Consider the following 96891-nt stretch of genomic DNA (forward strand, 5'->3'; position numbering starts at 1 on the left):
GGCGCCGCACCCGGCGCTGCAGCACCCGTTGCCGCCGCGCCCGCCGCCGCGGAAACGGCAGGCGTGCCCCTGATCGACCATCCCGACGCCTTGCGCGGCGGCTCGTTCACGGGCGACGCCATGCCGCCCGAAGTGGCCGGCATTCCTTTCCTGCCCTTCGATTACCTGCGCACCGTCGGCGGCATCTCGCCGCCGGCCGGCACGGGCGGCAGCGGCGGCGCTGGCGGCTTGCCGCCCGGTTCGGCGGGCAGCAGCATCATCGTGCCGCCCACCGTGACCCTGCCCACCTTGCCGCCCACCGGCCCGAATGTCTTGCCGGCCGTGCCGGAACCGGACACCTGGGCCATGCTGCTGGCGGGACTGGCGCTGACGGCCTTCGGCGCCAGCAAACACCGTGCCGGCAAGCATGCCGCCTGAGGCCTGGCCACCTCGATACCGTCAATGCCCTGGCCGCCAGCCAGCCTTTGTGTCCTGCGCCGGGCACGGCGCCGCGCCTGGCGGCGGAGTTGATGAATCTGGTGAAAAACGTGCGGATCGCCGCTGCCGTGCAGCGCGGGCAAGGGCAGGCCGCCGAGGCCGAGGCCCGGTGCGCCGCCGTGCTGGCCGGCCTGGCGCATGACGCCATGCGCGCCGGCGCGGCGCAGGCTCGATGCGCCCGGCAGCATCACCGCTGCAATCGTCAAGCGCCAGATGGACGAGGAAGCACAGGCCTAGCCGGCCGCGACGGCGAACATGACGTGCCTATTCGCCGTCCGCCTCGGCGGACAGCCCCGCATCGGCCGCGCCCAGCAGCAAGGCGGCCGCCTCGCCGGGCAAGGCTTCCACGGATTTGAGCTTGCGCGCCATCTGCCGGCTGCGCACTTCCGCGCTTTCGATATTCTTCGCCGCCCGCTCCAGGGTCAGCTTGGTTTGCGCCAGCACGTCGCCGAACTTGCCGAATTCCGTCTTGACGGCGCCCAGCACCTGCCACACTTCGGACGAGCGCTTTTCCAGCGCCAGGGTGCGAAAACCCATCTGCAGGCTGTTGAGCAAGGCTGTCAGGGTGGACGGTCCGGCGATGCTGACCCGGTGCACGCGCTGCAATTCGTCGGCCAGGCCCGGCCGGCGCAGCACTTCCGCATATAAACCTTCCGTGGGCAGGAAGAGGATGGCAAAGTCGGTGGTCTGCGGCGGCGCCAGGTATTTCTCGGCGATGGTCTTCGCCTCGCCCCGCACGGCCCGTTCCAGCTCGCGTCCGGCCTGGGCCACGCCGTCGGCGTCGGCCCGCTCGGCCGCCTCGACCAGGCGCTCGTACTGTTCTTTCGGGAATTTCGCGTCGATCGGCATCCACACGGGCGCGCCGCCTTCGACCATGCCCGGCAGCTTCAGGGCGAACTCCACGCGCGCGCCGGTCCCAGGCACCGTTTCCACGTTCTTCGCATACTGGTCGACAGTGAGTACCTGCTCCAGCAGCATTTCCAGCTGCACTTCGCCCCACGTGCCCCGCGTCTTGACGTTGGTGAGCACCCGCTTCAAATCGCCCACGCCCAGCGCCAGCTGCTGCATCTCGCCGAGGCCCTGGTGGACTTTTTCGAGCCGCTCCGACACTTGCTGGAACGAGGCGGAAAGGCGCGTTTCCAGCGTCGCGTGCAGCTTTTCATCGACCGTCTTGCGCATTTCTTCCAGGCGCGCGCCATTGTCGGCCTGCAAGTCGCGGATCTTGTTTTCCAGCGTGGCGCGCACTTCCAGCATGCGCTGGGCATTCGATTCCGTCAGCTGGGACAAGGTTTGATTCGTGCTGTCGGCAAAGCGCGCCAGGCTTTGCGCCTGTTCCTCGCGCCCCACTTTCCCCTGCGCCTGCATCTGCGTGCGCAGGCTGTCGAGCTGCTGCAGGGTTGCCGCCTGGAATTGCGCCAGGCCGGCCGCCAGGTCTTGCCGCGTGGCCTGCGCCGACGCCTGCAATTGCAGCCGCACTTCGCGCTCGACCCGGTCGATGCGTTCCAGGCTTTGCTGCTGGTGCTGCTGCACCAGCGCCAGCGTGGTGGCGCCATCGCCGGCCGCGCCACGGGGGCGCAGCAGCAGCAAGAGCAACAGGACGATGGCGGCGATGGCGGCGCCCAGCAGGCTGTAGAACTCGATAGGGCTCATGGGTATCAGTCCGGTTTGTTGCGCATCCAGTCGGCCGTCTGGTAGAACGATTCCATCAGGCGCACGCGCAGGGATTCTTCGATGCCCGTGTCTTCCATGGCCCAGGCCATGGCCCGCAGCCACTGGTCGCGCTCGCTGGTGCCGATGGCGTAGGGCAAATGACGGGCGCGCAGGCGCGGGTGGCCGAATTTCTCAATATACAAATCCGGCCCGCCCATCCAGCCCGTGAGGAAGAAATACAGCTTGTCGCGCGAACCGTCCGTCGAGGGCGGATGCATGACGCGGATGCCGGCGAACTCGGCTTCGAGCTCCATCAGATCATAAAAACGGTCGACCATCTCGCGCAGCACGGGGGCGCCGCCGATGGTCTCGTACAGGGTGGGGGCAGTGGTATCGGTCATGGCCGCCATGATAGCGCAAGCGCCGGCGCGCCATGCGGCACTGGCACTCCCTGCCACAATAAATGGCAATATACTTGACCACTCAAGCTTTTATCAACTACCATGCAATTTTTAAACACGGAAAAGACCAATATGCCAAGCGCCACAGACACCGATTTGCTGAGCAATACCAACTTCCGCTGGCTGCTGGGCGGCGGCCTCGTTTCCATGCTGGGCGACCAGTTCAGCCTGCTGGCCCTGCCCTGGCTCGTGCTCAGCCTGACGGGCGATAGCCTCAGCCTGGGCATCGCCGTCGCCCTGATGGGCGCGCCGCGCGCCGTACTCATCTTGCTCGGCGGCACCATCGCCGACCGTTACTCGCCCGGCCGCGTGATGCTGCTGAGCAAATATGCGAACGCCGCCATCCTGCTGCTGCTGGCGGGACTGCTGATGCTGGACCACGCCAGCCTGGCGCTCGCGTATGCGGCCGCGCTGGCACTGGGCATCGCATCCGCCTTCGGCATCCCGGCCGGCACAGCCATCCTGCCGCAAGCCGTGCCAGCATCATCGTTGCAGAAAGCCAATGGCTTGCAGATGGGTGTGCGCCAGTTGTCCCTGCTGGCCGGGCCGCTGCTGGCGGCGCTCGTGCTGGGCGCCCGCGATGGCGGGCAGCAAACCAGCATGACGGCGCTGGCCGCCGCCTTCGCCATCGATGCGCTGACGTTTGTGTTTTCCGCCTGGACCTTGCGCCAAGTCAAGCTGCGGCCCCGGGCAGCGGCCGCAGCGCAGGGCATGTGGCGCGACCTGGCGGCGGGCCTGGCCATGGTGTGGCGCGACCGTCCCTTGCGCAGCTGCTATGCGTACTGGGCGGTGGTGGCCTTCTTCGTCATGGGTCCGCTGCAAGTGGCCTTGCCCGTGCTGGCCAGCGAGCGCCTGCATGGCGCCCCGGCGCTCGGTTTGCTGATGGGCGCGCATGGCGCGGGCACCCTGGCCGGCATGCTGGCCTCCAGCCTGGGCGGCGCCTGGCTGCGCCGCCATTTCGGCGCCGTCCTGCTGGCCGCCGACGCTGTCGTGGCTTGCCTGCTGATGGCGCTGGGACAAATCAGCACGGCCTGGCACGGCGCGGCCCTGCTGGCCGTCACGGGCCTGCTGTCCGGTTACTTGCAGGTCGTCATCTTTACGTGGATACAGCGGCGCGTAGCGCCCGCCATGCTGGGCCGCGCGATGGCCTTGTTCATGGGTATCTTCCTGGGCCTGGCGCCCCTGTCGGCCGCGGCCACGGGCGCGCTGCTGCGCCACCTGAGCGTGGGCGAACTGTTTTGCGGCGGCGGCGCCCTGCTGCTGGCCGCCGCCGTGGCCGCCGCCCTGCTGACCGACATTCCCCGCATCGCGGGCAGCCCTTCCGTATCGTCACATTGAGAAAGTTCTACCATGGATAAAACACGACAAGCGGCCCTGAAAGCGGCTTACCGGCAACAGGCGCCCGCGCTGGGCATCATCGCGCTGTGCCACCTGCCCAGCGGGCGCACCCTGCTCGAACGCAGCCGCAACGCCCCTGGCGCGCTGAACCGCCACCGCTTCGAACTCACGCTGGGCACGCACCGCAACGCCCGCCTGCAGGCGGACTGGCGGCGCGACGGCGAAGCGGCCTTCCGCTGCGAGCTGCTCGACGCCGTCACGGTGCCCGACGATCCCGCCTTCGATGCGGATGCCGAGCTGGCCGCCCTGCTGGCGTTGCACCTGGAACAACTGCAGGAGCGGGGGCTGGCCCTGTATTGAGCCGCCATGCTTTACACTTGCGCACTCACGCACTGCGCAGCCAACATAAAGAAAACCATGACCGATAATACTTCCCCGCCGCCGGACGGCGCCAGCGCGCTGGATTTCTGCCTGCGCCTGGCGCGCGCCCAGGCGCTCATCGTGCGCCGCTTCGACAGCATCCTGGGCAATCTGCATGGCCTGAGCTTTGCCGACTATCAATTGCTGTACCACTTGCAGCGGGCGCCCGGCGGCCGCCTGCGCCGCATCGACCTGGCCGAACGCCTGGCGCTGACGGCGTCCGGCATCACGCGCTCGCTGATGCCGCTGGAAAAAATCGGCCTGGTGGCGCGCCAGGCCGATGCGCGCGATGCCCGCGTCGGCTACGCCGTCATCACCGGGGCAGGACAGGCGCTGCTGATCAATGCCGATGCGACGGCGCAGGCGCTGGGCCAGGAATTGCTGGGCAGCGCCAGCGCGCAACAGCTGGCGCCCCTGTCCCTGCTGCTGGCCGGCATCGCCGGCAGCCAGCCCGCCCACGGCTGACACACGCCACTTACACCAGCGCCAGCTTGCGCAGGCGCCGCGTCGATGGCCAGCGCGCCATGCCCGTCTCGTCGCGGATGGCGGCGCAGGCGGCCAGCACGCGGACGCACTCATCCTCGCGCAAGCCCGCATTCAGGGTCAGGCGCACCAGCGAACGGTTCTTCGGCGTGGCCGGCGCGCAGAAGACGGCGCCGTAGATGCCGTGCCGTTCCAGCGCCTTGCGCAGTGTCAAGGTATCGGGTTCGCTGCCCGCCTCCAGCGCGATGATCTGCTCGGTGCCGTCGCTGACGTTGTAGCCGAGATCCGTCAGCCCCTGGCGCAGCCGCACGCTGTGGCGGCGCAGGGCGGCGCGGCGGGCGTCGGCGGCGCGGATGAAGTCGAGCGCCGCGTCGAACCAGGCCAGCTCGTGTTCGAGCAGGCAGGAACTGAAGATGGCGGGCCGCGAGGCGGACAGGAAGTAGCCCTTGAAGCGGGCCGAACAGGTGATCAGCCCGGCCCGGCCCGCGAAGGCCTTGGCCAGCGAGGCCGTGCGGAAATGCACCCTGTCGGCCAGGCCCAGCTCCGCCACCAGCCCCGCGCCCTGCGGCCCGTGCGTGCCCAGCGAATGCGATTCGTCGACGATCAGCATGCTGCCGCTGCGCTCGGCGATCGCCACCATGTCCGACAGCGGCGCCACGCTGCCATTCGTGCTGTATAGCGCGTCGACGACGATGATGCCGGGGCCATGCTTGTCGAGCTGGCGCTGCAGGTGCGCGCCATCGTTATGCAGGAAGGCCACGGGCATGGCTTGCGCCGACTGCACCCCCTCCCACAGCGAAGCGTGCGCCTGCATGTCCAGGTAGACGGGCACGCCGGGCCCGGCCAGGCTTTGCAGCAAGCCCACGTTGGCGGCCCAGCCCGACTGGGCCAGCACGCACGCTTCGCTGCCGAGAAACGCCGCGAGTTTATGTTCTAGGCGGTGCTGGCGGCTGCCTTCCTGCAGGAACACGGACGACATCAGCATGGCGCCGCCGCCCTGCAGGACGCGCGCCTGGGCCGCCAGCAGCGCCGCCTCGCCAGCGATATTCAGGTAATCGTTACCCGCCAGCACGACTGCGCCGGCCGGCATGGCTTGCCATTCGTGCAAGTGCTCTCCGCCAAGCAGCTTTTCGATGCGCTCGACATAATGGTCATCCATGCGCGCGCACACGAAGGCGGGCAGCTGCCGTTCGGCGGGAATGACGGGGGATGGCAGGGGAAAAAGGGCGTTTGGCATGAGGGCTCCTGATTGGTTGCGGTGGGAACTACCGCGTCCAACATGCGCGAGCCATCCGGCAAGAGATTGATCCATCTCAACAGTTATGACGATATGCCTCTTTTATTGCGGGAACACGCCGATCATGTTGCATTGATACGCCTCAACGAATGTGTCCCCCTACCATGATGCACCTGCGGTCCGCCTCCGGAAAACGCTGGCAAGGCAAGCTGCTCCAGCCTTTCCTGCATTTCCACGACACCATCGAACACGCGCCGGTACGCCGCACCCAGGTGCGCACCCTGGCCGTCATCGGCGCCCTCGGCATGCCCCTGTATTACTGGCTGTGGCAGCATGTCTTCCCGCAGGAGTACGAGTCGCCGCTGCTGCGCGGCGTGGCGGCGCTGCTGTTCCTGCCCGCCCTGTGGCCGGGGCGCTTCAGCAATACCTGGTTCAGCGTCTATCTGTTCCTGGGGCTGACGTTCGAGCTGCCCTTCTTCTTCACGTATATGTTCCTGATGAACCACGCCTCGGTCCTGTGGGTGCATTCGCTGCTGGTGGCCCTGATCGTGCTGTTTCATTTCGACGCCCGCATCGCCATGCTGGCCTACCTGAGCGGCACCTTGCTGGCCTGCCTGGCCTTTGCCGTGCGCGGCGATCCGGCAGTCATGCTCAGCCGCGAAGTCTTGCAGCAGCTGCCCGTGCACTGGTTCACGATTGCCGTCCTGTCCGTCGTCAAGGTGGGGCGCCACGTGGGCGCGCAGGAAAAGCTGGCGGGCCTGGCGGCCGGCCTGGGCAGCGTGGCGCACGAATTGCGCACGCCGCTCGTCAGCGTCGAGGCGAATGTGCGCGGCCTGCAGCGCAGCGCCGCCGCCCTGCAAGCGGACGCGGCCAGCCAGGACGCACTGGCGCGTATCCAGTTCGAAGTGCGCCATATGCACCACATGATCGATCTGTTCCTGCTCAGCGCCAGCACCGTCAACCGCAAGCTGGAAGCGAACGAAACGGTGGCCATGCAGGACAGCGTCGCCACCATGCTGCGCCGCTATCCGTTCACCAGCGCGGCGCAGCGCGACCTGGTCAAGGTCGATGTGCGGGCCGACTTCACCTTTGACGGACAGTCCGAGCTGTGCGCGGCGATTTTGCTGAATTTGCTGCGCAATGCCCTGAAAGGCATCCAGCGGGCCGGCAAGGGCCGCGTGCGCATCATCGTCGACGGCGCGCGGCCCGTGCCGCGCCTGCTGTTCATCGACACGGGCTGCGGCATCGCAGCCAGCCGCCTGCCGCTGATCTTCGACCGCTTCTACTCCTATCCGGCGCACAACGGCAGCGGCATCGGCCTGGCCCTGTGCCTGCAGATCATGCAAGCCTGGCATGCGCGCATCCGCTGCGTGGCGCGCGAAAACGCCTATGCCATCTTCGTGCTGGAGTTTCCGCACCCCGTGTCCACGCCCAGGTCCAGCCGTTTTCCATCCATCCACCGCGCGAGGTGACGCATGCAACTGCCCGTCTACACCCATCCGACGCTGACCGTATTGATCGACGACAGTGATTCCTTCCTGAAAAGCCTGGCGTTCCAGCTCGATCCTGGCCTGGCGCGCAAGACTTTCCACGACACCAGCAGCGCCCTGCACTGGCTGCGCCACAGCACGCAGCTGGGCGAGACGCCGCTGCACGTCAATTTCGACACGCAGAACCTGCCGCCCGACCAGTGCAACGTGGCGCTCGACCTCGAACGCATCTGGCGCATCAGCGGCCAGGCGCAGCGCTTTGCCGTGCCCTCCGTGCTGGTGGTCGATTATTCGATGCCGCAGATGAACGGCCTGGAATTTTGCCAGGCCGTGCGCGACTTGCCATGCAAAAAGATCTTGTTCACGGGCGCGGCCGATGAAAAAGTGGCCGTGACGGCCTTCAACCGGGGCTTGATCGACCGCTACATCAAGAAGAGCGACGACGATGCGCTCGACATCCTGGAACAGGAAGTCCATGCCCTGCAGCGCGAATTCTTCCTGCAGCAATCGGACACCGTGCGCGACTTGCTGTTGCTGCACGACTATAGTTTCCTGCAAGACGAGGCCCTGGCCGCCGTCGTGCACGAGCTGTGCCGGCGCCACGGCTTCGTCGAATTCTATATTTTCCCGAATCCTTGCGGCATTCTGTTTTTCACGCGCGACGGCCAGGCCCGCCTGATGATCATCGAGACGGAGCGCAGCCTGCACACGCAGTACGAAATGGCGCGCGACAGCGACGCGCCCGATTCCCTGCTGCTGGCCCTGCTGGAAATGCGCGTGATCCCGTATTTTTCCGACGCCGACAGCGACGGCATGTATGCGGCCCACATCGGCGAAAACTGGTTCCGCTACTGCGCCGCGCCCACCATCTGCCTGGGCCGCGAAACGTATTTCTGGGCCCTGTTCGACGTGCCGCCCCACCAGCTGGGGCAGCCGGTCATGTCATACGCGCAATTTCTGCGGGCGCAGGCGGGCGACAGCGTGGGCGCGTAGTTGGCAAGCTAGCTTTCCCGCAGCGTTTGCAGCGGCGGATGCTTCAGGACATTGCGCAAGCCCAGCCAGCCGCCGGCAATCGCGCACAGGGCGCCGGCCAGCAGGCCGAAGGCCCACACGCCGGGCGCGAAACTCCAGGCGAACTTGAACTGGTAGGTGGCCAGCGCCCAGCCCATGGCCGCCGCGCCCGACGCGGCCAGCAGGCCGGCCAGCGCGCCGACGAGCGAAAACTCGATCAGCTGCGCCTGCGCCAGCTGGCGCCGCGTGGCGCCCAGCGCGCGCAGCAGGCCCGCTTCGCGCGTGCGCTCGTCCTGCGAGCCCATCAGTGCCGCATACAGCACCAGCAAGCCCGAGGCCAGGGTGAAGGCGAAGAGGAATTCGACGGCCGTCACCACCTGGTCCAGCACGCCCTGGATTTGCTTGAGCACCCCGCCCACGTCGACCACCGTCAGGTTCGGATACTCGCGCAGCAGGGCGTTGCCCAGGTCCGCCTGCGCGGCAGGCAGGTGGAAGGCCGTGATCCATGTTTGCGGCGTGTCCGCCATGGCGGCCGGGTTGAGGATGACAAAGAAATTGACGCGCATCGAACCCCATTCCAGCTTGCGCAAGCTGGTAATGGCCGCTTCCACGGGCTGACCGGCGATGTCGAAGCGCAACTTGTCGCCCAGTTTCAGCTTCAGGGTTTTGGCGATGCCCTCTTCCACCGACGCTTCAAACGGCGCGCCGGGCTTGTCGCTGAACCATTTGCCCGCGACGAGCTTGTTTTCTTCCTGCATGGCGGCCATCGTCGAGAGGTTGAATTCGCGGTCGGCCAGGCCCTTGGCGCGGTCGTCCTCGTAGGTGGCATCCGTGATGGCCTTGCCGTTCACGGCCACCAGGCGCCCGCGTATCATCGGATACAGGGGCGCATTGGCCACGCCCGCCCGGGCCAGACGCGCGGCGATCGGGTCTTTCTGCTCGGGCAGGATATTGATCATGAAACGGTTCGGCGCGTCGGGCGGCGTGGCGTTGCGCCAGGCCACCATCAGGTCGCCCCGCACCACCGTCAGCAGCAGCAAGGCCATCAGGCCCAGGGCCAGCGACACCACCTGGATGACGGTGGCGCCCGGACGGCGCTGCAGGGATGTGACGGCGAAGCGCCAGCCCTGGTGCCGGAACAGGCCGCGCAGGGTTTTCAGCGAGCGGATGCCCAGCCAGCCGGCCAGGGCGAACAGCGCGAAGCCGCCGAGGAAGCCGGCCGCCGTCAGCAAGGCCAGCTTGACGTCGCCCGCCTGCCACAGCAGCAGCACGACGAAGGCGGCGATGCCCAGGCCGTAGGTCGCCAGGGCCAGCGCCCGCGGCGGCTCCTGTTCGCGGCGGATCACGCGGTTATGGGGAACATTGCGCAACTGCAAAATCGGCGGCAGGGCGAAGCCCAGCAGCAGCAACATGCCGGTGGCCACGCCCTGCAGCGCGGGCAGCACGGAGACGGGCGGCAAGTCGCTCTGCACCAGCTTGCCCAGCAGCTCCAGCAGCACCAGGTGGCCGCCGAAGCCCACCATCACGCCGATCAGGCTGCCCGCCAGGCCCACGCACAGAAATTCGATCACGTACATGGCCGTGACCTGGTTCTGCGTCAGGCCCAGGCAGCGCAGCATGGCGCAGGCGTCGAGGTGGCGCAGCATGAAGCGGCGCGCAGCCATGGCCACGGCGACGGCGGCCAGCATGGCCGACAGCAGGCCGACGAGCGACAGGAAACGGTCGGCGCGGTCCAGGGTCGACTGCATCTGCGGGCTGCCCGATTCCAGCGATTCGATGCGCACGCCTTTTATTGACTGCGCCTTGATCTGGCTTTCCAGCCAGGCTTGATATTGCGCAAGCTCGGCCGCCTTGGCGGGCGGCGCCGACAGCAGCAGCCGGTACGACACGCGCGAGCCGTTCTGCACCAGCGCCGTGGCGGCAAGATCACTCAAGGGCAGCATCACGCGCGGGGCAAAATTGAGGAAGGACGCGCCGCGGTCCGGTTCGCTGGCGATCAGCTGCGTGACGGTAAATGCCTTGTCGCCCAGGGTCACGGTGTCGCCCAGCTTCGCGTTCAGGCTGGACAGGATCGCCGCATCGACCCACAGGGTGCCGGGCGCGGGCACCTGGTCGGTGGGCTGGCCCACCGCATCCTGCGCTTCGCTGAGATGAGTGGTGATTTTCAGCTTGCCGCGCTGCGGGTAGCCGGGCGAGACGGCCTTGATGGACGCCAGCTGCGACGTCGACTGCTCGCCCTCGCCCGCCTGCGCCATGCTGGGAAAGGTCACCGTGTCGGCCAGGATAAAGCCGCGCTTCTGCGCTTCGGCGCGCCAGGCCGCATTGACGGGCTGGTCGGCGTTGATGACAAGGTCGGCCCCCAGCAGCTGGTGCGCGTCGCGGTTCAGGCCAGTGCGCAGGCGGTCGACGAAGAAGCCCACGGCCGACAGGGCCGCCACGGCCACGATCAGCGCGACGAGGAGGAAACGCAGTTGCCCGGCGCGCCAGTCGCGCCCGGTCATTTTGAGGGAGAGGCGCAGCATGGGCGGCGGGTCTTTATGCAAGAGTCAGTTATTGCGCCGCGCCGTGGGCGGCGGCGTGCTGCGCGAAATACGCATCGACGGTGGCAAGAAACGCGTCTTTCTGCGCCTGCGGCAGGAAGGCGGCGATGAAACCGTTGCGCGCCAGGCGCTGCGCGTGGGCCAGGCCCAGCGGCAAGGCGTCGAAGATGGCGTCGAAGTTGTCGTTCATGTAGCCGCCGAAATAGGCGGGATCGTCGGAGTTCACCGTCACCAGCAGGCCCGCGTCGAGCAGTTGCACCAGGTTATGGTCCTGCATCTGGTCGAACACGCGCAGCTTGGTGTTCGACAGGGGGCAGACGGTGAGCGCGATCTGTTCGCGCGCCAAACGGGCCGTCAGGTCCGCGTCTTCCAGGCAACGCACGCCATGGTCGATGCGTTCGACTTTTAAATCGTCGAGCGCCGTGCGGATGTAGGCCGGCGGGCCTTCCTCGCCCGCGTGGGCCACCAGATGCAGGCCCAGCTCGCGGCAGCGGGCAAACACGCGCGAGAATTTCTCGGGCGGGTTGCCCACTTCCGACGAGTCGAGGCCGATGCCGATGAACTTGTCGCGGTGCGGCAGCGCGTCTTCCAGCGTCTCGAACGCCTCTGCCTCGCTCAGGTGGCGCAGGAAGCACAGGATCAGGGCCGCGCTGACGGGGCTGTCCTGGCAGGCGCGGTGGATGCCGTTGATCACGTCGGCGATGGCCACGCCGCGCGCCGTGTGCGTTTGCGGGTCGAAGAAGATTTCCGTGTGCAAAACATTATCGGCTTCGGCGCGCTGCAGGTAGGCTTGCGTCATGTCATAGAAATCCTGCTCTTTCAAGAGCACGCTTGCGCCAGCGTAATAAATGTCGAGAAAAGACTGTAAATCTGTAAAAGCATAGGCGCTGCGCAAGTGTTCCACAGATTCATAGCCCAGAGGCACGCCATTACGCTCTGCCAGTGCGAAAATCAGTTCTGGCTCCAGCGAGCCTTCGATATGGATATGCAGTTCGGCTTTCGGCATGCCGCGGACGATCGCGCGCAATTGGGGGGGCATCATGGGGTTTCCTTCAACGGTGACGATAAAAATGCTGGCAGGCCCGCGCCAGGCGCGGCGCAAGGGCAACGCGCCGTGGCGGCCGCCATCAGACATGCAGGCATCTTAGCGCAAGATGGACGGCGCCACCGGCGCCGGGCCGCCTGGACGGCATCGGCACGGGCCAGCGAATTGTCGTATGATGATTAGACAGGTAGTGGAAAGTTCCTTTTCAAGCCGAATAAATTTGATGTTTTTTCCAATTAAATCAACAATTTACACACAAGTATTTAAGGATGATGACATATCTTTTGACTTCCTGATCCTTTAGAGCAATAATAAATTTCATGGGGTAATGGTAGGTGCAACAAGCGCTATCAACAGTGAAAAAAAGCCGGCTGGCCACGTCAGCACACGGCATCAAGCGCCAGTTTTTTGGTCCGGGCAATCCGGACTCGCAAAGACAGCCGGGCTTGAAACAACAATAAAAATCGATACGGGTACAGGAAAAGTTCAGACGGCAAGCCCAGGCGAGTGCCAGGCGGGCGGCCATGGTGACTGGCAGTTCAGGTTTACATTAAAGGACATTGACATGACCATTTTTGATAACTATGCAGCACGCTACGAGCGCACCCGCGAAGAGGAAATGTCGCTCACCGAATACCTGGCCCTGTGCAAGAAGGACAAGCTGACCTATGCCAGCGCCCCCGAACGCATGCTGGCCGCCATCGGCGAGCCGCAACTGGTCGACACGCGCAACGATACGCGTTTGTCGCGCATCTTCGCCAACAAGGTCATCAAGATCTACCCCGCCTTCCGCGATTTCTACGGCACCGAGGAAGTCATCGAGCAAGTCGTCTCGTATTTCCGCCACGCCGCGCAAGGCCTGGAAGAACGCAAGCAGATCCTGTATCTGCTGGGGCCTGTCGGCGGCGGCAAGTCGTCGATCGCGGAAAAGCTCAAGTCGCTGATGGAACATGTGCCTTTCTATTGCCTGAAGGGCTCGCCCGTCAACGAATCGCCGCTGGGCCTGTTCAACGAGGAAGAGGACGGCACCATCCTGGAAGAGGATTACGGCATCCCGCGCCGCTACCTGCGCAACATCCCCAGCCCCTGGGCCGTCAAGCGCCTGCATGAATACAATGGCGACATCAACCAGTTCCGCGTCGTCAAGCGCTACCCGTCCGTGCTGAAACAGATCGCCATCTCGAAAACGGAGCCGGGCGACGAAAACAACCAGGATATTTCCTCGCTGGTGGGCAAGGTCGACATCCGCAAGCTGGAAGACTACGCGCAGGACGACCCGGATGCCTACAGCTATTCGGGCGGCCTGTGCCTGGCCAACCAGGGCCTGATGGAATTCGTGGAAATGTTCAAGGCGCCCATCAAGGTGCTGCATCCGCTGCTGACGGCCACGCAGGAAGGCAATTACAAGGGCACGGAAGGCTTCGGCGCCATCCCGTTCGACGGCATCATCCTGGCCCACTCGAACGAGTCGGAATGGAAGACCTTCAAGAACAACCGCAACAACGAGGCGTTTCTTGACCGTATCTATATAGTCAAGGTGCCGTACTGCCTGCGCGTGTCCGACGAAATCAAGATCTACGACAAGCTGGTGGCCAATTCCTCGCTGGTGAAGGCCCCGTGCGCGCCCGGCACCCTGCGCATGATGGCGCAGTTCGCCATCCTGTCGCGCCTGAAAGACCCGGAAAACTCCAGCATTTTCTCGAAGATGCTCGTCTACGATGGCGAAAACCTCAAGGATACGGACCCGAAAGCCAAGTCCATGCACGAATACGTCGATTACGCGGGCGTGGACGAGGGCATGAACGGGCTGTCGACGCGCTTTGCCTTCAAGATCCTGTCAAAAGTGTTCAACTTTGACAATTCCGAAGTGGCTGCCAATCCCGTGCACTTATTATATGTACTGGAACAGCAGGTCGAGCGCGAACAGTTCGCGCCGGAACTCGAGCAGCGCTACTTCTCCTATATTAAAGAGCACCTGGCGCAGCGCTACGTGGAATTCATCGGCAAGGAAATCCAGACGGCTTACCTGGAAAGCTATTCCGAATACGGCCAGAACATTTTCGACCGCTACGTGACGTTCGCCGATTTCTGGATACAGGACCAGGAATACCGCGATCCGGACACGGGCGAAAGCTTTGATCGCGAATCGCTGAACAATGAGCTGGAAAAGATCGAGAAGCCGGCGGGCATTTCCAATCCGAAGGATTTCCGCAACGAAATCGTCAACTTCGGACTGCGCGCCCGGGCGTCGAACGGCGGCAAGAATCCCGCCTGGACCAGCTACGAGAAGTTCCGTACCGTGATCGAAAAGAAAATGTTCTCGAATACGGAGGAATTGCTGCCGGTGATTTCCTTCAATGCCAAGGCCAGCGCCGACGATGCCAACAAGCACGCCGACTTCGTCGCCCGCATGGTGGAAAAAGGCTATACGGCCAAGCAGGTACGCCTGTTATGCGAATGGTACTTGCGCGTACGCAAGTCATCCTAGCGCGGACAGCGGGCGCGCCCCGCCCGGAGACGGGCGGGGCGCGCAAGACGAGAAGCAAGGAGGCACCCTTTGACATACCTCATCGACAGGCGCTTGCAAAGCAAGAATAAATCCGCCGTCAACCGCGAGCGTTTCCTGCGGCGTTACAAGGGCCAGATCAAGGATGCCGTGGGGCGCGCCATCAAGGGGCGCTCGATCACGGACGTCGAGAATGGCGAGAAAGTCAGCATCCCCGTCAAGGACGTGGGCGAACCGTCGTTCGGCCACGCCCACGGCGGCGTGTGGGAAGTGGTCAATCCCGGCAACAAGGAATACCTGAAAGGCGACCAGATCGCGCGGCCGAAAGGCGGCGGTGGCAGCGGACGGGGCAAGGCGGGCAACAGCGACGAGACGACGGAAGACGATTTCATCTTTGAATTGTCGCGCGAAGAATTCATGAATTATTTCTTCGAAGACCTGGAATTGCCGCACATGGTGAAAACCCAGCTGACGGCCACCACGGAATTCAAGAACCAGCGCGCCGGCTACAATATGTCGGGCACGCCGTCGAACATCCATGTGCTGCGCTCCCTGCGCGGCGCGCTGGGGCGGCGCATCGCCGTCGGCGGCGGCGCCCGCAAGCAGCTGGCGCAGGCCGAGCAAGACCTGGCCGCCCTGCTGCTCGACGGCGCGCCCGAGGACGACGTGCTGGTGCAGGAATTGCGCCGCCTGATCCACCACATCCACACGCGCCTGCTGGCCATCCCCTTCATCGACCCGTTCGACTTGCGCTACAGCAACCGCATCAAGGTGCCCAAGCCCATGACGCAGGCCGTGATGTTCTGCATCATGGACGTCTCCGGTTCCATGGACGAATCGCGCAAGGACACGGCCAAGCGCTTCTTCATCCTGCTGTATCTGTTCCTCAAGCGCGCCTACGACAAGATCGAGGTGGTGTTCATCCGCCACCATACGGCGGCGGCGGAAGTCAACGAGCATGATTTCTTCAATTCGCGCGAATCGGGCGGCACCGTCGTGTCGTCCGCCTTGCACTTGCTCAATACTATTATTGACGAACGCTATGGCGCCGGGCAGTGGAACAGCTATGTGGCGCAGGCGTCCGACGGCGACAACTGGGACAACGACTCCGTGCTGTGCCGCCAGCTCTTAATTAATACCATCATGCCCAAGGTGCAGTACTACACCTATGTCGAGATCACGGACGGCCCGCAGCAAAACCTGTGGGAGCAATACGCGGGCGTGCTCGACCATCACGCCCATTTCGCCATGCAAAAGATCGTCACGCCGGCCGATATCTACCCGGTCTTCCGCGAACTGTTCAAGAAACAGGTGAAATAATGAGTGCAGCCTTTGACCGCGCCAGCAATACTCCGGGCGAACCGTTCGTGCGCCTGCGCCACCCGAACGCCCTGCCCGAGCAGTCGGAATGGACGTTCGAGCTGATCGAGCAAATCCACGAAGAAATCCGCCGCGTGGCGAAACAGTTCGGCCTCGACACCTATCCGAACCAGCTGGAAATCATCACGGCCGAGCAGATGATGGATGCCTACACCTCCGTCGGCATGCCCGTCTCCTACAACCACTGGTCTTTTGGCAAGCATTTTCTGTCCACCGAGAAAAGCTACAAGCGGGGCCAGATGGGCCTGGCCTACGAGATCGTCATCAACTCGAACCCCTGCATCGCCTATTTAATGGAGGAAAACAGCCTGACCATGCAGTCGCTGGTGATCGCGCACGCGGCCTACGGCCACAATTCCTTCTTCAAGGGCAACTATCTGTTCCGCGCCTGGACGGATGCGGACGCCATTATCGACTACATGGTGTTTGCCAAGAACTACATCAGCGAATGCGAACAGCGCCACGGCGTCGACGCCGTGGAATTGCTGCTCGACTCTTGCCACGCCATCCAGAACTATGGCGTGGACCGCTACAAGCGGCCGGCGAAGTTGTCGATGGCCAAGGAATATGCGCGCCAGAAAGAGCGCGAAGAATATGTGCAGTCGCAGATCAACCAGCTGTGGCGCACCCTGCCCCGGCGCGACGACGACGAGGACGAGGGCGAGCAGCGCAAGGCCGCGCCCCGCTTTCCGCCCGAACCCGAGGAAAACCTGCTGTACTTCATCGAGAAGTACGCGCCGCTGCTGGAACCGTGGCAGCGCGAGATGGTGCGCATCGTGCGCAAGATTTCGCAGTATTTCTATCCGCAGCGGCAAACCCAGGTCATGAACGAGGGCTGGGCCACGTTCTGGCACTACACGATCCTGAACCAGCTCTACGACGAAGGCGTGGTGGGCGACGGCTTCATGATGGAGTTTCTGAAAAGCCATACCAACGTCGTCTACCAGCCGCCCATCGACAGCCCGTACTACAGCGGCATCAATCCGTATGCGCTGGGGTTTGCCATGATGAGCGACATCCGCCGCATCTGCGAACACCCGACCGACGAAGACCGCGCCTGGTTTCCCGACATGGCCGGCAGCGACTGGCGCAAGAGCCTGGACTTTGCCATGCGCAATTTCAAGGATGAAAGCTTCATCGCCCAGTACCTGTCGCCCCGGCTGATCCGCGAATTCCACTTCTTTGCCGTGCTCGACGACGACAAGAATGAAAAACTGGCCATTTCCGCCATCCACGACGACGCCGGCTACCGCTACGTGCGCCAGCAGCTGGCCGAGCAGTACAACCTGGGCAACCGCGAGCCGAACATCCAGGTATGGTCCGTCAACACGCGCGACGACCGGGCGCTGACCCTGCGCCACACGCAGTTCCAGCGCCGCCCGCTGAACCAGCAGGCGACGGAAGTGCTCAAGCACGTGGCCCGCCTGTGGGGCTTCGACGTGCACCTCGACACGGTCGATCCGCAGGGCGTCGTGCTGGGCACGCTCAATTGCCGCCGGGAAAAACGCAACCGGCGCGACGACCCCGTCGTACGCACCTAGGGCCGGTCGCGGCGAACGGCCTTGCCTGCCGGAATGGCCTCAAAAAATGAACTTCCTGGCAAGAATTTTGGCAAGAACATAAGCGCGCGCTATGCCGGCATCACAATTCAGTATGGCTGAGCGGCCTCGAAAGGGACGCCGGAGCCGTCTTTTTTGACCTGTGCAAAGTTCTTTCCGCACCTGTTTGGTGCGAACGAAAGGCTAAGTGGTCTGGTTCCGAGGCAAAACATTTCCAAAAGGAAAGATTTTCATCCAAATTTAGCAGTTTCCATATTGGATATCACGAAATATAATTCCGCCAGATCGGCACATCGGAGAACTTAGCAGTGGTAGCCCAAAACGGCTGTAAAAAACCGATAAGACCGCCTTTTTTTCTGTCCGAAAGCGTGCAAAGATGACATAAGCAAGTACGTTTTCAGGGCGCAAAAGCGCCAAAAATTTAACCGGTTTTAGGCGTTAAAAATCTGTGTAAAATAAAGAATTCGTATGTATAATTCGGCGACGTCCCGGATACGGCTGGAGCTTTGTGTCGTCATTTTGGGGTTCAGTTGCAAGACAAGAGATGGTATTTGGAGAAAGCAGGCATGAATTTTTCGAACGAGAAAAGTCCCAAGAACTACACAGGCATCACTATCGTTGTCCTGCTGCACGTTCTCGCGGCTTACGGGATCGTGACGGGCTTGGGCAAGCGGTTGGTCACCAAAATGATGGAACCGGTTGAAACCAAGATTATCGAGGAAGTCAAACCGCCTCCACCGAAGGATCTTCCACCGCCACCACCGCCGCCAGAAATGAAGGCACCACCGCCGCCATTCATTCCGCCAGTCGAGGTGAACGTGCAGCAGCCGCCACCACAACAGAACGTGATTGCAAATACGACTGCTGTGAAGCCAGCCACGAATGTATTGGCACCGCCATCGCCGCCTGCACAGCCTGCGCCAACTCCTGGACCAGCCAAATCGGTGCGTACGCCGGCCGTGGTTGACTTCAGTGTCTGCGAAAAGCCGGCTTATCCAAAGTCGTCGCAGCGCAATGAGGAAACCGGTGTGGTGACACTGTCCTTCCTGATCGGTGTGGATGGCAAGGTCGCTGATTCGAAGATCGTGAAGTCAAGCGGCTTCAGAGACCTGGACAAAGCTGCGGTGCAAGGCATCAGCCGCTGCACATTTAAGCCGGCAACAGTCGACGGCAAGCCGGAACAAGGCTGGCAGCAAATGCAATACGTTTGGTCGCTGGATTAAAACCCGAGACAGTTATCCCCTGTCTCACACCATGATTTCGTTGTCATTACGTTCAGCGATCTGTTATTTTTAATTTTGGAGGAAGCATGTTTAAGAATACCCGTTTGTCCGCATTTTTTGCCGCGGTTCTGTTGTCCGTCACCGCTACTACCGCCCTGGTAGCAGCACCAGCTTTCGCTGACGCGCCAGCATCGGCAGCCGCTTCGGCTCCAGCGGCAGACGCTGCACCGGCAGCACCAGCTGCTGATGCCGCAGCAACTCCAGCAGCAGACGCAGCCGCTCCAGCCGCTGACGCAGCCGCGCCAGCCAAAACCGAAGAAGTGCACAACCCGTTCGGCCTGCAAGCAGTGTGGGACGGCGGCTTCGTGCCACGCGCCACCCTGATCATCCTGGCCATCATGTCGATCGGCAGCTGGTACATCATCATCACCAAGCTGATGGATCAAATGAAGATCTTCAAGCAAGCCAAAGAAACGGCTGCCAAATTCTGGAAAGCGCCTTCGATCGCTGCCGGCTCGGCAACCCTGACCGAAGGCTCGCCATTCCGCTTCATCGCTGAATCGGGCACCAAGGCAACGGCTCACCATGACGGCGCCCTGCTGGAACAAATCGACCTGTCGACCTGGGTGACGATGTCGATCCAGCGCGCTTCGGACAAAGTCCAATCGCGTCTGCAAGATGGCCTGTCGTTCCTGGCAACCGTTGGTTCGACCGCACCGTTTATCGGTCTGTTCGGTACCGTTTGGGGTATTTATGGCGCGCTGACCAACATCGGCATGACCGGTAACGCTTCGATCGATAAAGTTGCAGGTCCAGTTGGTGAAGCACTGATCATGACCGCTTTCGGTCTGCTGGTCGCCGTTCCTGCCGTTCTGGGTTACAACTGGCTGGTGCGTCGCAACAAAACCGCAATGGAAGACGTACGCTCGTTCAGCGCCGACGTTCACTCGGTACTGATCTCCGGCGCCATGTCGACCAGCGAAGCTGGCCGTGCTGCCGGCGCTAAAAAGATCGGATAAGAATCATGTCGATGTCCGTCGGCTCCGACAGCGGAGATGAAGATCAAGTAATGTCAGAAATCAACACGACGCCGCTCGTCGACATCATGTTGGTTTTGCTGATCATTTTCTTGATCACCAGTCCGGTTGTCCTCAAATTGCAGAAAATCGATCTGCCGATCGAGGCCAACCAAGCCCTTCAAAGCAAGCCAGAAAACGTCAACATCGTTGTCAACAAGGATGGCGAGATCTATCTGGGCCAGAAGAAACTGAAAGATACGAACGAACTGTTCGATTATCTGAAAGTTGAAGCAGTGAAAGTACCGCAGCCGGAAGTACACGTTCGTGGCGACCAAGAAACACGCTACGAATCGATCGGCCGGGTTATTTACACGACCCAACGCGCCGGAATCCAGAAGGTCGGCTTCATCACCGAACCACCTGACAAGGGCTGATAGCGGCTGACAGCGGCGTCCCGGCAACAAGGGACGCCACTGCCGGAAGCTTGCCGGGCGGCAGTCTCGCCCGGCGCTTCGTTGGACTTCTTAAAGGAAATACTATGAGTATGAATGTCGGTTCGGGCAGTTCGCCAAACGCGGATCCGGAACCAATGATGGAACTGAACATGACGCCCCTCATCGACGTGATGCTGGTGCTGATTATCATGTTGATCATCACGATTCCTAAGCAAAACCACTCGGTGAACCTGAACATGCCGGTCGGCACCCCGCCGCCACCGACAACGGAACCAGTGGTCGTCACGATCGATGTCGATTTTGACGGCACCATCTTGTGGGACAATCAGGTCGTTCCTGACCGTGCCTCACTGGAAGCCAAGCTGAGCAACATCGCCGCGCAAGCGGACCAGCCGGAAGTGCATCTGCGCCCCAACAAGCTGGTGGAATACAAAGTCGTCGCCGGTGTGATGGCGTCGGCCCAGCGTCTGGGCGTGACCAAAATCGGTCTGGTCGGCAACGAGCAATTCCAGTAAGCTGCAGCAATCAGGTTCTCTTTACATCCGAATAGGCAGGACTTCCTGCCTATTCGCTTTTTACTGAAAGACTTTCTCATGTCCAAGTTTCGTCTCGCTCATCTCGGCCTCGTCATGGCCGCTATCGGTTTTACCGCAGCAACTCCTGTAATCGGCCTGGGCTCGCTGGCATACGCCGCCGACACCGTGCGCGCCGAAGTGGGCAAGCCACTGCAAGAAGCGCAAAAACTCGCTAGCAGCGGCAAAAACAAGGAAGCGCTGGCCAAGCTGCGCGAAGCTGACAGCGTTGGCGGCAAGACCGCCTTTGAGAGCTACCAGATCGAACGCGTGCGCGCTTCGGCCGCCGCCGCAGCCGGCGACAACCCGACCGCCATCAAGGCCTTTGAAGCCGTCATCAATTCCGGCCGCCTGGGCGCCGCCGAAGCCCCCAAATTCACGCAAGCCCTGGCCGGCATGTACTACCGCGCCAAGGACTGGCCTAACGCCATCACCTGGATCAACCGCTCGCTGAAAGACCGCGAAGATCCACAGATGCGCGAACTGCTGATCCAGACCTACTACGTCAGCGGCAACTATGCAGCGGCGGCGAAAGAGCTGCAATCGCGCGGCGGCAACTCGGAAAGCAGCCTGCAGATGCTGGCCAACATCCAGTTGAAGCAGAATGACAAGGCCGGCTACGTGGCCACGCTGGAAAAACTGGCAGGCAACTATCCAAAGACCAGCTACTGGGCCGACCTGCTGAACCGCGTTTCGGGCAAGCCAGGCTTCTCGCAACGCCTGGGCCTGGATGTCCAGCGCCTGCGCCTGGCCAACGGCCTGTTCACCAAGCCCTCCGAATACATGGAAATCAGCCAGCTGGCATTGCAAGCGGGCAATCCAGGCGAAGCGCTGAAAATCATCGACCAGGGTTACAAAAAAGGCATTCTGGGTACGGGCGCCGATGCGGCCCGCCACCAGCGCCTGAAAGACCTAGCCCTGAAGACGCAAGCTGACCTGAAGGCCAACGCCGCCAAGTCGGAAGCCGAGTACATCAAGAACAAGGACGCCGACAGCTTGAGCAAGCTGGGCTTCGCCCTGGTTTCCGATGGCCAGGCCGACAAGGGCCTGGACCTGATGAACCAGGCCGTGAAGATGGGCAGCGCCAAGTACCAGGAAGAAGCACAATTGCACTTGGGCATCGCTTACGGCGTGGCTGGCAAGAAATCCAATGCCCAAAACGCCCTGAAAGCCGTCAAAGGCACGGATGGCGCAGCTGACCTGGCCCGCTACTGGTCGCTGATGCTGAAATAAGCCGGCATCAACCGAGGCTGCTGCGCGGCGCGCCTTGCCGCCTGCGCACCTCACCGGCTCGGCCCCCCGTATGCAAGTACGAGGGCGCTTCCGGGCCACAAATCACCGCCGCTCGCTACGCTGTTGTGCGATGTTGGTAGTGTTGCAATATGTCAAAAAGCGTTGCCCGCCCTGTGCCGGCAACGCTTTTTGTCCATTTCAGGGGGAAATTACCGCTCTGGCCGCCCTTGCGGCTGTGCATCCCTGAAACAGTCCGTATAATCTCCCATTTGGCACAGTTTTTCATCAGATTCCTATGAAGGTATTCCGCGGACTTCCCAATGCCCAGGCTCGAGCGCCCTGCGCTCTGACCATCGGCAATTTTGACGGTGTCCACATCGGCCATCAGGCCCTGCTGGCGCGCGTGCGCGAAGCTGCCACCGAACTCGGCATTGAAGCGGCCGTGATGACGTTCGAACCGCACCCGCGCGAATTCTTCGCCCAGCGCGCGGGCGACCTGTCGAAGGCGCCGCAGCGCATCGCCAACCTGCGCGACAAGCTGCAATCGCTGGACGACGCCGGTATCGACCGGGTCGTCGTCGAGCACTTCAGCGCCCAGTTCGCCGCCCTGACGCCGCAGGAATTCACGGAAAAAGTCCTCGTTGACGGCTTGCACGTGAAATGGCTGATGGTCGGCGACGACTTCTGCTATGGCGCCCGGCGCGCCGGCGACGTGGCCATGCTGCAGGAGGCGGGCCGCCAATATGGTTTCCACGTAGAAACTTTGGCGACGGTCATGAATGGCAGCACGCGCATTTCCTCGTCCGCCGTGCGCCTGGCCCTGGCCGCCGGCGACTTCCCGCTGGCGCAGCAGCTGCTGGGCCATCCCTACGCCATTTCCGGCCATGTGATCCACGGCCAGAAGCTGGGCCGCACCCTGGGTTTTCCCACCCTGAACCTGCGCGTGGCGCACCGCCCCGCCCTGTCCGGCGTCTTCATCGTGCAAGTGCACGGCCTGGGACCGCTGCCGCTGCCCGCCGTGGCCAGCCTCGGCGTGCGCCCCACCGTCGACGACAGCGGCCGCGTCTTGCTGGAAGTGCATCTGTTTGATTTCGCGCAATCGTGCTACGGCAAGCTGGTGCGCGTGGAATTCCTGCAAAAGCTGCGCGACGAAGAGAAATACGACGATTTGCCCACCCTGACGGCCGCCATCGAGCGCGACTCAAACCAGGCCCGCGCCTGGTTCGAGCAGCGCAGCGGCGCCATCACGGCCACCGACCGAATTTGATCCCGGCCAACTCCGCCGCCTGGCGGCGCCTGCCGCCGCAAACCATTCAATATCATTAAAGAAGACTATGTCCGATCAAAACAAGCCAGCCACGCCCAAGCAGAACAAGAAGCCTGAAAGCAAATACCCGGTCAACATGACGGAAACCCCATTCCCGATGCGCGGCGACATGGCCAAGCGCGAGCCGCAATGGGTACAGCAATGGCAAGACAAGAAGATTTACGAGCGCGTGCGCAAGGCTGCCGCCGGCCGGCCGAAATTCATCCTGCACGACGGCCCGCCGTACGCGAACGGCGACATTCACCTGGGCCACGCCGTCAACAAGATCCTGAAAGACATGGTCGTCAAGTCGCGCTCGCTGGCCGGCTTCGACGCGCCGTATGTGCCAGGCTGGGATTGCCACGGCATGCCGATCGAGATCCAGATCGAAAAACTGCACGGCAAGAACCTGCCGACGGCCGAAGTGCTGGAAAAGGCCCGCGCCTACGCCAACGTGCAGGTCGAGCGCCAGAAGAAGGATTTCATCCGCCTGGGCGTGCTGGGCGAGTGGGACAACCCCTACCTGACCATGGCGCACGGCAATGAAGCGGACGAATTGCGCGCGCTGGGCAAGCTGCTGGAAAAAGGCTATGTCTACCGCGGCCTGAAACCGGTCAACTGGTGCTTCGACTGCCAGTCGGCGCTGGCCGAGGCGGAAGTGGAATACGCGGAAAAGCGCGATCCCGCCATCGACGTCGGGTTCAAATTCAAAGAATTTGAACGAATCGCGCAAGCCTTCGGCCTGCCTGCACTGCCGACCGATAACGGCTTCATCGTCATCTGGACCACCACGCCGTGGACCATCCCGTCGAACCAGGCGCTCAACGTGCACCCGGAAGTGAAATATTCGCTGGTGAAGACCGAGCGCGACGGCCAGCCATTGCTGCTGATCCTGGCACAAGACCTGGTCGTGGCCAGCCTGGCGCGCTTCAAGCTCGATGGCACGACGATCGCCACCTGCGACGGCGCGGCCCTGGCCGGCATCAGCTTCCGCCACCCGCTGCACGCGTCCGACGCCTTCTATGACCGCCTGTCGCCGCTGTACCTGGCCGAATACGTGACCACGGAAAGCGGCACGGGCGTGGTGCACTCGGCGCCCGCCTACGGCCTGGACGACTTTATCTCGTGCAAGGCGCACGGCATGAAGGACGACGACTTCATCAAGCCCGTCATGGGCGACGGCAAATTCGCCTCGACCCTGCCCCTGTTCGGCGGCATGAGCATCTGGGAAGCGTCGAAACCGATCTGCAATGCCCTGAAAGAAGCAGGCGCCTTGTTCGAAGTCAAGATGTTCGACCACAGTTACATGCATTGCTGGCGTCATAAGACGCCGATCATCTACCGCGCCACGTCGCAGTGGTTCGCCGGCATGGACGTGACGCCGAAGGACGGCGGCGCGACCCTGCGCGAGACGGCCTTGCAAGGCATCGCCGACACCGAGTTCTTCCCGGACTGGGGCCAGGCGCGCCTGCACGGCATGATTGCCAACCGTCCCGACTGGACCCTGTCGCGCCAGCGCCAGTGGGGCGTGCCGATGGCCTTCATCGTGCACAAGGAAACAGGCGACCTGCATCCGCGCACGCCGGAACTGCTGGAGCAGGTGGCCAAGCTGATCGAAAAGGACGGCATCGAGGCATGGCAGGCGCTGGACTTGCGGGACCTGATCGGCGACGAAGCGGCCATCTACGCCAAGAACAAGGATACCCTGGACGTGTGGTTCGATTCCGGCGCCACGCACCAGACGGTGCTGGGCGGCCCGCAGGCCCACGGTTCGCACTCGACGCAGCTGCAATTCCCGGCCGACCTGTACCTGGAAGGCTCGGACCAGCACCGCGGCTGGTTCCACTCGTCCCTGCTCGTGTCGTCGATGCTGAACGGCCGTCCGCCGTACAAGGCGCTGCTGACGCACGGCTTCACGGTCGACGGCGAAGGCAAGAAGATGTCCAAGTCGCTGGGCAACACGCTGGCGCCGCAAAAGATCTCGGACACCCTGGGCGCGGACATCCTGCGCCTGTGGATCGCCTCGACCGATTACACGGGCGAGCTGTCGATCTCCGATGAAATCCTCAAACGCGTGACGGAATCGTACCGCCGCATCCGCAACACCCTGCGCTTCCTGCTGGCGAACACCTCGGACTTCAATCCGGCCACGGACGCCGTGCCGGTGGCGGAAATGTTCGAAATCGACCGCTATGCGCTGGCCAACATGGCCTCGCTGCAGCAGCAGATCGAGAACAATTACGCGCGCTACGAATTCCACCCCGTCGTGTCGAAGCTGCAGACCTACTGCTCGGAAGACCTGGGCGGCTTCTACCTGGACATCCTGAAGGACCGTCTGTACACCTCGGGCTTGACGTCGCACGCGCGCCGTTCGGCGCAGACGGCCCTGTGGCACATCACGCAAAGCCTGCTGCGCCTGATGGCCCCGGCCTTGTCGTTCACTGCCGAAGAGGCCTGGGCAGTGTTCGCCGGCGCGGAAGCGTATGCCGCCAGCGATGAAACCATCTTCACGCAAACCTGGTGGCAGCTGCCGGAAGTTTCGGGCGCGGCCGAGCTGCTGGAAAAATACACGGCCCTGCGCGCCGTGCGCACGGACGTCACGAAGCAGCTGGAAGACTTGCGCACCTCGGGCGCCATCGGTTCCTCGCTGCAGGCGGAGCTGACGATCAAGGCCGCGCCGATGAAATACAAGCTGTTGACCACCCTGGGCGACGACTTGAAATTCGTCTTCATCACCTCGCAGGCAACCGTGGCCGAAGTCGCCGACGAAGCGGCAGAGGAAGTGCTCGTGGCCGCGTCGACGGCGCCGAAGTGCGAGCGCTGCTGGCACTACCGCGCCGACGTGGGCACGGACGCCGCCCATGCCACCCTGTGCGGCCGCTGCGTCAGCAACCTGTTTGGAAAGGGCGAAGTTCGCCGTTTCGCCTAAACAACGTCGTCAAAATCTACTGCGCGTCGCGATTTGCGGCCTGCGATGCTCGCTGTACTAAAGTACAGCTGCGCGTCTCGGGCCAACGGGGGCGCCGAGCCTCGCTGCCGCTCGCTACGATTTTGCCCGTCGTTGTATGCTATGAGTCCAACCGCCGCCTGCTGCCAGGCGGCGGCTTTATCTTCCCTGGAAAAATATGGCCACTAAAAACCGTTTTTCATCGAAATCGTCCTCTTCATCGTCGCTGGTGCCCTGGCTGGGCATTGCCGCCATCGTCATCCTGTTCGACCAGATCACCAAGATCACGATCCTGAAGACCTTCCGCTATGCGCAGGAGATGGTCATCACCTCGTATTTCAACCTGGTGCTCGCGTACAACAAGGGCGCCGCGTTCAGCTTCCTGTCCGACCAGGGCGGCTGGCAGCGCTATTTCTTCACCGGCATCGCCCTGGCGGCGGCCATCTACATCATTTATTTGCTGAAAAAGCACGCCGGCCAGCGCATGTTCTGCTGGGCCCTGGCGCTGATCCTCGGCGGCGCGCTGGGCAACGCCATCGACCGCCTGGTGTACGGCCACGTGGTCGATTTCCTCGACTTTCACTGGAAGAGCTGGGGCCATTTCCCCGCTTTCAATATCGCCGACAGCGCCATCTGCATCGGCGCGGCCCTGTTCATCATCGATGAACTGCGCCGTGTAAACAAATAGACAAGCAGGAGAACGGCATGGAATTGTCCGGCAAAAAAATTGTCCTGGGACTCTCGGGCGGCGTCGCCTGCTACAAGGCGGCGGAACTGTGCCGCGCGCTGACAAAGGCCGGCGCCTCGGTGCAGGTGGTGATGACGGATGCGGCCAGCCATTTCATCACGGCCGTGACGATGCAGGCGCTGTCCGGCCACCCCGTGCACACCAGCCAGTGGGATGCGCGCATCGACAACAACATGGCGCACATCGATTTGACGCGCCATGCGGACGCCATCCTGATCGCGCCGTGTTCGGCCGACTTCATGCGCAAACTCGCGCACGGCGTGTGCGACGACCTGCTGTCGACCCTGTGCCTGGCCCGCCCGGCCCACCTGCCCCTGCTGGTGGCGCCGGCCATGAACGTGGAAATGTGGCAGAACCCGGCCACGCAGCGCAATGTGCAGCAGCTGCGCGACGACGGCATCCAGATCTTCGGCCCGGCGGCCGGCGAACAGGCGTGCGGCGAAACGGGCCTGGGCCGCATGCTGGAACCGGAGCAGCTCTTGACGGAGCTGATCGCCGCCTTCCAGCCGAAAGTCCTGGCGGGCAAGCGCGTGCTGGTCACGGCCGGTCCCACTTTCGAGGCCATCGACCCTGTGCGCGGCATTACCAATCTGTCCTCGGGCAAGATGGGTTATGCAGTGGCCAGGGCGGCGCGCGAAGCGGGCGCCGAAGTACTGCTCATTTCCGGTCCCACGGCGCTCGAATCGCCGTTCGGCGTGCGCCGCATCAATGTGCAAAGCGCGCAGCAGATGCATGATGCGGTATTGGCCCATGTCGAAGACCAGCATGTCTTCGTCGCCGTCGCCGCCGTGGCCGACTGGCGGGTCGTCAACGCCAGCGAACAAAAGATGAAAAAGCAGGCCGACGGCTCCGTGCCCGAGCTGCTGTTCGCGCAAAATCCCGACATCCTGGCCACCGTGGCGGCGCGCACCAACCTGGCCGGCTATCCGTATTGCGTGGGTTTCGCCGCCGAATCGGAAAACCTCGTGGAATTCGGCTCGGTCAAGCGAGAAAAGAAGGGCATCCCCCTGCTCGTCGGCAATATCGGCCAGAACACCTTTGGCCAGGACGACAACACCATCATCCTCTTCGACGAGGATGGCCATACCGTGCTGCCGCGCGCCTCGAAACTGAACCTGGCGCGCCAGCTGATCTCGGAAATCTCAAAGCGGCTGGCAAAAAACTCGCTCCTCAAGTAACCCTTTATACGCATTAGCTCATTTAGATTCATGAAAAATATCGACATCAAGATCCTCGACGCCCGCATGCAAGAACTGCTGCCGGCCTACGCCACCCCGGGCAGCGCCGGCCTGGACCTGCGCGCCTGCATAGCCGAGTCCATCACCATCGAGGCCGGCCAGACCGTGCTCATTCCCACCGGCCTGGCCATCCACATCGGCGACCCGTCGTATGCGGCCATGATTTTGCCGCGCAGCGGCATGGGCCACAAAAACGGCATCGTTTTGGGGAATCTGGTAGGCTTGATCGATTCCGATTACCAGGGCCAGCTGATGGTATCGACCTGGAACCGGGGCCAGAGCGCATTCACGCTCAATCCCATGGAACGCCTGGCGCAGCTCATCATCGTGCCGGTGCTGCAAGTGGGCTTTAACGTCGTCGAGGAATTCGGCGACAGCGAACGCGGTGTTGGCGGTTTTGGCAGCACCGGCAAACATTAACAGCGACTGACAAACCGCAGCGGGCGGGTGAGTTGTGGCTAAAAGCGGAGCGGTGCGTATGCACAGTGAACGTTTGAGGCCGCGACCGGCGCCGCGCAGCAGGTTTTGTCTGGAGCGACAAGAAGGAATAAGTTTATGCCAGGTTTCCGCCATCTGATCCCAGCCCCAACTTCGCTGCGCCGACTGGCCACGCCCCTCCTGCTGGCCGGCGCGGCCATTCTGGCCGGCTGCACCACGCCGGCGACGCATGTCAGCGGCCCGTTCAACGTCGTGCCGGCGCCCGACGCGCCGGCTCTGACGGCGCAGCAAAAGGCGGCGCAGGAAGAACTGGTGAAGATGGTGGCCCTGCAGGACCGCCTGTCGAAAGTCTCGGCGCCCCTGCTGATCAACAATGCGGACCTGTGCAAGACGTATGCGCGCAACCTGCTGGGCTTTACGGCGCAGAACAAGTATTCCTACCCTGGCATCTATGCCGACGCGGCGCAGGCGGCGCTCGGCTATGGCGAGCAGATGCAGGTCTCCGGCGTGCTGCCGGGCAGCGGCGCCGCGCGCGCCGGCCTGCGCAAGGGCGACGGCTTGCTGGCCGCCGAAGGCAAGCCGCTGCCGGCCGGCCCGAAGGCGGAAGGCCCGTTCGGCGCCATCGTCGGACCGCTGGCCTCGAAAAGCGCCAGCCTGAACATGACCATCGCCCGCGACGGCCAGCAGCAGGACCTGAAGATTCCCGTCACGCGCGCCTGCGCCTTCCGCGTCGCCCTGGGCAATGCGGACAATATCAACGCCTATTCGGACGGCGCGCGCATCATGCTCACGCGCGGCATGATCAATGCGGCGCAAAACGACGAAGGCATCGCCTTTGTCACCGCCCGCGAAATGGCGCACAACATCCTCGACCACGCGCGCAGCCAGCGCACGGCCGGTACGGCCGGCGCCATCATCGACAGCCTGGGCGCCGTGCAGCCCGACGTATCGATGCTGACGGGCGCCGCCGGCATCAAGGCCATGCCGCAGGAACTCGACGCGCAAGCCGACGCCCTGGCCATCTACCTGCTGGCGCGCGCCGGCTACAATATCGATAACGCCGCCCGCTTCTGGCAGCGCCTGGCCACGCAAGTGCCGGCGACAGTCGCCAACGGCTACACGGCCCTGCATCCCGGCACCAACTCGCGCATGGCGGCCATCAACCGCGCCGTCATCGACGTGCGCGCCAAGCAGGCGGCCAAGAAACCGCTCAAGCCTTAGCAAAGTGGCGCCTGACAAAACCGTCGCGAGCGGCAGTGATTTGTGGCTAAGAAGCGCAACCGTACTTTAGTACGGGGGCGCCGAGCCGGTGAGCATCGCAGGCCGCAAAGCGCGACGCGCAGCAGGTTTGCTCAGGCGCCCGGGAAGTTCGGGAAGTAGGTGCCCATGATCCAGGTCAGGGCGCCGCAGAACACCACGGCCAGGAACAGGATGACGAGCAGCTTGCCGAACTTGGGAATACCCTCTTCTTGCGTCTTGACTTCATTTGACATGAAAATTCTCCGCAGGGTGGTGGAACAGGTAGTATATCCACAATCTTGAATACTTTTCCATACTTTGCCGCAAACATACGGCATGTAACTCCCGCCCCCCATGGACAGCATCGACCTTGAAGTTCTGAAGACCAGCGCCGCGTGGCTCGCCGCCGGGCACCGCTGCGAACTGGTCACCGTCATCAAGACCTGGGGCTCCAGCCCCCGCCCCGTGGGCGCCACGCTGGCCATCTGCGACGACGGCACGGTGGTCGGCTCCGTCTCCGGCGGCTGCATCGAGGATGATTTGATCGACACCGTGCGCGTGCACGGCATCGTGCGCACGCGGCCCGACATCGTCAGCTACGGCATCAGCGCCGACGAGGCGCACCGCTTCGGCCTGCCCTGCGGCGGCACCATCGAACTGGCCATCGAGCCGCTGCATGCGGGCAGCCGCGTGGCAGAACTGCTGGCGCGCCTGGAAGCGCACGAACTGGTCGAACGCCGGCTCGACCTGGGCACGGGCGCCGCCACCCTGCAAACGGCCGCGCCGGGCGCCGTGCTGGCCCTGGAAAATGGCGTGCTCACCACGCAGCACGGCCCGCGCTGGCGATTGCTGATCATCGGCGCCAGCCAGCTGTCGCGCTTCGTGGCGCAAATCGCCATGGCCATGGATTACCACGTCATCGTCTGCGACCCGCGCGAAGAATACCGGGGCGGCTGGAACGTGCCCGGCGTGCCCCTGCTGCACGCCATGCCGGACGATCTCGTGCTCGATTTGAAGCTCGACAGCCGCAGCGCCGTCGTCGCCCTCACGCACGACCCCAAGCTCGACGACCTGGCCCTGATGGAAGCACTCAAATCCCCCGCGTTTTATGTCGGCGCCATCGGTTCGCGCGCCAACAACGCCAAACGCCGCGAGCGCCTGCTGCAGTTCGACGTCAGCGCGGACCAGCTGGCGCGCCTGCACGGCCCCATCGGCCTGTACATCGGCAGCAAGACGCCGGCCGAAATCGCCATTTCCATCCTGGCCGAGCTGACGGCCGTGAAAAATGGCGTGCCCGACGCCCTGCAGATCCAGCACGCGGCCGCCCTGACGCCGCCCAACCCTGGCCTCTGCGTGCGCTGACGCCTGAAAAGCAAGAAACAAGATGCGCCAGCGGCGCGCCCCTGCTACCTTCCCTGATTTTGGCCACCATGAATCTGCTGCACTGGACCCTCCCCCTGCCCGCCGGCTACCGCCGCGACGACGTGATCGCCTTCCACAGCCGCGACGGGGAAGCCGTGGCCGAACAAGTCACCGCTACGGGACTGCGCAAGGGCATCCTGCTTGACGGCGTGCCCGTGGTGCTGGACGTGGCCTTCACGGACGCTGCGGCCGTCTGCCGCGCCGAGATCGACGGCAGCGCCAGTGACGATCTGCAAACGGCGCTGCACGGCGCGCTGCTCAACATCCTCGGCCTGCGCATCGACCCGCAGCCGTTTGCCCGGCTGGCTGCAGGCGATCCGCTGCTGGCGCCTTTGATCCGCATCAATCCGGGCTTGCGCATCGTGCAATCGGCCAGCCCCTTCGAGGCGCTGACGTGGGCCATCATCGGCCAGCAGATCAACCTGCCGTTCGCCATCGCCCTGCGCCGCACGTTTATTTTGCAGGCGGGGCGCCGGCACGGCAGCGGCTTGTGGTGCTACCCGGAGGCGCGCGACGTGGCGCGGCTGTCCGTCGAGGATTTGACCAGCCGCAAATTCTCGCGCGCCAAGGCGGAAACCGTGCTGCGCCTGGCCCGCCTCGTCGACGAGGGAAAATTGTCGCTGGAGCTGCCTTCCTCCGGCGACGTGGCGGCCATTTCGCAGGCGCTGCTGGCCGTGAAGGGCATCGGCCCGTGGACCGTCAATTACGCGCTGCTGCGCGGCTACGGCTACGCCGACTGCTCGCTGCACGGCGACGTGGCCATCCGCGCCGCCCTGCAAAAGCTGCTCGGCGAAGAGAGCAAGCCGGACATGGCGCGCACGGAACAGTGGCTGCGCCAGTACGCGCCGCACCGCACCATGGCGGCCGCCCACCTGTGGGCCAGCCTGCATGCGCCGGCAAAAAATATGTCAAACGAGCGGGAATAAACGGTGGGCGGCATGCGTCCATCCCTTGCAAGCCCACCACACCTCAAGGAGACCATCATGCGCTTTACCACTATCGCCACCCTCGCCGCCCTGTTGTCCGCCCCCCTGGCTTTCGCCGCCGACGTCATGCCCGCCAACGGCATGCTGGTCAACGCCAGCGGCATGACCGTGTATGTGTTCGACAAGGATGTCGCCGACAGCGGCAAGAGCGCCTGCAGCGGCGGCTGCCTGGTCGCCTGGCCCGCCGTCATCGCCACCGAAGCGGCGCCCGCCGCCCCGTATGGCAGCATCAAGCGCGAAGACAACGGCGCCATGCAGCTGACCTACAAGGGCAAGCCCCTGTACCTGTACAAGGAAGACAAGAAGCCGGGCGACGTGGCCGGCGACAATTTCAAGAACGTCTGGCACGTCGCCAAGCCTTAAGCATCGCGCCGCGCCGCCACGATGACCACGCCAGAGGACAGCCGCCAGCTGCAAGCCTGCCTGCCGGGCCTGCGCCGCTATGCGCGCGCGCTGGCCGGCCCCCTGCACGCGGACGACCTGGTGCAGGACACCGTGGAGCGGGCCTGGCGCAAGCTCGATCAGTGGCAGCGGGGCGGCGAGATGCGGCCCTGGCTGTTTTCCATCATGCATAACCTGCACGTGGACCAATTGCGCCGCCCCGGCCTGCCCCTGCAGGAGCTCGACGACGACACCGTGCTGCCCGCGCCGGAGCGCGCGCCGGGGCAAGCCATCGCCATCGGCGAAATGGATGCGGCATTGGCCCGCTTGCCGCTGGCGCAGCGCGAAGTGATATTGCTCGTCGCGCTGGAACAGATGCCGTACGAGCAGGTGGCGGCCACCCTGGGCATCCCCGTCGGCACCGTCATGTCGCGTTTGTCGCGCGGGCGGGACAAACTGCGCGCGCTGCTCGACGGCCGCCCCGCCGGCGACAGCGGCGCGCCCACCCTGAAAGTCGTGAAATGACAAGGCAAGCCATCAGCGAAGCGCAATTGCACGCCCTGGCCGACGGCGTCCTGCCCGAGGAACAGCGCGCGGCCGTCGACGCCCACCTGCGCGCGCATCCGCAGGACGCCGCCCGCGTCGGCGCCTGGCGCGAGCAAAACCGCCAGTTGCGCGCCCTGTTCGATCCCGTGCAGGAAGAAGCCATGCCGCGGTCCTTGCTGCAGGCAGCGGCGCCGCCGGCGGCAAACCGTGCCTGGTACCGCCCCGCCATGCAGGCGGCGGCAGCCGTCGTGCTGGTGGTTGCCGGCGGCGCGGGCGGATGGCTGCTGCGTGGCGACGCCGGCAATGCGGATGCTGGCGCCAGCCCGCGCATGCTGGCGCGCAGCGCCGCCATCGCCCACGCCGTCTACACGCCCGAAGTGCGCCACCCCGTGGAAGTGGGCGCGGAACAGGAAGCGCACCTGGTGCAATGGCTGTCGAAGCGCCTGGGCGCGCAGCTGCAGCCGCCCGTGCTGTCGCCGCTGGGCTACCAGCTGATCGGCGGACGCCTGCTGCCCGGCGACGGCGACGGGCCCGTGGCGCAGTTCATGTACGAGGATGGCGGCGGCAAGCGCCTGACCCTGTATGTGGCGAAAGAGCGGGCCGGCAGGCAGGAAACGGCCTTCCGCTACACGCAGGAGAAGGAACTGAGCGTGTTTTACTGGATCGACGGCCAGCTCGGCTACGCCCTCTCGGCAAATCTGCCCAAAAAGGAGCTGGGCAAGATCGCCAACGCCGTGTACGCGCAGCTGGAGCAGCCTCGCTGAACCGCGTATCGCCGCCAGGACAGCGCAGGCTTACTGCGCCCGCTTGCGCCACAGCGCCAGCTGCAGCAGCACCGCCATGGCGGCCACCACGGCGGCGCCGGCTGCCAGCAGCCATGCGGGCCAGTCGAGCAGGAGCAGCAGCCCGCCCATGGCGGCGCCGATGGCGCTGCCCAGGTACAGCGCCGATTCATTGAGGGCGATGGCCAGGTTGCCGTCGCCCTGCCGCGCGCGCACGGCCAGCAGCTGCTGGTTCTGCGGCACTTGCAGGGCCCAGCCGGACGCGCCCCACAGCACGATGGGCGCCAGCATCAGCCACGCCGACCAGCCGGCCGCCAGCGGCAGCGCGCACAAGGCCAGCGCCAGCAGCAGCAAGATGAACAAGGTCAGCTTCGGCGGCCGCACCCTGTCGGCCCATGGCCCGACCAGCACGCTGCCAGCGATTCCCCCCACGCCCCAGGCCCACAGGAAGGGCGTGGCGGAAATCGCCGTCCCCTGCGCGGACCAGGCCAGCAGCGGCGCAATAAACGTGTACATGCCCAGGCTGGCGATGGCGGCCAGCAGCGACACGAGCAGGATGGCCAGCACCCGTCCGTCGGCCAGCAAGGCCAGCTTGCGGCGCAACGAGGACGCCGGTACTTCCGGCAGCACCGGCAGCTGCCACAGCAAGCCCGCCAGCGCCAGCGCGCCGAGGATGGCGACCAGCCACAGGGCAGCGGCCCAGCCCAGCTGCTGCGCCAGCAACAGGCTCAACGGCACGCCCAGCACCGTGCCGCCCGCCATGCCGCCCATGATCACGCTGATGGCCTTGCCGCGCTGCGGCGCCGTCGCCACGCCTGCCGCCGCCGCGATGCCCAGCGCCAGGTAGACGCCCGCGCCCACGCCGGCGACGGCCCGGCACAGCAGCAAGCCGGCAAAATCGCCGGCCAGCGCGCTGGCCCCGTTCGCCAGCACGAACACGCCCAGTGCGCCCAGCAGGCCGGAACGCTGCGCGCGCGCCGGCAGCAAGGCCACGACAAGAGGCGAGCCGAGGCCGTAGGCCAGGGTGAACGCCGTCACCAGCTGCGCCGCCATTGCCACGGACACGGAAAACGCGCCGGCGATCAGCGGCATCAGCCCCGCCGTCACATACGACGCCATGCCCAGCGCGAAGGCGCCCACGGCGATCAGGTAGACGGTGGCGGGCAGCGCGGCGGCGGCAGGCGCGGCGGCACGGGAGGAAGAATAGTCAGACATGGGCAAGCTTTCGGGAAGAAAGCAGGCATTCTGGAATACAATATAAACAATTACAATTTAACTGTTTATGCTATTACTGGCAGCAACAGGCTCACCGGAAAGACCGCACCATGCGTACCTTGCAACGCACCCGCCATGAACTGGCCGCCTACCTGCAGGCGCGGCGCGCGCGCCTGTCGCCCGAGGACGTGGGCTTGCCCGGCGGCGGGCGGCGCAGGACGCCGGGCTTGCGGCGCGAGGAAGTGGCGGCGCTGGCCGGCGTGGGGCTGACCTGGTACACCTGGCTGGAACAGGGGCGCGACATCGGCGTCTCGAGCGCCTTCCTCGACAAGCTGGCGCAAGTGCTCAAACTCGATGCGGCGGAACGCCGCCACCTGTTCCTGCTGGCCCATGCGCGCCCGCCCGCCGAAGAGGGCAAGACGTTTTGCGTGGTGCCGCCGCTGGTGCGCCGATTGATGCACGAACTGGCGCATCCGGCCTATGTGCTCAACCTGCGCTGGGACGTGCTGGCGTTCAATGCGGGCGCGGACACCCTGTTCGGCTTCGGCGCGCATGCTGGCGCGCGCCGCAACCTGTTGTGGCTGTTGTTTACCGACCCGCAGCTGCGCTCGCGCTTCGTGGCCTGGGAAGAGCAGGCGCCGCTGATGCTGTCGGGCTTTCGCCGCGACTACGCGCGCGCCACGCAGGAAGCGGACATCCATGCGCTGGTCGACGAACTGGAAAAAGTCTCGCCCGAATTCAGGCTATGGTGGCGCCGCCACGACGTGCATGCGCCATGCGACGGCGTGCGCCGGCTGACAATCGGCGGCGAGCAGGTCGCGTATGAGCACACTGCGCTGACCATCGACGCGGACCGCCACTTGCGGCTGGTCGTGTATGCGCGCCAGCTGCAGCAGGAAGCAGCGCCATAGAACGAAAAAACCGCTGGCCCTCTTGCGAGGAACCAGCGGCTTCGAATTGGTTGCGGGGACAGGATTTGAACCTGTGACCTTCGGGTTATGAGCCCGACGAGCTGCCAGACTGCTCCACCCCGCACTCGAATTATATACCAGATTGTTGCGCGGCGTAAAGGGCGTGAATTGACAATGTCACTGCTGCCCGCCTGGCGGTGCTTGCCAACGGGCAAAAATGGAAAAAGCCGCTGATCTTTTGCAAGAATCAGCGGCTTTCCGGTATTGGTTGCGGGGACAGGATTTGAACCTATGACCTTCGGGTTATGAGCCCGACGAGCTGCCAGACTGCTCCACCCCGCACTCGAATTATACGGGCAAAGGGGAGAATTAGGCAATAGCTATCTCAACTTCGACTGCAATAGAGCGATTTAATTTAAACGTTCGGCCAATTGCCGGTTGGCATTGTGTCCGCCCGTCACGCCACGGCGCACGCAATCGGTGTACAGTAAGCGTTACACTATCGTCTTGCCCGATGCCCTCTTTCCCGAAGCCTGCCCATGAAATTCTGCTCCGAATGCGCCCATCCTGTCAGCCTGTCCATTCCGGAAGGCGACAACCGTCCCCGTTATGTGTGCGCCAACTGCGACGCCATCCATTACCAGAATCCGAAAATGGTGGTCGGCTCCATCCCCGTGTGGGAAGAGGATGGCCAGCTGCAGGTCTTGCTGTGCAAGCGGGCCATCGAGCCGCGCCTGGGCTACTGGACCCTGCCGGCCGGCTTCATGGAAAACGATGAAACGACGTCGGATGCGGCCGAACGCGAAACGGTGGAGGAAGCGGGCGCCAATATCGAACTGGGGCCCCTGTTTTCGCTGCTCAACGTGCAGCGCGTGCACCAGGTGCACCTGTTCTACCTGGCGCGCCTGCGCGACCTCGATTTCGCGCCCGGCATCGAAAGCCTGGACGTGCAGCTGTTTACGGAAGCGCAGATTCCCTGGGATGACCTGGCCTTCCCCACCATCCGCGCCACCCTGGAACTGTTCTTTGCCGACCGCGTGAAAATCCGCGAAGGCGGCAGCTACGGCGTCCATACGGGCGACATCACGCGTCCGATGGCGCGCGCCGACGCCGAATAAGCCCCTCACCTGCCCCCTTTGACGCCGCATGATTCCCTGGCTCGATATCCATACCCCGTTTCCCGACGTCGCGTGCGCCCTCACCGACGAGGCGCCCGGCCTGCTGGCGGCCGGCGCCGACCTGTCGCCCGCGCGCCTGCTTGACGCCTACCGGCACGGCATCTTTCCCTGGTTTTCCGAAGGCCAGCCCATCCTCTGGTGGAGCACCGATCCGCGCATGGTGCTGATGACGCAGGATTTCAAGGTGTCCGACAGCCTGGCCAAGGCGATCCGCAAGGTCGAACGCAGCGCCGCCACGGACGGGCGCTGGCAGCTGCGCTTCGACGGCGACTTCGAAGCCGTTATGCGCGCCTGCGCCGGGCCGCGCAAGGACGGCCCGGGCACCTGGATTTCCGACGAGATCATCGCCGGCTACACGGGCTTGCACAAGCTGGGCTACGCGCACTCGTCCGAACTGTGGCTGGACGGCGAACTGGTGGGCGGCGCGTATGGCGTGTCGATCGGGCGCATGTTCTATGGAGAATCGATGTTCGCGCGCGTCTCGGACGGCTCGAAGATCGCGCTGGCGCACCTGGTACGCTTTTTGAAAGCGCGCGGCGTGGCCATGATTGACTGCCAGCAAGAAACAAAACACCTGGCCTCGCTGGGCGCGGCGCCCATTTCGCGCGCCCGCTTCCTGGCCCATGTGCGCGTCGCTATTGAAGCAGCGCAAATCACCGACTGGCATGCTGCGCCACCCGCATAAAAAAGCTATGATAGCTCCAGGCACACCGCCAGGCACAACGCCGCGGACAGACCAGACAGGATCAGCATGACGCACCTGAACGAACTACCGTTTGCCACCCTGCAGTTCTACACGACGGCGCCCTACCCGTGCAGCTACCTGGACGACCGCCAGGCCCGCTCGCAGGTGGCCACGCCTTCGCACCTGATCAACAGCGACGTGTATTCGGAACTGGTGCGCAACGGCTTTCGCCGCAGCGGCATTTTTACCTACCGCCCGTATTGCGACGGCTGCCAGGCCTGCATCCCCGTGCGCGTGGTGGCCGGCGAGTTCACGCCCAACCGCAACCAGCGCCGCGCCTGGACGCGGCATGCCAGCCTGCAGGCCGGCGTGGCCAGCCTGTCCTTCCTCGACGAACACTACGAACTGTATCTGCGCTACCAGAGCACGCGCCACGCGGGCGGCGGCATGGACCAGGACAGCCGCGACCAGTACGCGCAATTTTTGCTGCAAAGCCGCGTCAACACGCGCCTGGTGGAGTTCCGCGAGCCGGACGGCACCCTGCGCATGGTCAGCATCATCGACGTGCTGGCCGACGGCCTGTCGTCCGTCTACACGTTTTTCGATCCCGACGTGGCCGGCGCCTCGTACGGCACCTACAACGTGCTGTGGCAGATCGCGCAGGCGCGCGAACTGAACCTGCCGTATATCTACCTGGGCTACTGGATAGAACAAAGCCCGAAGATGGCGTATAAGATCAACTTCAAGCCGCTGGAAGCGCGCATCAAGGGGCAGTGGGTGATCTTGTAAATTAAACCCTACGGCGGACACTGGGGTCGTACCCTGAGGGTACGACCCCGGCCTTTGCTGCTGGGTTTGCATTGCCGCCTTATTTGCCCTCTTATTTGCTCTTGTCCGGAAACGCCGGACGCGCAGGCCGCACGGGCGGGTTTTTCGCCAGCTCGGCCTGGATCACCTCGATCGCCTTTTCCAGCTGCGGATCGCGCCCGGCGATGACGTCGGCCGGCGTCTGTTCGACTTCGATATCGGGCGGCACGCCCTCGTTTTCCACGCCCCAGCCGTTTTCGCGCGTCCAGAACGCCAGGTTCGGCGCCGTGATCGTGCCGCCATCCATCAGCACAGGGAAGCCGAGGATGCCCACCAGGCCGCCCCAGGTGGCCTTGCCGATCAGCGGGCCCATGTTGTTCTTGCGGAACATCCACGGCAGCAGGTCGCCGCCCGAACCGGCCGTCTCGTCGATCAGCATGGCGCGCGGCCCCTGGATCGAGGCGGACGGCGTCTTCATGTCGGCGCCGTAGCGCATGGTCCACCAGGCGATTTCCTTCTTCTGCAGGATCTCGATGTAGTAATCGGCCACGCTGCCGCCGCCATTGAAACGCTCGTCGACGATGATGGCCTGCCTGTCCGCCTGCGGGAAGAAATAGCGCTTGAAGTAGGTGTGGCCCAGTCCCGCCGTATTGGGCACGTACACGTAGGCCACCTTGCCATTGGTGGCCGCATTGACCTTGCGCATATTGCCTTCGATCCAGTCGCGGTTGCGCAGGGCGTCTTCCGTCGGCACGGGCACGACGGTAATCGTGCGCGCGCCCTTGCCGTCGGCCGAGGGTCCCACGGTCAGATCGACGGCCTTGCCGGCCGTGTTCTCGAAGGCGCTGTACAAGTTGGTCGGCGGCAACAACGGTCGGCTGTCGACGGCCAGCAGGTATTCGCCCGCCTTGACGTTCAGGCCCGGCTCCGTCAGCGGCGCGCGCAGGGCCGGATTCCAGTTCAAGCCGCCATACACCTTCTTGAAGCGGTAACGGCCGTCGCTGACCTCGTAATCGGCGCCCAGGAGTCCCCCCGGCACCTTCTTCGCCTCGATAAAGTCGTCGCCGCCGCCGCCGCGGTGGTGGCCCACGGCCAGTTCGCTGCACATCCACTGGATCAGGCGGTTCAGGTCCGCGCGGCTGGACAGCTCGGGCAGGAAGGCGGCGTACTTGTCGCGCATGGCCTTCCAGTCCACGCCATGCATGCCCGGATCATAGAAATAATCGCGGTTGATGCGCCACACTTCATTGAAAATCTGCGTCCACTCGGCGCGCGGATCGGCTTTCACTTCGATGGCGTCGACCTTGATCTTGCCTTCGCCCGGCGCCAGCAGCTTGCCCGTGGCGGAGCCCATGGCCCAGTTGTCCTTCTGGCGGTACAGCAGCTTCTTGCCGTCGGCCGAGACCTCGAAATCATCGGCTTCGGCCACCACGGTTTCGGCCTTGCGCTCCTTCAGGTCGAAGCGCTGCACGGCCTTCTTGCCGTCGCTTTCGCGCAGCAGGAAGATCTGCCCCGCGGCGCCGGCCGTCAGGCTGGAAAACTGCGCGGCCGGCAGCGGCAGGTCGACGATGCGCGTGGCGATGCCGTCGAAATCGATGGCAATCGGCGCCACGGGGGCGACCGCCACTTTCGGGTCGTCGCGGCCCGTCTTCGGATCGGTCTTCAGCTCGTTTTTCGGCTCCGCTTCCGCCTTCGCCGTGTCTTTTTTACTCTCCGCGCCGGCGGCCTTTTCCTCGTCGCTTTCCTTGATCAGAGGCGACGGCAGGTCGCGCCGCAGCACGGCCATCCACACGGTGCGCGTCACCAGGTTGTCTTCGTTCTGCTGCGAGAACCAGTTGTTGCTGGGGCCAGCATTCGTCGAGGCGAAGAAGTACAGGTATTTGCCGCTCTTGTCGAACACGGGCTGGGCCACGTCGGACAGGCCATCCGTGACGGGCATGGACTTGTTCTGCTCGACGGAATAGATGTAGGCGCTGCGCGTGTAGGTGGGCGAATTGAGCGTGTAGGCCAGCCAGCGCGAATCGGGCGCCCACGAAGCGCGCATGCTCTTGTCGACGCCGTACATCGGCTCCGTGGCGATCTTTTGCACCTTGCCGTTGCCGACATCGATCACATACATACTCCAGCCATTGTCGGCAAACGCGATCTTTTTGCTGTCGGGCGACCAGACGGCATTGTCATAGAAGCCGCTGCCATTGAGCTTGAACTTGCGCACGGCGCCCTTGCCGTCCTGCCCGCGCACATGCAGCTCGTATTCGCCCGATTCATCGGAAAAATACGCGACCGAGCGGCCATCGGGCGACCAGATGGGCGTGCGCTCGTGGGCGCCGGCCGTCTGCGTCAGGTTGCGCACGTCGCCCTTGTCGGCGGGGATGGTGACGATCTCGCCCCGGTATTCGAAGGCGATGCGCGCGCCCGACGGCGAAATCGAGGCGTCGCGGATGTATTTCGCGTTCTTCACCCAGCGGGGGCGCGCCTGGCCCAGGTCGCTGGCCACGCCGATGGTCAGTTTGCGCGCCTGGCCGCTGGCGATGTCAAGCGAGTGCAGGTAGCCGGCCTGCTCGTAGACGATGGTGCCGTTCGCGGCCGACGCGTTGAGCACAGGAAAGTCCTTGTGCTGCGTCAACTGGCGCACGGCTTTCGTCTTCACGTCGTAGGCAAACAGGTTGAACTCGCCGTTGCGGTCCGAGCGGAAGTACACGGTATCGCCTATCCACATCGGATCGACGTCGTTCGAGCGCGTCGTCGGCTGGGGGATTTTTTCGATCGATTTGTCGGCCGGGGAAAACAGCCACAGCCAGGAATTGGTGCCGCCCCGGTAGCGCTTCCATTGCTTGAAGGCGGGCGCCAGCGGGTTGTAGGCGATGCGCTGGCCATCGGGCGAATACGTGGCGCGCGAGGCGTTGGGGATTTCCAGCTGGGTTTCCACGCCGCCCGCCACGGGCACCGTGAACAGCTTCTGGAAGCGGTTGTTGAAGGCGGCGCGGGGCGAGGTGAACATCACGGCACGGCCGTCGGGCGTGAACGATTGCGCCAGATCAACACCAGGATGGAAAGTCAGGCGGCGCGGCACGCCGCCGGCCGCCGCGATCACGTACACGTCGACATTGCCGTCGATGTTCGCGCTGTACGCGATCAGACTGCCGTCGGGCGAGAACACGGGATTCGATTTGTCGCCCAGGTCCGACGTCAGGCGCCGCGCGCCGCCGCCGTCGAGGTTGGACAGCCACAGGTCGCCCGCATAGATGAAGGCGATGTGGCGGCTGGAGACGGCCGGTTCGCTCAGCATGCGGGTATCTTGCGTATTGGGCAGGGCCAGGGCCGGGTGGCTCAGCAGCAGTGCGCTGGCGGCCGCGATGGCGGTCAGGATGCGTGTCTTTTTCAATCGATGTCTCGCTTATGTAGTAAAGGGAACAGGGAAGAAACAGGATAGTCCACGGCCGGATGCAGATTATCAATGGATCAATATTGCATTAGACCAACAAGAACTATACACCCGTCCGCCGCGCGGAACACGGTAAAATACGCCACTTATTTCGCGCGCCGCCAGCCCTTCCCGGCAGCCCGCACACCTACTCAAAGCGCCCCATGTCTGAAAAATTCCTGTACTCCCTCGCCCGTCCCCTGCTGTTTTCGATGGATGCCGAAGCGGCCCACCACTTCACCCTGCCCGCCCTGAAACGCGCCAGCGCGCTGGGCCTGACGAAGCTGGCCGGCAAACCGGCGCCTGACCCGCGCACGGTGATGGGCATCACCTTCCCCAATCCCGTGGGCCTGGCTGCCGGCCTGGACAAGGATGGCGCCTACATCGACGCGCTGGCCGACCTGGGTTTCGGTTCCATCGAAGTGGGCACCGTCACGCCGCGCGCGCAGGCGGGCAATCCGCAACCGCGCATGTTCCGCCTGCCGCAGGCGCAGGGCATCATCAACCGCATGGGTTTTAATAATGGCGGCGTGGATGCGTTTGTCGCCAACGTGCAGGCGTCGAAGTTCTACCAGAACCGCGCCGGCGTGCTGGGCCTGAACATCGGCAAGAATGCCGACACGCCCATCGAGCGCGCTGCCGACGACTATCTGCTGTGCCTGGAAAAAGTCTATCCCTACGCCAGCTATGTGACGGTGAACATCTCGTCGCCGAACACCAAGAACTTGCGCCAGCTGCAGGGCGCGTCCGAACTCGACGCCCTGCTGTCGCAATTGAAGGAGGCCCAGGCCCGCCTGGCGGACAAGCACAAGCGCTACGTGCCGCTGGCCCTGAAGATCGCGCCGGACATGGATGGCGAGCAAGTGAAAAGCATCGCCGAGTCGCTCACGCGCCACCGCATCGACGGCGTCATCGCCACCAACACGACCCTGTCGCGCAGCGCCGTCGAAGGCATGCCGCACGGCGCGGAAGCGGGGGGGTTGTCCGGCGCGCCCGTGTTCGAGCTGTCGAACAATGTCATCCGTTTGCTGAAGGCGGAACTGGGCGACGCGCTGCCCATCATCGGCGTGGGCGGCATCATGCAGGGCAAGGATGCCGTGGCCAAGTTCGAGGCGGGCGCGCAGCTGGTGCAGCTGTACAGCGGCCTGATTTACGCCGGTCCGGCCCTGATCAAGGATTGCGCGCGCGCGCTGCGCGGCAAGCAGCCGGCATGATAGACAAGGTCAGACTCGGTTCCAGCAGCCTGGAAGTGAGCACGATCTGCCTGGGCACGATGACCTTCGGCGAGCAGAACAGCGAAGCCGAAGCGCACAGCCAGCTCGATTACGCGCTGGAACGGGGCATCAACTTCATCGACACGGCGGAAATGTACCCGGTGATGGCCAGCGCACAGACGCAGGGCAGCACCGAGCGCCATATCGGCAGCTGGCTGAAGAAAAGCGGCAGGCGCGGCGACATCGTCCTGGCCAGCAAGGTGGCCGGGCCGAACTCGCGCATGCACTGGATACGCAAGGGCAAGACGGACCACGACGCGGTCAACATCCGCGCCGCCGTCGAAGACAGTTTGCGCCGGCTGCAGACGGAGCACATTGACCTGTATCAGTTGCACTGGCCCAGCCGCAACCTGCCCATCTTCGGCGCCAGCGTCTACAACCCGCGCAAGGAGCACGCCTCGGTGGCCATCGAGGACACCCTGGCCGTGCTGGGCAAGCTGGTCGACGAAGGCAAGATCGGCCACATCGGCGTGTCGAACGAATCGTCGTGGGGCGTGTGCGAATACATCAAGCAGGCTGAACTGAAAGGCTTGCCGCGCATCGTGTCGATCCAGAACCTGTACAACCTGACGGCGCGCCATTTCGAGACGAGCTTGCTCGACGAGACCTGCCACCGGGAAAATGTCAGCTTGCTGGCCTACAGCCCGCTGGCGTTCGGCCAGCTGACGGCGAAATACCTCGACGATCCGCAAGCCAGGGGCCGCCTGACGATCTTCCCGCCCGGCTGGAGTCCCCGCTACGTGCGTCCCGCCACCATCGAGGCGGCCCGGCAATATGCGGCGCTGGCCCGCGCGCACGGCCTGACGCCGGCACAGCTGGCGCTGGCCTGGTGCTACTCGCGCTGGTTCGTCGCCTCGACCATCATCGGCGCCACCAGCGTGGCGCAGCTGCGGCAGAATATTGACGCCCATCAAGTCAGCTTGTCACCGGAACTGGTGGCAGCCGTCGACGCCATCCACGCCAGAGCGCCCAATCCGGGGCAGTAAGGCCCGCCGCCTGGCGGCACATGCCGCCGCCAGGCGCCCCGCACTCATCGCAGATAGTCGTATTTATACAACAGCCAGCCATTTACTGCTGTGCAGCATTGCAGCCTTGCCAAGCCGGTCGTATGCTGGAAACGAGGCCATATGCGCTACTCGCGCCATGTTGACGTGGTTCATACATTTATTGCATATCAATAGACAGAACTATTCGTAAGCACGCCATGTGCCCGCTGTTAATCTGCTGTCATCACCGGACCGCCACGGTTCGCGCATCCCCTAACCGAAGAGATATAGTCGATGAGTTCAAGCACCGCCCGCTCCCAGCTTCCCGCCCTGCCCGTGAAAACCGTTATCGCCGCCAGCCTGATCGCCTGCTTCAGCCTGCCCATGCATGTGCAAGCGCAGCAAGAATTGCCGGCCGAAGGCGAATTGCAGTCGGTGGTCGTCACCGGCACCTTCGCCAAGAACCGCCGCACCATCGATTCCGAATCGCCGATCGACATCCTCACCTCGCGCGACCTGCAAAGCACGGGTTCGGGCGAACTGGCCACCGTGCTGGCGCGCCTGCTGCCCTCGCTGAACTTCGCCCGCGCCACAGGCGCCGACGCCAGCGACGCCGTGCGTCCGGCCCAGCTGCGCGGCCTGTCGCCGGACCAGACCCTGGTGCTGGTGAACGGCAAGCGCCGTTATACGTCGGCCGTGGTCAACGTCAACGGCTCGCTGGGCCGCGGCTCGGCGCCCGTCGACCTGAACGCCATTCCGCTGGCCGCCATCGACCACGTGGAAGTGCTGCGCGACGGTGCGGCGGCCCAGTACGGCTCGGACGCGATCGCCGGCGTGATCAACATCATCCTGAAAAAAGGCGCTGCCGGCGGCGATGTCGAAGTGGGCTATGGCCAGACGCAGGAACGCGACGGCAAGCAAAAGTCCATCAAGGGTTCGGCCGGCTTCGCCCTGGGCGAGGACGGCTGGGTGCGCGTCTCGGCCGAAGTGGCGGAACGCGACCCGACCAACCGCGCCGGCGCCGATTTCCGCAATCCGCTCGAGCCGCGCTACGGCAAGGTCAACCAGCGCTATGGCKATCCGGAAAGCAAGCCGGCAACGATATTCCTCAACAGCGAATACCGCATCAGCGACAACCTCGACTGGTATGCCTTCGGCAACTATGGCAAGCGCGACACCTCGGCCGCCGCCACCTGGCGCACGGCCCTGATCCAGGATGCCGTCACCAAGGCCTACTCGCAGCGCACGCCGATCTTCCCGGAAGGCTTCTTGCCGCTGCAAAACAGCACCCTGACGGACCAGTCCATCGTCACGGGCCTGCGCGGCGAAGCGGCCGGATGGCGCTGGGATGCCAGCCTCAATTACGGCAGCAACAAGTTCGAGCTGGACCTGGACAACACGGTCAACCAGTCGCTGGGCGCAGCCAGCCCCACGCATTTTTATGCCGGCTCGCTGAAAAACGAGCAAACCGTCTTCAATCTCGATGCGGCGCGCGAATTTCCCGTTGCTTACTTTACGGGTCCGCTGACGGTGGCCGTCGGCGCCGAAGCGCGCCACGAAAAATACAGTATCGGCGCCGGCGACGCAGCGTCGTACACGGGCGGCGGTTCGCAAGGCTTTGCCGGCTTTCGTCCTGTCAACGCGGGCAGCCACTCGCGCCACAACGAGTCGATCTATGTGAACCTGGAAGCGGAAGCGACGAAGAAGCTGTCCGGCGGCGTGGCCCTGCGCCATGAGCGCTACAGCGACTTCGGCAGCACCACCTCGGCCAAGGGTTCGGCCCGCTATGCCTTCACGGAGGCCCTGTCCCTGCGCGGCACCGTGTCGAGCGGCTTCCGCGCGCCGTCGCTGGCGCAGCAGTACTACACCATCACCACCACCAACTTCCAGGTCATCAACGGCAACAATACGGCCATCGAGACGGGCACCTTCGCCGTCAATACGCCGCAGGCGCGCTCCCTCGGCGCACAGGACCTGAAACCGGAAAAGGCCCGCAACTACAGCCTGGGCCTGCAGTTCCAGCCCAGCCGCAACTTCACGACGACGGTGGACGCCTACCGCATCGACATCGACAACCGCATCCTGTTCTCGGCCAACCTGGCGCTGAACGACAAGCTCAAGGCCGAGCTGGCGACGCAAGGTTCGACCGTCGGCGCGGCGCGCTACTTCACCAATGCCGTCGATACGCGCACGGAAGGCGTGGACATTGTCAGCACCTACCGCATCGACCTGCAGGACAAGGACCGCCTGGACCTCACGGTGGCGTACAACCACAACAAGAGCACGGTACGGAAAATCGCCGACAATCCGGCCATCCTGACGGCCAACAACCTGAAGCTGATCGACCGCCAGAGCATCGACCGCATCACGGTGGCGTCGCCGAAGGACAAGTTCAGCCTGGCCGCCGACTACGGCTTCGGCATCTGGAATGCGCACGGCGTCGTGACGCGCTACGGCAGCTTCACCGTGCCGCAGAACGACGTCAAGCTGGACCAGACGTATGATCCGCAATGGGTGCTGGACGTGTCCGGTTCCGTGAAACTGGGCAAGAACTGGCGTCTGGTGGCCGGCATCGACAACGTCACCAACCGCTATCCGGCGCAAGTGACGAGCGCGGGCAACCTGAACGTCAACGGTACCCAGCCCTACAGCATCTTCGCGCCGAACGGTTTCAACGGCCGCTATTACTACGCCAAGGCTGGCTATAGCTGGTAAAAAGCGCCCTGCCATGCAAAAAGCCCGGAACGCATCGCGTTTCCGGGCTTTTTTTTCATGCTTTAGCGCAAGCGCCCGCAGGCGCCGCAGGCTCAGGCGCGGCGGCGGCGCGCGACAAAACCGACCAGGCCCAGGCCCAGCATCAGCATGCCGTAGGTGGCTGGCTCAGGCACGGCCGAGACGGAGCTGTAGGCGCGGAAGTTGCTCAGGCCGCGCGGCAGGTTGGCGATGCTGAAGAGCGTATTGGCGGCCAGCGGCGTATCCCAGTGGAACAGCAGTTCGCCACGGCCATAATGCACGGCCAGGTAGTCGAAGCTGGAGTTGACGGTGAACGAACCGGACTTACCGCTTTCCAGGTCGCCCTGGGCGGCAAAGACCAGGGAACCGGCGCCGCTGGACGGCAGGCCAAACTTGCTGCTGATCAAGCTCTGGATGGCGGCCGCGCTTTGCGCGCCGGGCGGATTGGCGCCGTCATAGACCCAGACCGAGTCTGCTGCCACGCTGCCATAGGTAACGGTCTTGCCGCCCACCGAGAAGCCACTCATGGCGGGATCGGTGAGTTCCACCCAGTTCGCCGCCTGGGCCAGCGGCGCCAGGCAAGCCGAAACGCTCAGGCACAGGCCCAGCAGCGCATGTTTGGTCGTGTTCATATATTCCCCTAATCTAAATATTTCAATAAATGCAATCTTGATTATTTTTTTGTCATATTCTGTACCACTGAGCAAAAGATATCACCCAGGAAATCAAAGTGCAATAAAAGAAACAAATTTTACCATTGGCATTTTCAATCGACCCCGGCAATTTACTGCCGGTGCCGGCTATCGCGGGGCGTGCCGCCATTCCGGCGACGGCCGGGCGGCGCTGCCGCACACGGGATTGTTGTAGATTGGCACATGCCGGATAGTGGAGTAGCCCTGCGGCAACAAGAATATGCGTGCTCATCCTGCCGCGCAATCGGCTACCATGGGTTTTGCTCTTCTTGATGACGGATAACCATGCCCAGCTGGCACCTGGCCGACGCCGCCGAACTGGCGGCGCGCCATCCCTACACTTTCTATAAATCGCCGCCCGAGGCCATCGCCCGGGTGCGCCCCGGCGACGTGGTCAAGCTGATCTTCGCCTTCCACAGCGACGACCCGCAGGCGCCGGGCGCCGAGCGCATGTGGGTGCTGGTCGATACGATCGGGCCGCATGGGCATTTCACGGGCAAGCTCGACAATAGGCCCGGCTACATCCGGGATTTGCAGGCCAAGGACACTATTGCCTTCGAGGCGCGCCACATCATCAATACGCGGCACGACGATGACGACAACCTCGTCAACCGCTATGCGGGCCTGTGCTTCGTCACAAAACGCGTGCTGGAGGATGGCGCGCCCGTCGGCTATCTGTACCGCGAGGAGCCGGACAACGCCAACGACAGCGGCTGGCGCTTCACGGCCAACGACGAGAGCGACGACTACGTCAACGACAGCGCCAACGTGGCCCTCGTGTCGCTGGGCGCCGTGCTCAGCGTGGACGACCGTTTTATTGCGCTGCTGGACGCTCCCGCCGGCGCGGCCTATGCCTTCGACCATAACACGCAACAATTCATGGCGGTTGACGAATGACAAGTGATGAACTGAAAGACTTTTGCGCGGCCCTGGCCGGCGCACAAGCCGTGCTGCACGGTGCGCCGTCGAACATCCTCGTGTATGAAGTGGGCGGCAAGAAATTTGCCTACTTTAAGACCAGCACGCCCGAGCAGTGGCGCTTCAGCCTGCGCGCCAGCGCCGAACGCTTCGTCGAGCTGACGGACATGCCGGGCGTCAAACCGGCCCGCTACATGGGCCGTTTCCACTGGGTAACGATCGTCGATGTGGGCCGCTTCCCGTCCGCTTACCTGGCGGAACTGGTACAGGATAGCCACGCGCGCGCCGTCGCCAGCCTGACGCGCGCGCAGCGGGCCGCGCTGGCTTAAAGCGCGTCCTCGCCCGCCATGGCGCGGTCGATGTCGGCGCGCGTCAGGTCCGGCGCCAGCTGCAGGATGAATTCATAGGCATACGAGCGCAGGTAGGCGCCGCGGCGCACGGCCAGGCGCGTCGTATTCGTGGCGAACAGATGCGACGCTTCCACGGCCCGCAGCCCCTTGTCGCGGCCATGGTCGAAGGCCATCGACGCCACGATGCCCACGCCCAGGCCCAGCGCCACGTATTGCTTGATGACGTCGGAATCCATGGCCGTCAGGATGATGTCGGTGGCCACGCCCGCCTTGGCGAACGCGTCGTCGATATGGCCGCGGCCCGTGAAACCCTTGTCGTAAGTAATCAATGGGTATTTCGCCAGGTCTTCCAGGCGAATCGGCGAATGTTCGAGCAGCGGATGGCCGTCCGGCACGACGATCAGATGGCTCCAGCGGTAGCACGGGAACGACACGAGGTCGGGAAACTGGCTCAGGCCTTCCGTGGCGATGCCGATGTCGGTCTTGCCCGACAGCACCCATTCCGCGATATGTTCAGGGGCACTTTGTTGTAGCGCAATACGCACGTCGGGATAGGCGGCGCGGAAACTCTGCACCACTTTCGGCAGCGCATAGCGCGCCTGCGTATGCGTGGCCGCGACGGATAAGGTGCCGCTGGTCTGGCCGCTGTATTCGAGGCTGGCCTGCTGCAGGTTTTCCGCCTCGATCAGGAGGCGGTCGACGATCTTCAAAATGCCCTTGCCCGGCTCCGTCAAGCCCGTCAGGCGCTTGCCGTTGCGCTCGAAAATCACCACGCCCAGCTCATCTTCCAGTTCGCGGATCTGCCGGCTCACGCCCGGCTGCGACGTGAACAGCGCGTTCGCCACTTCCGTCAGGTTATAGCCGCGGCGGGCCGCTTCGCGGATCGAACGCAGTTGTTGAAAATTCATAGTGTTCCAGTATATGAGTTAACTTTGCGACACCTGACAAAACCGTAGCGAGCGGCAGTGATTGTGGCTAAGAAGCGCAACCGTACTAAAGTACGGTGAGCATCGCAGGCCGCAAGCGCGACGCGCAGTAGGTTTGGTCAGGTGTTATCTTGCTGTCGGTTCGACGAACACATGTAAACGTTTCGGACGGACAACCAGGGTCTCGCCTTCCTTCAACTGCAGATGGCTGAAGCGCTCGTTCGACATCACCGCTTCGATCAGCTCGCTGTTATCGACGCGCTGCAAGTCCAGCTGGGCCAGCGGGCCGATCGCATGGGCGCGGCTCAGTTTCACGACGATGCCTTCCGCGCCCTGCGTGTAGCGGTCGATTTCCAGGTCGTGCGGACGCACATAGGCCGTGCCCTTGCTGTCGCTCACGCCCGCATAGTCGGGCACCTCGAAGCTGGCGTCGCCCGTCGCCATCACGCCGTCATGCACGCGGCCGTGGAACAGGTTGACGTTGCCGAGGAAACCGTAGACGAAGGGCGAGGCCGGGTGGTTGTAGACTTGCTCCGGGGAACCGAGTTGCTCGACCGTGCCCTTGTTCATCAGCACCACCTGGTCGGCCACTTCCAGCGCCTCTTCCTGGTCATGCGTGACAAAAATGCTGGTGACGTGCAAGTCGTCGTGCAAGCGGCGCAGCCAGCGGCGCAATTCCTTGCGCACCTTGGCGTCGAGCGCGCCGAACGGCTCGTCGAGCAGCAGCACGCGCGGCTCGACGGCCAGGGCGCGGGCCAGGGCGATGCGCTGGCGCTGGCCGCCCGACAGCTGCGGCGGATAACGGTCGGCCAGCCAGTCCAGCTGCACCAGCTCCAGCAAATCTTTCACTTTACGGCGGATCTGGTCTTCCGACGGGCGCTCGCTGCGCGACTTCACGCGCAAGCCAAAGGCCACGTTTTCGAAGACCGTCATGTGCTTGAACAGCGCATAGTGTTGAAACACGAAACCGACTTGCCGCTCGCGCACGTGGCGGTTCGACGCATCTTCCGCATCGAGCAACACCTGGCCGCTGTCCGGGTGCTCGAGGCCGGCTATGATGCGCAGCAAGGTTGTTTTACCGCAACCCGACGGACCCAGCAGGGCCGTCAATTCGCCGGCGGGAAAGTCCAGCGAGATATTGTCGAGGGCGACAAAATCGCCGAAGCGCTTGTGAATGTTCTTAACTGCGATGGTCATATCAGTGCTCCGTGGAACGTAAGGCGGAATCGTCGGCGTCGCTCTCGTTCAAACGCCACTCAATAAAGGCTTTCAGGGCCAGGGTCACCAGCGCCAGCAGGGCCAGCAGCGAGGCGACGGCAAACGCGGCGGCGAAGTTGTACTCGTTGTACAGAATCTCCACCTGCAAGGGCATGGTGTTCGTTTCGCCGCGGATATGGCCGGAGACCACCGAGACGGCGCCGAACTCGCCCATGGCGCGGGCATTGCACAGGATCACGCCATACAGCAGACCCCATTTGATATTCGGCAAAGTCACGCGGCGGAAGGTATTCCAGCCCGAGGCGCCCAGCACGATGGCGGCCTCTTCCTCTTCGCTGCCCTGCGACTGCATCAGCGGGATCAGTTCGCGCGCCACGAAGGGGAAGGTAATGAAGATGGTGGCCAGCACGATGCCGGGCACGGCGAACAGAATCTTGATGTCGTGCGCCTGCAGCCACGGGCCGAACCAGCCCTGGGCGCCGAACATCAGCACGTAGATCAGGCCGGAAATCACCGGGGAAACGGAAAACGGCAAGTCGATCAGGGTCAATAAAATGCTCTTGCCGCGGAAGTCGAACTTGGCGATGCACCAGGAAGCGGCCACGCCGAACACCAGGTTCAGCGGCACGGCGATGGCGGCCGTGATCAAGGTCAATTTAATGGCGGAAATCGCGTCCGGATCGATGATGGCGGCGATATACGCTTCCCAGCCCTTCTTGAACGCTTCCGCAAACACGGCCACCAGGGGCACGATCAGGAAAGCCGTCAGGAACAGCAGGGCTATGCTGATCAATACCGTACGCACCCACAAGGGTTCCAGCACGACGGGGCCGACGTTCGGTTCGAAGCGGCGCGCCGTTGGCAGCGCAGTATCCACGCCAGCGGCGGCAGTCGTATTCGTACTCATGATTTCTTCGCCTTTCCGCGCGTCCATGCTTGCAGCAGGTTAATCGTCAACAACAGCAAAAAGGACACCACCAGCATCACCACGGCGATGGCCGTGGCGCCTGCGTAATCGTATTGTTCCAATTTGGTAATAATGAACAGCGGCGTGATTTCCGACACCATCGGCATGTTGCCGGCGATAAAAATCACGGAACCGTACTCGCCCGTGGCGCGGGCAAAGGCCAGCGCAAAGCCCGTCAGCAACGATGGCAGAATCGTGGGGAAAATGACGCGGATAAACGTTTGCAGCGAGGAAGCCCCGAGGCTGGCGGCCGCCTCTTCCAGCTCTTTTTCCGCGTCTTCCAGCACCGGCTGCACGGTGCGCACGACAAACGGCAAGCCGATGAAGGTCAGCGCCACCACCACGCCCAGCGGCGTGAACGCCACCTTGATGCCCAGCACGCCTTCGATGAACTGGCCGAACCAGCCGTTCGACGAATACAAGGCCGTCAGGGTGATGCCGGCCACGGCCGTCGGCAAGGCGAACGGCAAGTCGACGAGCGCGTCGATGATGCGCTTGCCGGGGAATTTATAGCGCACCAGCACCCAGGCCAGGATGCCGCCGAACACCACGTTCAACAGGGCGGCGATCAGCGAGGCGCCGAACGTCAGCCGGTACGAGGCCATCACGCGCTCGGACGTGACGGCGCTGAAGAAGGCGTCCCATGTCATGGTGAAGGTTTTCAGGAACACCGACGACAGCGGGATGAGAACGATCAGGGCCAGGTAAAACAGCGTAAAACCCAGTGACAGCTTAAAACCCGGCATGACCCGAAACGGCGCCCCGCGCGCCTTGACCGGCGCTAGTGTTGCTTCAGACATGGAAACTCCCTCTTATTACATTTTTGAGTTATAGGCCGCAATAATCACATGCAATCGTTATAAAAAGAACTAACCATTTCTCATTTGCTTAGATGGATTTTGCATACTTGCCGGCGGAATCTGCAGGCGAAAAAAAACGCACGGGCGAGGTGCGTTTTTTAGGAACAAGAGTGCCGAAATAGAACGTTCAGGGCTAGGCGCGTTGCCGAAGACAGTACGAATGTACGGCGAGGCAATGCGACAACGCCATGGACGTTTTTTCGGTGCTCTTACTTGTTCGGCTGCGGCGTGAGGCGCAAGTATGGCTTGGCGGCCGTAAAACCCTTCGGATATTTCTGCTTGATCACCTCCGGGTCTTGCACGGTCAAGGGAATGATGACGTCGTCGCCGTCTTGCCAGTTGCCGGGCGTGGCCACCGTGTAGCCGTCCGTCAATTGCAGTGCGTCAATGACGCGCAGGATTTCATTGAAATTGCGGCCCGTGCTGAGCGGATACGTGAGGATCAGGCGTACTTTCTTGTTCGGGTCGATGATGAAGACGGAGCGCACGGTGGCCGTGACGGACTGTTCCGGGTGGATCATGTCGTACAGCACCGACACTTTCTTGTCGACGTCGGCGATGATGGGGAAGCCCACCACCGTGTTTTGCGTCTCTTCGATATCCTTGATCCAGCTCTTGTGCGACTCGGCCGCGTCCACGGACAGGGCGATGGCCTTCACGTTGCGCTTGTCGAATTCCGGCTTGAGCCTGGCCGTCAGCCCCAGTTCCGTCGTGCACACGGGCGTGAAGTCGGCCGGGTGGGAAAACAGCACCACCCAGGAATTGCCCGCCCACTCGTGGAACTTGAGCGGGCCGATCGAGCTGTCTTGTTCAAAATCAGGGGCGACATCGCCCAGGCGTAAAGTCATGGTGTTCTCCTCAACAGGTTTTTGATAACGATCAGTGTCCGTGTGTCCGTCAGGCTGCCTGACGGTGGCGTTTGTCGCTTTGCGCCAGATCAAACAGTGTCTGCAGTTGCGCCTGGCCGTAAATCCAGTCGCCCAGTCCCGATTCGGCATTGATGTGGCCGAGTTCTCCGCCATCGATGTATTTGCAATTCCAGCGCCGCGCCCACTGCGTGGCGTGCTCGGCCGTCATCCACGGGTCCGTCCGGCTGGCGATCAGGATGCCGGGGCAAGGCAGGCGCTTCTGCGGCAAGGCCTTGGCCACGCCGAACTTGTCCGGATCGGCCGGCCCCACCAGCAGCACGCCGGCCACGCCCTGCGGGTCGCGCGCCAGGCTGTGCGCCGTCGTCAGGCAGCCGAAGCTGTGGGCGACGATCAGGGTCGGGCGCGCATCCTGCCGCCGCACCCGGTCCAGGCGCGCCGACCAGGCGGCCAGGTCGGGATAGCTCCAGTCATCCTGCTCGACCCGCTCGAATTGCGGATACAGGCGCTGCCAGCGGCTCTGCCAGTGTCCGGGACCGCTGTTATGCAAGCCCGGCACGATCAGTACCCGGTAATCGGAAAAGCTGCGCAGCGCCATGATGGTTCCTTTTAGTAACGGTCTGGCAATCGTGCCATCCGGAATTACTTAGGCTGGTAAATCTGGTCGAAGATGCCGCCGTCGGCAAAGTGGGCCTTCTGCGCCGCCGTCCAGCCGCCCGCCACCTGCTCGATGGTGAACAGATTGACCTTGGCAAACTGCGCCGCGTATTTCTTCGCCGCCTTGTCCGTTGCCGGACGGTAGTAATTCTTCGCGATGATGTCTTGCGCCTCGTCCGTGTACAGGTAGTTCAGGTAAGCCTCGGCCACCTTGCGCGTGCCGTGCTTGTCGGCAAATTTGTCGACGACGGCCACGGGCGGCTCGGCCAGGATGCTGACGGACGGCGTGATGATGTCGAACTTGGTCGGGCCCAGTTCCTTGACGGCGAGATACGCCTCGTTTTCCCAGGCGATCAGCACGTCGCCGATGCCCCGTTCGACGAAGGTGGTGGTGGCGCCGCGCGCGCCGGAATCGAGCACGGGCACGTTTTTATACAGCTTGCCGAGGAAATCCCTGGCCTTCGCTTCGCTGCCGCCCGGCTGGCGCAAGGCATAGCCCCAGGCTGCCAGATGGTTCCAGCGGGCGCCGCCCGAGGTTTTCGGATTCGGCGTGATGACGGACACGCCCGGCTTGATCAGGTCGTTCCAATCCTTGATGCCTTTCGGGTTGCCCTTGCGCACCAGGAACACGATGGTCGAGGTGTACGGCGAGCTGTTGTGCGCCAGCCGCTTTTGCCAGTCGCCGGCCAGCAGCTTGTGCTCGGCCAGCGCGTCGATGTCATAGGCCAGGGCCAGGGTGACGACGTCCGCTTCCAGGCCGTCGATGACGGCGCGCGCCTGCTTGCCGGAGCCGCCGTGCGATTGCTTGATCTTGACGTTGTCGCCCGTCTTGCCTTTCCACTCCTTGGCAAACGCCGTATTCACATCCTGGTACAGCTCGCGCGTCGGGTCATACGACACGTTGAGCAGGGTGATATCGGCGGCTTGCGCCGTTTGCAGAACGGCAAACGCGCTGAGGGCGGCGGCAATGATGATTTTTTTCGACAGCATCTAAGATCCCCGTATGGTTGAACTTTCAGAGCCACCAGAGTACGGCGCCGCGACCGCAAAGAGAACGAAGCGTTTCGCCGTTCGATATGCATTTTTCGCATATGGACGGCGCGCAACGGGGATTTAGCGGTTAAGACCAGGGTCACCTGACAAAACCGCAGCGAGCGGAAGGGAGAGGCGGTCGAGAAGCGCAACTGTGCTTGGCACGGGGCCGCCGCGGCAGTGAGCATCACAGGCTGCCTATACCGACGCGCAGTAGGTTTTGACAGGTGTTCAATAAAAACGGTTGAACAGGATGACTGCCCAGGTGGCGAAGGCCAGGATGCAGGTCAGCAGCACGGCGGCGCTGCCGAAGTCCTTGGCATTTTTCGACAGCGGATGGCGTTCCAGCGAGATGCGGTCGACCACGGCTTCCAGCGCGGAATTGATCAGTTCGACGATCAATATCAGCAGCAGCACGCCGATCAGCACCAGCTTTTCAAACGCGGAGATACGCAACAGCAAGGCGATCACCGTGCCGACGAGGAACAGGCCCAGTTCCTGGCGGAACGCATGTTCATGGCGCCAGGCCGCCTTCAAGCCGTCGAGCGAGTAGAAAAAGGCGGAAAAAATCCGTTTCAGGCCACTTTTACTCTTGAATTCATTTACAGGTTGCATAATTTTCCATGGTTCAAAGCCTATCCGGTGCATGCATTATGCCGGGCGGCATAGGGATTGTGACAATTTAATCGCTTTATATCTCGGAACATTTCACTATTTTTTCACATCATGGTATAAAGAAGCATGAATACTGCATTGCACCAAATCCATCATGAAAATTGAACCGGTCGCAGCCCCGAAGACGACGATCCAGGTGATCGAGCGCATGGTCGCGCTGCTCGATGCCCTGGCCAAATATTCCGACCCTGTCAGCCTGAAGGAATTGTCCAAAGTTTCCGGCCTGCACCCCTCGACGGCGCACCGCATCCTCAACGACATGGTGCTCACGCGCTTCGTCGACCGCATCGAGCCGGGCACGTACCGCCTGGGCATGCGCCTGCTGGAGCTGGGCAACGTGGTGAAAAGCCGCCTCAGCGTGCGCGAAGCGGCGCTGGACTTCATGCGCCAGTTGCACAAGAAAACCCAGCAAACGATCAACCTGTCCGTGCGCCAGGGCGACGAGATCGTCTACATCGACCGCGCCTTCTCCGAGCGCTCGGGCATGCAGGTGGTGCGCGCCATCGGCGGCCGCGGCCCCCTGCACCTGACCTCGACAGGTAAATTATTCCTCTCCGTCGACGAGCCGAAAGCCATCCGCGCCTATGCCACGCGCACGGGCCTGGCCGGGCACAACAAGAATTCCATCACGGATCTGCAAAAGCTGGAGCGCGAGCTGAGCCTGGTGCGCGAGCGCGGCTATGCGCGCGACAATGAAGAGCTGGAACTGGGCGTGCGCTGCATGGCCGCCGGCATCCGCGACGATACAGGCAAGCTGATCGCCGGCCTGTCGATCTCGGCGCCGGCCGACCGCCTGCAGGATGAGTGGCTGGTGGACCTGGTGGAAACGGCGAACCAGATTTCAGTGACCTTGGGATTCATTCCCCAAGACTAAAGCACTGCCGTATAAAAATGTTCAGGACAAGGCGCACTAACGAAGACAGCACGACTAGTACGGCGAGTTAGTGCAACGCAGCCCTGGACATTCGCATTGAAACTTAATCAACCGCCGGGCAGGCTCATGTTGGCGGGTTTCAAGGCTTCCAGCCACTTGCGCATGCGTCCCGCGTCGGCCGTGCGCGACTGTTTCCCCTTGGAATCAAGGAAGACCATGATCACGGCCCGTCCTTCGATGACGGCCTGCATCATCAGGCAGCGGCCCGCCTCATTGATGAAACCCGTCTTTTGCAAGCCGATTTCCCAGCCCGGATTGGCCACCAGGTGATTCGTATTGCCAAATTGCATGGGCTGGCCGCTGGCTTCGACGATGGCTTTCGGGTCCGTCGAGTACTGGCGCAGCAGCGGATGGTGGAAGGCGGCCATGGCCAGCTTGCCCAGGTCGCGCGCGCTGGCCACGTTCATTTTCGACAAGCCGCTGGAATCGACGTAATGCGTATCCATCATGCCCAGCTGGCGCGCCTTGCTGTTCATGGCGTCGACAAAGGCGGGCAAGCCGCCCGGATAATTGCGGCCCAGCGCCGAGGCGGCGCGGTTTTCCGAGCTCATCAGGGCAATGTGCAGCATGTTGGCGCGTGTCAATTGCGAACCCACTTTCAGGCGCGAACTGCTGAACTTGGCGCGGTCGACGTCCTCGTCCGTAATCGTCAGCAATTCATCCATGTCCTGGCGCGCTTCGACTACCACCAGGCCCGTCATCATCTTGGTGATGGAGGCGATGGGCAGGGCGACGTTGGAATTCTTTTCAAACAGCACTTCCGAGTTGGCCTGGTCCAGCACCAGCGCCACGCTCGACTTGAGGTCGAGCGGATCGCGCGTGAGGTTCAGGCCGGCCAGGTCGCCCATGGTGGGCATCGGTGCGGCCATGGGCACGGCCACGCTGCTCACTTTCTGATAGATGACCTTGCGCTTGCCGCGCACCATGACGACCCGGCGCACGGTCTTTTCGCGCGGCGCGGCCGTCGCGCCCTTGCGCAGCACGACCTTGACTTTCTTGGTGTTGTGTTTCTTGGAGGCCGAGGATTTGCCGTTCGCTTCCCTGGCATGCACGGCCGCAGCCGGCGCCAGCGCAAACAGGAGGGAAGCCAGGACACCCAGCGCAAGTTTAAACTTAGCCATTCGATAATTCCCCGTGAAGCTGTTGCCTTATTGCAGTGTAGCGAAATGCAGAGTAATCGCAAGCCCATTTAACAGTTGGGACAGTATTTATTGCGGCAATGAAATACAAATCGTTGGCGTTCCGCAAACAAGCTCATCCTTAAACTCTTGTTTACTTGTGCATATTGCTATACCTCGCTAGACATCCATGAATTTAACAAAGCCGGACAGCGGCTCGCGTTCCGTGCTCAGGCGGTTTTCAATCTTGTCCGGGTCCGCATGGCCCAGCGCCATGCCGCACACCACCATTTCGCTGGCAGGCAGGCCCAGTTCGTCGCGGATGATGTCATGGTAATGGATGAAGGCCGCCTGCGGGCAGGTGTCAAGCCCGCGCGCCCGCGCGGCCAGCATGATATTTTGCAAAAACATGCCGTAATCGAGCCAGGAACCCTGCTCCAGCACGCGTTCGATGGTGAAGATCAGGCCCACGGGCGCGTCGAAGAACTGGAAATTGCGCCCGTGCTGGGCCGCCATGCCGGCCGTGTCGCCCCGTTCCAGGCCCAGCAGCTGATACAGGTCCAGGCCGATCTTGCGGCGGCGCTCGATGAACGGCGCCGTCCACTGGCGCGGGTAATAGGTGTACGAGGCCGTGCGCGCGGGCGCATCGGGCGCCCTGGGCGCCGCATACGCTTCCAGGATGCGGCGCGACAGGCGCTGGCGCGCCTCGCCCGACAGCACGTACACTTTCCATGGCTGCATGTTGGCGCCCGAGGGCGCGCGCGCCGCCACTTCCAGGATGCGCGCGATATCGTCCCGCGCCACCGGCGTGGGCAAAAAGGCGCGGATCGAACGACGCGACAGGATGGCCGCATCCACGGCTTGCTGCGTCGACGGTGTTTCTGATGCTTGCTTGCTCACTGCCCTGCTCCCTGCTATTTCTTGACGACGAAGACCACGCCGACCACGGCCACCAGCATGCCGGCGATGCCCAGCATATTAAACGCTTCGCCAAACATCAGCCAGGCCATCACGGCCGTCGTGGGCGGCGTCAGGTACAGCAAGCCCGTCACTTTCGTCGCGTCGCTGCGGCGGATCAGGGCGAACAGCAGGAAGATGGCGCCGATGGACAGCACGAGTACCGACCACAGCAAGGCACCGATGAAATTCGCCGTCCATTGCACGTTGCTGAAATGCAGGTCCAGCCCTTCGTAATACAGGGCAAACGGCAACACCACGACAATGGAGGCGGCAAACTGCACCACCGTGCCGGTGCGCAAGTCGAACTGGGGACAGTGGCGTTTTTGATACATGGTGCCGGCCGTCATCGACAGCAGGGCGAACACGCACAGCAGCACGCTTTCCACCGTCAGGCCCACCAGGTTGATCTTCGCATACACGACGAGGGCCACGCCCAGCAGGCCGAAGAACAGGCCCAGCCACTGGCGCGGACGCACGGATTCGCCGATCAGCGGCGCGGCGCAGGCCGTCAGCACCGGTTGCATGCCGACGATCAGGGCGGACAGGCCGGCCGGCATGCCCAGCTTGATGGCGCACCAGACGCCGGCCAGGTAGCCGGCCTGCATCAGGATGCCGGCCACGGCGATCTGGCGGAACTGCCCTACGGGCCACGGCGCGCGCAACAGCAGCACCAGCGGCAGCAGGATCACCAGCACGCCCAGGAAGCGCAGCAGCAAAAAGGTCAGCGGCGGCGCGTACGGCAGGCCGAACTTGGCCACGATAAAACCTGTGCTCCATAACAACACGAAGAAAGCGGGCAAGGCCATCGGCGCCACGGTCGTCAGGAAAGGGGTTTTGGGGGCTTTGCCGCTGGCGCCAGCCGCGGCGGGAGGATTGGACATGGTATCAACTCGGGAAACGGGGTCGGCACCGGGGCGCTGCGCCGGTGCGGGAGGCAAAGTCTAGCATGCTGCGCCGCGGTCGTCCCCGCAGCCCCTGGAAACGATAGTTTAAGTTCAAACCATTGACAGCCAGAAATCAAATATTTCTCTTTAGAAACAACGGCTTTTGATGCAAATCTATTCAATTGTTGCATCGCACAAGATTCGCTTGACTTCATTTTTTTTAACCGTAGAATAGGGTTTGTTGCGTTGCACAATTCTTGTTCAGCTTGAAAAATTTAGATTCACCTGCTTCCCAAACGGTACACGCAGCATCAAATTAACCAGATTTCAACATTTTGGAGATTTATATGTTTTCAATTCCTGAGCAATTTTCGTCCGCCACCAAAGCCAACCTGGAAGCCCAGTTCGCCCTGTTCTCGTCGCTGACGGGCAAGGCCTTCGAAGGCATCGAAAAGATCGTCGAACTGAACCTGACCGCCGCCAAGGCCACGCTGGAAGAATCGACCGCTGCCGCCAAGCAATTGCTGTCGGCAAAAGATCCGCAAGAATTCTTCTCGCTGAGCGCAGCGCAAGCCCAGCCTAGCGCCGAAAAAGCCATCGCTTACGGCCGTCACCTGGCTGCCATCACGTCCGGCACGCAAGCTGAATTCAGCAAAGCGGCGGAAGCGCAAATCGCTGAAACCAACCGCAAAGTCATTTCGCTGGTCGATGAAGTCACGAAAAATGCGCCAGCCGGCTCGGAAAACGCCGTCGCCATCCTGAAAAGCGCCATCGGCAACGCCAATGCCGGCTACGAGCAGTTCACGAAAACCAGCAAGCAAGCCGTCGAAGCCATCGAAGCGAACCTGGCGTCGGCCGTGAACCAGTTCACGCAAGCGGCTGAAAAAGTCGTGCCACGCACTGCTGCCAAGTAATTGTTTCATGGACCGTCAATGACGGTCCCGCAAGCCTCCTCCAGGCATCCATCCCGCTTCTCCGCACGGATGCCATTCTGCCCCGATACTTCGGGGCATTTTTTATACCTGAACGCTCATTCCGCCCGCTCACTCGCCCAGGTACGCCGCCTTCACGCGCGGGTCGTCGAGCATGTCGGCCGCGTTGCCGCCCATGGTCACCAGGCCGGAATCCATCACGTAGCCGCGGTGCGCCGCCTGCAGGGCCAAACGGGCATTCTGTTCGACCAGCAAGATCGTGATGCCTTCGGCCGATACCTTGCGGATGACCTCGAAAATCTTCTCCACCATGATGGGCGACAAGCCCATTGACGGCTCGTCGAGCAGCAGCAGTGTCGGGTGGCACATCAGGGCGCGCGCCATGGCCAGCATCTGCTGCTCGCCGCCCGACAGGGTGCCGGCCATCTGCGCCGCGCGTTCCTTCAGGCGGGGAAACACGTCGAACCACCTGGCGATATCGTCCTCGACACCGGCCTTGTCCGTGCGCGTGTAGGCGCCCATCATGAGGTTTTCGCGGATCGACATGCGCGTAAACACGCCCCGTCCTTCCGGCACCATCGCCAGTTTCTTTTCCACCAGGTGAAACGACTTCGTGCCCTTGAGCGACTCGCCCAGGTAGCTGATCATGCCTTCGACCTTACATGCAGGCAAGGTTCCCGTGATGGCTTTCAGGGTCGTCGTCTTGCCGGCGCCGTTCGCGCCGATCAGGGCGATGAGCTCGCCCCGGTTCACTTCCAGGTCGATGCCTTTCACGGCCTTGATGCCGCCGTAGGCCACGTGCAGGCCCGCCACTTTCAGTACGCTGTTGCTCATGCGTGCGACCCTCCCAGATAAGCCTCGATGACGGCCGGGTTTTGTTGTATTTCGGCCGGCAAGCCTTCGGCGATGCGCTTGCCATATTCGAGCACCGTGATGCGGTCGCACAGCCCCATCATCAGTTTCACGTCGTGTTCGATCAACAGCACGGTCTTGCCTTCCGCCTTGATTTTCACCAGCAACTCGCGCAAGGCCAGCTTTTCCGTCGCATTCATGCCGGCCGCCGGCTCGTCCAGGGCCAGCAGGGTCGGATCGGTGGCCAGCGCGCGGGCGATTTCCAGGCGCCGCTGGTCGCCATACGACAAGAAGCGCGCCGTGCGGCTGGCGAACTGGGCAATGCCGACGAAATCGAGCAGCTCCATCGCCCGCTTGCGGATGGACGCTTCTTCCTCGCGCGCCGCCTTGTGGCGGAAGATGGCGCCGAACACGCCCTGGTGCGAGCGCACGTGGCGCCCCACCATGACGTTCTCCAGCGCCGTCATGTCGCCAAACAGCCGGATATTCTGGAACGTGCGCGCGATGCCCGCCTTCGCCACCTTGTGCGGCGCGGACGGCGAATACGGCTTGCCGGCCAGCTCGAAAGTGCCCGTATCGGGCTGGTACAGGCCCGTGATGACGTTGAAGAAGGTCGTCTTGCCGGCGCCGTTGGGGCCGATCAAGCCATAGATCTGCCCTTGCTTGATGGTAATGCCCACATCGGTGAGCGCCTGCAGGCCGCCAAAACGCTTGTTGACGCCGGCAATATTGAGAATGATCTGTTCGCTCATGGTGCTTTCCCCTCCTTAGGCGGACACGACGCCGGTCGACTTGTTGGGCTGGTCGACGTCGTTGTCGGGCCGGTCCTCGTGCTTGGGCGCGGGCCACAAGCCGGCCGGGCGATTGAGCATGATCAAGACCAGGGCCAGGCCGTACAGCAGCTGGCGCAGCACTTCCGCTTCGATCACCACGTGGCCGAACAGCGCCTGCTGGGCCGGCTCCACCACATGGCGCAGCACTTCCGGTATCGACGCGAGGATCACGCCGCCGAGAATGACGCCGGGAATATGCCCGATGCCGCCCAGCACCACCATGGCCAGCACGGCAATCGATTCCGTCAGGGCAAACGATTCCGGCGAAACAAAGCCCTGGAACGAGGCAAACATGGCGCCGGCCACGCCGCCGAACGAGGCGCCCATGGAAAAGGCCAGCAATTTGACGTTGCGCGTGTTGATGCCCATGGCTTTCGCGGCGATCTCGTCTTCGCGGATGGCGACCCAGGCGCGCCCCAGGCGCGAATGCTGGAGGCGCTTGGTGACGAACACCACGGCGATGCACAGGAAAAGGAACAGAAAGTAATAGGCATTGACGGACGGCATGGAGAAGCCGCCGAGCACGACGGTGCTGTTGCTGCCCGCCTCGCCCGCCAGGTTGACGCCGAAGATGCGGATGGGATCGATCAGATTGATGCCTTGCGCGCCATTCGTGAAATTGATGGGGTCATTCAAATTGTTCATGAAGATGCGGATGATCTCGCCAAAGCCCAGGGTCACGATAGCGAGATAGTCGCCGCGCAGTTTTAATGTAGGCGCGCCCAGCAGGGCGCCGAAAAATCCCGCCACGGCGGCGGCCAGGGGGACGATGGCCCAGATCGACAGATGGATGCCGTGCTCGCGGATTTCCGGTCCCATCAGCCGCACCAGGGTTTCCCCCAGCACAGGATATTGATTCACCACCGATTCGAGCAGGATGGCGAACTGCGGCGACGCCAGCAGGGCCGTCAGGTAGGCGCCCACGGCATAGAAGGCGATGTAGCCGAGGTCGAGCAGGCCGGCAAAGCCGACGACGATGTTCAGGCCCAGGGCCAGCATGATGTACAGCAAGGCCATGTCGATGATGCGTACCCACGAATTGCCGAACTGGGCGGCAAAGAACGGGAACACCACCAGCAGCGCGGCCAGGGCCAGCATGCCGGCGTAGGCCTTGGCGGGGTTCTTTTTGACGTCGAAATCGAGTAGTGCCATGATGGTCAACTCCTTGTTTTGATGGGTGACGTCAGGCGCGGTCGGCCACGCGTTCGCCCATGATGCCGGACGGACGCAGGGTCAGCACGATGATCAGCACGACGAAGGCAAAGATATCCTGGTAGTGGCTGCCCAGGAAACCACCGGTGAAGTCGCCGATATAGCCGGCGCCCAGGCTTTCTATGATGCCCAGCAGGACGCCGCCCAGCATGGCGCCATAGATATTGCCGATGCCGCCCAGCACGGCGGCGCAGAAGGCTTTCAGGCCGGGAATGGCGCCCATCGAATATTGGATGGACGAATAGTTGGCGCCCCACATCACCCCCGCTACGGCCGCCAGCAGGGCGCCGATGGCAAACGTGGCGACGATGACCTTGTCGGAATCGACGCCCATGAGTCCGGCCACGCGGGGGTTTTCCGCCGTGGCCCGCATGGCGCGGCCCATGCGGGTTTTTTCCACCAGGACCACCAGCGCGCCCATCGACAGCGCGGCCAGGGCCAGCAGCAGCACTTGCGTTTGCGAAATGACGGCGCCGCCTATGTTGATGGGGTCGGTGGACAGCAGTTGCGGAAAGGGCAAGGGATTGCGCGTCCAGATCATCATGGCGAAAGTTTGCAGCAGGATGGAGACGCCGATGGCGGTAATCAGGGGAGCGAGGCGGGGGGCGTTGCGCAGGCGGCGGTAGGCGACCCGCTCGATGAGAATGTTGACCAGGATACAGACGGGAATGGCGCCGAGGATGGCGGTGGCCAGTTTCAAATAGCCGGGCCAGTCCGGCACGTAGATGCCCAGCAGCTTGAGGATGCTCAAGCCCACCATGGCGCCGATCATGAGCACATCGCCGTGGGCGAAGTTGATCAGGTTCAAGACGCCGTACACCATCGTGTAACCGAGGGCCACTAAGGCATACATGCTGCCCAGCACCAGGCCGTTGATGATTTGCTGGATGAATGTATCCATGGTCAGATTGCCCTATCAAATATGCATTTTTCGGGAACAACTTCCGCAGGAACTGCCATCGCTGATACAAAAACGGCACCGGAGGAAGAAATCCTGCAGTGCCATCCCTGGACCGTTCTCACCAGCATGGTGCACGCACTCAAAACGCGCGTGACCTTGCTTAGTCATAACGACAACATATTCAAGCTTGAGGCAATCATAACGATCTTTTGCAAAAACTAAACTTGGAATAAATCGATCATTTCCGAATTAAATTTTGTTTTGAGGTGACTCCTCATCGATACTCAATCGTCCCGCAGGCTCAGGCGACGTCGCGCTTGATGCCGTCGAGGCCTTTCGGCATCGGGAAAGTGACGGCTTCCTGCACGCCGTCGAGCGGTCGCACGCTCTTCACGCCGCACTCTTTCAAACGGTCGATGACGGCTTGCACCAGCACCTCGGGTGCCGAGGCGCCGGCCGTCACGCCCACGCGCAGCTTGCCTTCCAGCCAGGCGGGATCGATCTGCGACGCATTGTCGACCATATAGGCAGGCGTGCCCATCTTCTCGGCCACTTCGCGCAAGCGGTTCGAATTCGAGCTGTTCGGGCTGCCGACGACGATCACCACTTCCACCTGCGGCGCCATGAATTTCACGGCTTCCTGGCGGTTCGTGGTGGCGTAGCAAATGTCGCCTTTTTTCGGCTCGGAAATATTCGGATATTTCTGTTTCAGGGCCTCGATAATGTCGCGAGTGTCGTCAACTGACAACGTTGTTTGCGAAACATAGGCCAGGCTGTCCGGATTGGCGACCTGCAAGGCCGCCACGTCGTCGAGCGTTTCCACCAGATGCATGCCCATGTCGGCCTGGCCCATCGTGCCTTCCACCTCGGGATGGCCGTCGTGGCCGATCATGATGATCTCGCGGCCTTCGCGGCGCATCTTGCCCACTTCCATGTGCACCTTGGTGACCAGGGGGCAGGTGGCGTCAAAAATGCTCAGGCCGCGCGCTTCCGCTTCGGCGCGCACGGCTTTCGACACGCCATGCGCGGAAAACACGAGCGTATTGCCAGATGGAACGTCATCAAGGTCGTCGATGAAGATGGCGCCCTTGTTGCGCAAATCGGCCACCACATAGGCGTTATGGACGATTTCATGGCGCACATAGATGGGTGCGCCAAATTGCTGCAAGGCGCGCTCGACGATTTCGATCGCCCGGTCGACGCCAGCGCAGAAACCGCGGGGCTGGGCCAGTAACAGTTCTTTTTCCATCGCCATTCCTTCTTTACAGGACCGAAATGAGCCGGACTTCAAAGCGCAGCGGCTGGCCGGCCAGCGGATGATTGAAGTCGAACAGGGCCGAATCGTCGCGCATTTCGCGCAGCACGCCGGCAAAGCGGCCGCCGCCCGGCGCGGCGAAGTCGACCAGGTCGCCGATCTTGTAGTCGGCGCCCGGCACGGAGTTTTCGTCCAGGGTGGCGCGCGAGACCGATTGCACCAGCTCGGGATTGCGCTCGCCAAAGCCTTCGCCGGCGGCCAGCTCGAACGTCTCGTGCGTGCCTTCTGGCAAGCCCAGCAGGCGCTGCTCGAGGAATGGCGCCAGCTGGCCCTGTCCCAGCATCAAGGTGGCAGGATTTCCGCCAAAGGTAGTGACAATATCAGTACCGTCCACCGTGGCAAGACGATAATGCAGGGTGAGGTAAGCCGCTTCGGTGACGACTGCTGGTTGCTCGTTGGACATAGTAGTTTTCAGGTAACTGGTGCAAAACGATATTGTAAGCCACACTGGCCGCGCCTGCCCCATGGCTTCGTCAAAGAAGGCCACACCGGGGCGCACGCCGGTGCCAAACAGGAGAACAGCATGGGCATCAAGGATTGGCCGGCCAGCGAACGGCCGCGCGAACGCCTGATCGAGGATGGCGCGCACACGCTGTCGGACGCGGAATTGCTGGCCGTCTTCCTGCGCACGGGCGTGCGCGGCAAGAGCGCCGTGGAACTGGCGCGCGACACGGTCGAGCACTTCGGCTCCCTGCGGGGCCTGTTTGGCGCCAGCCTCGTGAGCTTTTCCGCCGTGCACGGCATGGGCAGCGCCAAGTTTGCCCAGTTGCAAGCGGTGATGGAACTGGCGCGGCGCGCCATCATCGAGGACTTGCAGGCGGGGCAAGCCCTCAATTCGCCGCACGCCGTGAAAGACTACCTGCGCCTGACCCTGGGCCACCTGGCCCACGAAGCATTTCATGTGTTGTTTTTGGACGTCAGGAACCGCCTGATCACCACCCGCGAAATGTTTCGCGGCACCCTCACCCACACCAGCGTGTACCCGCGCGAAGTGGTAAAACAGGCGCTGCAGCACAACGCGGCCAGCGTCATGCTGGCCCACAACCACCCGTCCGGCACGCCGGAACCGAGCGAAGCGGATTTATTGCTGACGCGCGCGCTGATGCAGGCCTTGTCGCTGGTGGACGTGCGCATCCTCGACCATTTCATCGTGGCCGGACGGCACGTGCATTCGTTCGCGGAACACGGCCAGATCTAGGCCGGCTCCTGCGCCACCGCAGTTAACCATGTGTAAACAAGGACATACGTCACAACGCCAGGCGACTTATCTAGCAGTAAACACACTGGTTTACCAGCGGCTGTCCCGTAAAAACACCTGAAAATCAAATTGTTAAATTTACTCACAACAACAAGACACAATTGTTTTTCGCAAGTCATTGATAAATCGGCTTATTTTGGATATACTCTCGTTTTTCCAATTTGGAATATCTTTAAGGAGTGCGCCATGGCACGTGTTTGCCAAGTCACTGGGAAGAAGCCGATGGTCGGCAACAATGTTTCCCATGCAAACAACAAAACCAAACGTCGTTTTTTGCCTAACTTGCAGAATCGTCGTATTTTTGTTGAATCTGAAAACCGCTGGGTCTCCCTGCGTTTGTCCAACGCCGGTCTGCGCGTCATCGATAAAGTCGGCATCGACGCCGTATTGGTCGATATGCGCGCTCGTGGCGAAAAAGTCTAATTAGCAGAATAAGGGAGCTATCATGGCAAAATCAGGCCGCGACAAAATCAAGTTAGAATCGACCGCCGGTACGGGTCACTTCTACACGACCACCAAAAACAAGCGTACGACGCCTGCGAAAATGGAGATCATGAAATTCGATCCTAAAGCACGCAAGCACGTAACGTACAAAGAAACCAAGATCAAGTAATTGATACTGTGTTCTGTAAAAAGAGCCGCTCCGATGAGCGGTTTTTTTTCGCCCTGATTTTTACGCCCCCTCCCCGTCAATGTGCCAGATCAAAAAAAAGGCCCTGGAATCCAGGGCCTTGATATGGCGCAACAGTCTAGTTATGCATAGCTGCGCAGGCGCAAGGAGAAATCCTGCAGCGACTGGATGCCTGACGCCTCGGCGCGCGCGCACCAGTCTTGCAGTTTCTGCAGCAATTGCTCGCGCGTAAAGTGCGAGCGCTCCCAGATGGCGCCCAGCTCCACGCGCATGTGGTGCATGGTTTCCAGTGCCTTGCTGTGCTGGAACAATTCCGACAGCTGCTCGTGGTGCGCGTCGGCCAGCTTGGCCGGTTCGCGCTGCATCAGCTTGCGCGATGATTTCAGGAAACGCTTTTCCAGTTCCGCCTTGTGCTTCAGGTGTTCCAGCTCTTCCTTCCAGGCATGCTTGATCGATTTCGCATACTTGGCCATCACGTCATAGCGGTTGGCGATGACGGACTGCAAGGTCTCGAAGTCCGCTTCCAGCTTGCCGTGGGAAAACTTCGGCGCCGGCGCCAGCTTTTTCACCTTGGCCAGGCCCAGCATTTCCAAGGCGCGGATATACGCCCAGCCGATATCGATTTCATACCATTTCGACGACAGCTTGGCCGATGTCGCATACGTGTGGTGGTTGTTATGCAACTCTTCGCCGCCGATCAGAATGCCGAACGGAATGATGTTGGTGGCCGCGTCGGCGCAGTCGTAGTTGCGGTAGCCCCAGTAATGGCCGATGCCGTTGATGATGCCGGCCGCCGTGATGGGGATCCACATCATTTGCACGGCCCACACGGAAATGCCGATCACGCCGAACAGGATGAAATTGATGACGAACAAGGACACCACGCCCAGCCAGCTGTATTTCGTGTACAGGTTGCGCTCGATCCAGTCCGTCGGCGTGCCGTGGCCGTACTTGGCCATGGTTTCCAGGTTCTTCGATTCGGCACGGTAGAGCTCGGCGCCTTCCCAGAAGACTTTCTTGATGCCGCGCGTCACGGGGCTGTGCGGATCTTCTTCCGTATCGCACTTGGCGTGATGCTTGCGATGGATGGCCGCCCATTCCTTGGTGACCTGGCCCGTCGTCAGCCACAGCCAGAAACGGAAGAAATGGCTGGGAATCGCATGCAATTCCAGCGCGCGGTGGGCCTGGTGGCGGTGCAGGTAAATCGTCACGCTGGCAATCGTGATATGCGTGACCACCATGGTGTACAGGAACACTTGCCATGCGGACAGATCAGTAATGCCAGTTGCCATGAACTGCAATACGTCGTGTAAAACGGAACTCAATGTCATTACTACTACTCCAAGTGGACAGGGCGTGCGCACGGTCGCTCCAGTGACTCTGGAGGTCCGGCAGAGTTAATTTTAGGCGTGATTGTACGCCCTAATGGGTGCTATCAGGCAAAAACGGCGGCAGGCAGCGAGGTCAAGGCTGGGTGCCGGAAGGCGCGGACTCACCGTCTGCAGCGCCGGCGAGCGGGGCAGGAGGCGTGGCAATAATACGCAATTCGCGTTGCGGAAACGGTACAGTGACCTTATGTTCCTGCAAGGTGCGCCAGATGGCGCGGTTCACATTCGACTTCACGCCGCCCGTGCCGTTTTCCGGGTCCGCGATCCAGAAACCGATCTGCAGATCCAGGCCGTCGGCGCCGAAACGCACGAGGGTGGCCGATGGCGGATTGCTTTGCGATACACGCGGCACACTGGCCGCAGCCGCTTCCAGCAAGGGGAAGATGACATCAAGGTCCGTTTCATACCCCACCGACACGGCCGTCGACAGCCACACCATGCGGTTGCTTAGCGACATGTTCTGCACGCCGCCGGAAATCAGCATTTCATTCGGCACGATGGATTCAACGCCATCGCCGCCCAATAACACAGTATAGCGCGTATTGATCTGCGTCACCTTGCCCGTAAATTGGCCGACGGTGATCATGTCGCCGATGGTCAGGCTGCGGTCGAGCAGGATGATGAAGCCGGACACGAAGTTGGCGGCGATCTTTTGCAGGCCGAAACCGAGCGCCACGCCGAAGGCGCCGCCGAATACGGACAGCACCGTCAGGTCGATGCCCACCAGCGACAGGCTGACCAGCACGGAAACGAGGATCAGCACGGCGCGGCCCATGCGCGACAGCACCACGCGCAAGGAGGTGTGCAAGCCCTGCATTTTCATCAGGCGCTCGTCGAGCGAGGTGCCGGCCCACATGGCCAGCACCAGCAGCACGGCCACGGAAATAGCGGCTTGCAAGATGGCAGCCACGGACACCTTGTTGCGGCCCAGCGGCACGATGATGCCTTCGAGGAAGGCATGCAAATCCGGCCACAGGCCCGTGATATACAGGGCCATGCCGGCCCACACGACCACCGTGAAAATCTTTTCCAGCAACAACATCGTGGGGCTGATGGTGCCGTGGCGGGTAAAAATACGCCGCAACACATAAAAGCCGAAGCGCACCAGCGCCATCGAGGTGCACAGGGGAGTGGCGATACTGAGCAGGTTGACTGACTGGAACTTCGCCAGGAAGTGCTGCGCAATGCCCAGCAGCATGGCCGCCAGCACGGGCGTCAGAATGCGGATGAAACTGTCCGTGCGCTGCAGGGTTTCCGGCGCTGCCGGCGTGGCCGCCGCTTCCGCCCGCTTGTGCAGGAATTCGCGCAACTGCCGCACCAGCAGCCAGCTCAGGGCCAGGCAGGCGATGATCGCCAGCGCCTGCCACAAAATGGCCGGTTGACGGAAATCGTCGACAAAGTCGGTGATCAGGTTGAGCAGCGGAGTTTCATTCATGGCGGATGGGGTCTGGAAGATGATGCGGGGAAACAAACGGGCGCGGCGCCCACAGCCAGCGCCAGACGGGCCGGCGCAGGAGAGTGGCCGCCGCTGCGAAGCTGCAGCGGCGGCCCGTGAGCAGCTTATTCGGCTTGCTCAGCGTCAACGTCGTCGGCCGGTTTTTCATCGGCGTAGACTTTTTTCGGCATGACCTTGCGTTCGAACACGGCGGCGAAGAAGCCGTCGGTCTGGTGCAGGTGCGGCAGCAATTTCAGGTAGTCGCCCATTTCCAGCTCGATCTTCTGCTCGGCCAGCACCTTGCTCATCGGCACCAGCGTGAAGTCGGGGTTGGCAGCCAGGAATTGCTCGGCGATCTGGTCGTTTTCTTCGTTCAGGAAGCTGCAGGTGGCGTACACCAGGCGGCCGCCGCCCTTGACCAGGCGCGCCGCGCCGGCCAGGATGGCCGCCTGCTTGGCTTGCAGTTCGACGATGGAGTTCGGCTGCTGGCGCCATTTGACGTCCGGATTGCGGCGCAGGGTGCCCAGGCCGCTGCATGGCGCGTCGACCAGCACGCGGTCGATCTTGCCGGCCAGGCGCTTGATCTTGGCGTCGCGCTCATGCGCGATCTGCACCGGATGCACGTTCGACAGGCCGCTGCGGGCCATGCGCGGCTTGAGCTTGGCCAGGCGCTTTTCCGACACGTCAAACGCGTACAAGCGGCCCGTGTTGCGCATCAGCGCGCCCAGTGCCAGGGTCTTGCCGCCCGCGCCGGCGCAGAAGTCGACCACCATCTCGCCGCGCTTGGCGCCGACGATCTGCGACAGGATCTGGCTGCCTTCATCCTGCACTTCGATGGCGCCGCTCTGGAACAGGGGCAGGTTTTGCAGCGACGGCTTCTTGATCACGCGCAAACCCAGCGGTGCAAACGGCGTCGGCGTGCTGAGGATCGGCGCTTCGGCCAGGGCCAGCATCACGTCGTCGCGCGTGGCCTTGAGCGAGTTGACGCGCAGGTCCAGCGGCGCCGGTGCGTTCAGCGCATCGGCCAGCAGCATGGTTTCCGCTTCGCCGAACTGGGCGATCAGCTTGTCGAACAGCCATTTCGGCATGTTGGCGCGCATATTCGCCGGCATCAGGCTGCGGTCAATCTGCTTGATGCGCTCCAGCCATTCCACTTCTTCTTCCGTCAGGCCGCCCAGCGAGTCGGCGCCCACGGCTTCGGCCAGGCCGAGGATGGTCAGGCGGCGCATGGTGGGGCCATTGCCCGCTTCGGCGAAATCCGTGAAGAACGATTTGTTGCGCAGGACGGCATAAATGCCTTCGGCGATGGCGCCGCGTTCGCGCGAACCGAGGCGCGGATGGTCGCGGAAATAGCGCGACAGGGTGGTGTCGGCCGGGGCCGTGAAACGTAAAATTTCGCGCAATACTTCTTCAGCATTGGCAAGTATCGCTGGTGGCAATCTCATTGTTATTCTTCCTGTAATATTTTATTGAGGGTCCACGCGGACCTGGCCATGCTCGACCGACAGTTTATCGTCAATGAACAGGCGGATGGCGCGCGGGTAAAGCAGATGTTCCTGTACCAGCACGCGCGCCGATAAGCTGTCTTCTGTGTCGCCCGGCAAGACGGGGACTGTCGCGCTCGCCACGGCCGGGCCATGGTCAAGTTCGGCAGTCACGAAATGCACGGTCGCGCCGTGTTCCGTCACTCCCGCCTCGAGCGCCTGGCGGTGCGTCGCCATGCCCGGGAACAGCGGCAGCAGCGACGGGTGGATATTGAGCATGCGCCCCGCATAGTGCTCGACGAAGGGCGGCGTCAGGATGCGCATGAAACCGGCCAGCACGATCAGGTCGGGGGCAAAGCCGTCGATCACGGCTTGCAGCGCCGCATCGAACTGTTCGCGGCTGGCATAATCCTTGTTGGCAACGACTGCCGTCGCTATCCCGTGTTCCGCGGCAAACACCAGCCCCTGGGCGTCCGCCCGGTTACTGATGACGGCGGCAATACGGGCTGGCCATTGCTCGGCTTGCGCCGCGCGCACGACCGCTTCCATGTTGCTGCCGCGTCCGGAAATGAGGATAACGATATTTTTCATAGCGCGCATTGTACCCGCTATGGCTAGGCGAATCTAGAAAGGCCGGTATTATTGTTGCGGCGCAACATATCCGCCGGGCCGCCGCCGCTGCCCGCTTGCTGCTCCCGGTAGCGGCATGGCAGGCCGGCCGGAGGCCGCCATGACAAGAGTAAGCGCTTACTCGAATGAATAGAAGACGCGGAACGGGACTTTCTTCTCGGCCCAGTAGTCGGCCGCGTCGCGGAACACGTCGAGCAGGATCTCGCGTGCTTCCTTGTCGAATTTTTGCGTATTTGGCAATTGCTCGAGCACGACCAGGAAACCCGTCTGCGGACCCGCCTTGAACATGGTATCCGTCAGGCACAGGCGCAGGGCATCGAAATTCTTCGCCAGATTTTTCGGAAACAGGAATGCTTCTGCGATAATGCCGATGACTTGTTGTTTGGTCTGCCCAGCGTTGCAATGCGCATATAAAAAGTGCTGCCCGAGACGAATCGCCTCGTCTTGTAATTCGGTCACGCGAAAGGCACGGATGGACTGGACAAGGTTGGGCGGCACGGTTAGTAACAAACTCATTTTTCCCTCAAATCGACCTGTTATGTATGGATTTTTTCTAGCTGCTCGTCTTATTGCATCCCCGCACGCGGGTCAATGCGCACGCGGTGATTCGATCTGTATCAACTTTTATGCGATTCAGTGCGATTTTGTATAAGCCATACGCGTATTAGGGTAACGTGTTGTCTTGCATGAATCAACCCGAATATGATGTCAAACGCAAGATTTGTTACAAACCGCCGGTTTCAAGCCATTTCAACATCTTGTATCGATTGAAAGTGCATGTTACAGACTGCGGGGCAAGGGACTCGGGCTGTTACATTTTGTTGCCATGCGAACGACAACCGGTCGGCGAGTCGGATTACTATAGGCTCAAGTTGTAAAAAATACCCTGAAAGATTCTCTAGATAACGAGGTTACAAATGAACTTGCAAGCCAAATTGATGATGTCAGCCCTTTGTATCGGTGCATTGCCACTCGCCCAGGCCGCCGACTTTGAAGATTTCGGCAAGGTCGTGCGCGTCGTGCCGCAAGTGGAGCAGATCAATCGTCCACGCCAGGAATGCCGTACGGAATACGTGCAAGTGCAGGCGCCGCCCCAGCAGCGCAGCGCGGGCGGCTCCATCGTCGGCGGCATCGCCGGCGCCCTGCTCGGAAGCCAGGTCGGCGGCGGCAATGGCCGCACGGCCGCCGCGGCCGCCGGCGCGATTGCCGGCGCCGTCGTGGGCGACCGTGTCGACAACCAGAACAACTACCAGGGCGGCGTGCAGGAACAAGCCGTCAAGCAGTGCCGCCAGGTCGACCACTGGGAAAGCCGCAACAATGGCTATCAGGTCACCTACGACTACCGCGGCCGCAACTACACGAGCATCATGTCCTATGATCCGGGCGAACGCATCCGCCTGCGCGTCTCGATCGAGCCAGCTCAGCAGTAAGCGCCGCAACCGGCCCATACCATGCCAGCCCCAGCGGCTGGCATTTTTTATGGCGCCCCGGCACGGGCTATAATGCGGCACACTTTCAGGCCGCCTTATGCTTATCAAACGAAAATCCATCGAACAAGTCGAATCCTCGCGCCCCGCGCGCAAGCCCCGCTACGCGCCTGTCACCCTGTCGGAAATGGATGGCGTGCGCTATCTGCATTTCGGCACGGAATGGGTGCAGGGCGCCATGCGCATCCGCAAGCCGGACTGGCCGGAGCTCGAATACGCGCAGCAGATGATGGCGTGGATGCTGTGGATCGAGCAACCGCAGCGCATCGCCCAGCTGGGCCTGGGCACGGCCGCGCTGACCAAGTTCTGCTACCGCCAGTTCCCGCAGGCACAGGTCGAGGCCATCGAACTGAACCCGGCCGTCATCACCATCTGCGCCTCGATGTTCAAGCTGCCGCCCAATGACGAGCGCCTGCGCGTGCGTGAAATGGACGCGCTCGACTATGTCAACGACGACGCCAACCACGGCACCCTGGACGCCCTGCAGGTGGACCTGTACGACGCCACGGCGCGCGGTCCCGTGCTCGACAGCGCGGACTTCTACGCCGCCTGCTGCGCCTGCCTGGCGCCGCACGGCATCATGACGGTGAACCTGTTTGGCGACCACCCCAGCTACGCAAAGAACATCAAGGCGATGAAGTTTGCGTTTGAACAGGTGATCTGCCTGCCGGAAGTCCATGATGGGAACGTGGTGGCGATCGCCTTCAAGACGAAAGTGACGCTCGATGCCGAAGCGCAAGCGGCCCTGCTCGAGCGCGCCAAGCAGATCGTCGCCGAGACCAAGCTGCCCGCCAGGACCTGGGTCAAGGGCATCGTCAGCACCCTGTAACCGCCGGCACTCCCAGGCAAGGCCGGCAGCCCTGAAAGGCGCCGGCCATGCCCGCATCCCTCCCCCCTGCGCCCGACACGCCGCTGGAACTGCCGCAACTGCTGGCCTGGCTGCAGGAAGACGGCTTGCTTGATGCAACGCAAGCGGCCGCCATCAGCGCCCAGGCCGCCCTGCAGCGGGCGCCGGCCCTGCATCCGCTGTGCCACGTCGCCCACGATGCGCTCACGCTCGACACCCTGTGCGCCTGGCTGGCGCGGCGGGCAAGCTTGCCGTATCTGCGCATCGATCCCCTGCACATCGACTTCAGCCAGGTGGCCGACGTCATGACGGCCGGCTATGCAGCCCGCTTCAACATCCTGCCCGTCGAATGCACGCTTGACCGCATCGTCATCGCCACGGCCCAGCCCTACGCGCTCGCCTGGCAGGCGCAGCTGGGCACCCTGGCGCCACGCAAGCTGCACCTGGCCATCGCCAACCCGTTGCACATCGCCGACGCCATTGCGCAGTTTTTCAGCCTGGCCAGCTCCGTCAAGGTGGCCAGGCAAGCGTCCACGCAAGACCTGGCGCTGCGCCAGAATGTGGAACAGCTGGTGGAACTGGGGCGCAACAAGACCAGCCTGGACGCCAACGACCAGCACGTGGTGCGCATCGTCGACTGGCTGTGGCAATACGCGTTTGCCCAGCGCGCATCCGACATCCACCTGGAGCCGAAGCGCGAGGCCGGCCTCGTGCGCCTGCGCATCGACGGCGTGCTGCACCAGGCTTACCAGGTGCCGCCCGTGGTCTTGCTGGCCATGACGGCGCGCATCAAGTTGCTCGGACGCATGGACGTCGTGGAAAAGCGCCGTCCGCAGGATGGCCGCATCAAGACGCGCAATGCGCAGGGACAGGAAATCGAGCTGCGCCTGTCGACCCTGCCCACGGCCTTCGGCGAAAAGCTCGTCATGCGCATCTTCGACCCCGACATCGCCATCAAGAACCTGCTCGACCTGGGTTTCCCGCCGGCGGACGCCCAGCGCTGGCGGCAGCTGACGGCGCGCACCCACGGCATCGTGCTGGTGACGGGCCCTACCGGCTCGGGCAAGACCACCACCCTGTACAGCACCCTGAAGGCGCTGGCCAGCAGCGAAGTCAATGTGTGCACGGTGGAAGACCCCATCGAGATGGTCGAGCCGGCCTTCAACCAGATGCAGGTGCAGACCCAGGCCGGCATCGAGCTGTCGTTTGCCGATGGCGTGCGGGCGCTGATGCGGCAAGACCCCGACATCATCATGGTGGGCGAAATCCGCGACCTGGCCACGGCCGAGATGGCCATCCAGGCGGCGCTGACGGGCCATCTCGTGCTCTCGACCCTGCACACCAACGATGCGCCGTCGGCCGTCATGCGCCTGCTGGAGCTGGGGGTGCCCGCCTACCTGCTCGAAGCGAGCCTGGCCGGCGTACTGGCGCAGCGGCTGCTGCGCTGCCTGTGCCCCGACTGCAAGCAGCCGGGCGCGGCGCCGACGCAAGCGCAATGGCAGGGCCTGGCGGCCGGCCAGCTGGCGCGGCCGGAAACGGCCTGGCGGCCCGCCGGCTGCGCCCTGTGCCGGCAAAGCGGCTACCGGGGCCGCGCCGGCATTTACGAACTGCTCTGCGTGACGCAGGCATTCAGCCAGCTGATCAAGTCCGGCGCCGACATCCACGCGCTGCGGCGCCAGAGCCTCCTCGACGGCATGACGCCGCTGCGCATCGCCGGCGCGCGCAAGATCGCCGACGGCACGACCAGCATCGACGAAGTGCTGAGGCTCACGGCAGCCCTGCATTGACGCAGTTCACACTTTCTCGCAGGAATACTTTGCATTCCTTTTCAACTGATATATAATGCGGCCTCTTTCGGGTCGTTAGCTCAGCTGGTAGAGCAGCGGACTTTTAATCCGTTGGTCGCAGGTTCGAATCCCGCACGGCCTACCACGAATGCGCAGTACCAAAAAGCCCCTCCCCACGGAGGGGCTTTTTGCATTTCCGGCCCCGCGGTTATACTGGCGCTTCGTCTTGCCAGCCCTGAAAGAACCGCATGAAACTTGCCGCCGCCCTCCTCCTGGCCACCGCCTGCCTGTCCGCCCGGGCGCAAGCGCCCATCGTGCTCGACGGCCAGTACAGCCTGCGCACGGACGAGATGAGCCTGGAAATCATCGGCAACCGCGTCTGCTTCGCGCCCGACAAGGCGCAATGGGGCCGTTTGCCCCGGCCGGCGGCTTCGCACGATGCGTGGTTCTGCTTTTCCAACGACGGCCAGGCGCGCCGCCTGCTGCGCGTGCCCGCGCGCCAGGCCGATAATTGCGGCTGGCAGGCGCGTGCGCGCATCGTCATTGACACGTATCAAGCGTACACGGAACAGGGCGACGGCAACGACATGGCACGCCTGGCGTCCGTGGTGAAAGTGGCGCAGCCGAACGCCATCGCCTGCGAATAAGCGCTAGTCGAGTTCGTATTCCCGCAGGTAGCGGGCAAACAGGTCGCCGTCGGCCAGCGGACACGCAAACCCCGCGCCCCAGTCGGCCAGCAGCAACTGCTCCTTCAAGGGCAGCAGCAACAGTTCCGGCATGCCGTCGCTGCACCACAGGTCGCACACGATGCCCTTGTCGTCCAGGCCGGCAAACAGGGTCTCCGTCTTGTCGCCGCCAAAGGCCAGCACGTTCTTGCATTCCACGCGGTAACTGCCGTAGCCCGTGTAGACGGCGCCATACGGCGGCAAGGCATCGGCCAGCGCCAGCCGCAGCCGGTCGGCCGTCATGCCCAGCGCGGACAGTGGCGACGGCGGCGCCTTGATGACGTACATGTCGGTCCAGCCGGCGCCGCTGCGGTGCGCATCGGCAAACGCCTGCTGCTCGCCCATCTGCGTCACACAGTGCTGCAAATTATCCAGCGGCAACAGTTCGATCATGCAGAAATCGTCTTCGTGGTAATAGGCTTCGCGCATGCGTCAATTCTCCAGTAAATCTTGCAATTGCGCATTGCGCCGCGCCGTCAGCAGGCCGGCCCACGTCTCGCTCGTCACGGATGGATAGCGCACGGCGCCAAGATTCATCCAGGCATCGCGGTAGGCGAGCCACAGGCGCTGGGTGGCGCGGATGCCATCCTTGTCCACGGCGCCCGCATAGGTGGATGCGGGCTTTTTCATCAGCTTGCCGTAGATGGCGTTGAGTTCCTTGTCCAGCGCCGCCGCCTGCGCCATCGACAGGGCCGGCGGCAGCTTGCCCGCTTCGTACTGGCGCAAATCCTGCGCCAGCAGGTCCAGCTCGGCCGTGCGGGCGGCGATGCTCATGGCGGCCCGCGCCGTGCCGCTCAGGTCCGTTTCATGGGCCGCGCGCGCGTCGGCAAACTTGCTTGCCGCCGCCTGCAGTTTTTGCAGCGACGCTTGCGCCACGGCAGGCCAGCCATCGCTGAGTTTACCGCTTGCCTGCGCGCGCACGCGCTGCTTTTGCCGCGCATCGATGGCGCTGCATACGCCCATCATATAGCCGCTGGTGATGTCGTCGCACAAGTCCATCATGCCGCGCCCGCTGGCATTGATCTGCTGCAAATGTGCTATGCGGCCCTGCATCTCGGCCGGCGCCGCGTCGATGCTGCACGCATACTTGAGCGCCAGCAATGGGTCCTTCTGCACGCCCTGCCCGTTCTGGTACAACATCATCAGCACGGCGCTGTTCTGCGTGGCCATGGCGCAATGACGCACGGGACGCCAGTCGGCCGGCTTGGGCGAGGACATACTCTTGGTATCGTAATACAGGTCTGTCGCCTGGCACTGCTGCAAGGCGGCCACGGCGGACGGCGCCGGCAGGTCGGCCGGCGGCGGCGCCGCATCCTTGACCTTCAGGCAGCCCGCATACCAGGCCGTGCTTTCCGCGTGGCCCACGCCCATGGCGCTGGTGTTCGGGTAAGGAGCTGCCGCGGCGGCAAAGCCATGACCGGCAAGCAACACACCTGCGCCCAGCAATGCCGTTTTCAATAAGGGTAGACAATTTTTCATGTTCTATCAGCGCCAGCGTGAGTAAAGCGGCAAGTTTAACTGATCAGGCATGCCGCGCCCGCCCGATACGCGGCCATCCCGCCTGGTAAGTAACGGTCCATGGCCTTGGCAGCGGCCGAATCGATGGGCAATAATGTTGCCCGCTGTACTTTTTTCACTACCCGGACCACGCCCATGACCTTACCCCGTCTTCGCCGTTCCCTCGGCTCCCTGCTGATCGCAGCGGCCTGCGCCTCGCTTGCCCATACCGCCGCCGCCGCGCCTGCCGCCGCCCCGCAAACGCCAGCCAGACACGCCATCACGCATGAAGACGTGTGGCTGATGAAACGGGTGGGCGCGCCCGTCGCCAGCCCGGACGGGCGCTGGGCCGTGTTTTCCGTCGTCGACAGCGCCTACGACAGCAAGGACCAATGGTCGGACCTGTGGATCAAGTCGCTGCTTGACGACAGCCCCGCGCGCCGGCTCACGTATTCCAGGGGCGGCGAAAGCGCCGTGGCCTGGTCACCGGACAGCCGCCAGCTGGTCTTCGTTGCCAAGCGCGACGGCGATGAGGCGGGCCAGATCTACCGTCTCGACGTAGCCGCCGGCGGCGAAGCGCAGCGCCTGACCTCGCTCACCCTGGGCGCGCGCATGCCGAAATGGAGCCCGGACGGCAAGCAATTGCTGTTCATCAGCGATATCTACCCTGGCAACAAGACGGAAGCGGACGTCAAGCAAAGCGCGAAGGAGCGCAAGGAGCGCAAGGTCAGCGCCCGTTCCTATGAAACGACGGCGCCCCGCTATTTCGACAAATGGCTGACGGACAAGCAGGTGCGCCTGTTCGTCGTCGACGCGCAGCCTGAAGCGAAAGGTGAAAACACGCCGCGCGACATCCTGTCGGGCACGCAACTGGTGGCCCTGCCGGGCTTTGGCGGCGGCCAGGGCGACGAAGGGCAATCCTTGGACGCCGTCTGGACGCCGGACGGCAAGGCCGTCGTCTTCAGCGCGGCCAGCAACCGCGACGCGGCGCAGCGCGAGGCCGTCTACTCGCAACTGTATCTGCTGCCCGTGGCGGGCGGCGAAGCCCAGCGTTTGACGCAGGACAAACACAGCTACGGTTCCTTGAAATTTGCCGCCGACGGCAAGACGCTGTTCGCCCTCAGCGACGCGCAAACACCCGGCAAGGTGTATGACGTGAAACGCCTGGCCAGCTTTGCCTGGCCGATGAGCAACCCTGCGCCGACGATTTTGACGGCCAGGCTGGACCGGTCGATCTCGCGCTACGTGCTGCCCGACGGCGGCAAGCGCGTCATTTTCAGCTATGAACATGCGGGCCTGGAAAAGCTGTATTCGATCGACGCCAGGGGCGGCGAGGTGCGCGAGGAGCCATCCTTGCCGACCGGCACCATCAATTCGCTGAGCAGCGGCGGCAAGTCGCTGGTGGGCGTGTGGGAGTCCGCCATCAATCCGCCGGAAATCTATGCCTTCAACGGCAAGCAGCCGAAACGGCTGACGGCTTTCAATACGGACAAGGCAGACAAGATCGACTGGCAGGCGCCCGAGCACTTCTGGTTCACCACGGCCGACGGCCGCCGGATCCACAATATGCTCGTCAAGCCCGCGAATTTCGACCCGAGCAAGAAATATCCGCTGTTTACCGTCATCCACGGCGGCGCGGCCAGCATGTGGCGCGACCAGTTCGTGCTGCGCTGGAACTATCACTTGCTGGCCAAACCGGGCTACGTCGTGCTGCTGACCGATTACAAGGGTTCCACCGGCTACGGCGAGGAATTCTCGCGCTCGATTCAATTCGATCCCTTGAAGGGTCCGGGCGATGAGGTCAACCAGGGCGTCGATGAAGCCATCAAGAAATATCCGTTCATCGACGGCACCAGGCTGGCCGCCGGCGGCGCCAGCTATGGCGGCCACCTGGCCAACTGGCTGCAGGCGACCACCACGCGCTACAAGGCCATCGTCTCGCACGCGGGCGAAATGGATTTGATCATGCAGTGGGGTACCAGCGATGGCGGTTTCGGCCGTGAAACGAATGCGGGCGGCCCCGTCTGGTCGAACCTGCCCGTGTGGCGCGACCAAAGCCCGGTCATGCAAGCGGGCAACCACGAAAAAGGCACGGGCTTTACCACACCCATCCTGATCACCGTGGGCGAGCTCGACTACCGCGTGCCGGCCAACAATGCCTTGATGAACTTTGCGGTGCAACAGCGCCTGAACGTGCCGGCGAAACTGCTGGTGTTCCCGGACGAGAACCACTGGATCTTGAAGGGCGAAAACAGCCGTTTCTTCTATAGCGAAGTCGAGGGCTGGCTGGCGAAGTATGTGAAATAAGCGCCTGACGTAAACGCCGCACCCGCTGGGCGCGTCTTCCGCCGGCCGCCCATCCGGCGCGCGCCCGCAGCGCAAGAAACAGCCAGGCACCGCCTATGCGGACCTGGCTGTTTTCATGCGGGCAGTCTCCCTGCCCCATGGCAGGCGCAACCAGGCTTACTTCACCTTCAAGCCATTCTTCACGTCCTTCACGCCTTCCACGCCGCGGGCCAGGTCGCCCGCCTTCTGCACTTCATTTTGCGATGGCACAAAACCGCTGAGCATGACGACGCCGTTGACGGTTTCCACATGGACATCCAGCGCTTTCAGGGTGGAATCCTTGACCAGGTCCGCCTTGATCTTGGTGGTGATGACGGAATCGGCCACGGCCGTCTTGGTGCTGCCGGCCGCATTGCGCGTCATGCAGGCGGCCTTGGCCGTCGCATCCATGGCGTCGCAATTCTCCTTGGCAACGGCAGGCGGATTCTGCGCCACATTGGTGCCGGCCTTGGCACCCGTGCTGGCATCGGCCAGGGCGGCAGTTTTTGCTGCCTTGGCATCGTTCATGCATGTGGTTTTATCGGCGCCCGTGCGGTCGCTGCACTTGGCCTTGGCCAGGTCATACTCGGCATTGGCCACGTCCTTGCGGGCCTTGGTCAGCTCGCGCGGCGTGTTGCGGTATTGCGCCACGGCATCGGAATCGGCCTTGGCGCGGGCCACCCGGGCCTCTTCCACGCAGACTTTTTTCGCATTGCCGCTCTGGGCGTCGCAGGCGGCCTTGGCCTGCTTGTAATCGGCTGTTGCCTTATCGGTCAGGCTCTTGTACGAGGTGTCCTGCGCATAGGCCGGTGCGGCGGCAAGCAGGGCGCTGGCACTGGCGGCCAGTACGAAGGCGATCATTTTGTTCATGATGGTTCCTCTCTGGTTTGGTGGATGACCAGATTAGACCCCTGCCGCGCCCAAAGCTCCGTGCGACAACACACGCTGGCAGGCTATCGCGGCACAAATTCGCCTCTATTTGTCGCCGCTCAAGCCCATCCGCCATAAAACTTGCGCCTGTTCAAATGGTGAAGCGGCCCCATCAAATACACCCTCGCCCTCCGCCAGCGCCAGCCATGCCTGCGTGGCGTGCGACCCGGCTGCCGTCGCGCCGCCGGCGCGCACGCCGCGCATCCAGGCCAGCACGTCGCGGTACTGCTCCCTGTGCTGGCCATGCATCCACGCCAGCGCCACCAGGTCCGCATAGCCCTCCTCGCGGCGCGTGTCGCGCAGCTCCCGGTCCAGCCGCTTCAGCTTGCCCCGCTGCCCGCTGGGCGGCTCGACGAAGCCGCGCGGCAGCGCATGCCAGTCGCCCTGGGCGTAGCGCCGGCAATGGCCGATCTCATGCGCCGTCATCGCTTCGATCATCAGGTCCTGCTGCGCGGGCAGTGCCTCTTGCAGGACGCTTTGCGCCTGGGCATTGCCGCGCAACGACAGCACCAGCTTGCAGCGCCCCGCCTCGAAGCCCAGCGCCAGCGGCACGGCCCCGGGCGCGTCCTGCGGCTGGACGATGATGTCGAGCGGCAAACCTTGCGCGCGCGCAAACGCGATGACGGGCTGGCCCGCCTGCAGCCAGCGCGTTTCCAGTTCGGTGAGCTGGGCGGCAGCCACTGCAGGCAAAGGAGATAAGGCGATGAGCAAGCTCATCAGCAAGAGCGGTTTCAACATGGGACAGGCGGGAAGAAAGGAGGATTTACCACTGCAGAGTAAGCGGTGGACGTATTTCCACAAGGAAAAACTGGCAACTTTTCGCAAATAAAGACGAAAAAAAACCGGTGCAGCAGCACCGGCTTTTCACTCTGCCAATACGGCATCGGGTTTATTTCTTCGTCGCTTGATCCAGCGCGCGGGCCGTGACGAATTCCGGGCGGATATCGTTGGGCACGGCCTTCATCTTGTCGAGCGCCACCTGCACTTCAGGGCGGATCACCACGTATTTCGTCATCATCGCTTGCGCGCGCGCATAGTCGCCCGTCGCCTCGATGGTCAGGAATTCGCGGTCCAGGTCGATCACGGCCTGCTTGATCTTCGCAAAATCGACGCCGAACTTGCCGTCGCCCAGCGAGACGAAACCGCCCTTGTCGAGGATGTAATTGATCTGGATGGCCATGCCGCGCGCATGCGAATCCGTCAGGCCGAAATGCAGGGTGCGGAAACCGGAGGCAAGGAAGGTGTTGTACAGCTTTCGCTCGGCCGCCTCGCCCTGGCCCAGGGTGTCGTTCAGCTGGCCCTTGTCCATCATGTAGCGCAGCGCGAACAGGCCCGTGATGTCCGCCTTGGCCTCTTCGATGGTCGAATAGGCTTCCTTCAAGTCCTGGCGCGGCGTCGATGGCTTGCCGTCGACGACGGTCGCGTGCGGGCCCAGGCCGTGCATGATTTCATGCGCGAGGATGTGCGTGAAGAAGGAATTGAAATCGACGTCCTGCTGCGCTTCGGGCGTGAGCACCAGTTTCGAGATCGGCGTCAGGGTGGCCTTGAACTTGGCTTCCTGCACGTTCTTCAGCATCACGCGCTTGGAGCCGCGCGCGCTGATGATGCGTTCGTCGTTGGGCAGGTTGTAGGCGGCCGTCTGCACGGCCATGTTGCCGTCGCCTGCGCCATACACCTGGTTGACCACCACCATCGGCGCCAGCGCGCCCACTTTCGGGTTGCGGTAGCGGGCGTCGAGCGGCAGGTTGTCTTCCAGTTCCTGCATGTGTTTGGCGAAGAAATCGAGCTTTTGCGTTTCCGCCTGGTCACGGATGTTCACATACGCTTCGAACGCGGCCTTGTAGCCGAACAGTTCATCGTTGTATGTTTCATACGGGCCGATGGTAATGTCGACGGGCGAATCGAGGTCCATCCAGGCGAAATCGGACGGCAGATAGTCGTTGTCGAGGAAAGCCTTGGCGCGCAAGGTCAGAAATTTCTTCAGCGATGCGTTGTCCGTGGCGGCCGCCGCTTCGTCGAGCAATTTGGCCAGCTGTTTCAGCTCCACCTTGTATTCGTCCGAATACTTGACGGTCTGGTACTTGCCGTCCTTGCCCGCGCGGATGGTGGTAAAAAACCATTGCGCCTGCTGCTTGTCGTCTGGCGACAGGCCATTCATCCACGTTTCCAGGCTGGCCTTGGTGGCGCCCTGCGGATAGAAATTGCCCGCTTCCGGCTTGTGCGCGGGAATGGCGATGCCGGCGTAGCTGGCCGGCATGAAGGAGGCGTGCGCGTCGAGCACCGACCATGGCCCCTTGTTGATCCAGAAATAGTTCAGGCGGGCCTGGCCCAGGGCCGACTTGTCCTTCTTCAAGGCCGCCCACAGCGCTTCATTGCCGGACCAGCGCTGGCGCAGCTGCAGCACGTCGACCAGCCTGGCCGCTTCGACCAGCTTGGCGATGGCCTGGCGGTCGCCCGCGGACAGGTGCGTGACGTCGGCCGTCAGCGCGACGGGCGCGTAGCGGGCGCTCATGGCCGTCAGTTGCTGCGCGGTGGCCGGGGCGGCTGGCGTTGCGGCGCAGGCGCTGCCGACGGCGGCGGCCATCAGCAGGGGAATCAGGAGTTTTTTCATGGAGGTCTCGGTTGGATTTTTCTCAGACGCGGCTGGCGCGGATGGCGCGCTACCGCTTTCTTGCTCAGCCTGCGATTGTCCCACCTGCCCCCATGGCATGGCAAGCGGCTTACCAGACCTTGTACACCTGCCCCGTCTGCGCCCCTTCCACGCTGCGGCTGTAAGCGAGGGCCACGCGGCTGGCGGCGGCCGGCTCGAAGCCGTAGAAGAAGGGGCCGTACGACTCCAGCGACTCGGCCAGCACCGTCGGGCTGACGACATTGATGCGCACGCCGCGCGCAAGCTCGATGGCGGCGCCCCGCACGAAGCCTTCCACGGCCGCATTGGTCATGGTGGCGGCCGCGCCGAAGCGGATAGGCTGGTCGGCCACGATGCCGCTGGTGAGCGTAATCGAGCCGCCGTCGTTCAGGTACTCCTGCGCCACCAGCGCCACGTTGACCTGGCCCATGAGCTTGCTTTCCAGGCCTACCTGGAATTGCTCAGGAGTAAATTCGCTCAGCGGGCCGAAATGCAGCTTGCCGGCCGTCACGACGACGGCATCGACCTTGCCGATGCGCTTGAACAGGGCGCGCACTTGCGCGATGTCGCCCATGTCGGCCTGGTGCGTGCCGCTGCGGCTGCCCACTTCGATGATTTCATGGCGCTGCGCCAGTTGGGCGGCGACGGCCGTGCCGATGGTGCCGCTGGCGCCGATGATGACGATTTTCATGCTGCTTCCTTGTGTGGGTTGAACGATGGAGCCAGTATGCGCCGCTTACAAGAAGGAATAAATACGCTAGAATTTACATGATTACCAACCCACAGTTTGCAATCGGGACGCCATGGATAAATTGCGCAGCATGGAAATTTTTGTCGCCGTCGTCGATGCAGGCAGTTTCACGGCCGCCGCCGAGGCGTTCCGGATTTCGCCCGTGATGGTGGGCAAGCACATCAAATACCTGGAAGAGCGGCTGGGCGCGCGGCTGCTGGCGCGCACCACGCGGCGGCAAAGCCTGACGGAAATCGGCCAGCAATATGTGGAACAGTGCCGCCAGATCCTGGCCAGCATCAACGCGGCGGAACGGGGCGCGGAAGCCATGCGCGCGGCGCCGCGCGGCAAGCTCAAAATCACGGCGCCCGTGTCCTTCGGCAGCGAGTGCATCGCGCCGCTGATGGCCGACTACCTCGATGCGTATCCGGAAGTGAGCCTGGAACTGAACCTGAACGACAGGACGGTGGACCTGGTGGAGGAAGGGTTTGACGCGGCCATCCGCATCGGCAAGCTGGAAGATTCCGCCATGGTGGCGCGCGTGCTGCGGCCGTATGCGATGGTGATCTGCGCCGCGCCCGCCTACCTGGCCAGACACGGCACGCCGCGCACGCCGGCCGACCTGGCGCGCCACGAATGCCTGGACTTCATGCAGTGGACGCGCCATGTGCGCTGGCGCCTGGCCAGGAGCGGCGACGACGATGGCAGCCCCGTGCGCGAAAGCCGCTTCCGCTCGAACAACGGGCAGGCGCTGCGCGTGGCGGCGCTGCACGGCTTCGGCATCGTCATGCAGGCGGAAATCCTGATGGCCGGTGATATCGCCGCCGGCAGGCTGGTGCCGCTGCTGGCCGACTACGTGCCGGCGCCGCGCCCCATGCACCTCGTGTACGCGCGCGACCGCCAGCCCACGCCGAAGCTGACGACCTTCATCGATTTTCTGCTGGAACGCTACGGGCCGGCGGCGACACCGCCACCGGCCACGCTCACGTAATCGTCGTACTTAGTTGACCTTTGCGGCGGGCGCCGAGGCCAGCCTGGCCAGCTCGCCGTCCGGCTGCCAGCCGGCGCCGAGAGACCTCGCTACGGCAACCGTCGCCAGCAGGCGCTGGGTCTTGATCTGCGCGGCGGCGCGGTCCGCCGCCAGCGAACTGCGCTGGGCATCGGTGACGTCGAGGTAGGTCGAGATGCCGCGCTCGTAGCGCGTGCGCGCCACCAGGTAGGCGCGCGCCGCCGCTGCCTGCGACAGGGCCTGGGCGTCGCCCTGCAACTGGCGCTGCTCCACGTCGGACAAGGCATCTTCCACTTCGCGCAAGGCCGTCAGCAGCTTCGTTTCGTGGTTCGCCACGGCTTCCGCATAGCGCGCCTTGCTCAAATCCAGATTGGCCTGATTGCGGCCGCCGTCGAAGATGGGCAGGGACAGGGCCAGCGGGCCAAAGCTGAACTGGCGCGAGCCGCCCTGCGCCAGGTCGCGCAGCTTTTCGGACGCGTAGCCGAAATTGCCCGTCAATTGCAGCGACGGGTAAAACGCGCCTTCGGCCACGCCCACTTGGGCGTTTGCCGCGCGCAGGCCCGCCACGCTGGAAACGAGGTCCGGGCGGTGCGCCAGCAGGCTGGCGGGCAAGCCGACAGGGATGGCGGGCGGCAGCGGCAAGCTCGATGGCTCGGCGGCCAGCGGCAATTGCAGCGCCGACGGCGGCTTGCCCGTCAAGGTGGCCAGGCTGTTTTCCAGCTGGTTGCGCTGGCGCTTGACTTCATGCAGGTCGGCCTGGGCGTTCGACAGTTCCACTTTCGCGCGCGCCAGGTCCAGCTCATTCGTCAGGCCCGCATTGAAGCGCGCCTCGACGAGCTGCGCCGACTCGCGGCGCGTGTCCAGGGCGCCATTCAGAATGGCCATTTCCGCATCCAGCCCGCGCAGCTGCCAGTAATTGCTGGCCACTTGCGACGACAGCATCAGCAGCACGCCGTCGCGGTCGGCCTGCGCCGCCAGCGCCTGCGCGTCCGCCGCTTCGACCAGGCGCTTCACGCGGCCCAGCAGATCGACTTCATACGACAGCGAGCCGCCCACGGAGAAGTTATTCCCGCTGATCGAGCGGTTGCCCAGGGCCAGGCCCTGCGAGGTGTTGGCCGAGGTGCGCGAGTTCGAGATACCCGTGCTGACGTTCACGCTCGGGCCCTGGTTGGCGCGCGCCGTGCCGCTTTGCGCCAGCGCCTGCAGCAATCGCTCGCCGGCCGCCTTTACACTCGGATTGTCCTGCAGCGCGCTTTGCTCGAGGCGGTTCAGGGTGGCGTCGCCGTAGATGCTCCACCAGTCCTTGGGCAGCTGCGCGGCGTCCGCGGCGGCCGCGCCGTGGCGGAAGGTGTCGGTGCCGGCCACGTTTGCCGGGGCGGTGAAATCCTGGCCCACGGTGCCGCAGGCGGACAGCGCCACGGCAAGGGAAGCGGCCAGCGCGATTTTCGTCAATACTGTTTGCATGATGATTACCTTCTTGTTCTTGAGGTGGCTGCGTGCGGCGCTCAATGACCGCCGCCACCGCCACCGGGAGCTTTGAGTTTGTCGGCCAGCCACAGGGGCACGATGCAGGCCAGCAGGATGGCGCCGACGAGGAAGAAGCCGTCGTTGTAGGCCATCACGTAGGCTTCGCGGCGCACGATGCCGTCGATCGCCTGTAAGGCCTGGTTGCCGGCCGTGACGGCGTCATAGCCCTTGGCCATGAACGAGGACGTCAGCTGGTCGATGCGCAGCTGCGTGGCGCTGGAATACGCGTTGATCGCCTCGCCCAGGCGCTGCGAGTGGAAATGCTCGCGCGTGCTCAGGGCCGTGGCCAGCAGGGCAATGCCGATCGAGCCGCCCAGGTTGCGCGTCATGTTGAACAGGCTCGAAGCGGACGCCATGTCCTTCGGCGCGATGCCCTTCATGGCGAAGTTCGACAGGGTCAGCATGACGAAGGGCTGGCCCAGCGCGCGCACCACCTGCGACCACAGCAGCTGGTCGTAGCCGGTGGAGGCGTCCATGTAGGCATTCATCATGCACGAGCCGCCGAACAGCAAGAGGCCGAACGAGCACAGGATGCGGTTGTCCACCTTCGACGACAGCTTGGCAACAAACGGCATGATGAACAGCTGCGGCAAGCCCACCCACATGATGACTTCACCGATCTGCATCGGCGAGTAGCCGGCGATCTGGCCCAGGAACAGGGGCAGCAGAAAGGCCGAGCCATACAGGCCCATGCCTGTCACGGCCGACAGCACGGTGGCCACTAAAAAGTTGCGCTGGCCGTACAGGGCCAGGTTGACGAACGGCTCGGCGCGCGTGGCGCTGGTGACGACCCAGCCCAGGATGCCCGTCAGGGCCAGCGCGGCGAAGGCGATGATGAAGCCCGAGTCGAACCAGTCCTTCGAATTGCCCTCTTCCAGGAAGATGGTCAGGCAGCCCAGGCCCAGGGCCATGAAGAAGATGCCCAGCCAGTCGGCCTTCCAGAACAATTTGAGCTGCATCGGCTCCTTGTCCAGGCCATAGATCATGCCGGCGATCAGCAGCACGCCAGGCACCCAGTTGATGTAGAAAATCGAGGGCCAGCCATACAGCTCGGAGAGGTAGCCGCCGAGGGTCGGGCCCATGGCCGGCGCCAGGGTGGCCGTCAGGCCGAAGATGGCCATGCCGACGGCGCGCTTGGAGGCGGGCAGCTTGAGCATCACCAGCGTGAACGCCATGGGGATCAGCGCGCCGCCCGTAAAACCCTGCAGCATGCGGAAGACGATCATGCTTTCCAGGTTCCAGGCCGCGCCGCACAGGGTGGAGAACAGCAGGAAGAAAGCGGTGGTGCCTATCATGTAGGCGCGCAGTCCGAATACGCGCGCCAGCAGCGCGGTGAGGGGAATGACGATGATTTCCGCCACCAGGTAGGCCGTGGAAATCCACGAGCCCTCTTCCTGGGTGGCCGACAGCGAGCCAAGGATGTCCTTGAGCGAGGAATTGGTGATCTGGATGTCGAGCACCGCCATGAAGGCGCCCAGCATGCCGGCGGCGACCGCCAGCCAGGTGCGCCCGGAGACTTTCTCGTCAATCACGGGAAACGCCGGCGGCTTCGCCAGCGTGGTGGAAGGGCTGCTCATGGAAGCTTAGCGGGCGGCGGTCTGGGCGGCAGGAGCGGCGGCGTGGCGCGGTGCCTCGGCCTTGTCCTGGGCCGACACGGGCTGGTTCACTTCCACTTCGGCGATCACCGACATGCCCGGCACCAGGCGGCCATTCATGGCCTTGATGTCTTCCGGCTGGAAGACGATTTTCACCGGTACGCGCTGCACGATCTTGGTGAAGTTGCCGGTGGCGTTATCGGCCGGCAGCAGGGCGAACTGCGCGCCCGAGGCAGGGGCGAAGCTGTCCACCGTGCCCACCAGTTTCTTGCCCGGCATGGCGTCGATGGTCACGTGCACGCTCTGGCCGCGGTGCAGGTCGGCCAGCTGGGTTTCCTTGAAGTTGGCGGTGACCCAGACGTTGTCCTGCACGATGGCCGTCAGCTGCTGGCCAGGCTGCACGCGCATGCCCGTTTCCACGTTGCGCTTGCCGATGCGGCCGGCGACGGGCGCCAGGATGCGGTTGTACTGCAGCTGCTGTTCCGCGTCCTTCAGTTGCACGCGCAGCACGGCCACCTGGGCCTTGGCCACGTCGCGCGCAGCTTGCGCCGCGCCGATCTGCGCCTTGGCGGCGGACGCGCTGTCGCGGCGGGCGGCCAGGTCGGCCACGGCGCTGGAGCGGGCCGCGTTGGCGGCGTCCAGTTCCGCTTTCGAGACGGCTTTCATCTGGCTCGTGTACAGCTGGCCGAAGCGCTCGGCATCCTGCTTGGCGCGCAGCAGCTGCGCGTCGGCCTGCGCCACTTGCGCCTGGGCGGCGCTCGCTTGCGCCTGCACTTGCGCGATCTGCGCGTCGGCCTGCAGCACCTGCTGCTCGGCACTGGCGATCTGCGCGGCGATCTGCTCGGTTTTCACGCGCTGGTCGAAGGGATCGAGTTCGGCGATCACGTCGCCCTCTTTCACGATTTGATTGTCATCAATAAAAACCTTGGTGACGACGCCGGAAATGCGCGCCGACACCGGATGCACATGGCCGGCCACATAGGCGTTTTCCGTTTCCACGAAATAGTGGCTGCGGTACCACATGCGCGCGCCGGCGCCCAGCGCGACGAGGACGATCAGGCCGGCGATGATTTTCACGCGGTTGTTCGGGGGGGCGGAGCTGGCGGAAGCGGCGGGCGTGGAAGGCACGGCCGGGGCCGCGGGTGGGACGGCGCTCAGCACCTTGTGCTCTGCTTGGCCTGGCTGGTTGGACATACTCGCTCCGAAAATGAAATGACGTAGATTCATTATTAGGCAAAGAAAAGCGCTTGTCAAGAAATGAAACGATTGCATTTCATTTTAATTTGCACTACAGTGTGAGCCGTCACTTACCCTTCAACTCATAAAGAGACCCAGACCATGTCCGATCCCGGCCTCAGCGATACCCTGCCTACCGATACAGACTCCGGCAACGCCGCCACCGAACTGACGTGCTGCGGCAAGCCTGCCGGCCGCCCGCGCGCGGCCGACATGGAAGCGCGCATGGAAAACCTGCTGCACACGGCCGGCTGCCTGTTCCTGGAAAAAGGCTATGGGAAAGTCAGCCTGGAAATGATCGCGCGCGAAGCCCACGTGGCCGTGCGCACGATTTATGTGAAGTTTGGCGGCAAGTCGGGCTTGTTCAATGCCGTGGTGGAACTGCGCCGCGCCGCGTATTTCTCGACCATGCCGGCGCTGGAAACGGATATGCGGCCCCTGCCCACCATCCTCGGCGAGTTCGGCCTGCTGTTCGTGCAACTGGTGACGATGCCGGCGGCGATACGCCTGAACCGCATGGTGGTGGCCGAAGCGGCTACGCACCCGGAACTGGCGGAAACGTTTTACAAGGTGGGACCGGGGCAGACGCGCGAGATGCTGACCAAGTTTTTCAAGCGTCCTGATATTGCACCGCTGTTTCGCGAGGAATTGACGGCATCCATGCTGGCCTTGCACCTGCTCAATTGCCTGCTGGGCGACCAGATGTCGCGCCTGCTGTTTCCGCCCCAGGCGCAGCCTGATGTCGCACAATTGCGCGCCAAGGTCGAGGTCAGTCTCGACCTGTTCCTGCGCGGCACCCTGCGCGCGCCGCTGCCGGCCTGAAACCCGGATCAGCCAGGGCGGCTGCAGTCCTCGGGCGCAGACGTCTCTGTCCGGACGGCCTCGATGCGTTCACCGCTGAGGCCCAGTGCGCGCAGGAAAGGCTGGGCCGCCGACGCGCCGTCAATGCTCAGTGAGGACTCACTGCCATCATAGCGTTCCGGGCCGTAGCGCATCAGATCAAACGACGTTTCAAAGCGCTGCGCCAGGAAATAGGTGCGGAAGTAATCGAAGGAAAACGCCACCTGGCCATCGGCGCGCAGCAGCAGGCCGTGCGCATACAGCGGCGCCAGCCAATCGCCCGCCCCCATGTCCCAGCCCTTCACGCCGCAATAGTCGCAGGCAAAGCGCTGCAACTCCGCCTCGCTCAGGAACAGGGTCTTGGCTTCGAACATCACGAAGGCCAGTTCGATGAGGAATTCGCGTGCCGCCACGGCGTCGTCGGACGGCCCGCGGTGCGGCATGCCCGCCTTGCCCAGCAAGCCGTCGAGATAGACGCGCTCGTCGGCCAGTTGCGGCAACAGGGTGGCAAATACATAGTCGGCATCCATCTGCCCCGTTTCCTGGCCATTCGGCGTGTACAGCACCGACAGGGCGAAGTGTTTACTCACTTCGTCGAACTCGCGCAAGGCCACCGTCCACTGCGAACCGGGTGCGCCGTCGGCGCCACTGTTGCCGAATTCCAATACGGCAAACGCCGCCATCTGGCCATGAGCACCGTACAGGCTGCCAGGATTGCTCTTGAACAAGATACCCAGCGACTTCATCAGCGAGCTGGCGTCGCCCGTATGCTGGTGGCCATGGAACACGGCGTGGATATTCTTGTAGCGCGCGCGCTGCTCGGCACTGGCGTGCTCATCGGCAGCGAAAAAGCTGAAACCGGCATTGCCCAGCGCGGCGGCGGCGACACCCTGCTGGCGGCTGCCCGGCACCAGGTAAAAGCGCGCGCCCGGCAGGCTGGCCGCCTGCAGCAGCGGACGCAGAAAATATTCGTAGACATACACGGGCGTCGTGCCGGCGCAGGCGTCAGGCGCCACCAGCTGGCCCGTAAAGAAAATGGCATCGATCTGTTTTCCCGCCGCCAGGATGGCGGCCACATCCTGATACAAGGCGTGCAGCATCACGGCCTGCTCTTGCTCATCGGCCCGGCGTAAGCGCACATCGGCAATATGGAGGGCGGTAAATTTTTTCATTGTTGCAAAACTTTCTCAGCACAGCCGAACTTGACCGGACACTGGCAACGTTCAGGGAAAAATCACACACCCCGGGTCAAGCGTGAGCGAAACATAGTTACAGACTTCCATTCTGCCATTTTTTCCATACGGCAATACTCACCAATTTTCACATGGGACGTATCCGCCACAGATCGCGTGCATTTTACGCCGCCCAGGTCAAAGGAAATAAAAAAAACGCGCGCACTTTCCCGTTTTTTTGTACTGGAAGTTAACTATTTATCAGCGCTTGCGCGGCGGCGGCAGGTCMGTGCATACGCCTTCGTACACTTCGGCGCGCTCTTGCCAAGCTGCCGATCGACTCGGCATGGGTCGCATGCGGGCGGCGGCAGAAGCCAATAAAAAAMCCCGCAATCGCTTGCGGGGTTTTTAGTGTTACAGCGCTACAACATCAGCGCTTGCGCGGCGGCGGCAGGTCCGTGCATACGCCTTCGTACACTTCGGCGGCCATGCCGATCGACTCGCCCAGGGTCGGGTGCGGATGGATGGTCTTGCCGATGTCGGTGCCGTCGCAGCCCATTTCGATGGCCAAGGCGATTTCGCCGATCATGTCGCCCGCATGCGTGCCGACGATGGTGCCGCCGATGATGCGGTGCGTTTCAGCGTCAAACAGCAGCTTGGTGAAGCCTTCGGCGCGGCCGTTGGCCACGGCGCGGCCCGAGGCGGCCCACGGGAAGTGGCCTTTCTCGACCTTGATGCCCTTGGCTTTCGCTTCGTCTTCCGTGATGCCGGCCCATGCCACTTCCGGGTCCGTGTAGGCGACCGACGGAATCACCTTGACGTCGAAGTGCGACTTCTGGCCGGCAGCCGCTTCGGCGGCCACGTGGGCTTCATGCACGGCCTTGTGCGCCAGCATCGGCTGGCCCACCAGGTCGCCGATGGCGAAGATGTTCGGCACATTGGTGCGCATCTGGCTGTCGACGTTGATGAAACCGCGGTCCGTCACCTGCACGCCGGCCTTGTCGGCAGCGAGCTTCTTGCCGTTCGGGCTGCGGCCCACGGCAACGAGCACCAGGTCATAGACTTGCGGCGCCGGTGCCGTGGCGCCCGCTTCGGCCGCTTCGAACGTGACCTTGATACCTTCCGGCAACGCCTCGACGGCGACCGTCTTGGTCTTGGTCATGATGTTGTCGAAACGCTTCTCGTTGAACTTCTGCCACACCTTGACGGCGTCGCGGTCAGCGCCCTGCATCAGGCCATCCATCATTTCGACCACGTCGATACGCGCGCCGAACGTGGAGTAGACAGTCGCCATTTCCAGGCCGATGATGCCGCCGCCGATGACCAGCATGCGTTTCGGAATCTGGCGCAACTCCAGCGCGCCCGTCGAATCGACGATGCGCGGGTCTTCCGGCACGAAGGGCAGTTTCACCACGGACGAACCGGCAGCGATGATCGCCTGCTTGAACTGCACGACCTTTTTCGAGCCGTCGCCTGCCGTCACTTCGATGTGGTTGGCGGAGAGGAACTGGCCCACGCCGGTGACGACTTGCGTCTTGCGCGCCTTGGCCATGCCGGCCAGGCCGCCCGTCATGTTCGAGATGACGCCTTCCTTGTACTTGCGTACTTGATCGATATCAATGGTCGGTTTGGCAAATGTCACGCCCGTGTTCGACATGTGCGCCGTTTCATCGATGACGGAAGCGACGTGCAGCAGCGCCTTCGACGGGATGCAGCCCACGTTCAGGCACACGCCGCCCAGGGTGGCGTAACGTTCGACGATAACCGTCGACATGCCCAGGTCGGCAGCGCGGAACGCCGCCGAATAGCCGCCAGGACCGCCACCGAGCACCATCATGTCGACGTCGATGTCGACCTGGCCGCTGTAATTGCCGGCCGGGATGGCGGCAACGGCCGCAGGTGCTGGCGCTGCCGCAGCTGCCGGAGCGGCTGCAGCAGGCGCAGGCGCTGCTGCCGGCGCCGTTGCTGGAGCAGCAGCCGCGCCATCAGCCGCTTCCACCACCAGCAGCGCGCTGCCTTCGGCGATCTTGTCGCCGACCTTGACCTTGACTTCCTTGACGACGCCCGCGTGGGTCGACGGAATCTCCATGCTGGCCTTGTCCGATTCGACCGTGATCAGGGACTGGTCCACCTTGATGGTGTCGCCCACCTTGACCATCAGTTCGATGACTTCGACTTCCTTGAAATCGCCGATATTCGGTACTTTTACCTCTACTGTGCTCATCAATCGCTCCTTACAGCAGAATTTTGCGCATGTCGGCCAGGACTTCGCCGAGGTACACGGAGAATCGCGCGCCCATCGCGCCATCGACCACGCGGTGGTCGTAGGACAGCGAGGTGCCCATCATCAAACGTGGCTGGAAGGCCTTGCCATCCCATACCGGCTTGATCGAGGCTTTCGACAGGCCCAGAATGGCCACTTCCGGCGCATTGACGATAGGCGTGAAGTGCGTGCCGCCGATGCCGCCCAGGGACGAAATCGTGAAGCTGGCGCCCTGCATGTCGGCCGGTTTCAGCTTGCCTTCGCGCGCCTGCAGCGACAGTTCCGTCATTTCGCGGGCGATCTGCGAGACCGACTTCTGGTCCGCGCCCTTGATCACGGGTACTACCAGGCCATTCGGCGTGTCGGCCGCGAAGCCGATGTTGTAGTACTGCTTGAGGATCAGGTTTTCGCCCTTGGCGTCAAGCGATGCGTTAAACGCGGGGAATTTCTTCAGCGCGGCGACGGAGGCCTTGATGACGAATGCCAGCATGGTCAGCTTGGCCGCATCCTTGTTCTTCGCATTGGCCGCGTTGGTATCGACGCGGAACGCTTCCAGGTCCGTCACGTCCGCTTCGTCGAACTGCGTGACGTGCGGGATCATGACCCAGTTGCGGTGCAAATTCGGACCCGAGATTTTCTTGATGCGCGACAGCGGCAGCAATTCGGTCGTGCCGAACTTGCTGAAGTCCAGCGACGGCCATGGCAGCAAGTCCAGGCCCACGCCGGAACCGGCCTTGGCGACCGGCGCATTTGGCGCGGCGACGGCGCCCGACATCACGCCCTTGACGAAGTTCTGCACGTCTTCCTGGGTGATGCGGCCCTTCGGACCGGAACCGCCGACCAGCGCCAGTTCCACGCCCAGTTCGCGCGCGAACTTGCGGATCGATGGCGATGCATGCGCCAGCTTGCCGTTCGCTGCAGGGGCGGCGGCAGTTGCCGGGGCAGCAGCAGCGACCGGCGCCGAAGCGACGGCGGCGGCTGGCGCGGCGGCAGCTTGCGCGGCCGGTGCAGGCGCGGCG

At 63.1% G+C, this 96891-nt stretch carries 89 protein-coding genes and 3 tRNA genes; 47 read left to right on the top strand and 45 right to left on the bottom strand.

Features of this window, described 5'->3' with window-relative positions:
- Window positions 1-417 (top strand): PEP-CTERM sorting domain-containing protein (locus tag CBW50_RS17525; RefSeq protein WP_139842560.1); only part of this gene is annotated, 417 nt, incomplete at its 5' end.
- A 324-nt stretch (window positions 418-741) separates the two neighbouring features.
- Here the strand turns inward: CBW50_RS17525 and rmuC are convergent.
- Window positions 742-2127, bottom strand: coding sequence for a DNA recombination protein RmuC (gene rmuC / locus CBW50_RS17530; protein ID WP_086146749.1), 1386 nt, complete (start codon window positions 2125-2127; stop codon window positions 742-744).
- A gap of 5 nt (window positions 2128-2132) precedes the next feature.
- On the bottom strand, window positions 2133-2528 hold the full coding sequence (locus tag CBW50_RS17535; RefSeq protein WP_034785429.1) for a group II truncated hemoglobin: 396 nt from the start codon (window positions 2526-2528) through the stop codon (window positions 2133-2135).
- Window positions 2529-2660: 132 nt separating this feature from the next.
- Between CBW50_RS17535 and CBW50_RS17540 the strand changes: the two genes are divergently transcribed.
- The 3 genes from CBW50_RS17540 to CBW50_RS17550 are packed head-to-tail and all read left to right on the top strand — an operon-like array spanning window position 2661 to window position 4811.
- On the top strand, window positions 2661-3926 hold the full coding sequence (locus CBW50_RS17540; protein WP_086146816.1) for an MFS transporter: 1266 nt from the start codon (window positions 2661-2663) through the stop codon (window positions 3924-3926).
- A gap of 12 nt (window positions 3927-3938) precedes the next feature.
- Window positions 3939-4286, top strand: coding sequence for a GIY-YIG nuclease family protein (locus CBW50_RS17545; protein ID WP_086146750.1), 348 nt, complete (start codon window positions 3939-3941; stop codon window positions 4284-4286).
- 57 nt (window positions 4287-4343) lie between these two features.
- On the top strand, window positions 4344-4811 hold the full coding sequence (locus tag CBW50_RS17550; protein ID WP_086146751.1) for a MarR family winged helix-turn-helix transcriptional regulator: 468 nt from the start codon (window positions 4344-4346) through the stop codon (window positions 4809-4811).
- A 10-nt stretch (window positions 4812-4821) separates the two neighbouring features.
- Here the strand turns inward: CBW50_RS17550 and cqsA are convergent, their stop codons facing one another.
- Entirely contained in the window at window positions 4822-6066 is a 1245-nt protein-coding gene (gene cqsA, locus CBW50_RS17555; RefSeq protein WP_086146752.1) for an alpha-hydroxyketone-type quorum-sensing autoinducer synthase, read from the bottom strand.
- Between the two features lie 164 nt (window positions 6067-6230).
- On the opposite strand from cqsA, the gene CBW50_RS17560 reads away from it, so the two are divergent.
- On the top strand, window positions 6231-7538 hold the full coding sequence (locus CBW50_RS17560) for a HAMP domain-containing sensor histidine kinase (protein WP_086146753.1): 1308 nt from the start codon (window positions 6231-6233) through the stop codon (window positions 7536-7538).
- A gap of 3 nt (window positions 7539-7541) precedes the next feature.
- Complete coding sequence (locus tag CBW50_RS17565) at window positions 7542-8549, top strand: response regulator (RefSeq protein WP_086146754.1); 1008 nt, start codon at window positions 7542-7544, stop codon at window positions 8547-8549.
- Window positions 8550-8557: 8 nt separating this feature from the next.
- Here the strand turns inward: CBW50_RS17565 and CBW50_RS17570 are convergent, their stop codons facing one another.
- Together CBW50_RS17570 and CBW50_RS17575 are read right to left on the bottom strand one after the other, a co-directional pair.
- Entirely contained in the window at window positions 8558-11089 is a 2532-nt protein-coding gene (locus CBW50_RS17570) for an ABC transporter permease (protein WP_086146755.1), read from the bottom strand.
- Between the two features lie 28 nt (window positions 11090-11117).
- On the bottom strand, window positions 11118-12149 hold the full coding sequence (locus CBW50_RS17575; RefSeq protein ID WP_086146817.1) for an adenosine deaminase: 1032 nt from the start codon (window positions 12147-12149) through the stop codon (window positions 11118-11120).
- Between the two features lie 568 nt (window positions 12150-12717).
- Between CBW50_RS17575 and CBW50_RS17580 the strand changes: the two genes are divergently transcribed.
- The 14 genes from CBW50_RS17580 (at window position 12718) to CBW50_RS17645 (ending at window position 29997) form a co-directional block, all read left to right on the top strand.
- Window positions 12718-14640, top strand: a complete 1923-nt coding sequence (locus tag CBW50_RS17580) for a PrkA family serine protein kinase (RefSeq protein ID WP_086146756.1) — start codon at window positions 12718-12720, stop codon at window positions 14638-14640.
- 69 nt (window positions 14641-14709) lie between these two features.
- The gene (locus CBW50_RS17585; protein ID WP_086146757.1) at window positions 14710-15978 is read left to right on the top strand and encodes a YeaH/YhbH family protein; all 1269 of its coding nucleotides are present in this window, start codon (window positions 14710-14712) and stop codon (window positions 15976-15978) included.
- Complete coding sequence (locus tag CBW50_RS17590) at window positions 15978-17579, top strand: SpoVR family protein (protein WP_086146758.1); 1602 nt, start codon at window positions 15978-15980, stop codon at window positions 17577-17579. The genes CBW50_RS17585 and CBW50_RS17590 overlap by 1 nt, the downstream gene beginning before the upstream one ends.
- Window positions 17580-18163: 584 nt before the next feature.
- Window positions 18164-18820 carry an energy transducer TonB gene (locus CBW50_RS17595; protein WP_086146759.1) on the top strand — a complete coding sequence of 219 codons (657 nt, stop codon included), beginning with the start codon at window positions 18164-18166 and terminating at the stop codon, window positions 18818-18820.
- Window positions 18821-18906: 86 nt separating this feature from the next.
- Window positions 18907-19839: a MotA/TolQ/ExbB proton channel family protein gene (locus CBW50_RS17600; protein WP_216356370.1), complete on the top strand. Its 933-nt coding sequence runs from the start codon at window positions 18907-18909 to the stop codon at window positions 19837-19839.
- Window positions 19840-19844: 5 nt separating this feature from the next.
- The gene (locus CBW50_RS17605; protein ID WP_071322342.1) at window positions 19845-20273 is read left to right on the top strand and encodes a biopolymer transporter ExbD; all 429 of its coding nucleotides are present in this window, start codon (window positions 19845-19847) and stop codon (window positions 20271-20273) included.
- Between the two features lie 104 nt (window positions 20274-20377).
- Complete coding sequence (locus CBW50_RS17610) at window positions 20378-20809, top strand: biopolymer transporter ExbD (protein WP_193068824.1); 432 nt, start codon at window positions 20378-20380, stop codon at window positions 20807-20809.
- Between the two features lie 78 nt (window positions 20810-20887).
- Entirely contained in the window at window positions 20888-22099 is a 1212-nt protein-coding gene (locus CBW50_RS17615; protein WP_086146762.1) for a tetratricopeptide repeat protein, read from the top strand.
- A gap of 295 nt (window positions 22100-22394) precedes the next feature.
- Complete coding sequence (locus tag CBW50_RS17620; RefSeq protein ID WP_086146763.1) at window positions 22395-23366, top strand: bifunctional riboflavin kinase/FAD synthetase; 972 nt, start codon at window positions 22395-22397, stop codon at window positions 23364-23366.
- 67 nt (window positions 23367-23433) lie between these two features.
- A complete protein-coding gene (ileS, locus tag CBW50_RS17625) occupies window positions 23434-26334 on the top strand; it encodes an isoleucine--tRNA ligase (RefSeq protein WP_086146764.1) in 2901 nt (966 codons plus the stop codon).
- A 196-nt stretch (window positions 26335-26530) separates the two neighbouring features.
- Entirely contained in the window at window positions 26531-27040 is a 510-nt protein-coding gene (gene lspA, locus CBW50_RS17630; protein WP_086146765.1) for a signal peptidase II, read from the top strand.
- Between the two features lie 17 nt (window positions 27041-27057).
- Window positions 27058-28278, top strand: coding sequence for a bifunctional phosphopantothenoylcysteine decarboxylase/phosphopantothenate--cysteine ligase CoaBC (coaBC, locus tag CBW50_RS17635; RefSeq protein ID WP_086146766.1), 1221 nt, complete (start codon window positions 27058-27060; stop codon window positions 28276-28278).
- 30 nt (window positions 28279-28308) lie between these two features.
- Window positions 28309-28758: a dUTP diphosphatase gene (gene dut, locus CBW50_RS17640; RefSeq protein ID WP_070289098.1), complete on the top strand. Its 450-nt coding sequence runs from the start codon at window positions 28309-28311 to the stop codon at window positions 28756-28758.
- Window positions 28759-28893: 135 nt separating this feature from the next.
- A complete protein-coding gene (locus CBW50_RS17645) occupies window positions 28894-29997 on the top strand; it encodes a M48 family metallopeptidase (protein ID WP_086146767.1) in 1104 nt (367 codons plus the stop codon).
- A gap of 131 nt (window positions 29998-30128) precedes the next feature.
- On the opposite strand, the gene CBW50_RS29435 is transcribed toward CBW50_RS17645, so the two are convergent.
- Window positions 30129-30269, bottom strand: coding sequence for a hypothetical protein (locus CBW50_RS29435; protein WP_170909650.1), 141 nt, complete (start codon window positions 30267-30269; stop codon window positions 30129-30131).
- Between the two features lie 100 nt (window positions 30270-30369).
- Here CBW50_RS29435 and CBW50_RS17650 point away from each other — a divergent pair, with 100 nt between their 5' ends.
- The 5 genes from CBW50_RS17650 to CBW50_RS17670 all read left to right on the top strand — a co-directional run bounded on the left by CBW50_RS17650 (window position 30370) and on the right by CBW50_RS17670 (window position 34114).
- Window positions 30370-31377 (top strand): XdhC family protein, encoded by a 1008-nt coding sequence (locus tag CBW50_RS17650; RefSeq protein ID WP_086146768.1) that lies wholly within the window; start codon window positions 30370-30372, stop codon window positions 31375-31377.
- Window positions 31378-31445: 68 nt separating this feature from the next.
- Complete coding sequence (locus CBW50_RS17655; protein WP_086146818.1) at window positions 31446-32363, top strand: DNA-3-methyladenine glycosylase; 918 nt, start codon at window positions 31446-31448, stop codon at window positions 32361-32363.
- Between the two features lie 57 nt (window positions 32364-32420).
- On the top strand, window positions 32421-32786 hold the full coding sequence (locus tag CBW50_RS17660; protein WP_086146769.1) for a hypothetical protein: 366 nt from the start codon (window positions 32421-32423) through the stop codon (window positions 32784-32786).
- Window positions 32787-32807: 21 nt separating this feature from the next.
- The gene (locus tag CBW50_RS17665) at window positions 32808-33329 is read left to right on the top strand and encodes an RNA polymerase sigma factor (RefSeq protein WP_086146770.1); all 522 of its coding nucleotides are present in this window, start codon (window positions 32808-32810) and stop codon (window positions 33327-33329) included.
- On the top strand, window positions 33326-34114 hold the full coding sequence (locus CBW50_RS17670) for an anti-sigma factor (protein ID WP_086146771.1): 789 nt from the start codon (window positions 33326-33328) through the stop codon (window positions 34112-34114). The genes CBW50_RS17665 and CBW50_RS17670 overlap by 4 nt, the downstream gene beginning before the upstream one ends.
- 30 nt (window positions 34115-34144) lie before the next feature.
- On the opposite strand, the gene CBW50_RS17675 is transcribed toward CBW50_RS17670, so the two are convergent.
- Entirely contained in the window at window positions 34145-35347 is a 1203-nt protein-coding gene (locus CBW50_RS17675) for an MFS transporter (RefSeq protein ID WP_086146772.1), read from the bottom strand.
- 110 nt (window positions 35348-35457) lie between these two features.
- Here CBW50_RS17675 and CBW50_RS17680 point away from each other — a divergent pair, with 110 nt between their 5' ends.
- Window positions 35458-36258 carry a helix-turn-helix transcriptional regulator gene (locus CBW50_RS17680; protein ID WP_086146773.1) on the top strand — a complete coding sequence of 267 codons (801 nt, stop codon included), beginning with the start codon at window positions 35458-35460 and terminating at the stop codon, window positions 36256-36258.
- A 47-nt stretch (window positions 36259-36305) separates the two neighbouring features.
- On the opposite strand, the gene CBW50_RS17685 is transcribed toward CBW50_RS17680, so the two are convergent.
- A tRNA-Met gene (locus tag CBW50_RS17685) sits at window positions 36306-36382 on the bottom strand.
- Window positions 36383-36523: 141 nt separating this feature from the next.
- Window positions 36524-36600: transfer RNA gene (locus CBW50_RS17690), tRNA-Met, on the bottom strand.
- 197 nt (window positions 36601-36797) lie between these two features.
- On the opposite strand from CBW50_RS17690, the gene CBW50_RS17695 reads away from it, so the two are divergent.
- The 3 genes from CBW50_RS17695 to CBW50_RS17705 all read left to right on the top strand — a co-directional run bounded on the left by CBW50_RS17695 (window position 36798) and on the right by CBW50_RS17705 (window position 38910).
- Entirely contained in the window at window positions 36798-37376 is a 579-nt protein-coding gene (locus CBW50_RS17695; protein WP_034747557.1) for an NUDIX hydrolase, read from the top strand.
- A gap of 28 nt (window positions 37377-37404) precedes the next feature.
- Window positions 37405-38121, top strand: coding sequence for a leucyl/phenylalanyl-tRNA--protein transferase (aat, locus tag CBW50_RS17700; RefSeq protein WP_086146774.1), 717 nt, complete (start codon window positions 37405-37407; stop codon window positions 38119-38121).
- A 66-nt stretch (window positions 38122-38187) separates the two neighbouring features.
- Complete coding sequence (locus CBW50_RS17705) at window positions 38188-38910, top strand: arginyltransferase (RefSeq protein ID WP_086146775.1); 723 nt, start codon at window positions 38188-38190, stop codon at window positions 38908-38910.
- A 91-nt stretch (window positions 38911-39001) separates the two neighbouring features.
- On the opposite strand, the gene CBW50_RS17710 is transcribed toward CBW50_RS17705, so the two are convergent.
- Window positions 39002-42313 carry a S41 family peptidase gene (locus tag CBW50_RS17710; protein ID WP_086146776.1) on the bottom strand — a complete coding sequence of 1104 codons (3312 nt, stop codon included), beginning with the start codon at window positions 42311-42313 and terminating at the stop codon, window positions 39002-39004.
- A gap of 203 nt (window positions 42314-42516) precedes the next feature.
- Between CBW50_RS17710 and CBW50_RS17715 the strand changes: the two genes are divergently transcribed.
- The 3 genes from CBW50_RS17715 (at window position 42517) to CBW50_RS17725 (ending at window position 47327) form a co-directional block, all read left to right on the top strand.
- A complete protein-coding gene (locus CBW50_RS17715; protein ID WP_086146777.1) occupies window positions 42517-43566 on the top strand; it encodes a quinone-dependent dihydroorotate dehydrogenase in 1050 nt (349 codons plus the stop codon).
- A complete protein-coding gene (locus CBW50_RS17720) occupies window positions 43566-44612 on the top strand; it encodes an aldo/keto reductase (RefSeq protein ID WP_086146819.1) in 1047 nt (348 codons plus the stop codon). The genes CBW50_RS17715 and CBW50_RS17720 overlap by 1 nt, the downstream gene beginning before the upstream one ends.
- A gap of 294 nt (window positions 44613-44906) precedes the next feature.
- Window positions 44907-47327, top strand: a complete 2421-nt coding sequence (locus tag CBW50_RS17725) for a TonB-dependent siderophore receptor (RefSeq protein ID WP_086146778.1) — start codon at window positions 44907-44909, stop codon at window positions 47325-47327.
- Window positions 47328-47419: 92 nt separating this feature from the next.
- Here the strand turns inward: CBW50_RS17725 and CBW50_RS30005 are convergent, their stop codons facing one another.
- Window positions 47420-47977, bottom strand: a complete 558-nt coding sequence (locus CBW50_RS30005) for a PEP-CTERM sorting domain-containing protein (protein WP_226935386.1) — start codon at window positions 47975-47977, stop codon at window positions 47420-47422.
- Between the two features lie 345 nt (window positions 47978-48322).
- Here CBW50_RS30005 and CBW50_RS17735 point away from each other — a divergent pair, with 345 nt between their 5' ends.
- Window positions 48323-48934 (top strand): DUF2185 domain-containing protein, encoded by a 612-nt coding sequence (locus CBW50_RS17735; protein ID WP_086146779.1) that lies wholly within the window; start codon window positions 48323-48325, stop codon window positions 48932-48934.
- Window positions 48931-49284, top strand: coding sequence for an MmcQ/YjbR family DNA-binding protein (locus CBW50_RS17740; protein WP_086146780.1), 354 nt, complete (start codon window positions 48931-48933; stop codon window positions 49282-49284). The genes CBW50_RS17735 and CBW50_RS17740 overlap by 4 nt, the downstream gene beginning before the upstream one ends.
- Here CBW50_RS17740 and CBW50_RS17745 read toward each other — a convergent pair.
- The 8 genes from CBW50_RS17745 to CBW50_RS17780 form a co-directional block, all read right to left on the bottom strand.
- Complete coding sequence (locus CBW50_RS17745) at window positions 49281-50213, bottom strand: CysB family HTH-type transcriptional regulator (protein WP_086146781.1); 933 nt, start codon at window positions 50211-50213, stop codon at window positions 49281-49283. The two genes, CBW50_RS17740 and CBW50_RS17745, sit on opposite strands and share 4 nt — an antisense overlap.
- 144 nt (window positions 50214-50357) lie before the next feature.
- Window positions 50358-51428 carry a sulfate/molybdate ABC transporter ATP-binding protein gene (locus CBW50_RS17750; RefSeq protein ID WP_086146782.1) on the bottom strand — a complete coding sequence of 357 codons (1071 nt, stop codon included), beginning with the start codon at window positions 51426-51428 and terminating at the stop codon, window positions 50358-50360.
- A gap of 1 nt (window position 51429) precedes the next feature.
- Window positions 51430-52356, bottom strand: coding sequence for a sulfate ABC transporter permease subunit CysW (gene cysW, locus CBW50_RS17755; RefSeq protein WP_099374326.1), 927 nt, complete (start codon window positions 52354-52356; stop codon window positions 51430-51432).
- Window positions 52353-53162 carry a sulfate ABC transporter permease subunit CysT gene (gene cysT / locus CBW50_RS17760; protein WP_076568189.1) on the bottom strand — a complete coding sequence of 270 codons (810 nt, stop codon included), beginning with the start codon at window positions 53160-53162 and terminating at the stop codon, window positions 52353-52355. Before cysT ends, cysW begins: the two co-directional genes overlap by 4 nt.
- 323 nt (window positions 53163-53485) lie before the next feature.
- Window positions 53486-54124, bottom strand: coding sequence for a peroxiredoxin (locus tag CBW50_RS17765; protein ID WP_086146784.1), 639 nt, complete (start codon window positions 54122-54124; stop codon window positions 53486-53488).
- Between the two features lie 49 nt (window positions 54125-54173).
- Entirely contained in the window at window positions 54174-54740 is a 567-nt protein-coding gene (locus tag CBW50_RS17770) for an alpha/beta hydrolase (RefSeq protein ID WP_086146785.1), read from the bottom strand.
- A gap of 44 nt (window positions 54741-54784) precedes the next feature.
- Complete coding sequence (locus CBW50_RS17775; protein WP_086146786.1) at window positions 54785-55789, bottom strand: sulfate ABC transporter substrate-binding protein; 1005 nt, start codon at window positions 55787-55789, stop codon at window positions 54785-54787.
- A gap of 273 nt (window positions 55790-56062) precedes the next feature.
- Window positions 56063-56446 (bottom strand): diacylglycerol kinase, encoded by a 384-nt coding sequence (locus CBW50_RS17780; RefSeq protein ID WP_086146787.1) that lies wholly within the window; start codon window positions 56444-56446, stop codon window positions 56063-56065.
- 154 nt (window positions 56447-56600) lie between these two features.
- On the opposite strand from CBW50_RS17780, the gene CBW50_RS17785 reads away from it, so the two are divergent.
- Window positions 56601-57380 carry an IclR family transcriptional regulator gene (locus CBW50_RS17785; RefSeq protein WP_034747499.1) on the top strand — a complete coding sequence of 260 codons (780 nt, stop codon included), beginning with the start codon at window positions 56601-56603 and terminating at the stop codon, window positions 57378-57380.
- 107 nt (window positions 57381-57487) lie between these two features.
- Here CBW50_RS17785 and pbpG read toward each other — a convergent pair whose 3' ends face one another.
- The 3 genes from pbpG to CBW50_RS17800 form a co-directional block, all read right to left on the bottom strand.
- Window positions 57488-58561: a D-alanyl-D-alanine endopeptidase gene (gene pbpG / locus CBW50_RS17790; protein WP_086146788.1), complete on the bottom strand. Its 1074-nt coding sequence runs from the start codon at window positions 58559-58561 to the stop codon at window positions 57488-57490.
- A gap of 177 nt (window positions 58562-58738) precedes the next feature.
- Entirely contained in the window at window positions 58739-59458 is a 720-nt protein-coding gene (locus tag CBW50_RS17795) for a nitroreductase (protein ID WP_086146789.1), read from the bottom strand.
- Between the two features lie 14 nt (window positions 59459-59472).
- Window positions 59473-60324 (bottom strand): DMT family transporter, encoded by an 852-nt coding sequence (locus CBW50_RS17800; protein ID WP_086146822.1) that lies wholly within the window; start codon window positions 60322-60324, stop codon window positions 59473-59475.
- A 425-nt stretch (window positions 60325-60749) separates the two neighbouring features.
- On the opposite strand from CBW50_RS17800, the gene CBW50_RS17805 reads away from it, so the two are divergent.
- Window positions 60750-61316, top strand: coding sequence for a phasin family protein (locus CBW50_RS17805; protein WP_076568196.1), 567 nt, complete (start codon window positions 60750-60752; stop codon window positions 61314-61316).
- A 129-nt stretch (window positions 61317-61445) separates the two neighbouring features.
- On the opposite strand, the gene CBW50_RS17810 is transcribed toward CBW50_RS17805, so the two are convergent.
- From CBW50_RS17810 to CBW50_RS17835, 6 genes are all read right to left on the bottom strand, one after another.
- On the bottom strand, window positions 61446-62168 hold the full coding sequence (locus tag CBW50_RS17810) for an ABC transporter ATP-binding protein (RefSeq protein WP_086146790.1): 723 nt from the start codon (window positions 62166-62168) through the stop codon (window positions 61446-61448).
- Window positions 62165-62938, bottom strand: a complete 774-nt coding sequence (locus tag CBW50_RS17815) for an ABC transporter ATP-binding protein (RefSeq protein WP_086146791.1) — start codon at window positions 62936-62938, stop codon at window positions 62165-62167. Before CBW50_RS17815 ends, CBW50_RS17810 begins: the two co-directional genes overlap by 4 nt.
- 15 nt (window positions 62939-62953) lie before the next feature.
- Window positions 62954-64171 carry an ABC transporter ATP-binding protein gene (locus CBW50_RS17820; protein WP_086146823.1) on the bottom strand — a complete coding sequence of 406 codons (1218 nt, stop codon included), beginning with the start codon at window positions 64169-64171 and terminating at the stop codon, window positions 62954-62956.
- A gap of 31 nt (window positions 64172-64202) precedes the next feature.
- Complete coding sequence (locus tag CBW50_RS17825; protein WP_086146792.1) at window positions 64203-65132, bottom strand: branched-chain amino acid ABC transporter permease; 930 nt, start codon at window positions 65130-65132, stop codon at window positions 64203-64205.
- A gap of 301 nt (window positions 65133-65433) precedes the next feature.
- Entirely contained in the window at window positions 65434-66381 is a 948-nt protein-coding gene (gene ispH / locus CBW50_RS17830; protein WP_086146793.1) for a 4-hydroxy-3-methylbut-2-enyl diphosphate reductase, read from the bottom strand.
- Window positions 66382-66394: 13 nt separating this feature from the next.
- Complete coding sequence (locus CBW50_RS17835; RefSeq protein WP_086146794.1) at window positions 66395-66850, bottom strand: FKBP-type peptidyl-prolyl cis-trans isomerase; 456 nt, start codon at window positions 66848-66850, stop codon at window positions 66395-66397.
- 120 nt (window positions 66851-66970) lie between these two features.
- Between CBW50_RS17835 and radC the strand changes: the two genes are divergently transcribed.
- The 3 genes from radC to rpmG all read left to right on the top strand — a co-directional run bounded on the left by radC (window position 66971) and on the right by rpmG (window position 68318).
- Window positions 66971-67645, top strand: a complete 675-nt coding sequence (gene radC / locus CBW50_RS17840; RefSeq protein ID WP_086146795.1) for a DNA repair protein RadC — start codon at window positions 66971-66973, stop codon at window positions 67643-67645.
- Between the two features lie 246 nt (window positions 67646-67891).
- Entirely contained in the window at window positions 67892-68128 is a 237-nt protein-coding gene (gene rpmB, locus CBW50_RS17845; RefSeq protein ID WP_010400928.1) for a 50S ribosomal protein L28, read from the top strand.
- Window positions 68129-68150: 22 nt separating this feature from the next.
- Complete coding sequence (gene rpmG / locus CBW50_RS17850; protein ID WP_010400929.1) at window positions 68151-68318, top strand: 50S ribosomal protein L33; 168 nt, start codon at window positions 68151-68153, stop codon at window positions 68316-68318.
- A gap of 140 nt (window positions 68319-68458) precedes the next feature.
- Here rpmG and CBW50_RS17855 read toward each other — a convergent pair whose 3' ends face one another.
- The 5 genes from CBW50_RS17855 to CBW50_RS17875 form a co-directional block, all read right to left on the bottom strand.
- Window positions 68459-69667: a fatty acid desaturase gene (locus CBW50_RS17855; RefSeq protein WP_086146796.1), complete on the bottom strand. Its 1209-nt coding sequence runs from the start codon at window positions 69665-69667 to the stop codon at window positions 68459-68461.
- 133 nt (window positions 69668-69800) lie between these two features.
- Window positions 69801-71159, bottom strand: coding sequence for a mechanosensitive ion channel family protein (locus CBW50_RS17860; RefSeq protein ID WP_086146824.1), 1359 nt, complete (start codon window positions 71157-71159; stop codon window positions 69801-69803).
- Window positions 71160-71284: 125 nt separating this feature from the next.
- Complete coding sequence (locus tag CBW50_RS17865; protein WP_086146797.1) at window positions 71285-72604, bottom strand: RsmB/NOP family class I SAM-dependent RNA methyltransferase; 1320 nt, start codon at window positions 72602-72604, stop codon at window positions 71285-71287.
- 21 nt (window positions 72605-72625) lie between these two features.
- Window positions 72626-73234, bottom strand: coding sequence for a phosphoribosylglycinamide formyltransferase (gene purN, locus CBW50_RS17870; RefSeq protein WP_086146798.1), 609 nt, complete (start codon window positions 73232-73234; stop codon window positions 72626-72628).
- A 156-nt stretch (window positions 73235-73390) separates the two neighbouring features.
- Entirely contained in the window at window positions 73391-73789 is a 399-nt protein-coding gene (locus CBW50_RS17875; protein ID WP_086146799.1) for a barstar family protein, read from the bottom strand.
- A gap of 401 nt (window positions 73790-74190) precedes the next feature.
- Here CBW50_RS17875 and CBW50_RS17880 point away from each other — a divergent pair, with 401 nt between their 5' ends.
- From CBW50_RS17880 to CBW50_RS17900, 5 genes are all read left to right on the top strand, one after another.
- A complete protein-coding gene (locus CBW50_RS17880; RefSeq protein WP_034747447.1) occupies window positions 74191-74703 on the top strand; it encodes a glycine zipper 2TM domain-containing protein in 513 nt (170 codons plus the stop codon).
- A 97-nt stretch (window positions 74704-74800) separates the two neighbouring features.
- Complete coding sequence (locus tag CBW50_RS17885; protein ID WP_086146800.1) at window positions 74801-75589, top strand: spermidine synthase; 789 nt, start codon at window positions 74801-74803, stop codon at window positions 75587-75589.
- Window positions 75590-75636: 47 nt separating this feature from the next.
- Complete coding sequence (locus tag CBW50_RS17890; protein ID WP_086146801.1) at window positions 75637-77394, top strand: GspE/PulE family protein; 1758 nt, start codon at window positions 75637-75639, stop codon at window positions 77392-77394.
- Between the two features lie 69 nt (window positions 77395-77463).
- A tRNA-Lys gene (locus CBW50_RS17895) sits at window positions 77464-77539 on the top strand.
- 103 nt (window positions 77540-77642) lie between these two features.
- Entirely contained in the window at window positions 77643-78041 is a 399-nt protein-coding gene (locus tag CBW50_RS17900; RefSeq protein WP_086146802.1) for a hypothetical protein, read from the top strand.
- Between the two features lie 3 nt (window positions 78042-78044).
- Here CBW50_RS17900 and CBW50_RS17905 read toward each other — a convergent pair whose 3' ends face one another.
- Together CBW50_RS17905 and CBW50_RS29785 are read right to left on the bottom strand one after the other, a co-directional pair.
- Complete coding sequence (locus CBW50_RS17905) at window positions 78045-78548, bottom strand: hypothetical protein (RefSeq protein ID WP_086146803.1); 504 nt, start codon at window positions 78546-78548, stop codon at window positions 78045-78047.
- Window positions 78549-78551: 3 nt separating this feature from the next.
- Window positions 78552-79598, bottom strand: a complete 1047-nt coding sequence (locus tag CBW50_RS29785) for a lysozyme inhibitor LprI family protein (RefSeq protein WP_086146804.1) — start codon at window positions 79596-79598, stop codon at window positions 78552-78554.
- 174 nt (window positions 79599-79772) lie between these two features.
- Here CBW50_RS29785 and CBW50_RS17915 point away from each other — a divergent pair, with 174 nt between their 5' ends.
- Window positions 79773-81923, top strand: coding sequence for a S9 family peptidase (locus CBW50_RS17915; RefSeq protein ID WP_086146805.1), 2151 nt, complete (start codon window positions 79773-79775; stop codon window positions 81921-81923).
- Window positions 81924-82079: 156 nt separating this feature from the next.
- Here the strand turns inward: CBW50_RS17915 and CBW50_RS17920 are convergent, their stop codons facing one another.
- The 4 genes from CBW50_RS17920 to CBW50_RS17935 all read right to left on the bottom strand — a co-directional run bounded on the left by CBW50_RS17920 (window position 82080) and on the right by CBW50_RS17935 (window position 86191).
- Window positions 82080-82811: a BON domain-containing protein gene (locus CBW50_RS17920; protein ID WP_086146806.1), complete on the bottom strand. Its 732-nt coding sequence runs from the start codon at window positions 82809-82811 to the stop codon at window positions 82080-82082.
- Between the two features lie 105 nt (window positions 82812-82916).
- A complete protein-coding gene (locus CBW50_RS17925) occupies window positions 82917-83609 on the bottom strand; it encodes a hypothetical protein (protein WP_086146807.1) in 693 nt (230 codons plus the stop codon).
- A gap of 151 nt (window positions 83610-83760) precedes the next feature.
- Window positions 83761-85482 carry a hypothetical protein gene (locus tag CBW50_RS17930; RefSeq protein ID WP_086146808.1) on the bottom strand — a complete coding sequence of 574 codons (1722 nt, stop codon included), beginning with the start codon at window positions 85480-85482 and terminating at the stop codon, window positions 83761-83763.
- Window positions 85483-85591: 109 nt separating this feature from the next.
- Window positions 85592-86191 carry a short chain dehydrogenase gene (locus tag CBW50_RS17935; RefSeq protein WP_086146809.1) on the bottom strand — a complete coding sequence of 200 codons (600 nt, stop codon included), beginning with the start codon at window positions 86189-86191 and terminating at the stop codon, window positions 85592-85594.
- A 112-nt stretch (window positions 86192-86303) separates the two neighbouring features.
- Here CBW50_RS17935 and CBW50_RS17940 point away from each other — a divergent pair, with 112 nt between their 5' ends.
- The gene (locus CBW50_RS17940; protein WP_086146810.1) at window positions 86304-87221 is read left to right on the top strand and encodes a LysR family transcriptional regulator; all 918 of its coding nucleotides are present in this window, start codon (window positions 86304-86306) and stop codon (window positions 87219-87221) included.
- Window positions 87222-87230: 9 nt separating this feature from the next.
- On the opposite strand, the gene CBW50_RS17945 is transcribed toward CBW50_RS17940, so the two are convergent.
- The 3 genes from CBW50_RS17945 to CBW50_RS17955 are packed head-to-tail and all read right to left on the bottom strand — an operon-like array spanning window position 87231 to window position 91555.
- Entirely contained in the window at window positions 87231-88703 is a 1473-nt protein-coding gene (locus CBW50_RS17945) for an efflux transporter outer membrane subunit (RefSeq protein WP_086146825.1), read from the bottom strand.
- 41 nt (window positions 88704-88744) lie between these two features.
- The gene (locus tag CBW50_RS17950; RefSeq protein ID WP_086146811.1) at window positions 88745-90343 is read right to left on the bottom strand and encodes a DHA2 family efflux MFS transporter permease subunit; all 1599 of its coding nucleotides are present in this window, start codon (window positions 90341-90343) and stop codon (window positions 88745-88747) included.
- Between the two features lie 6 nt (window positions 90344-90349).
- The gene (locus CBW50_RS17955; protein WP_086146812.1) at window positions 90350-91555 is read right to left on the bottom strand and encodes an HlyD family secretion protein; all 1206 of its coding nucleotides are present in this window, start codon (window positions 91553-91555) and stop codon (window positions 90350-90352) included.
- A gap of 144 nt (window positions 91556-91699) precedes the next feature.
- On the opposite strand from CBW50_RS17955, the gene CBW50_RS17960 reads away from it, so the two are divergent.
- A complete protein-coding gene (locus tag CBW50_RS17960) occupies window positions 91700-92419 on the top strand; it encodes a TetR/AcrR family transcriptional regulator (RefSeq protein WP_086146813.1) in 720 nt (239 codons plus the stop codon).
- Window positions 92420-92427: 8 nt separating this feature from the next.
- Here CBW50_RS17960 and CBW50_RS17965 read toward each other — a convergent pair whose 3' ends face one another.
- The 3 genes from CBW50_RS17965 to CBW50_RS17975 form a co-directional block, all read right to left on the bottom strand.
- Window positions 92428-93609 (bottom strand): hypothetical protein, encoded by a 1182-nt coding sequence (locus CBW50_RS17965; protein ID WP_086146814.1) that lies wholly within the window; start codon window positions 93607-93609, stop codon window positions 92428-92430.
- A gap of 430 nt (window positions 93610-94039) precedes the next feature.
- Window positions 94040-95833: a dihydrolipoyl dehydrogenase gene (gene lpdA, locus CBW50_RS17970; protein ID WP_086146815.1), complete on the bottom strand. Its 1794-nt coding sequence runs from the start codon at window positions 95831-95833 to the stop codon at window positions 94040-94042.
- A gap of 10 nt (window positions 95834-95843) precedes the next feature.
- The coding region (locus tag CBW50_RS17975; protein ID WP_172404799.1) for a 2-oxo acid dehydrogenase subunit E2 at window positions 95844-96891 on the bottom strand (1048 nt) is incomplete at its 5' end.

The sequence above is a fragment of the Janthinobacterium sp. GW458P genome, assembly GCF_002127585.1.
Classification (GTDB): domain Bacteria; phylum Pseudomonadota; class Gammaproteobacteria; order Burkholderiales; family Burkholderiaceae_D; genus Janthinobacterium.

Bases quoted from the DNA above. Each gene is read 5' to 3' on its own strand.
- CBW50_RS17915 (WP_086146805.1), top strand. From the start codon at position 79,773: ATGACCTTACCCCGTCTTCGCCGTTCCCTCGGCTCCCTGCTGATCGCA.
- CBW50_RS17615 (WP_086146762.1), top strand. From the start codon at position 20,888: ATGTCCAAGTTTCGTCTCGCTCATCTCGGCCTCGTCATGGCCGCTATC.
- CBW50_RS17715 (WP_086146777.1), top strand. From the start codon at position 42,517: ATGTCTGAAAAATTCCTGTACTCCCTCGCCCGTCCCCTGCTGTTTTCG.
- CBW50_RS17900 (WP_086146802.1), top strand. From the start codon at position 77,643: ATGAAACTTGCCGCCGCCCTCCTCCTGGCCACCGCCTGCCTGTCCGCC.
- CBW50_RS17960 (WP_086146813.1), top strand. From the start codon at position 91,700: ATGTCCGATCCCGGCCTCAGCGATACCCTGCCTACCGATACAGACTCC.
- CBW50_RS17885 (WP_086146800.1), top strand. From the start codon at position 74,801: ATGCTTATCAAACGAAAATCCATCGAACAAGTCGAATCCTCGCGCCCC.
- cysW (WP_099374326.1), bottom strand. From the start codon at position 52,356: ATGAGTACGAATACGACTGCCGCCGCTGGCGTGGATACTGCGCTGCCA.
- CBW50_RS17600 (WP_216356370.1), top strand. From the start codon at position 18,907: ATGTTTAAGAATACCCGTTTGTCCGCATTTTTTGCCGCGGTTCTGTTG.
- CBW50_RS17965 (WP_086146814.1), bottom strand. From the start codon at position 93,609: ATGAAAAAATTTACCGCCCTCCATATTGCCGATGTGCGCTTACGCCGG.
- ileS (WP_086146764.1), top strand. From the start codon at position 23,434: ATGTCCGATCAAAACAAGCCAGCCACGCCCAAGCAGAACAAGAAGCCT.
- CBW50_RS17595 (WP_086146759.1), top strand. From the start codon at position 18,164: ATGAATTTTTCGAACGAGAAAAGTCCCAAGAACTACACAGGCATCACT.
- CBW50_RS17540 (WP_086146816.1), top strand. From the start codon at position 2,661: ATGCCAAGCGCCACAGACACCGATTTGCTGAGCAATACCAACTTCCGC.
- CBW50_RS17560 (WP_086146753.1), top strand. From the start codon at position 6,231: ATGATGCACCTGCGGTCCGCCTCCGGAAAACGCTGGCAAGGCAAGCTG.
- radC (WP_086146795.1), top strand. From the start codon at position 66,971: ATGGGCATCAAGGATTGGCCGGCCAGCGAACGGCCGCGCGAACGCCTG.
- CBW50_RS17605 (WP_071322342.1), top strand. From the start codon at position 19,845: ATGTCGATGTCCGTCGGCTCCGACAGCGGAGATGAAGATCAAGTAATG.
- CBW50_RS17920 (WP_086146806.1), bottom strand. From the start codon at position 82,811: ATGAACAAAATGATCGCCTTCGTACTGGCCGCCAGTGCCAGCGCCCTG.
- CBW50_RS17905 (WP_086146803.1), bottom strand. From the start codon at position 78,548: ATGCGCGAAGCCTATTACCACGAAGACGATTTCTGCATGATCGAACTG.
- aat (WP_086146774.1), top strand. From the start codon at position 37,405: ATGATTCCCTGGCTCGATATCCATACCCCGTTTCCCGACGTCGCGTGC.
- CBW50_RS17535 (WP_034785429.1), bottom strand. From the start codon at position 2,528: ATGACCGATACCACTGCCCCCACCCTGTACGAGACCATCGGCGGCGCC.
- CBW50_RS17670 (WP_086146771.1), top strand. From the start codon at position 33,326: ATGACAAGGCAAGCCATCAGCGAAGCGCAATTGCACGCCCTGGCCGAC.
- CBW50_RS17800 (WP_086146822.1), bottom strand. From the start codon at position 60,324: ATGGCCTTGCCCGCTTTCTTCGTGTTGTTATGGAGCACAGGTTTTATC.
- CBW50_RS17655 (WP_086146818.1), top strand. From the start codon at position 31,446: ATGAATCTGCTGCACTGGACCCTCCCCCTGCCCGCCGGCTACCGCCGC.
- rmuC (WP_086146749.1), bottom strand. From the start codon at position 2,127: ATGAGCCCTATCGAGTTCTACAGCCTGCTGGGCGCCGCCATCGCCGCC.
- CBW50_RS17650 (WP_086146768.1), top strand. From the start codon at position 30,370: ATGGACAGCATCGACCTTGAAGTTCTGAAGACCAGCGCCGCGTGGCTC.
- lpdA (WP_086146815.1), bottom strand. From the start codon at position 95,833: ATGAGCACAGTAGAGGTAAAAGTACCGAATATCGGCGATTTCAAGGAA.
- rpmG (WP_010400929.1), top strand. From the start codon at position 68,151: ATGGCAAAATCAGGCCGCGACAAAATCAAGTTAGAATCGACCGCCGGT.
- rpmB (WP_010400928.1), top strand. From the start codon at position 67,892: ATGGCACGTGTTTGCCAAGTCACTGGGAAGAAGCCGATGGTCGGCAAC.
- CBW50_RS17590 (WP_086146758.1), top strand. From the start codon at position 15,978: ATGAGTGCAGCCTTTGACCGCGCCAGCAATACTCCGGGCGAACCGTTC.
- CBW50_RS17620 (WP_086146763.1), top strand. From the start codon at position 22,395: ATGAAGGTATTCCGCGGACTTCCCAATGCCCAGGCTCGAGCGCCCTGC.
- CBW50_RS17735 (WP_086146779.1), top strand. From the start codon at position 48,323: ATGCCCAGCTGGCACCTGGCCGACGCCGCCGAACTGGCGGCGCGCCAT.
- CBW50_RS17945 (WP_086146825.1), bottom strand. From the start codon at position 88,703: ATGCAAACAGTATTGACGAAAATCGCGCTGGCCGCTTCCCTTGCCGTG.
- CBW50_RS29435 (WP_170909650.1), bottom strand. From the start codon at position 30,269: ATGTCAAATGAAGTCAAGACGCAAGAAGAGGGTATTCCCAAGTTCGGC.
- CBW50_RS17745 (WP_086146781.1), bottom strand. From the start codon at position 50,213: ATGAATTTTCAACAACTGCGTTCGATCCGCGAAGCGGCCCGCCGCGGC.
- CBW50_RS17955 (WP_086146812.1), bottom strand. From the start codon at position 91,555: ATGTCCAACCAGCCAGGCCAAGCAGAGCACAAGGTGCTGAGCGCCGTC.
- CBW50_RS17705 (WP_086146775.1), top strand. From the start codon at position 38,188: ATGACGCACCTGAACGAACTACCGTTTGCCACCCTGCAGTTCTACACG.
- CBW50_RS17925 (WP_086146807.1), bottom strand. From the start codon at position 83,609: ATGTTGAAACCGCTCTTGCTGATGAGCTTGCTCATCGCCTTATCTCCT.
- CBW50_RS17545 (WP_086146750.1), top strand. From the start codon at position 3,939: ATGGATAAAACACGACAAGCGGCCCTGAAAGCGGCTTACCGGCAACAG.
- CBW50_RS17930 (WP_086146808.1), bottom strand. From the start codon at position 85,482: ATGAAAAAACTCCTGATTCCCCTGCTGATGGCCGCCGCCGTCGGCAGC.
- cysT (WP_076568189.1), bottom strand. From the start codon at position 53,162: ATGCCGGGTTTTAAGCTGTCACTGGGTTTTACGCTGTTTTACCTGGCC.
- CBW50_RS17695 (WP_034747557.1), top strand. From the start codon at position 36,798: ATGAAATTCTGCTCCGAATGCGCCCATCCTGTCAGCCTGTCCATTCCG.
- CBW50_RS17875 (WP_086146799.1), bottom strand. From the start codon at position 73,789: ATGAGTTTGTTACTAACCGTGCCGCCCAACCTTGTCCAGTCCATCCGT.
- CBW50_RS17660 (WP_086146769.1), top strand. From the start codon at position 32,421: ATGCGCTTTACCACTATCGCCACCCTCGCCGCCCTGTTGTCCGCCCCC.
- purN (WP_086146798.1), bottom strand. From the start codon at position 73,234: ATGAAAAATATCGTTATCCTCATTTCCGGACGCGGCAGCAACATGGAA.
- CBW50_RS17570 (WP_086146755.1), bottom strand. From the start codon at position 11,089: ATGCTGCGCCTCTCCCTCAAAATGACCGGGCGCGACTGGCGCGCCGGG.
- CBW50_RS17815 (WP_086146791.1), bottom strand. From the start codon at position 62,938: ATGAGCGAACAGATCATTCTCAATATTGCCGGCGTCAACAAGCGTTTT.
- CBW50_RS17775 (WP_086146786.1), bottom strand. From the start codon at position 55,789: ATGCTGTCGAAAAAAATCATCATTGCCGCCGCCCTCAGCGCGTTTGCC.
- cqsA (WP_086146752.1), bottom strand. From the start codon at position 6,066: ATGCCAAACGCCCTTTTTCCCCTGCCATCCCCCGTCATTCCCGCCGAA.
- CBW50_RS17665 (WP_086146770.1), top strand. From the start codon at position 32,808: ATGACCACGCCAGAGGACAGCCGCCAGCTGCAAGCCTGCCTGCCGGGC.
- CBW50_RS17935 (WP_086146809.1), bottom strand. From the start codon at position 86,191: ATGAAAATCGTCATCATCGGCGCCAGCGGCACCATCGGCACGGCCGTC.
- CBW50_RS17765 (WP_086146784.1), bottom strand. From the start codon at position 54,124: ATGACTTTACGCCTGGGCGATGTCGCCCCTGATTTTGAACAAGACAGC.
- CBW50_RS17950 (WP_086146811.1), bottom strand. From the start codon at position 90,343: ATGAGCAGCCCTTCCACCACGCTGGCGAAGCCGCCGGCGTTTCCCGTG.
- pbpG (WP_086146788.1), bottom strand. From the start codon at position 58,561: ATGGCTAAGTTTAAACTTGCGCTGGGTGTCCTGGCTTCCCTCCTGTTT.
- CBW50_RS17880 (WP_034747447.1), top strand. From the start codon at position 74,191: ATGAACTTGCAAGCCAAATTGATGATGTCAGCCCTTTGTATCGGTGCA.
- CBW50_RS29785 (WP_086146804.1), bottom strand. From the start codon at position 79,598: ATGAAAAATTGTCTACCCTTATTGAAAACGGCATTGCTGGGCGCAGGT.
- CBW50_RS17825 (WP_086146792.1), bottom strand. From the start codon at position 65,132: ATGGATACATTCATCCAGCAAATCATCAACGGCCTGGTGCTGGGCAGC.
- CBW50_RS17550 (WP_086146751.1), top strand. From the start codon at position 4,344: ATGACCGATAATACTTCCCCGCCGCCGGACGGCGCCAGCGCGCTGGAT.
- CBW50_RS17680 (WP_086146773.1), top strand. From the start codon at position 35,458: ATGCGTACCTTGCAACGCACCCGCCATGAACTGGCCGCCTACCTGCAG.
- CBW50_RS17835 (WP_086146794.1), bottom strand. From the start codon at position 66,850: ATGTCCAACGAGCAACCAGCAGTCGTCACCGAAGCGGCTTACCTCACC.
- CBW50_RS17645 (WP_086146767.1), top strand. From the start codon at position 28,894: ATGCCAGGTTTCCGCCATCTGATCCCAGCCCCAACTTCGCTGCGCCGA.
- dut (WP_070289098.1), top strand. From the start codon at position 28,309: ATGAAAAATATCGACATCAAGATCCTCGACGCCCGCATGCAAGAACTG.
- CBW50_RS17780 (WP_086146787.1), bottom strand. From the start codon at position 56,446: ATGCAACCTGTAAATGAATTCAAGAGTAAAAGTGGCCTGAAACGGATT.
- CBW50_RS17810 (WP_086146790.1), bottom strand. From the start codon at position 62,168: ATGAGCAACAGCGTACTGAAAGTGGCGGGCCTGCACGTGGCCTACGGC.
- CBW50_RS17580 (WP_086146756.1), top strand. From the start codon at position 12,718: ATGACCATTTTTGATAACTATGCAGCACGCTACGAGCGCACCCGCGAA.
- CBW50_RS17750 (WP_086146782.1), bottom strand. From the start codon at position 51,428: ATGACCATCGCAGTTAAGAACATTCACAAGCGCTTCGGCGATTTTGTC.
- CBW50_RS17610 (WP_193068824.1), top strand. From the start codon at position 20,378: ATGAGTATGAATGTCGGTTCGGGCAGTTCGCCAAACGCGGATCCGGAA.
- lspA (WP_086146765.1), top strand. From the start codon at position 26,531: ATGGCCACTAAAAACCGTTTTTCATCGAAATCGTCCTCTTCATCGTCG.
- CBW50_RS17820 (WP_086146823.1), bottom strand. From the start codon at position 64,171: ATGGCACTACTCGATTTCGACGTCAAAAAGAACCCCGCCAAGGCCTAC.
- CBW50_RS17575 (WP_086146817.1), bottom strand. From the start codon at position 12,149: ATGATGCCCCCCCAATTGCGCGCGATCGTCCGCGGCATGCCGAAAGCC.
- CBW50_RS17865 (WP_086146797.1), bottom strand. From the start codon at position 72,604: ATGAGATTGCCACCAGCGATACTTGCCAATGCTGAAGAAGTATTGCGC.
- CBW50_RS17770 (WP_086146785.1), bottom strand. From the start codon at position 54,740: ATGGCGCTGCGCAGCTTTTCCGATTACCGGGTACTGATCGTGCCGGGC.
- CBW50_RS17890 (WP_086146801.1), top strand. From the start codon at position 75,637: ATGCCCGCATCCCTCCCCCCTGCGCCCGACACGCCGCTGGAACTGCCG.
- CBW50_RS30005 (WP_226935386.1), bottom strand. From the start codon at position 47,977: ATGAACACGACCAAACATGCGCTGCTGGGCCTGTGCCTGAGCGTTTCG.
- ispH (WP_086146793.1), bottom strand. From the start codon at position 66,381: ATGGAAAAAGAACTGTTACTGGCCCAGCCCCGCGGTTTCTGCGCTGGC.
- coaBC (WP_086146766.1), top strand. From the start codon at position 27,058: ATGGAATTGTCCGGCAAAAAAATTGTCCTGGGACTCTCGGGCGGCGTC.
- CBW50_RS17940 (WP_086146810.1), top strand. From the start codon at position 86,304: ATGGATAAATTGCGCAGCATGGAAATTTTTGTCGCCGTCGTCGATGCA.
- CBW50_RS17855 (WP_086146796.1), bottom strand. From the start codon at position 69,667: ATGACATTGAGTTCCGTTTTACACGACGTATTGCAGTTCATGGCAACT.
- CBW50_RS17805 (WP_076568196.1), top strand. From the start codon at position 60,750: ATGTTTTCAATTCCTGAGCAATTTTCGTCCGCCACCAAAGCCAACCTG.
- CBW50_RS17785 (WP_034747499.1), top strand. From the start codon at position 56,601: ATGAAAATTGAACCGGTCGCAGCCCCGAAGACGACGATCCAGGTGATC.
- CBW50_RS17565 (WP_086146754.1), top strand. From the start codon at position 7,542: ATGCAACTGCCCGTCTACACCCATCCGACGCTGACCGTATTGATCGAC.
- CBW50_RS17740 (WP_086146780.1), top strand. From the start codon at position 48,931: ATGACAAGTGATGAACTGAAAGACTTTTGCGCGGCCCTGGCCGGCGCA.
- CBW50_RS17860 (WP_086146824.1), bottom strand. From the start codon at position 71,159: ATGAATGAAACTCCGCTGCTCAACCTGATCACCGACTTTGTCGACGAT.
- CBW50_RS17675 (WP_086146772.1), bottom strand. From the start codon at position 35,347: ATGTCTGACTATTCTTCCTCCCGTGCCGCCGCGCCTGCCGCCGCCGCG.